The organism is Aquitalea sp. FG25 (assembly GCF_057809375.1).
The window spans coordinates 172,053-287,395 of sequence record NZ_JBMDJV010000001.1 but is presented as its reverse complement, the minus strand read 5'-3'; the positions used below and the strand labels follow the sequence as shown (position 1 = coordinate 287,395).

Below are 115,343 nucleotides of genomic sequence, written 5' to 3'. Positions count from 1 at the left end.
CATGAAGCAAGCAGACATCACCTTGCAAGGCGCATTATGGCTGAGCCTGGCCGGGGAAAAGTTTGGCAGTCCGCAGCATCTGGCCTTGCTGGCGCAAATCGATATCTGCGGCTCCATCAGCCAGGCCGCACGTGATATCAAGCTCAGCTACAAGGCGGCCTGGGATGCCATCGATCACATGAATAATCTGGCCGGAGAGCCGCTGGTGGAACGCCTGTCCGGCGGCAAGGGCGGTGGTGGTACCCGCCTGACCGCACGTGGGCGGCAGTTGGTGGAAAACTATCAGATCATCGAGCGGGAACATCAGCAATTTCTGCGTAACTTGCAGCGTCAGGCCAGCGGCATGGCCGACGATCTGCTGCTTTTGGGAGGCATGAGCATGAAAACCAGTGCGCGCAACCAGTTTCTGGGCAAGGTCATCGCCATCAAAACCGGCGCAGTGAATGATGAAGTGGAGCTGGAAATCACCGACGGCCTGCGACTGGTGGCCGTGGTTACCCGCGACAGCGTTGTTAATCTGGGGCTGGAACCCGGCGTGACTGCCTATGCGCTGATCAAGGCTTCATCAGTGATTGTCGGCACCGAGGACGACGACATCCGCCTGTCGGCGCGCAATCAGCTACGCGGCACGGTCAGCCGGCTGATTCCGGGAGCCGTCAATAGTGAAGTGGTGATCGAGGTGGCTGCTGGCGTCAGTATTGCCGCCATCATCACCAATGGCAGTGCCGAGGACATGGGCCTGCAAACCGGCAGCCGCGCCACCGCCATCTTCAAGGCCTCCAGCGTGATTCTGGGCGTGCCGGGCTAAGCCGCCCGCGCTGACAAAACAAAAGGCCCATGCAACAGCATGGGCCTTTGGCTTGCTTGGAATGCTGAAAAGTCAGACTTCCCAGTATTCCTTTTCCCGGCTACCCGCACCCGGATTCAACTTTTCGTGCAGGCGACGCAGTTGCTCTGGCTCACCGCGCACGCGGAACCAGCTGCCCTCTTCTTCCGCCCGCTCTTCCAGCACCTGGCAGTGGCTGTAGATTTCGCCACGCAACTGCTGGGCCGTCCACGGCAGCAGGATTTCATCTTCGCTCAGGTCTTGCTGAAAGAACGCCACGATACGGGCACGCAAGGCGGCCACATCGTCCGGGCGGCGCGCACTCATCACCACGCAGCCGGGATAGCGCTGCTCCAGCTCGGCCCGCCAGCCGGTTTCGGCTGCTGCGTCACCAACATGATCGATCTTGTTGAACACGCGAATGCGCGGCACTTCATCAGCACCGATTTCATGCAGTACGGTATCGGTGACTTCCAGCTGGCGCTCAAAGCCCGGATCGCTGGCATCAATCACATGCAGCAACAGGCCAGCGTCCAGCGCTTCTTCCAGCGTGGATTTGAACGAGGCCACCAGGCCGTGAGGCAGGTTCTTGATGAAGCCGACGGTATCGCTCACCAGCACGCGCGGCACGCTTTCCGGATAAATGGCACGCACCGTGGTATCCAGCGTGGCAAACAGCTTGTTAGCCACCAGCACTTCGCTGCCGGTCAGCGCCCGCATCAGGGTGGATTTACCCGCATTGGTATAGCCCACCAGCGATACACCGGCCAGCCCCTGCCCCTGCCGTTCCAGTCGGCGCGCGCGCTGGGTCTTGCGCTCCAGCTCCATGGCCAGGATTTCACGCTGCAATTCGGCAATGCGGTCGCGCACTTTGCGGCGGTCCAGCTCGGTATGCGATTCACCCGCACCACGGCCACCCATGCCGCTACGCTGACGGCCTTGCGGACCAGCCAGCTTGGCCGCCTCACGCAAGCGCGGTGCCATATAACCCAGGCGGGCGATTTCCACCTGCGCCCTGGCCGCACGCGAACGGGCATTGCGATGGAAGATTTCCAGAATCACCATGGTGCGGTCCATCACTTCGCAGCCAACAGCCAGTTCCAGATTGCGGGCCTGTGACGGGGAAATTTCGTGATCCACCAGCAAAACATCAATCTCGATGGCGGACGGGTCCAGCTGCGGCGGTGCATCGTCCATCTCGTCGGCACGCAAGCCGCGATTGACATACATGTGGATTTCTTCCAGCTTGCCCACCCCCAGATAGGCGGTACGGTCAAAGCCGTTACGCTTCTGGACAAAGGTATGCACCACCTGAAAACCCAGGGTCTTGGCCAGCTCGCTCAGTTCGGCCAGCGAGGAGGAAAACTCCACATCACTGACTTCCGGCAATTGAACCGACGCCACAATGGCGTATCTGGGTTTATCTTTGACTTCTGTTTCTTCCATGAGCTGATTGCTTCACTTTACTTTGGCTGGCGAGCCCGGATTTTACCCGTAATTGCCCCCGCCTGCCGCCCAGATTGCAGCAAGCTTGACCCTGCAAGGCTGACGGGCTGATACTGCTGCGCCTCCGGCGACCTTGCCGCTTCCTTTACGCTTCATTTAATTGTCTGTCCCGCTCATGCCATTCACTTCTCTGGGCCTGCAGCCCGCGCTGGCCGATACCGCCACCGCACAAGGCTATGCCACCCCCAGCGCCATCCAGCACGCCGCCATCCCCGTCATCCTGCAAGGCAGCGATGTGCTGGCCACCGCACAGACCGGCTCCGGCAAGACTGCCGCCTACAGCCTGCCCCTGCTGCAACAGTGGTTGAGCGGTCAGCGTGGCAGCCGTCGTCAGTTGCATGGGCTGATTTTGCTGCCTACGCGGGAGCTGGCTATGCAGGTGGGCAGCATCCTGCGTGAGCTTGGCGACAGCCTGCCGCGTCAGCCCAAGGTGGTGGTGGCCTATGGTGGTGTTTCGATCAACCCGCAGATGATGGCCCTGCGCGGCGGTGCCGACATCGTGGTGGCCACACCGGGCCGCTTGCTGGATTTGCTGCAACACAATGCCCTGCGGCTGTCCGATGTCAGCACGCTGGTGCTGGATGAAGCCGACCGGCTGCTGGATCTTGGCTTTGCCGCCGAAATCGGCCAGCTACTGGATTTGCTGCCACCCTACCGGCAGAACCTGCTGTTTTCCGCCACCTTCCCGCCCGCCTTGCTCGCGTTGGCACAGCAGCTATTGCGTGAACCGCAGCGCATCGACATTCCGGCCTCGCCAGACAACACCCCGGCCATCAGGCAGCGCGCCATCGAAGTGGATGCCGCCCGCCGCACCATGCTGCTGCGTCATCTGCTGCAAAGCGAAAACCCGGAGCGAGTGCTGGTATTCGTCGCCAGCCGCCACACCGCAGAACGGGTAAGCGGCAAGCTGCAACAGGCTGGCATCCGTGCGGCTGCCCTGCACAGCGACTGCAGCCAGAGCCAGCGCGGCCAGGCCCTGGCAGATTTCAAGACGGCACAATTGCAAGTGTTGGTGGCCACCGACGTGGCAGCCCGTGGCATCGACATTGCCCGCCTGCCCATGGTGATCAATTACGATCTGCCGCGCTCGCCCGCCGACTACACCCATCGCATCGGGCGCACTGGCCGTGCCGGGGCCAGCGGCGTGGCCATCAGCTTTGTCTGCGCCGACAGCGCGGCCCATTTTCGCCTGATTGAAAAACGCCAGCAGCTACAGGTTTTACGCGAGCGCATTGCCGGTTTCGAACCGCAGGATGCCGCCGTGGCAGCCCCGCTGAACGATGGCAACGGTGGCATCAAGGGCAAGCGCATGAGCAAGAAGGACAAGCTGCGCGCAGCGCAAGCGAAGCAGCCCTGAGCCGCGCCCCGCATGGGGTCGGTCATCAATCTGCAATGACAATTGAGTTTGCGATTTCCAGCATGTTAATATCATTCAACCTGCCCGGAAGTCGCCAACTCAAGCCTTTCCGGATCACATCAGGCCAGCAAGAAACATTCCCCCACAGCAGCACAGCACAGTACGTCGGTATTGGAGCGCTGATTGAAAAAGACATTCGCCAGCAGCATGGTCCTGCGCATGTGCGGGCTCATCCTGCTGTCACTCACCGTATTTGCCTTTGGCTGCTACCACCTGATAGTCCAGAGCACGGTCGATAGCCTGGCCCAGTCGGAAATGCAGGTTTCCGCCCAGCAACTGGAAGCCCGCACCCGTAATTTGCTGGGCAGCGTTGAAAACACATTGCGCACCAGCCAGGCCTGGGGCGGCAGCAGCCAGTGGAACAGCAGCACCGACTGGCTGACAGACAAGCAACAACTGCAGCGCTTCAACGAATTTTTCTTTCCCATCATCGAAAACCATGGCGAGATCGCCTCGGTCAACATGGCACATGAATCGGGGCGCGAAATCCTGTTGCTGCACAATGCCGATGGCGGCTGGGTAAACCGCCTGAGCGACCCGGCCCGCTGGGGCCACACCACCTACTGGTTCTACTGGGACCGCCAGCGCAGGCTGATCCGCCGCGAAACCCGGCAGCAGGATTACGATGCCCGCCAGCGGCCCTGGTTTAAGGGTGCGATGGCACTTGCGGGCGACAGCAGTGTGTTCTGGACCGCCCCATATACCTTTTACACCACCCACCAAACCGGCATGACAGCCGTCAGCCGCTGGACTACCGGTGACGGCGACCGCTTTGTCATCGGCCATGATGTCAATCTCAGCAGCCTCGCCAGCTATGCCAGCAACCTGCCAGCCGAGCACCAGAAAACCCTGGCCCTGCTGGATGACCAAGGCCGTCTGCTGGCCCTGCCCTTTACCGACAGACAACAACAAAGCGCATTGCTGCTGCACCCGCTGGCCACCATCAAGGATGGCCCGCTGTCCCATGGCTACCAGCACTGGCTGCGCCGCCAGCAGCAGGCGGGCCAAGCCAGCCGGCAACATGCAGCCGACCAGGACTGGTTCAGCCTGTTTCAGCCCATGCGCTTTGGCCAGCAAACCCTGTGGATAGGGGTGATTGCCCCGCAGTCTGCTTTCCTGCCCGGCAGCACTGGCGACATCTTGCTCTTGCTGTTGATTACGCTTGCCGCACTGGTATGCGGTGGCGTGGTTGCCCTGCGTACAGCCCGCCGCTTTGCCCTGCCCTTGCAGCAACTGGCGGACGAAAGTGCGCGCATTGGCCGGCTGGAGCTGGCGGTACCGGTCAGCCAGGCAGCACTGCAGGCCCCATGGCAGGAAATCAGCCAGTTGGCTGCCGCCCAGGAGCAGATGCGCCAGCAACTGCAAACCAGTACCGCCGCCTTGCAGCAGGCCCGCAGCCAACTGGAGCAAAAGGTTTCTGAGCGCACCAGCGCGCTGCTGCACCAGGTGGCGCTGGTGGAAGCCCTGCTGGACATCATCCCCAACCCGATTTTCTACAAGGGCGAAGACACCCGCTTCATTGGCTGCAACCAGGCTTACGAGCAGGCTTTTGGCGTCAACCGGCGTGATTTTATTGGCAAACGCGTGCTGGACCTGGACTACCTGCCGCTGGCCGACCGCCAGCACTACCAGCAAGAAGACGAAGCGGCCATTGCCAACTGCAGCCGGATCGCCCGCGAGGAACAGCTGCCCTTTGCTGATGGGCAGCTGCATCATGTGCTGTACTCGGTAACCGGCTTTCGCCATCAGGACCGCACGCCAGGCGGCTTGATCGGCATGATCGTGGATGTCAGCGCACTCAAGATCGCCGAACAGGACGCCCGCGAAGCACGCCACATTGCCGAGGCCGCCACCCGCGCCAAGGCAGACTTCCTGGCCAATATGAGCCATGAAATCCGCACCCCGATGAATGCCATCATCGGCATGACCCAGCTGGCCTTGCAGACCAGCCTTAACCCGCAGCAGCGCAATTATCTGGACAAAGTACATATTGCCGCCAACGGCCTCTTGGGCCTGATCAACGACATTCTGGATTTCTCCAAGATTGAGGCTGGCAAGCTCAGTTGCGAGCAAACCGACTTCATGCTCGAAGATGTCATCAGCCAGGTGGCCGATCTGGTGGCGCTACGGGTGCGCGACAAAAACCTGGAACTACTGTTCGACATTGCCACCAATGTGCCGCCCCGGCTCATCGGCGATCCGCTGCGGCTGGGCCAGGTACTCAATAATCTGGTAGGCAATGCCGTCAAGTTCACCGAAACCGGTGAAATCGCGCTGGCCGTGCGGCTGGAAGCCGAAGACGCAGAACAGGTATTACTCAGCTTCGAAGTACGCGATACCGGCATCGGCATGAGTCAGGCCGAGCAGGAAAACGTCTTCCACGCCTTTGCCCAGGCCGACAGTTCCACCACCCGCCGTTACGGTGGCACCGGCCTGGGGCTAAGCATCTGCAAACACATTGTGGAACTCATGCACGGTGACATCACCGTCAGCAGCACGCCAGGCACCGGCAGCCGCTTCCGCTTTACCTGCAGGCTTGGCAAGGCACAATCACAGCCAACGCAGCCCAGTACCCTGCCGGACATTCGCGGCATGCGTGCGCTGGTAGTGGACGACAATGCCGCCGCCCGCGAAGTCTTTGTCCACATGCTGCAGGCCTTGCAACTGGAAGCCGACGCGGTGGACAGCGGCCCGGCAGCCCTGCGGGCGCTGCAGCAGGCGCATGCTGCCGGCCAGCCCTATCAGCTGGCCCTGATCGACTGGAAAATGCCCGGCATGGACGGGGTGGAAACACTGCAATACATCCAGGCCAGGCCAGACTTGCCGACACCGGTCTGCCTGCTGGCCACCGCCCACGACAGCGACAGCCTGACCCAAGCGCTGGGACAGACCCCGGTTGACGGCATTCTCGACAAGCCAGCCACTTTTTCTACACTGCTGGATGCCATCCACACAGCCTGCCATCACCAACCGGCACTTGCCCCCAGCAGCAGCACCCCAAGGCTGGATCTGCAGCAATTGAAGCCCTTGCTGCAAGACTGTCGCGTGCTGCTGGTAGAAGACAACCAAACCAATCAGGAAGTCGCGCTGGAACTGCTGCGCCAGGTTGGCATTCAGGCAGATCTGGCAGAAAACGGCGCGGAAGCGGTGGCAATGGCAAGCAAGCAGGATTACCAACTGCTGCTGATGGACTGCCAGATGCCGGTAATGGATGGGCTGGAAGCCACCCGTCAGTTGCGCCGCCTGCCGACGCATGCCGCTTGCAAAATCGTGGCCATGACCGCCAATGTCATGGCCGGAGAGGAACAACGCTGCCTGGATGCCGGCATGGATGATTACATTGCCAAGCCCATCGACATCCAGGTGTTCTACGCCACCTTGCTGCGCCATTTGCGACCAGAACTGCAGCTGCCCCTGCCCGACGGCAGCAACAATCCACAGCCGCACACGCCCGGCAGCACCCTGCTGGATCGCAATACCGCCCTGCTGCGCATGGGCGGCGACCACACTTTGTACGCCCGCTTGCTGAATCGCTTCCAGGAACGTGAACGTGATACCGTGCAGCGGTTGCAACAGGCAATAAGCAGCGGGGAAAACGACAGCGCGCGGCGCATCGTCCACAATCTGAGGGGCTTGGCCGGCAATATCGGGGCGGATGCGCTGGCCGCAGCCTGCCGCCATCTGGAATACCATCTGGATGGTGACGCTGCTGCGCAGGAGGAAGCCATCAACCGCCTGCAACAACAACTGCAACTGCTACTGGCCCATCTGGAAGAGCAACAAACCCCGGCGGAGCCTGCAAACAGCACACCGCAAGAAGACAGCCAGCAGTTGCTCAACACCCTGGCAGTCCAGCTGCAAGACAACGACATCAAGGCCAGCCGCACCGCCACTGCGCTCTACCATGCCCTGGCCGACCATGCAGAGGCTGATGCCGCGCAGCAAATATCCCGTCTGGCCGCACAGTACGAATACGACGCAGCACTGCAGCAGCTGGAACAGCTGGCCGTGCGCCTGCAACTGAACCTGACAATGCAATAGCCACCAGAAAGCACACGACCATGGCTGATCTCAGACAGCGCCAAAGCATCCTGATTGCCGATGACGTACCGGAAAATATCGAACTGCTGGCCGCCATCCTGGAGGACGAATATGCAATCAAGGTGGCCCCCAACGGCGAAAAGGCGCTGAAGATAGCGTATTCCGATGCGCCACCGGACCTGATCCTGCTGGATGTCATGATGCCTGGGCTCAGCGGCCATGAAGTATGCCGCCGACTGAAAGCAAACCCGGACCGGCAGCATATCCCCGTCATCTTCGTCACTGCCATGTGCTCGGTGGAGGATGAAAAATTGGGACTGGAAATCGGCGCAGTGGACTACATTACCAAACCCATCAGCCCGCCAGTGGTCAAAGCCCGGGTCCGCACCCATCTGGCGCTGTACGACCAAACCCGCGAACTGGAACGCATGGTGGCGCAACGCACCCGCGAGCTGCTGACCTCGCGTCAGCAAATCATCCAGCGCCTGGGCCGTGCTGCCGAATTCAAGGACAACGAAACCGGCAATCACGTCATCCGCATGGCCCATGCCTCACGCCTGATTGCCGAAGTGGCCGGCTTGGGTGACAAGGCACAGGAAATCCTGCAACTGGCCGCCCCCATGCACGATATCGGCAAGATCGGCATCCCGGACCACATTCTGCTCAAGCCGGGCAAACTGGATAGCAACGAGTGGAACTTGATGAAACAACATCCGCTGATGGGGGCTGACATCATCGGCAACCATGAAGATGAGCTACTGCAAACCGCCCATACCATCGCCCTGACCCACCATGAGCGCTGGGATGGCAGTGGCTACCCCTATGGCCTGCGTGGGGCAGCCATTCCACTGGTAGGCCGCATTGTGGCTATTGCCGATGTATTTGATGCCCTGTTGTCGGTGCGCCCGTACAAGCCAGCGTTGCCGCTGGAAGAAGCACTGGATTACATGTACGCCCAGGCCGGCTCGCACTTCGACCCACAACTGATTCCCGCCTTCAAGAAAGCGCTGCCAGCCATCCTGAAGATCCACCAGACCTACGCTGACGACACTAAATTTACCCCGGCACATCCGGAATGAAGCCCCCGGCTTGCTATCACCGCCGTTAATCGCGGCCCTGCCAGACAAGCACAAAAAAAGCCCCCGGAATACGGGGGCTTTTTGTTGCGGACCACAGCACCGGCGTGCTGTTTTCGCACTTACAGCTTGAACTGCGACACCAGCGAGCGCAGGTCACCGCCACGACGGGACAGATCCTGAATGATGGTGAGGATGCGTTGCACGTTTTCATCACTTTCCAGCGCCTTGGCATTGATGCGTTCCGCACTTTGCGCCATCACGGTGGTTGCCGTGCTCTGTTCCTTGGTGGAGCTGGTGATTTCCGACATGCGACCCGCGATATCGTGGGTGCTGGCCTTGATCTTGCCCACCTTGTCAGCCGCTTCGCGCGACATCGCCACCCCGGTGGCTACCCGCTCGTTGGTCTTGCTGGTATGGCCGATGGCCACTTCGGTCTGGCTCATCACGCTATTGATCATCTGCGCAATTTCCACCGTAGCCGAGGCGGTACGTTCCGCCAGCTTGCGTACTTCGTCTGCCACTACCGCGAAACCACGACCCTGTTCACCAGCCCGTGCTGCCTCGATGGCGGCATTCAGCGCCAGCAGATTGGTCTGATCAGCAATGTCACGAATAACGGCGACAATGCCGCGAATCTGCTCGGAATGGGAAGACAGATCACCCATGGCGCTTTGCAGGGCATCCACGGTCTGCACGATGGACTGCACCTCGTTTGCCACCTTCTCCATGGCCTGGTAGGAGTCTTCCGAGTTTTCGCGGGTACTGGCCACCAGCACTTCAGTCTCGCCGGCATTGTCGGCGATATGGTTGATGCTGACGGTGATTTCCTCGATGGTAGCCGCTGTGGCGGACAGCTCGTTGGACTGCACGCGCGAATCGGAAGCAATGCTCTCGGCTGCCTGATGCAGGGCGGAGGTGTCACGCGCCAGTGCTTCGGCATCGTTGCGCACGGAAACAAACATGCCATGCAGCTTGTGCACAAAGGCGTTAAAGGCTTCGGCGATCTGGCCGACTTCATCGTGCGAGCGTACCGGCAGATGCAGGGTCAGGTCGCCATCGCCGCTGGCCACATTACGCATGGCATCACGCAGCTCGGTCAGACCGGACAGCATGCGGGACACGCCAACCGTGGCCAGCAGCGCCACCACCACCACACCGGCGATCAGCACACCAATCATCAGTTCAATCAGGTGGGTAACGGATACCGTGGCAGCCGCTACCGGCACCACCACGCCCAGCAGCCAACCGGTCTTGCCTACCGGGTAGAGGGCCGTCATGCTGGGTTCGCCATTAATGGTGACCGTCTGCAGTGCGCCGTCCTTGCTGATGCCGTTAAGGTCGAAGCCGGACATCACCTCGCCGATTTTCTTCATGCCCGAATCCTTGGCCGGATGGGCAATCACCGAGCCGTCACCGGTCACCAGGAAGGCAAAGCCATCACCCGGCAGCTTGGAAGAAACCACTTCGTCGGCAACCCGTGCCAGGGAAACGTCACCCCCCGCCACGGCGACCAGCTGACCGTCTTTGCGCAGGGCCTTGGCAAAGGTGATGATCGGCTTCTTGGTGGCAGCATCGATATACGGCGGGGTCGCAATGGCTTCCTGCGAATTGCTGGCGGCCAGGTACCACGGGCGACCGGTCGGGTCATAGCCCGGCGGTACCGGCGTGGAACCGGTGAATTGGGTCATTTTCTTGTTGGGTTCACCGACATACATATCATCAAGCTTGCCGGCTACTTGCGACTGATCGAGGATGGGTTTCATATCCCCCTCGGTAAAGTGCAACAAGGCGGAGCCGACGATGTTCTGACGGGTGGAAACCCATTCTGTAATAAAACTGACTTTGTTATTGGCGGTCTGGCTGATCTGGTCGCTAATGGAAGACAGCAGGGCATCTTTCATCTTCCAGTAAGCCACACCACAGAACAGCAGCGAGATGGCCACCAGTATCATCAGGACGAATACAAGCATTCTGGAACGGAGAGTACGCATGGAGAATCCTATTCTTATAATTGCTTAAAACCCTACACTGCTGCCGGGCATGACAAAAACTTACCATCACAGGCAGGCTGTCATGTTCCTGGCTTCACCCCGACACGTCAATACCATTTTAAATGCATCAGTCATTTAAAAATAAAACTTTCACAATATCGGCATTGGCGTACAGATTCTGGCCTCAATCTCTTCATATCCCTCTCCGAAATATCAAAAAGTCGCTGGACCGGAAAGACCACGTTACAACGCTCTATTTATTGAACAGTTTCAGTCAACAATCCAGTTTTACAAGCAAATTATACTTTATGCATAGAAAAAGGATGCCTTGGCATCCTTTTTCAGCATTCTGCTACCACACGGCCTTGGCAATCAGCCTGCCACCGCATCCTTTAGCGCCTTGATCGGCGTGAAAACCACCTTGCGCTTGGCCGGAATCAGCACGGTTTCACCGGTTTTGGGATTACGACCATTACGGGCAGCGGTGTCCTTTACCTTGAATTTGCCGGTGCTGGCCAGGGTCAGCTCACCGCCATTGACCAGCTCTTCACGAATGGTCTGCTCCAGGGCGTCCATGAAACGCAGGACATCGACTTTGCTGCTACCGGTTTTTTCAGAAAGGATGGCAATGAGTTGTTGTTTGGTCATACATGGCTCCTGCGCCGCAAATGATGAAAAATGGCGTTAAACCATGAGGGTAACCAGCCAGCACCTGCTCCAGCAAGGGAAATTTGCGCCCGCATGACAAACCGGGTGCTTCCGATCGGCACACGCGATCTGGCATCCATAGCTACATGACATGAAAAACAAGCGCGCAACCATGAAGTTGCTTGGGCTTGCTTATGTTATTTTGATTACGTACACTTTCAAAATCACTTAGCTGCTCAACACAGGACCATCCCGCCATGCCCGCCTCCTGCCCTGCCAATTGCGACAACCGCTTTACCCTGCCCATGCCGGACCACGCACTGAGCGGTGCCGGCATCTGCGCCGGTCATTTGCTCAACATCGACAGCCAGGCAAGCCCGGTACATGGCAACCTGGTGCTGGCCGCTCTGGATGGCGAGTTGCTGGTTCGCCGCCTGCAACGCAGCGGCACACGCCTGCGCCTGCTGGCCGCCCATCCGGACTATCCTGACATCGACCCACATTACGCTCAGGATTTTGCCATCTGGGGTGTCGTCAACCCCGCCGCCAGCTAAGCGCTACGCACGCCCTTCGCCCGGCGACACATCCTGCCTTGCCTGTTCATGCCAGCAAGCTATAAATCAGCTTGCTGGACATAATCAAATCGGGGCAGGCAATCATGAACATTTCTCAAAGGCTGGCACTGACGCTGGGTATTGCCTTACTGGCGCTGCTGGGAATCGGCGGCTTTGGCCTGTATGAGCAGCAACAGGCCAATACCCGTTTCGAGTATCTGAACGCAAATACCTTTCCCAGCATAACGGCGCTGGACGAGATGCAAGAAGCGCTCACCCTGATGCGCACCGGCACCTACCGGCACGTGATTGCCCAGGATGATGCTCAAAAGCAAAAAGATCAGCAGGCCATCAGTACCCAGGACAAGCGTTTTGACGATGCGGTGGCCCGTTATCAGAAAGAGCTGATCGTCAACGAGGCAGACAGCAAGCTGCTGGAGCAGGACCGCAAGCTGATGCAGGACTACCGCAACGCGCGTGATGCCTTGTTGCAGCTATCCCGCCAGCACAAGACACAGGAGGCGGAGCAGGCCATTTTCAACGGACCGATACGCGGCACCACCGCAGCGCTCAGCAAAAACCTGTCTGATCACATGCAGTTCAACTACCAGCTGGCCGCCACCCTGTCCGACGATAACGCCAGGGCCTACAAGCAAGCCATCACCATGTCTATTGCCATTATCCTTGCCTGCCTGCTGGTATGCGCCACACTGGGTGGACGCCTGTTCAGCCACATCAAGAGCAGCCTTCTGGGAATACGTGACGTGATGCTGAATGTGCGCCAGTCGCTGGATTTTCGCCTGCGGGTCAGAGTGGAACGCAAGGATGAAGTGGGTGAAACCGCCGAGGCCTTCAATGCCCTGCTGCAACAACTGCAAAGTAGTTTCCAGGACATACGCCGCAGTGTGGAAACCGTGGATCAGGCCATAGAAGGCATGGCGGCCAATACCACCCAGATTGCCCGCAGCTCCGAAGTGCAAAGCGAAGCAGCCTCCGCCATGGCTGCCGCCGTAGAGGAAATGACCGTCAGCATCAACCACGTTTCCGACCGCGCAACCGAGGCCAGTAGCCAAACCCGCACCGCCGGTACCATGGCTACCCAGGGCGGCGAGGTCATCATGGCTACGATGGCTACGGTTGCCGGCATCACCCAGGTTTCCGCCTCGGTGCGGGATGCGGCCAGCCATATCCGCCAACTGAAACAGGATAGCCAGACCATCGCCACGGTGATGGGCATCATCAAGGACATTGCCGAACAAACCAATCTGCTGGCGCTCAATGCGGCCATCGAAGCGGCCCGTGCTGGCGAGATGGGACGCGGCTTTGCCGTGGTAGCAGACGAAGTGCGTAAGCTGGCGGAGCGCACAGCCAAATCCACCACCGAAATTTCCAGTGTCATCAGCAAGATGGAGCAAGGTACGGAAAATGCGGTCAGCAGCATGGAGCAGGTTGTGGAACGCGCCAACCGGGAAGCCGACAGCGCACGCGAGGCCAACACCGCTATCGACCAGATCCAGTCGAACACCCATCAGGCAATGGGGCGGGTCCATGACATCTCCAGCAGCATTGCTGAACAAACCAGTACCAGCACCACCATTGCCCAGCGGGTAGAGCAGATTGCCCAGATGGCAGAAGAAAACTCATCCGCCGCTGGCAGCTCGGCCGATGCCGCCCGCGACCTGCATCAGCAGGCCAGAGTGATATTGCGCACCGTCGCGCAGTATCAGGTGTAGACAACAAACCGGCGCTCACACTCAGCCAACACACTCAGCCAAGATGAGTGTGACGCTCCGGCCTGGCCACCGTTTCCATTTCCACCAGCCCCTGCAGAATGCCGCAGGCATCCACCGCCTGTTCGCGCTGGCAGCGCTGGCGCAGCGCGAACAATTGCTGTTTGAGCTGCAATAACTCTGCAATACGCGCATCAACATGCTGAATGTGATCATCCAGCAAGTGATTCACCCCGCCACAATCCGCTGCCGGAGCCGCCATCAGATCCAACAGCTGGTGGATTTCCTCATGCGTCATGTCCAGCGCCCGGCAATTGCGCACAAAACGCAGCCGCTCCAGATGCCGGTTGCCATAACTGCGATAATTATTGGCCTCACGGTCTGCTGCCGGCAGCAAACCTGCCTTTTCATAAAAGCGGACAGTCTCCGTGGTGCAGCCTGCCTGCTGGGCCAGATCACCAATTTTCATGCTTGCTCCTCTTCGCGCTTGACCTTGTAGTTGCTTCAGGGTGTTTACTGTAAGCCAAAGCCGTACAGGAGAACAATAATGTCGCACCCGCACCCGCATGTCCCCGACACACCGGCGCAAACCAGTTCGCGCTATCGCAAGCAGCAACACGACCATCACGGTACCGCGTGCTGCAATGCTGCGCCTATCCCGGCACAGCCACTGCCGGCATCTCAGCACAGGGACGGCCTGCAGCACACTCCCATCCGCATCCTGCAAATGGATTGCCCCACCGAAGAAGCGCTGATCCGCAAGCAGCTGTCTGGCTTGTCCGGTGTGGTGGAGTTGGAGTTCCGCCTGATGCAGCGCCTGCTTACCGTCACTCATCAGCCCGCCGCCTTGCCTGCCATACTGGCCGCCCTGCGCAGCCTGGGTTTTACCCCGGAAGTGGCCGAGACTGGTGCGCCCGCCACCACCCAGAACAGCACGCCAACGCCGTGGTGGCCGCTGGCACTTGCCGGCACCGCCGCACTGGCAGCCGAAATTGCCGACTGGCTGCAGGCCCCGGCCTGGCTGGCGGCACTGCTGGCGCTGGCAGCCATTCTGGGCAGTGGTATCGGCACTTATAAAAAGGGCTGGATTGCCCTGCGCCATGCCACCCTCAATATCAATGCGCTGATGAGCATCGCCGTCACCGGCGCGCTGCTGCTGCGCCAATGGCCGGAAGCCGCCATGGTGATGGTGCTGTTTACCCTGGCCGAGCGCATCGAGGCCCGCTCACTAGACCGCGCCCGCCATGCCATCGACAGCCTGCTGCAGCTCAGCCCGCCGCAGGCAACCGTGCAACAGGCCGATGGCAGCTGGCTGGCCATGCCGCTGGCAGATATTGGCATTGGCAGCATTGCCCGCGTGGCACCCGGCGAGCGCATCGCACTGGATGGTGAAGTTGTCCGTGGCAACTCCAGCGTCAACCAATCCGCCATGACCGGCGAAAGCATGCCGGTGGAAAAACAGCCGGGTGATAGTGTGTTTGCCGGCACGCTTAACGAAAGCGGTTCCTTCGAGTACCGGGTCAACGCCCTGCTGGCCGACACCATGCTGGCGCGCATTACCCATGCCGTGGAACAGGCGCAAGATGCCAAGGCTCCCACCCAGCGTTTTGTCGATCGCTTTGCCCGCATCTATACCCCGCTGGTTTTCCTGCTGGCACTGGCGGTGGCCGTCCTGCCCCCCTTGCTGGCAGCTGGCCACTGGCAAGACTGGATTTACAAGGCACTGGTATTGCTGGTCATTGCCTGCCCCTGCGCGCTGGTGATTTCCACCCCGGTTACCGTGGTAAGCGGGCTGGCAGCGGCAGCGCGGCGCGGCATTCTGATCAAAGGCGGCATCTGGCTGGAACAGGGGCGTCGCCTGCGCTGGCTGGCACTGGACAAGACCGGCACCATCACCCAGGGCAAGCCGGAGCAAACCGGCTGGCAGCAACTGGGTGCCGGAGATGCCGCCCACACCCGCAGCCTGGCGGCCAGCCTGGCCAGCCAGTCCGACCACCCCGCATCCCGTGCGGTTGCGCGTGCCGCCGCTCAGGACCAAGTCCCCCTGCAACAGGTGAGCAATTTTGCCGCCCTGCCCGGCCTGGGCGTTCGTGGCGACATTGGCGGCCATACCCTGTGGCTGGGCAATTACCGCTTGGCACAGCAGCAGGGACTCGGTTCAGCCAGCCTGCAGGCTTTGCTGGAACAACAACAAATGCGCGGCAACAGCGTGGTACTGCTACTGAGCCAGGACCAGGTGCTGGCCCTGTTTGCCGTGGCCGACACCGTGCGCCCGGATAGCCGCGTGGCCATCGCCGCCCTGCAGCAACTGGGCATTCGCACCATCATGCTCAGCGGTGACAACCAACACACTGTCAGCGCCATGGCCGCCAGCGTGGGCATGGACCAGGCCCGTGGTGAGCTGTTGCCACAAGACAAGGCGGACATCATCGCCAGCCTGGCCGGGGAGGGGCTGGTCGGCATGGTGGGCGACGGCATCAACGACGCCCCGGCGCTGGCACAGGCCGATATCGGCTTTGCCATGGGGGCAATGGGCTCGGACACCGCCATCGAAACAGCAGATGTCGCGCTGATGGAAGACAATCTGGCCCGGCTGCCCGACTTTATCCGCCTGTCGCGTGCCACGCACGCCATTCTGGTGCAGAACATTGCACTGGCGCTGGGCATCAAGGCCATTTTCCTGCTGCTAACCCTGCTAGGCATGGGCAGCATGTGGATGGCGGTATTTGCCGATGTCGGTGCCAGCCTGCTGGTGGTAGGCAACGGCTTGCGGCTACTGCGCAAGTAATGAACCCAGGCACGGCACTTGCTTTTAATCAGGACAGAAGCGCCTCCAACACCCCGGAGGCGTAGCTGTCGCCCTCACCCCGGGCGGCAGAACTTGCCTGCAGGAGCCAGACCATGACACCCAGCACCCCGCTTACCTTGCTGATAAGCCGACGCATCAATCCGGCACGCCATGCCGACTTTCACGTGTGGATACGCCACGGCGAAGCCCTTGCCAGTCAGGCCCACGGCTTTCTGGGCTCCGGCCTGCTGCAACCTCCGCCCGGTGATGACAACTGGCAAATACTGTTCCGCTTTGCCGATCAGGCCAGCCTGGACCGCTGGGCGGCCAGCCCGGAACGTCAGGCATGGCTATCCGCAGGTAGCGGACTGATCCAGCACAGCCACGTGCACTGCGCCGAAGGATTGGACAACTGGTTTGGCCTGAAACCACCGCCACGCTGGAAGCAGGCCGTGATGATCTGGCTGGTGTTCTTCCCGGTCTCGCTGTGCTTCAGCCTGCTACTGGGCGATACGCTGGCCACCCTGCCCGTGGTATTGCGCGTGCTGTGCAGCACCCTGCTGCTGACACCGGTCATGGTTTTCCTGTTTATCCCGCTGAGCAGTCGGCTGCTGCACAACTGGCTGCAGCGCGGCCCTTCCCACCCCGGCCAGCTGCACGGCGAACCCTGAGTCTGGCCATGTGCCGCATTTAATGCGGTACAGATCAAGACTTGGCGAAATTTTTATCTCATGAATGGTCGGCATGGGCGATACCCTCGTTTATGATAAGGGTATCGCACACCGCATGCGCCCAATGACTGAGAGTAATGCTGATGTCCACACCCTGGCACAGTCTGCTGGAAACGACACAACTGGAAACGCAGCTACGGGCATGGCAAGCAGCCAACCCCAATCAGCAGCTGCTGGCCCTGCTGGCCGAGTCCGACCGTGACAAGCTGCAACAACTGCAAACCAGTTGCCTGCACCTGGGCATCACGCTGGCTGGCGGCATTTTCCCCAAGCTGCTAGGCGAGCAGGGATTTCTGGCTGGTGGCGTCTGGCTGCTGCCACATGCCGCAGCCTGCCAACCGGCCCTGCTGCGCATCAACCCCGAGCACGGCGCTGTCGATGCCGCCCGGCACATGGCGCAGCGCGTGGAGCAAATGCTGCAACACTGGCCAGGCACGCAAGGCAAGCCGACGCTGTTCATGATCTTTGACGGCATGCTGCCAGACATAGCCTCCATTCTGGACGAGCTCTACCTACAACTGGCCGATCAGGTATTTTATGGCGGCGTCAATGCCGGCAGCGATAGCTTCCAGCCCATAGACTGCCTGTTTGATCAATACCAGACCCTGAGCCATGGTGTGCTGTGCCTGCTGCTGCCCGGCAGCGCCAACCCGGTGCTCAATCACGGCTACCCCACGCCGACACAGTGTATGACCGCCACGGCAACCGCCAGCAACCGCATTTTCCAGATCGACTGGAAACCCGCGTTCGCGGCCTATCAGGACATCGTGAAGCAGCAGTTTGGCGCGCAGCTGACACGCGACAATTTCTACACATTTGGCGTGCACTTTCCGCTGGGCATCATGCTGGCCAACCAGCAAGTGCTGATCCGCATTCCGGTGGCTCTTGAAGATGACGGCTCGGTATTTTGTGTGGGAGAGGTGCCGGAAAACACCATGCTGATCATGCTGCAAGCGCCGCAATCGCCCGGTACGCAATGTGTAGACAGCGTACTTAGCACACTGCGGCAGCGCCACGGCGATATCAGCAACCAGCCACTGCTAACCTTTTACTGCGCAGGCCGAAACATGCACTTTGGCCCGGCTGCCCTGGATGAAATCAGCCTGCTGCAAACCAACAGCCAGGCCCGCCCCCTGCTTGGCGCACTCACGCTGGGCGAGATCGGCAGCCTGCAGGAGTGGGGTTACCCGCTGTTTCACAACGCCAGCATCATCTGCAGCCTGTGGCAGCAGCCATGAACCGCGACCAACTGCTTGCCGTACTCTACGACCTGTCACTCACCATCGGGCGTGAAGTCACCGTGGACAGCCTGCTGACCAAAGTCCTGCAGCGACTGCTGTTTCATACCGGCTGCCCGGTCGGGTTGGTGATCAGTCACGCCGACGGCCCGGATGCCAGTAGCGGACAACTACTGAAAGTCATTGGCGACCATCACTTGCAACAACAGGCCGGACAAGATATCGCCCTGCCGCCCGGCTTGCTGGGACGCAATATACACGCAGCCTGCAACCCTGCCCTGCTGGCCCTGCTTACCGGCCAGCCACGCTATCAGTACGGCTTGCGCCTGCCGCTGGAACAGCACTACACAATCCTGCTGCTGGCACCGGAAGCCATGCTGCAGAACTTGCCGCTGGAACATGTCTTTCCGCCCATCCTGTCCAATCTGGCCCGTGCCATCAAATTGTGCCAGGACAGCGAAAAGCTGGCCGAAGCCCTGCAGCGCGAGCGCAACCAGGCCAAGGCCGAGCTGGACCGGGCGCAGCGTTTCAGCACCGCCCTGCTCAATGCCATGCCGATTGCCGTGTTCTACAAGGACGTTACTGGCCGCTACCTGGGCTGCAATCCGGCGTTCACCCGCACGGTGGGCATGCAGGCAGAAGAAATCATCGGCAAAACCCCGGCAGAAGTATGGCCGGCAGAACTGGCCAGCATGTTTACCCGGAATGATGGCGAACTGATTGCCAGCCGCCAGCCCTTGCTGTTTGAATATGTCATCCGCAGCAAACAGGGGCAGCTGATGGATGTCGTCTACGCCAAAGACCTGTTCTACAACGAAGACAACAGCATTGGCGGCATCATCGGGGCCTTCATCGACATCAGCGCGCGCAAGTCGGCCGAAGAATCCTTGCGCCAGTCACTGATCCAGGCCATCAGCGCATTATCGGCAGCCATGGTGCATCGCGACCTGAGCACCGCAGGCCATGAGGTCCGCGTCAGCGACCTTGCCGTTGCCATTGGCCGCAAACTGCAGCTGGACGAGCACCAATTGGAAGGCCTGGGACTGGCTGCCATGGTGCATGACATCGGCCAGATCCAGATTCCGTCGGAAATCCTCACCCGTCCGCGCCGCCTGAACCATGAAGAATTCGAACTGGTGAAAATGCATGCCGAAGCCAGCCATGAAATCCTCAAGGATATTCATTTCCCCTGGCCGATTGCCGACATTGCCTGGCAGCACCACGAGAACATGGATGGCAGCGGTTACCCGCGCGGTCTAGCCGGTACCGACATTTTGCTGGAGGCACGCATCCTCCACGTGGCAGACAGCATGGAAGCCATGCTGTCACACCGCCCCTTCCGGCGGCAGCTGGGTCTTGAGCAGGCACTGGCACAACTGAGACTGTATCGTGGCAGCATTTACGACAGCCAGGTGGTGGACGCCTGCCTCGCACTCTTTACCGAGCAAGGCTACGCATTGCCGGACAACAAAAGAAAAAACTGAGCATGGATGCACCCGTTACCTCACTACCCCACTCTGCCTTCACCCTGCAGGCCGTCATTCGTCAATTACCAGACCGGGTCATCATCAAGGACCTGAACTCCACGTTCATCACTTGCAACCAATGCTTTGCCGATGACGTGGGGATGACCATCGAGTCGGTTGCCGGCAAGACAGACTACGACTTTTTCCCGACCGAGCTAGCCGCCGCCTATCAGGCAGATGACCGCAAGGTCATTCTGAGCGGCCAGCCCATTCGCATGGAAGAGCCCTATATGCTGCATGGCCAGCCGCACTGGCTGGAAACCAGCAAGTCACCCATTTTCGATGCCGATGGCCAGTGCATAGGACTGACTGCCATTTTCAAGGACATCACCCAGCAAAAGCAGGACCAAGCAGAAATGCAGCGCCGTGCCTGGGCGTTACAGGCCAACAGCCGCACCAATCAGGCCCTGGTACAGGCCAGTGAAGAACGGGAGCTGCTGCAGGCCGTGTGCGATGCCATCGTGGCAGACCAGCGTTATCCGCTGGCCTTGATCTGCGGCCTGAGCGATGTACAGCAAAGCCGGTTGCAGATGCTATCCGCCGCCGGCAATGCCATCGCCTATGCCAGCCAGATGGAAATCAGCTGGGATGAACACACGGCAGAAGGGCAAGGTCCGATTGCCCGCTGCATCCGCCAGGGCAGCACCATTTCACTGGGCCAGCTGCAAAAAAGTCATGATTTCCAGCCGTGGAAGGACGCCGCCCTGTCCTTTGGCCTGCAGGCCATTGTGGCCATCCCGCTGATAGCCGGGCCAGATCTGATCGGCGCACTGGCGGTATATGCCGACGAAGCCCATTCCTTTGGTCCCGTTGAAGTACAGGTATTCGAGGAACTTACCCGCAATGTGCAGTTTGGCATCCAGTCACGCCGCACCCGCGTGGCCTACCAGCAATCGCTGCAGGAACAAGCCAGCCAGGCGCAACTACTGGAAAATGCCCTGGAAAATGCGCTGGCTGCCATTGCCTCCGTCTTGGAGCAGCGCGACCCCTACACCGCCGGTCATCAAAAGCATGTGGCCGAACTGGCAGTGCTGATCGGCCAGGAAATGGGTCTGCCGCAACAGCGTCTGCGCGGCCTGTATCTGAGTGGCGTGGTACATGATCTGGGCAAGATTGAAGTGCCGGCGGAAATCCTCAGCAAACCCAGCCGCTTGCACCCGGTGGAGTTCGCCCTGGTCAAGCGCCACCCCGAGGTGGGTTACAACATCCTGCGGAATATTGATTTCCCCTGGCCAATTGCCGACATCATCCGCCAGCACCACGAATACCTGGATGGTTCCGGTTATCCGCTGGGCCTGTCCGGGGCAGCCATCCTGCTGGAGTCGCGCATCCTCACCGTGGCCGATATTGTCGAGTCGATGTCATCCGACCGGCCCTATCGCGCAGCACTGGGCATCAACCAGGCCATAGCCCAGATTCAGCTGATGCGTGGCACGCAGCTGGACCCTGACGTGGTGGATGCCTGCATCCGGGTACTGGGGCAAGGCATGTTCACCCCGCATCTGCTGACAGTCGAAGCGCAGGCTTAGTCCACGCCCGCCACTGCCAGGCAGCGGGCGGGCGACTTGAAGGCAGCAATCCCCGGCAGTTGCTGCTACGCATCGCCTGCCCGGCATTATCCCCACGGGCAGCAATACGGCTTCAGCATGAAGATTGGTGGCACTTTGCCGCCGCCGTTACATCATGCAGGCTGGCGGAAAAACTCACCCACCTTGCTGGCACTGACCTTCTGCAACTGGCAAAGCTGCTGATGACTGAGACTGCGTGCACCATGCTTGCGGCTGGCCGTCTCCAGCAGGTACTGCAGCAGATGGGCCGCCATGCGCGCATCGGCCAGTGCTCGGTGTGCACGGCCAGCATCCGGCAACCCGGCCCAGCGGGTAAGCGTACCCAGCTTGTGATCCGGTGCCTGCGGCAACAGACGGCGCGCCAGCAGCAAGGTACAGGCAAACTCCTGCTGTCGCTGCCTGCCCAGCAGGCCCAGTTCGTAATCCCAGAACTTGCGGTCAAAAGCAGCGTTATGTGCCACCAGCGGGATGTTGCCGACAAAGTCAGCCACTTCGCGCATCACCGTCGCGGCAGGCGGTGCCGTGCGCAGCATGGCATTGCTGATGCCGGTAAGCCGCTCGATTTCCGCCGGCACCCGCACACCCGCATTCATCAGGCTTTGATAGCTGTCCAGTTCGCGGCCATCCTGCCACAACACCACGGCAACTTCGGTTACCCGGCTGCCAACAGACGGTGACAGCCCGCTGGTTTCAAAGTCGAGCACTGCATAACAGGGGGATGTACTACTCAATTCAGCGCCGCCTTGGCTGCCTCTTCCGGGCTCAGGCCGTCAAAGAACATATCGGTAAACCACTCGGCATTTTCTTCGATTTGCTGCTGCGCCTCTTCAGGTTTGGCACCGGCAGCAACAAACAGGGCTTCCACTTCGGCACACCACTGCAACAGGGCGATGGTATCCGGGTCGAGTTCGTCTTCCTTACGCTTGGACATGGTTTTGTTTCCGTTAAATATTGAACTGGCGGCATTGTACACGCCCAATGCCGCTTACAAGCCACGCAGTGATGGATATTGCTAGAATCAGCGGCTGATCAACCTGAAGGATTGCCCGATGCAAAAGCTTGTTGCTGTCGATCTGGCCAAAAGCTATCGCCTGCTCAACCACGGCCCCACCGTACTGGTTTCTTCCGCTCATGATGGCCAGCAAAACGTGATGGCCGCCGCCTGGGCCATGCCGCTGGATTTCGACCCGCCCAAGGTGCTGGTGGTGGTGGACAAGGCCACCCATACCCGGCAATTGATGGAGGCCTCTGGCGAATTTGTGCTGAACATCCCCTGCCGTGCCCAGGCAGAGCAGGTGTTGACGGCGGGCAGTTGCAGTGGCAAGGACGTGGACAAGTTTGCCGCCAGCGGCCTGACTGCCATGGCGGGCGACAAGGTAGCCGCACCGCATGTGGACAGCTGCATTGCTTATCTGGAATGCCGCATCATCAGCGAGCCGCACAATCAGCAGCAATATGATCTGTTCATTGGCGAAGTACTGGCCGCCAAGGCTGACCCGGATGTCTGGCACGATGGCCATTGGCAGTTTGATGGTCACGATGCCAAACGCAGCCTGCACTACATCGCCGGCGGCAACTTCTTCAGCATTGGCGAGCAGTTTAGCGTGCAGGCGTACACGCCAGCGCATTGAAGCAGGCCACCAATACGGCGGCCTGCGGGTGGTGGACTAGAGAACTTGCTGCACAAAACTGTCGAAAGCAGCCACCAGCCGTTCCACATCGGCTGCCGTGGTTTGCGGGCAAATCAGCAGCATATTGTGGAAGGGCGTGATCAACAGGCCGCGATTAAGCAGGAACAGATGAATGATGTGTTCCATGTCGCTATCCAGGATTGCGTCTGCCTCGCTGCCATTACGCGGCGGGGTGGCAGTGAACTGGAACTCGGTACGCGCCCCCACCTGCGTCACGCACCAAGACAGTTGGTGACGGGTAATCACCTTGCGCAAACCTGCTGCCAGCTGCTCGGCCAGGGCAAACATGTGGGTATAGGCCGCTTCGGTCATCACCTCGGCCAGATTGGCGCGCATGGCGGCCATGGCCAGCATATTGGCGGTCAGCGTGGTGCCGATGCCGCTGTGGCCAGGCACTGCTTCGCGCTTGGCCTGCTGCGCCCGCTCGGCCATTTCCGCCGAAAAACCATACACCGCACACGGCACGCCACCGCCCATCGGCTTGCCCAGCACCATCATGTCCGGCTGCAAGCCATGCGCACGACTATAACCACCCATGCCCGTGCTGATGGTATGGGTTTCGTCCATGATCAGCAGCGTGCCGTAGCGACGGCACAGCGCCTGCGCAGCCTCCCAGAAGTCCGGCTCCGGCAACACCATGCCGATATTAGTCATGGCAGGCTCGGCCAGCAGGCAGGCTACCTGGCCATCCTTCAGCGCTTCTTCCAGTGCGGCCAGATCGTTGAACTCCACCACGCGGGTGTACTGCTTCAAGTCATAGACCTGCCCCAGCAAGCTGGCACGCTGCACCGGCTGGCCGTCCACCAGATCAACAAACACATCGTCGATGGTGCCGTGATAGCAGCCATTGAACACCAGCAATTGCTGACGACCGGTGGCAGCCCGCGCCCAGCGCAGGGCAAAGCGGTTGGCATCGGTGGCGGTCATGGCAAATTGCCAGTACGGCAGGCCAAAGCGCCGCGCCAGTTCCTCGGCCACCCAGACCGCATCCTCTGAGGGCAACATGGTGGTGATGCCGCGTGCGGCCTGCTCGGCTATGGCTTTTGCCACCGGTGCCGGACCGTGACCAAACATGGCCCCGGTATCGCCCAGGCAAAAATCGACATACTGATTGCCATCCACATCTTCAAAACTGGCCCCTTGCGCCTGCTTTACATAGAGGGTGAAGGGGGTGGACCAGTCATCCATCCAGTGCAGCGGTACGCCAAACAGCAAGTGCTGATCGGCACGCGCCGACAGTTGCTGCGATTGCGGCCGGGCCGCAATAAAGCGCTCACGCTCGGCAGCGTGCAGTTGCAAGGCTTTGTCCCAGTTGATGCCGTGTCGTGTGCTAGTCATCCATTTCTCCTTGATCTTGTTGTGTGCGGCCAGTCAGCCCGCAGCATGTCATACGTGCAATTGCAGGTGTTCGCGTTCCCAGGCGGTAATGCCACGATTGAAGGTTTCGAATTCCTTTTCCTTCACCGCGCAAAATGCCTGCACAAACTGCTCACCCAGAATGTCGGACAACTCCGGGCAGTCCTGCATCAGTGCCACTGCGTCTTCCAGGCTGCGTGGCAGCTCAAAATCCAGATCGTAGGCACTGTCAGACATCGGCTCACTGGGGATCAGGCCCTGCACCATGCCCAGATAACCGCAGGCCAGCGTGGCTGCCATCGCCAGATAAGGGTTTACATCCACGCCAGGCACCCGGTTTTCCAGCCGCCGCGCCGCCGGGCTGGACGGCGGAATGCGGATGCCGCAGGTGCGGTTGTCATAACCCCAGCGCACATTGATGGGCGCTGCCGCATGACGACTGAGGCGGCGATAGGAGTTGACGTAAGGAGCCAGCATCGGCATCACCATGGGCAGGTATTTCTGCATGCCGGCAATGTGATGGAAGAACAAGGGGGTGGCGCTGCCATCTGCCGCCGAAAAGATATTCTCGCCGCTCTCGGCACTGACAATGCTCTGGTGGATATGCATGGCGCTGCCGGGTTCGTCTTCCATCGGCTTGGCCATGAAGGTGGCAAAAATATTGTGACGGTAAGCAGTTTCACGCACGGCACGCTTGAACAGAAATACCTGATCGGCCAGTTCCAGCGCATTACCGTGGGCAAAATTGATTTCCATCTGGCAGGCACCCACCTCGTGGATCAGCGTTTCCACATTCAGCTGGGCTTGCTGGCAGAAGGTGGACAGCTCCTGGAAGAAAGGGTCGAAATCATTGACCGCATCGATGGAAAAGGACTGCCGCCCCACCTCGGAACGCCCGGCACGGCCAGTGGGCGGACGCAAAGGCTCATGCGGGTTACTGTTCTGGCGGATCAGGTAAAATTCCATCTCCGGTGCCGTCACCGGCAGCCAGCCACGGGCGGCATACAGGGCCAGCACCTTGCGCAGTACCGCGCGCGGCGAAATACCCACCGGTTTGCCGTCGAAATCCTCGCAGTCGTGTATCACCACAGCCACCGGTTCGATGGCCCACGGCACCAGGCGGATGGAACTGGCATCCGGCACACACACCATGTCCGGATCGTTGGCACCGACAAAACGCTCGAATTCGGCAAACTCACCGTTGACGGTAATGGTAAGTACCGCCTTGGACATCTTCATGCTTTCTTCAGCCAGGAACAGATCCTTCGGCACGATCTTGCCACGTGCCACACCCGTCATATCCGGGATGACGCATTCCACCTCGTGAATGTTGTGTGCGCGAATGAATTGTTGCAAATGCTCATGCATGATTTCTCCTTTATGATCAAATTATGCAAAAAAGCCAGCATTCCAACACCGCACCAACCCGAATGAATTAAAATGCAAATACCGGAACATAAGCTGGTATCCATCATAGTAACCACAAAAATTGATGTCAATTTATGATCAAATAAATCTGCAAAAGTGAAGCATCACAGCAATACCCCTGCTATGGTATCCTTGTGGCAAACTCAAATACCGACGACTCGCCTACAATGAAGACTCCCGCCTCCTCTACCCTACAGGACGAAACCTACACCACACTGCGCCAATGGCTGTCGCTGGGCCGCTGGCTGCCGGGTGAACGTCTCAAGATCAAACAACTGGCCCAGGACATGCAGGTAGGCGAAATGCCGGTGCGCACTGCACTGCAACGCCTGGTAGCAGAAAAGGCGCTGGCCAATATTCCCAATTGCGGCGTTACCGTGCCGCAACTCAGCCGCACCCAGTTTGATGACATTCTGCAAACCCGCATGCTGCTGGAAGGCGAAGCTGCCGAAAAGGGTGCGCGCAATCTGAGCAGCGCAGACTTCAAGCTGCTGGAGGAACTGACGGCCACCATGGGCGAGGCCATTCGCCAGCATGACGTCAAGGGCTACCTGACCGCCAACGAGGACTTCCACATCACCTTGTATCGCGCATCCGGCTCGGCCATGCTGCTGGCGCTGATCGAAAGCGTGTGGCTGCACGTCGGCCCCATCTCCAACCAGCTGCATCAGGACGCGCACGTATGGAGCATCATGAACGACTGCCATGAGGACATGATGCGCGCCCTGCAACGCAAGGATCCGTCCGCCGTGCGCCGCGCCATTGAGCGCGATCTGTTCAATGCCGGGCAGTACCTGAAAACCCTGTGTAGCTAAGCGCACACCACAGGACATGAAAAACCGGGCTCATGCCCGGTTTTTTGTTTTACCCGCAAGACAGCTACAGCGCATACCAGGCCATGAAGACCGCCACGCCCCGCGCCACCCGCTCACCCAACTGGGCCAAATCCTCTTCACTCACCACGCCAACCAGAAAAGTCTGCTGATATTCCGCCTGCATCAGGGATAACAAATGCATGGCAGCAATCCAGCCATCCGCCTGGCGCAGGCGACCAGCCTGCATTTCCGCCTCCAGATAAGCGGCTACCTTGTTCCAGCCCTGGCGCGGGCCCGCTTCATAAAACTGCTGGGCCGCCCCCGCACGCACCAACTCACCGGCAATGATGCCGCGCATGGCCATCAGGTCCGGCCCCAGAATCACCTGCAGGTAGTTTTCCCCAAATGCCTGCAAAGCCGCCGCAATATCCCCGCCCGGCACCAGCCGGGCATAAGCATGCGACATGCGTTCTTCAGCCAGCATTTTCATCACGCTCAGGAACAACTCCTCCTTGGATTTGAAATAACCGTACAAAGTGGCCTTCGAGCCCCCCACGCGGCTGCAGATTTCCGCCATGGAGGTTGCCTCATAACCACGCTGCAGGAATAACTCCGCAGCCGTTGCCACCATCGCCTGACGGCGCTCTTCACTTTTTGTTCGCATTTTTGCTCCAAACTGTACCGAACTGTACGGTTTTACTTGACGGCATCGTTATTGCTCATTATAACCGTACCGTACAGTACAGTTAAAGGCTCTGTCAAAATAATGAACACCCAATCAAGCATGCACCCAAGGCGCACTCTGCTACAACTGACCCTGCTAGGCAGCCTGCTGCTGGCCGGTTGTGCCAGCGTGCCAGACCTGGGCCCGTCAGCCAGCAGCAAGACCATGCAGGACATGGCCAGCCAACAAACCCTCACTCCCGGCAACGCCGACTGGATGAGCCAGAACTGGTGGCAAAGCTATCAGGATGGACAGCTGGACGCCATCATGCAGGAAGCGCTGGCCAATTCGCCAGACCTGGCCGCCGCCCAAGCGCGGCTGGCCAAGGCGGCGGGCCAGGCCGAGCAGACGGGTGCCGACGATCTGCCCAGCCTGGACTTGAACACCTCGGTGACCAAGATGAAGCAAAGCTATAACAACGGCTTTCCCGTGGCCTTCGTGCCGCATGGCTACAACAATTCAGCCAAGGTGGAGCTGGATTTCAGCTATGAATTCGACTTCTGGGGCAAGAACCGCGCCGCCATCGCCGCCGCCAGTTCGGAGCTGGCCGCCGCCCAGGCAGAAGCAGCGCAAAGCCGCCTGACCCTGACCAGCTCCATTGCCGCCGCCTATGCCGAACTGGCCCGTCTGTTTGCCGAGCAGGATGCCGCAGAACAAGCCCTGACGGTCCGCCAAAACAGCACGGCGTTGCTGCAGCAGCGCTTTGACAATGGCCTGGAAACGCTGGGCAGCTTACGCCAGGCACAATCCCGCAGCGCCGCCGCCAGTGCCGATCTGAGCGCTGCCCGCCAGGCCATTACCCAGCAAAAGCTGAGTATTGCCGCCCTGATGGGAGCCGGCCCGGACCGCGCCCAGAACATGCGCCGCCCGGCCACCAGCCTGCTGCATCCGCAAGGCCTGCCCGCCACTCTGCAGGCCGACCTGCTGGGCCGCCGCCCCGACCTGGCGGCCGCCCGTCTGCGTGCCGAAGCTGCGGCCAGCCGTATCAAGGTGGCGCGCGCGGCCTTCTACCCCAATGTCAATCTGTCGGCCTACCTGGGCGTGCAATCGCTGGGACTGAGCTATCTAACCAAGAGCGGCTCCGACATCGGCGGCATTGGCCCGGCCATTTCGCTGCCAATTTTCCGTGGCGGCGCACTGCAGGGCAGCTACCGCGTAGCCAGCGCCGAATACGACGCCGCCGTCGCCAGCTACAACCAGACCCTCACCCAGGCGCTGCATGACGTGGCCGACGTAATGGCCCAGGAAAAGGAACTTAGCCCGCAGCTGGAACAGCGCCGCCTGGCATTGAAAACCGCCGAGGAATCCTACCAGGTGATGCAGAACCGCTATCAGGGCGGCCTGGCCAGCTATCTGGACGTACTGAACGCAGAAGATAACGTCATCAGCACCCGCCGCAGCGCAGCCAGTCTGGAAACCCGGCTGTTCCTGCTTGACGTCAACCTGATCAAGGCACTGGGCGGCGGTTATCAGCAAGCCTGAGCCAGCCCATCCGAATAAGCACATTGCAGAGAACCATCATGAGCGAAAACATCCAAGCCCTCCCCGCCTCCGACGCCCCGCACAGCGACAGCCTGCGCCTGGCAAAACGCAAGAAACTGTTTGCCCTGCTGGGCGGTGTCCTTGCCCTTAGCGCGCTGGCCGCCGGCGGCTACTGGACACTGGTGGCATCCCACCATGTCAGCACCGACAATGCCTATGTTGCCGTTGAAATGGCCCAGATCACCCCGGAAGTGGGCGGCACCATCCGGCAGGTGATGGCCGTAGACACCCAGAGCGTAAAACGCGGCGACATCCTGGCCCGGCTGGACGACAGCGACGCCAAGTTGAATCTGGCCCAGGCCGAGGCCGAACTGGCGCGAGCCGAACGCCGTGTGCAAGGCTATCTGGCCAGTGACGAGGGTCTGCAGGCACAGATTCAGGCCCGCATTGCCGACCAGGCACGCAGCAATGCGCAGCTGGCCTCCGCCCGGGCCGACCTGCAACGCGCCGAGCTTGATCTGCATCGCCGCCAGGCCCTGGCCAAGAGCGGTTCGGTATCCGGCGAGGAACTGAGCAATGCGCAAAACGTGTTCAGCACCGCCAGCGCCAGCCTGGTCGCCGCCGAAGCCGCTGCCAAGCAGGCCGAAGCCAATGCCCGCGCTGCACAAGGTTCGCTCAAGGCCAATCAGACCCTCACCGTCAACACCACGGTGGACACCAACCCGGAAGTGGCACTGGCCCGCGCCAAACGGGACCAGGCCCGGCTGGATCTGGATCGCACCGTCATCCGCGCCCCGGTGGATGGCGTGGTGGCCAAGCGCCAGGCCCAAACCGGCCAGCGCGTACAGGCAGGCACCCAGCTGATGTCGGTGGTACCGCTGCAGCAGGCGCACGTGGATGCCAACTTCAAGGAAGTACAGCTGGACAAGGTGCGTATCGGCCAGCCAGCCACCCTGACAGCCGACCTGTACGGCAGCCGCGTCACCTACCACGGCAAGGTGGCCGGTCTGTCTGGCGGCTCCGGCGCGGCCTTTGCCACCATCCCGGCGCAAAACGCCACCGGCAACTGGATCAAGGTGGTGCAGCGCCTGCCGGTACGCATTGCCCTGGACCCGGCTGAATTGCGCGCTCATCCGCTGCAAGTAGGCCTGTCGATGGAAGTCACCATCGATACAGCCAGCGAGTAAGCCAGCATGACTGACAGCCAAACCCTCGCTTCACCCAAGCCACTGGAAGGCAGCACGCTGTGGCTGGCCGCCCTGGTACTGGCCGCCGCCAACTTTGTGGCGGTACTGGACACCACCATTGCCAACGTATCGGTGCCCAATATCGCTGGCGGCCTGGCGGTATCCTCCAGTCAGGGTACTTATGTCATTACGTCTTATGCCGTGGCTGAGGCCATTACCGTGCCGCTCACCGGCTGGCTGGCCGCGCGGCTTGGCACAGTACGGCTATTCATCGGCTCCATGGTGCTGTTTGGCCTGTTTTCCCTGCTGTGCGGCATGGCCGGTTCGCTGGAAACGCTGGTGTTGTTCCGCGTACTGCAAGGCCTGGCGGGCGGCCCGCTGATGCCAATGTCGCAAACCCTGCTGCTGCGGATTTTCCCCAAGGAAAAAACAGGCGCGGCCATTGGCCTGTGGAGCATGACCACGCTGATTGCGCCCATCATGGGGCCGATTCTGGGCGGCATATTGTGTGACCAGGTGAGCTGGCCGTGGATTTTCTGGATCAACGTCCCCATCACCATGCTGTGTGGCTATGTCGGCTGGCAGCTGCTGAAAAGCCAGGAAAGTCTGCGCGAGAAAATCCGCATGGATGCCGTCGGCCTGGGCCTGCTGGTGGTGTGGGTGGCGGCGCTGCAGATCATGCTGGATGAAGGCAAGAACCTGGACTGGTTCAACTCGGCTGAAATCATTGCTCTGGCGGTGACCGCTGCCATCGGCTTTGCTGCCTTCCTGATCTGGGAAATGACCGAGAAGAACCCGGTGGTCAACCTGCGGGTATTCCGTCACCGTGGCTACTGGGCCAGCGTGCTCACCATCTCACTGGCCTTCGGCTCCTTCTTTGGTGCCACGGTGCTGACGCCGCAATGGCTGCAAAGCTATATGGGCTACACCGCCACCGAAGCAGGCCACGCCACCGCGATGAGCGGCATTCTGGCAGTGCTGGTGGCCCCGCTGGTGGCGCAGCTGTCTACCCGCGTTGACCCACGGCCCTTGGTGTTCATGGGGGTGATGTGGCTGGGCGGCGTTACCTTGTACCGCAGCTTTTCCACCACTGATATGGGTTTCTGGCAGGTGGCCTTGCCGCTGCTGTTCCAGGGCGTGGGCATGCCCTTCTTCTTTGTGCCGCTCACCGGCCTGGCCATGGCCAGCGTGGAGCCGGAGGAAATGGCCTCGGCCGCAGGCTTGATGAGCTTCATGCGCACGCTGTCCGGTGCGTTTGCCACCTCGCTGGTAACCACCGCCTGGGAAGACAAGGCCAGTTACAACCATGCCGACCTGGTGGGCAGCATCGACCCCGGTGGCGACACCCTGCGCAGCCTGCAGGCCAGCGGCATGAGCCTGGATGCAGCCAGCAACCAGCTCAACCAGCTGTTGCAGTCGCAAAGCATCATGCTGTCCACCAACCAGATTTTCTGGCTGACCGGCCTGTCGTTTGTGGTGGCCGCCTGCGCCATCTGGCTGGCTCCGCGCCCCACCCGTGTGGCGGATACCAGTCAGGCGCATTGATCATCCGTAGTTCAGCAAAAAGCCCGGTGCATGCACCGGGCTTTGTATTTTCAATACCGTGGCGCTTACTGCACGCCGACGTCGCCACCCAAGGCCTGATACAGCGTCACCTGATTCACCAGCCGGTTGTAACGGTTTTCCAGCAGGCTTACCTCGGCTGTACGGCGCGTTTCTTGCGCATCCAGCCAGTCTTTCAATGGTGCCGCACCGGCCTGATAGCGCAGTTGGTATAGATGCTCTGCCCGCAGCGCCAGCAAGGCAGACTGGGTCAGCCGTTCGCCCTGTTGCCGGTACTGGCTGCCGGCGGACAAGGCATTGTCCACGTCAGCCAGGGCGGAATATAAAGTCTGGCGGAAATTCACCACCGCCAATTGGTAATCAGCCGCGCTGATGCTGTTGTTCAGCTTCATCTGCCGCCATTGCAAAAATGGCAGGGTAACGCCTGCCCCCAGCGTGGCCAGCGGATTGCTAAGCACCTGCGCCAGCCGGGTACTGCTGCTGCCCAGGCTGCCGGTCAGGGAAAAATCGGGATAGTACGAGGCACGGGTGGCATCGCCAGTTGCCAGTGTTTCGCGCAGGCGCAGTTCGGCAGCGCGCAAATCCGGCCGACGGCCAAGCAAGGACACCGGCAAACCGGCAGGCACATCCGGCAGATCGGTCACGGGCAGGCGGTCACGCAAGGCGATATCGCCCTTGGGCGGGCCATCCAGCAATATCGCCAGCGCGTTCTGCGTCTCGGCCAGTTGCTGCTGGTAGTCATGCAGGCTGGCTTGCTGGCTGGCCAGGCTTTGCCGCACGGTCAGCACGTCCAGCTCGGCTGCGGCACCGGCTTGTTGCTTGGCCAATACAAGTCGCAAGGCTTGCTGCTGGTAATCCACACTGGACTGGCCCAAGGCCAGGCGCTGGCGTAGCCAGGCTTGCTTCCAGTACAGCTTGATGGTGCTGCCAATCAGGCTGAGACGGCTGCTTTGCATATCCTGCACCGTGGCACGGGCTTCCCAGGCCTTGGCATCGCGCTGATGGGCCAGCTTGCCCCATAAGTCCAGCTCGTAACTGACGGACAGCGTGGCAGCGTGGCTCTGGCTGTTGACGGCAGCGCCACCCAGCCGCTGGCTGGCGGAGCTGGACAGGCTGAAGGACGGCGTGGGTGCCAGGTCGGTCTCAGCCAGATCGGCTTGCAGCATGGCCTGCCGCACCTTGATGGCAGCGGCGGCCAGGTCGTTATTGCGTGCCAGCACTTGCGCGATCAGCGCGTTGAGTTCGGCATCGCCAAACTGTTGCCACCAGTCAGCAGCGGTTACGGAATTGGCCGTCTGCGGGCCAGCCTGCCATTGCGCGGGCAAAGCCAGCGCCGGTGTCTGGTATGGCGTGGCGGTGATGCTGGCACAGCCTGCGAGCAACAGGCAGGCCAGCAAGATGGGGTTGGATACTTTCATTCTGTCATTCTGTTCTGAAGCGGTACTCATTCACGGGACAAGGCCACCACCGGATCCAGCCGCGCGGCATTGCGTGCCGGCAAATAGCCAAACAGCACGCCCACCAGGGTGGAACAGGCAAAGGCCGCCACAATGGACGTGGCCGAATACACCATGGTGAAGCTGGCAAGCTTGGCCACCAGTACGCCCAGGCCCAGCGACAAGGCCACGCCCAGCGCACCGCCCAGCAGGCATACCAGCACGGCCTCGATCAAAAACTGCTGCATGATGTCGCGCTGGCGCGCCCCCACCGCCATGCACACGCCGATTTCGCGGGTACGCTCGCTAACCGAGACCAGCATGATGTTCATCACGCCAATGCCGCCCACCAACAGCGAAATCACCGCAATCAGCGATACCAGCAGTGTCATGGTGGCGGTGGTGCTGGCAATGGTCTGGCGGATGCTGTCGGTATTCATCACAAAAAAGTCCTGCGTGCCGTGACGGCGGATCATCAAGGCCACCAGGCTTTGTTCGGCAGCGTCGGTAGATACGTTGTCGCTCACCCGCACAGTGACGGCTTTGAGGTAGTCCTGACCCAGCATGCGGTACATCACCGTACTGTAGGGCAGCCACAGATTGAGGTTTTCGTCGGTGCCGAAAGCGCTTTTCTGGGTTTGCGTCACCGCCACCACCCGGCAGGGCAGCTTGCCCAGCAGGATCACCTTGCCGATAGGGTCGTCGCCATCGGCAAACAAGGCCTTGCGGCTGTTTTCGTCTATCACCACCTGCTGTGCCTGCTGGCTGACCGCGACGGCATCAAAGGCCCGGCCCTGCGCCATGGACACCCCGCGCACACGGAAATACTGCTCACCCACGCCCTTTACCTGTGCCGTGACCGCCACATTGCGGTAGCGCAGGGTGACGCTGTCGCTGACTTCGGGGGTGACGCTGTCGACAAAGGGCTGTTCGGCCAGCACTGTGGCATCGCGCGGGGTGAGCGTGTGAATGGCATCGGCCTTGCGGTCGCCAAAATGCTTGCCGGGATAAATATTGATGGTATTGGTGCCCAGCGAACTGATGTCGCTGAGAATGCGCTGACTGGATCCGGTACCCAGCGCCACCACCGACACCACCGAGGCAATGCCGATGATGATGCCCAGCATGGTCAGCGCCGAGCGCAGCCGGTGTGCCATCAACGCGCGCCAGGCCATGCCGAAGGCCTCGGCAAATTGCTCGCGCAGCAGGCGCCAACCGGTGGCCTGCTGGCTGACTTTGGCTTCAGGCAGTGTAGTGGCAGGAGATATGGCGTTTCGGCGGGTATCGGCCACCAGCTTGCCATCGCCGATTTCGATGATGCGGTCGGCGTGCTCGGCCACCTTGCTGTCGTGCGTCACCAGAATGATGGTGTGGCCTTCGGCATGCAGCGCGCGCAGGATGGCCATCACCTGCTGGCCGCTGCTGCTGTCCAGTGCGCCGGTGGGTTCGTCGGCCAGAATCACCTTGCCGCCATTCATCAGCGCACGGGCAATGCTAACCCGCTGCTGCTGGCCGCCGGACAACTGGCCCGGCTTGTGTCCGGCACGGTCGGCGAGGCCCAGCCTTGCCAGCAGGCTGGCGGCGCGCGCACTGCGCTCGGGGGCCGGGCTGCCAGCATAAACGGCAGGTAGTTCGACGTTTTGCAGCGCATCCAGCTCGCCCAGCAAATGGTAGCGCTGGAAGATGAAACCGAAATGCTCGCGCCGCAGCTGTGCCAGTTGATCGGGCGACATGTCCGCCACCGCCTGCCCGGCCACGCGATAGCTGCCGCGTGTGGGCGCATCCAGGCAGCCCAGAATATTCATTAGCGTGGATTTACCAGAACCGGACGCCCCGATGATGGCCACCATCTCGCCAGCCTGAATCTGCAGATTGATGTTATCCAGTACCGTGACCGTGTCCTCGCCCGAGGCAAACTCACGACATACGCCGGACAACTCCAGCAAGGGAGTGCTCATTATTTACATCCCCATCGGCGGCGGGCCGTTGTGGCTGCTGCTGGCGGCGGCACTGGCTTCACCCACAATCACTTGCTCGCCCGCGCGCAGACCGGACAACACCTGGGCATGCACATTATTGTTCAGGCCAATTTTCACCATACGCGGCTGCACGCTGCCATCCGCCAGCAATACCCGTACCGCATAGCGGCCATCCTTGCCACGCACACCCAGCGCATTGGCTGGAATCGCCAGCGCACCCCTTACCTGACTCAGCACCACGGCAACTTGCGCCGTCATGTTGATGCGCAGCTTGTGGCCCGGATTGGCCAGGTCAAACAGACCGTAGTAATAAATGGCGGTCGAGGACGAACTGCTGGAACTGGAGCTGGTAGACGTGCTGCTGGTACTGGTGCTGTCGCTGGAATCGCTATACGACTGCGGTGCCGGGTCAATCGCGCGCAAGCGCGCCTGATAGCGCCGGTCCGGCTCGCCCAGAATAGTGAAGTACACCGGCAGGCCGGGTTTCACCCGCACCACATCGCCTTCTGATATTTCTGCTTTCACTGTCACCGTGTCCAGCTGCGCCAGCTTGACCATGGTGGGGGTGGACTGGCTGGCATTCACCGTCTGCCCCTCCTCTACCGGCAAGGCCACCACCACGCCGTCAATCGGAGCCAGAATGCGGGTGTAACCTAGATTGAGCTGGGCGGTTTTCAGGCTGATGCGCGCCTGCTGCAATTGCGCCTGCAACTGCTCGGCATCCGCGTTTGCACCATCCAGCGTGGCTTTGGCACTGTCGTAGCTTTCCTGCGAAGTGGCTTGCTGGCCCAGCATTTGCTGCTGGCGGGCAAAATCCTGCCGCGCCTTCAGCAAGGCCGCCAGTTTGGATTTGAGCTGGGACTGATAGCTGCTGACCGAGGCTTGGGCATCTTCCAGCGAATTTTCCTGGGTGCGCGGGTCGATTTCTGCCAGTAAATCGCCTTTTTTCACACTCTGGCCCAAGGCTACCTTGAGTGACTTCACCTGGCCGGACACCTGGGCGCCAACGCTCACTTCGCGCAGCGCCTTGATGGTACCGGTGGCCAGTACGGTGTCTTCCAGATCCATATTGCTGACCGTGGCGGTCAGGTAGTGATTTACAGGCGGGCGGGGGTACAGCAGATAGGCGGCAACAAGCAGCAGCAAGCCGATCAGCACCAGCAAGCTGCGACGATGCGAAACGAAAAAACGAGGCATGAAGGGACAAGTTAACTTTTTGTTTTGATACCGAAGTATCCGGCTTTACCCCCGCCATCGCGGTTAATGCACTGTAAATTGATGTTAATTTCGGTAAGCACTGCTTCAGAGCCAAACAGCCGGTTTCCGACAGCATTTTTGGCAAAACCCGCACTACAGGGTAAAGTATGCCGCACTCATGCCAGCCGCTTCCTGTTGCACAACAGGCATGGCCTCTCCCTTACCCCATTGCATTCAGGCTTCACATGCAACCGGCTCCTCGCCTTCGACATTTGCTTTTGGCCCTGACAGCCCTGCTGCTCAGCCTGTTCTGCACACTGGCCATGGCCGCCACGCCTGCTGCCCACAACTGGCTGGCCGCCCACCGCAACTGGCGCGTGGGCGTGGTACTGCAAGCCCCCTACGCCCAGATCAACCCGCGCAGCCATTTGCTGGAAGGGGCCGATGTCGAAGTGATGGTGCTGCTGGCCGACAAAATGGATGTCAGCCTGTCCTGGCGCACCTTTACCAACCAGCAAGCGCTGGACCGTGCGGTGGAAAACAATGAAGTCGACATTTCCCCTGGCATGCTGCAAACGCCAGCCAGCCTGCATCACTGGCTGTTCTCCCAGCCTTACCTGCGGGTGCCGCACAAGATTGTCGGCTTCCCGGATGGCAGCGGCAATGTGGTGGATCTGGACCGTCTGTCGCTGAGCGAACGGCTGGCGCTGGATGGCAATAGCGACGCCCTGCGTTTTGTCCGGCGCAATTATCCCGAGCTGCCTCGGGTGGAGGTGGCCAACGACCGCACCGCCCTGCAAACCGTGCAGCAGCAATATGCTGAATACGCCATTGTCGACGAAGCCCAACTGGCCACCTTGCTGAAGGAACCGGAATTCTCCCGTCTGGCGGTAGTGGGCGACCTGGGCTACACCCATTTGCTGCGTATCGCCGTGCGGCGTGACTGGCCAGAACTGCCCGCCGTGCTGGACCGCCAGTTACAGGACATTCCCGGCATCCGCATGGAGCAGCTTTATGCGCGCTGGATGCTGCCCAGCTACCCCCGGCTGATTGACTCCCTAAGCTTCTGGCACCGCATGACGCTCGCCCTGCTGCTGGCCACACTGCTGCTGGCTGGCCTGTTTGGCCACCAGCGCCAGCAACGCCGCTGGGCGGAAAAACGCTTGCTGGCTGCCAGGCTGGAGCTGGAAGCGCGTGACCTGGCAGAAGAATCACTGCGCCTCACCCAGTTTTCCATCGACAACAGCACCGTGGGCATCCTGTGGGTCAACTGGGATGGCCGCATCCAGTATGCCAACCGCGCGGTGGAAAGCATGTTGGGCTTTCCTGCCGAACAATTGCTCAGCCTGTCGCTGCCAGAACTGCAACCCTCGCTGGACAACAACCGCTGGCTGGATCTGTGGAACCAACTACGCAGCAGCAAGGCGCTAAGCAGCTTTGAAACCACCAGCCTCAAAGCCGACGGCCAGTTTTTGCCAGTCGGCGTCACTCTGAGCTTTCTCAAGTTTGGCCGTACCGAATACCTGGTGGTCTACCTCAATGACATCACCGAACGGCAAAAAGCCCGTGCCGCGCTGGAAGAAAGCGAAGCCCGCTTCAAAGGCATGGCCAGCAATGTGCCGGGCATGGTATTCCGGCTGGAGCGCCCGGCAGCGCAGCACCCGGTACGGCTGGCCTTTGTCAGCGACGCCAGCCAGACCATGCTGGGCTACAGCCCGCTGGATTTGATCTGCATGCCGGAAGGCTGGCTGGACGTGGTGGCTGCCGCAGACCGCGCCAGCTACCAGCAAGCCTGGCAGGATGCCGCCGACAACAATCACAACCTGGCCTGGCAGGGCCGCATGCTGCACCACGGCGGCGACATGCGCTGGGTGGACATCAAGGCAGCGGTGCGCTGTTTTGACGATGGCCACGTGGTGTGGGACGGCATTGTCTGGGATATCTCGGAAAACAAGCACAATGAATTGCAGCTGGCCGAATCGCGCGGCCTGCTGCGCAGCCTGTCCGGCCACCTGGAATCGGTCAGGGAAGAAGAAAAAGCCCGTATCGCCCGCGAAGTCCACGATGAACTGGGGCAGATTCTTACCGTATTGCGCCTGGAAACCTCAATGTGTGAACTGAGCTTTGGCCAGAGCGACAGCAAGCTGGCCGAGCGCCTGCAGGCAATGAAAAAGCTGATCGAGCAGACTTTCCAGATCGTACGCGACGTGGCCACCGCACTACGCCCGCCGGTGCTGGATGCCGGCATCGGCTCGGCCATCGAATGGCAGGCGCGCCGCTTTGAAAAGCGCAGCGGCATACCCTGCCTGATTGCGGTACCGGACACCCCCATCCCGCTGAGTGATGCGCGTGCCATCGGCGTGTTCCGCATCCTGCAAGAAGCCCTCACCAATGTTTTGCGCCACGCCGAAGCCAGCACGGTCAGCGTTGGCCTGACTTGCAACCAGGGCATGATCACCCTGAGCATTGCCGACGATGGCAAAGGTTTCGACCCGCAAGCCCATCGTCAGCTGCGCTCCTTTGGCCTGGTAGGCATCCGCGAGCGGGTACTGTTACTGGGTGGCAAACTGGATATCGACAGTCAACCGGAACAGGGCTGCACCCTGACCATCCGCCTGCCGGTAGAAGAAGGAAAGGAAATCGCATGATTCACGTCATCATTGCCGAAGACCACAAAATTGTCCGCGAGGGCATCAAGCAGCTGATATCACTGGCCGAGGACATCAGCGTGGTGGGCGAAGCCACCAATGGCACGCAGTTGCTGGAGCTGCTGCGCCAGACCAGTGCGGATGTCTTGCTGCTGGATATTTCCATGCCCGGCAGCAACGGGCTGGAAACCATTCCGCGCATCCGCGCACTGGATAATCCGCCCGCCATCCTGATGCTGTCCATGCACGACGAAGTGCAGATTGCCGCCCGCGCCCTCAAGGCCGGTGCCGCCGGATACAGCACCAAGGACAGCGACCCGGCGCTGCTGCTCACCGCCATCCGCAAGGTGGCAGGCGGCGGGCGCTACATCGACCCGCAACTGGCCGACCGCATGGTGTTTGAGGTGGGCCTCACCGACTCGCGCCCGGCGCACACCCAGTTGTCCGAGCGCGAATACCAGGTATTCGAGCGCCTGGTACACGGCACCAATGTCAACGAAATCGCCCAGCAACTGAACATCAGCGCCAAAACCGTCAGCACCCACAAGGTGCGGCTGATGCAAAAACTGCAAGCGCATTCTGTGGCCGACATGGTGCGCTATGCCATCGACCACAAGCTGATCTGATCCCGCACAGCGGGCAGGCCGATAAAGCCCTGTTCCTCGACCTGCCATTGCGCTACCCTAGCCGCCTTTGTTTTATTGGTCTCCTGCGACTTCCGTTTCATGCGCATTCAGGATTTTCACCACGCCCTCGCCGTGCTGGGCGCCCGTCCCTGCCATATCGGCCGGATCAACCGCGCCTGGCTGCAAGGCCTGGCGCTGGATCACGGCACCCGTCATCAGCAAAGCCAGCACTATTTCCCGCTGGCGGTACGTCAGGGCCTGCCCGCCCTCAGCGCCCAGCTGGAAGCGCTGGCGCGCACCCACACCCAACATGAGGCGGCGGACGCTTCGCAACGTCTGCTGGTGGAACTGGCTGATGGTCAGATGGTGGAAAGCGTGCTGTTGCCACGCGACGGGCTGTGTGTTTCCAGCCAGGTGGGCTGTGCCGTCGGCTGTACCTTTTGCATGACCGGCAAATCTGGCCTGCTGCGCCAGCTGGGCAGTGCGGAAATCGTCGCCCAGGTGGTACTGGCGCGGCGTATCCGCCCGGTGAAGAAGGTGGTGTTCATGGGCATGGGTGAGCCCGCGCACAATCTGGACAATGTGCTGGAGGCGATAGATTTTCTCGGCAGCGAGGGCAATATCGCCCACAAGAACCTGGTGTTTTCCACCGTGGGCGACCCGCGCGTATTCGAACGCCTGCCCGCCATGCGGGTAAAACCGGCGCTGGCGCTGTCGCTGCACACCACGCGGGCGGAGTTGCGCGCCAGCCTGCTGCCGCGCGCCCCGCAGATAACCCCGGAACAACTGGTCGCTCTGGGCGAACACTACGCCAGACAAGTGGGCTACCCCATCCAGTATCAATGGACGCTGCTTAAGGGCATCAACGACAGCCAGCAAGAAATGGACGCCGCCATTGCCTTGCTCAAGGGCAAGTATGGCGTGCTTAACCTGATTCCCTACAACAGCATGGAAGGCGACAGCTTCCAGCGTCCGGATGCAGAGCACATCCAGCACATGAAGCGTTATCTGCACCAGCACGGCGTGCTAACCAAGATCCGCGACTCCGCAGGCCAGGACATCGACGGCGGCTGTGGCCAGCTGCGCGCCCGCGCTGCCGACATCATCGACATCAGCCGCCTGCGCCGTCGTCATGGCGACACCGGCTGACAGATTTCATTGGCACGACAATTATCCTTCTTGTTAGAATGGTTATTTGCCGGACAATATCCCGTCCGGTTAAACAGAACAGCAAGAAAGAACCAGCGTGCGGCTTCGCTTTGAACAATGGCGTGACTTTCTCGACATCGATGCCGACAGCATCAACACCCTGCGCGAATTCTCCGGGCTGATCCGCCCGCATATGGATGCGCTGATGGATGCGGTATACAGCTATATCCACGCCAATGCCGCCGCCAGCGCCACCTTTACCGATGCCGCCGCCCTGCAGCGCGCCCGCGCCCACCAGCAGCATCACTGGCAGGAACACGTATTCGCCGGCAACTTCAATCAGGACTACCTGGAAGCCACCCTGACCATTGGCCGCACCCACCAGCGTCTGGGTGTGGATTTACGCTTTTATTCCGGTGCCTATGTCGTGGTGCTCAATCAGGTGGTGCAGCTACTGGACAAGCTGGTACAGGATGCCGCCACCCGCAGCCGCTACCTCACCGCCATCAACCGCGCGGTATTCCTGGACATGGGCCTGGCCACCTACGCCTATTACGACACCCTGCTTAATGCGTTGGAAGACATGGCGCAGGAAGTCACCCTCAGCCTGGCCCGAGCCGGCGAATACCGTGACAACGAAACCGGCAAGCACATTACCCGCATGAGCAAGATGTGCGAACAGCTGGCGCTGGCATTAGGCAAGGACGCCACCTGGGCGCATGCGCTGCGCATGGCCAGCCCGCTGCACGATGTGGGCAAGATCGGCGTGCCGGACCGCATCCTGCTCAAACCGGGCCGACTGGATGAAGCAGAATTCCAGATCATGCGTGAACACCCGCGCATTGGCGGCACCATCATCCCCGAGCACCCGGCCCTGGTTATCCGCATGGCACGGCGCATTGCCCTGACGCACCACGAAAAATGGGATGGTAGCGGCTACCCTGCCGGTTTGTGCGGCGAGGAAATCCCGCTGGAAGGTCGTATTGCCGCCATCTGCGATGTCTACGATGCACTGGTGTCCTCTCGCCCCTACAAACCAGCCTGGACCCAGCAAGCAGCACTGGATTTCCTGCAGCAGGAAAGTGGCCGTCACTTCGACCCGCATCTGGTGGAAACCTTTTTGCGCATCGTGCCGGAAATTGAATCCATCCAGAGCCGTTACGCCGAGGAAAGCTGCTGAACACAAGCCCGGATCTCATCACCAGCCTGTCATCAAGTCATGGCACACTGGCAGATGATATTCAGACTGCACAGTTCAGGAGACAAGATGCGCAGCAAGGTGATTCTGGTGGTGGTGGACGGCCTGGGCTGGCAAGCCGGCCAGGACTGTATGGGCTATCTGCAAGCCATGTGCGAAGCCGGACAGGCCAGCCTGCATCAGCTGCGCTGCGAGCTGCCCTCGCTGTCACGCCCCCTGTACGAGTGCATTCTTACCGGCACAACACCGGTGCAAAGCGGTGTGGTACATAACGATGTGGTGCGGCTATCCACCCAACAAAGCATCTTCAGCCTGGCGCGTGCAGCCGGGCTGCGCACGGCGGCAGCGGCCTATCACTGGGTGAGCGAGCTGTATAATCGCTCCCCTTATGATGCCGTCCGCGACCGGCTGACCGATGACGACAGCCTGCCTATCCAGCATGGCTTGTTCTACCACCAGGACCACTACCCGGACGATCACCTGTATATCGATGGCGAACTGCTGCGCCGTCGCCACAACCCGGACTTCCTGCTGATTCACCCCATGGGGGTGGACGATGCCGGCCACCGCTTTGGAGGCGACAGCATGCACTACCGCAATGCGGCCCGCGCCAACGACAAACTGCTGTCCCACTACCTGCCGCACTGGCTGGACCAGGACTACCAGGTACTGGTGACCAGCGACCACGGCATGAATGCCGACCACAGCCACGGCGGCGTATTGCCCGAGGAAAGACTGGTGCCGCTCTACCTGCTGGGGTCGCGCTTTTACCATGACAGCACCGCCCGCATACGCCAGGTGGAGTTATGCGGGCTGATGGCCAGCCTGCTTGGCATCACGCATAGCAAGCCGGACAACCAGGCCGTGCTACGCCAGCCCGACTAAGCATCGCAAACACGCCTTGCTCCAGCCATGTGCGGTACTGATCACGGCTGCGCAGCGGCAAGCTGGCTTGCCTTACCTCGGCAAAATGCCGATACTGTAACGGCAATTTGCTGAAAATGGAGCCTGCCATGGAAGCCAGCCGCTTTACCCCACGCAACAAGACACGCCCACCGCCGCTGCGCCGCAAGGGCGGCCTGCAGCTGGACGGCTTATCAAAACTACTGGGCCAACCGCTGCACACCGAGCTGGAGTTGGCCAACTCTGTAGCCGACGGGCTCTCTACCACCTTGATCACCAATCTGGGCAAGGCCGGGCTCAACCGCAGCGAACTAAGCTTTGTCATCCCCGAGCGCACCCTCAGCCACCGCATCCGCAAGGGCGAGCAGCTCAGCCGTGACGAATCCGAACGCGGTGTGCGGCTGGCCAACCTGCTGCTGCTGGCCGAACAAGTGCTGGGCAAACAGGACATTGCCACCGCCTGGCTGCGCCAGCCGCTGCAACGCTTCGACGGCGCATCACCGCTGGACACCGCCCGCACCGAACAGGGCGCACGGCTGGTGGAAGCCTTGCTGTTGCAGATCGACGAAGGCTATGTGGCATGATCGCCTGGCGCATCAGCAATTACGCCGACCTGCAGGGCCTGGGCGGCCTGCTGGTAGGTGGCCGCTGGCATAGCGCCGGCCAGCCGGTGGTGTATCTGGCCGATCACGCCGCCAGTGCCATGCTGGAAATGCTGGTGCACAGCGAACTACCCAGCCTGCCGCCTGGCTTTCAGCTGCTGAAAGTTGAGATTCCCGACCATTGCGTGATGCAGCTGGACGAAGCGGTGCTGGATGCAGACTGGCGACAGCATGCCGAGCTAAGCCAGGCCATGGGCGACGACTGGCTGGCCAGCGCTCCTTCTGCGGTACTGAGCGTGCCCAGCGCCCTAGTGGTGGATGGCTGCAACTACCTGCTCAATCCGCGCCATCCGGATGCAGCTTTGTGCAACATCGTGGACATCATCACCGCGCCGCTCGACCCCAGATTGCGTCGCCGCCAGCCGCCTGCTGGCTCGGCGACAAGCCATACTTAGTACCGGTTGCCAGGCCTATTAAGGCCGTGATAGCTCGCAACCAGACAGGCGACACACCACGCCAAGCAATTGAAATAAAAAGACATTTTCCCGGAAAATCACCGCTACTATTGAATAGCTTCTACTGATAGTTGCCATAAAAATTTCAAAATATATCCGCAACAACCCGCTCCCTAGACTGAAGGCCCTTTCACCTTCAGGACCCGCACCATGGCCAATCAGCGCCCTCTTCACGCCCTAGGCATCATCGCCCTCAGCCTGGCACTGCTCACCCCGGCACACGCCGCCCCTCTCACCCGTGACAACGGCGCTGCCGTTGGCGACAACCAAAATTCGCAAACTGCCGGCCCCAACGGCCCGGTGCTGCTGCAAGACGTACAACTCATCCAAAAACTGCAACGCTTCGACCGTGAACGCATTCCGGAACGGGTGGTACACGCGCGTGGCGCAGGGGCACATGGTGTATTTGAAGCCACAGCCGACATCCAGGCGCTATCCCGCGCCAAGGTATTTGCCAAGGGCAGCAAAACCCCGGTATTTGTGCGCTTCTCCACCGTGATTCACGGTCAGCACTCGCCAGAAACCCTGCGCGATCCGCGTGGCTTTGCCACCAAGTTCTACACCAGTGAAGGCAACTGGGACCTGGTTGGCAACAATCTGCCGGTATTCTTCATCCGCGACGCGATCAAGTTTCCCGACATGGTGCACTCGCTCAAACCGTCGCCAGATACCAATCTGCAAGACCCCAACCGCTTTTTCGACTTCTTCTCCCACCAGCCGGAAGCCACCCACATGCTCACCCGGCTGTATTCCGACTACGGCATCCCCAAGGGCTATCAGTACATGGATGGCAATAGCGTACATGCCTGGAAGCTGGTGAATGCGCAGGGCAAATATGTGTATGTGAAATTCCACTGGGCCAGCCGCCAGGGCCAGCACAATCTGACCATGCAGCAGGCCGCCGCCATACAGGCCAAGGATTTCAACCATGCCAGCCGTGAATTGATGGATGCCATCAAGCACAAGCGCTATCCGCAATGGGATCTGTACATCCAGGTGATGCAGCCAGAGGACATGGCCAAGCTCGACTACAACCCGCTGGATGCGACCAAGATCTGGACCGGCGTGCCGGAACGCAAGATCGGCACCATGACACTCAACCGCAACCCGGCCAATATCTTCCAGGAAACCGAGCAAAGCGCCTTTGCGCCGTCCAACCTGGTACCGGGCATCGAGCCTTCGGAAGACCGCCTGCTGCAAGGCCGAATCTTCTCCTACGCCGATACCCAGCTGCATCGCGTGGGGACCAACGGCCAGCAATTGCCGATCAACCGCCCGCACGTTGCCGTGGATAACAATAATCAGGATGGTGCAATGAATGGCGGCCAGCGCCAGGGTGCGGTCAATTACGAGCCCAGCCGCCAGGGCAAACTGCAACAGGACGCCAGCGCCCGTTACAGCCAGCTAGCGCTGACTGGCAGCACGCAACAGGCTGGCATCGCCAAAACGCTGAACTTCCGCCAGGCTGGCGAGTTCTATCGCAGCCTGAACAAGCAGGAACAAGCCAACCTGATTGCCAACCTGGCCGCCGACCTGGGCCAGGTCAGCAATGCAGCCACCCTCAACACCATGCTGTCCTACTTCTACAAGGCAGACAGCGGCTACGGCCAGGCCATCTGCAAGGTATTGAATGCCAATGTGGCAGAAGTGGCCAAACTGGCCGCCCAGCTGCGCGACTAAGCCTGCCTTGCCCGCCCCGGTGGGCAAGCAGAAGCAAACCGGCTGCCGGCGGGCAACACACCGCTGGCAGCCATGCCATGACATGGCTATAGTCGCAGCATGATCCTGCTGCGCACCCCGCTGCTGGAACTGGCACGTGTTAGCGCCAGCGCCCAGGGCTTTCCCCGCCACACCCACGACGAATACGTCATCAGCGCCAATCTGGGCGGGCTGGAAGCCGTCTGGCTGGACGGAAAATCATTCACGGTCAGCCCGGACATGCTCACCATCTACCCGCCACAAGCGGTACAGGCCAGTCACAGCCTGAGTGGCAGCGGCTGGGAATGTCTATCGCTGTATGTCGCCCCCGCAGCTTTTGCCACACTATTTGACTGCACCCCACCCGACCTGCCCAGCCATCTGGCACAGCCGGAATGTGCCGCCCGCCTGAAACACATCGCCCAGCTGGAAACCAGCTTGCGCGAGGAAGCCATCATCCACTTCCTGGGGCAACTGCTGACCCAGGCCGACCACGCCTCACCACGCCACAGCCGACAGGACAGCCCGCTGCTGCAACGGTCGCGCCAGCAACTGCTGGATGATCTGTCCCAGCCGGTGACACTGGAGCAGCTGGCGCATGAGGCTGGCGTAACACCGGCGCATTTGGTGCGGCGCTTTCAAGCAGTCAGCGGTCTGCCTCCGCTGGCCTGGCAGATGCAGCAGCGCATGGCCGCCGCGCGCCGCATGCTACGTAGCGGCATGCCAATTATCGACGTGGCGCTGGCCACCGGTTTTGCCGACCAGGCCCATTTCAGCAAAGCCTTCAGCCGCTTTTGCGGCATGTCGCCCGGCCGCTATCGCCAGATCAATTTTTGACAAGACGCCTGCCATCCCGCCCCGTATCATCGGGGCTGTTTTCTTGGCACCTACGGATTCGCTGTCATGCTGGCCATCGCCACCAAGGGGTTTTTACTGTCCATTTCACTGTGTCTGGACATCGGCATCGTTAATGCCGCACTAATCAATACCGGCCTGCGCAAAGGCTTGCGCCCGGCGCTGCTGATGGGGCTGGGTTCCTGTTTTGGCGACCTGTTCTACGCCCTGCTGTCCTTGCTGGGCATGTCGCTGCTGTTCGGCTTTACCCCGGTACGCTGGATCATGTGGCTGGGCGGCGGCAGCGTGCTGCTGTGGCTAAGCTGGAAAATGGCCCGTTCGGCCTGGCATGAGTTTTATCACCCAAGCAGCGGCGACAGCAGCCGCAGTGCGGATGATGGCCAACGCCGCAGCACGGCGGCGGAGTTCTGGCGCGGCCTGCTGATGGCACTGGCCTCGCCCTCATCGCTGCTGTGGTTTGCCGCCGTGGGCGGCAGCATCATTGCCCAGTCCACCGATGGCAGCTCGCTGGCAGCCAGCGTGTTTCTGGGTGGATTTTTCCTCGGCGGCCTTGCCTGGTCGTCCTTTCTGGCCTGGCTGGCCAGCCATGGCCAGAAGCTGGTGGGCCACCGCCTGCTGCTGTACTGCAATGCCGCATCGGCCGCCTTGTTTGCCTACCTGGCGCTGGGCGTCATCGTGCATGGCTACCAGACCTTGCTATAAAGAGCCATCTGCCCACGCGAGCCCCTGCCATGTTGCGATACCTACGCCTGCTGTTGTTGTCCCTGCTGGGACTGATCGCCACCACCGCACTGGCGGACACCCTCGGCCCAAGCTTGGGCGTGGTGCTGATGCACGGCAAGGGCGGCAGCCCGGACAAACATGTTGCCGGGCTGGCCAGCGCCCTGCGCCAGCAAGGCGTACTGGTGGCCAATCTGGATATGCCGTGGTCGGGGCAGCGCGAATACGATGCCGATGTCGCCAGCGCAGTGAATCAGGTACAAGAGGCAGTGCAAGCACTGCGCAGCCAGGGCGCGCGCAAGCTGGTGGTGGCCGGCCATAGCCAGGGCGGGCTGTTTGCGCTGTATCTGGCAGGACGCCTGCATCTGGATGGCGTGATTGCCATTGCACCGGGCGGCAATGTAGCGGCTGGCACACCGCGCGACCGGCTGGCCGATACCGTCGCCCAAGCCCGCAGCCTGCTGGCCAGCGGCCATGGCGAGGAAAAAACCCGGCTGGCGGATTTTGAAGGCAGCAAGGGCCTGTACCCGATCACCACCACGCCGCGCATCTATCTGGACTGGTTTGATCCAGACGGGGCGATGAACCAGAGCAAAGCCGTGCAGCAGGTACAGGCCAGCGTGCCGGTGCTGTATATCTCACCAGAGGGCGACTACCCCGCCTTGCAGCGGGTGCGCCAGAGCATGTTCGACGCCCTGCCAGCCAATCCAGCCAGCCAGTTGCTGATTCCGCCGGGCAGCCATCTGCAGGCACCGACTGCCGCGATACCCGGCATTGTCGACTGGCTGGGCCGCCTGGTGCGGGACTGAAACTCAGCCGCCAACCACCGACAGCGCCGACAAGCCCACGCCACCGGTGCGGGCCACCCTGATCTGTACCGCAATACGTTCTTTCATGCCTTCCACATGGCTGATCACGCCTATCATCTTGCCGCTGGCATTCAGGCTGTCCAGCGCATCCAGTGCAATTTCCAGCGTTTCGGCATCCAGCGTGCCAAAGCCTTCGTCCAGAAACAGCGAGTCGATGGAGGTTTTGTGGCTGACCAGATCAGACAACGCCAGCGCCAGCGCCAGGCTGACCAGAAAGCTCTCGCCGCCCGACAAGGTGCGGGTATCGCGGCAGACATCAGCCTGCCAGCTGTCAACGATTTCCAGTTCCAGCTCGCCCTCTGCCTTGCGCTGCAATTGATAGCGCCCTTGCAGGCGCGCCAGCTGACGGTTGGCCAGATACACCAGATGATCCAGCGTCAGACCCTGGGCGAAACGGCGGAACTTGTCGCCCTTGGCCGAGCCGATCAAACCGTCCAGCCGCTGCCAGCCATCACTGTCTTCCTGCTGCCGCAGTATTTGCTCCAGCAGACCCTGCAAGCTGGCGCGACGCTCATCATCACTATCCAGCAAGGCCTGCAGGGCTCCGCATTGGGCGCTTAACTGCTGCCGTCCGGCATCCAGCTCTGCCTGCTGCTGTAGCAACTGCTCCAGCGGCAACGGGCTGTGCTGTGCGGTTTCCAGCGCCTGGCGCTGCTGGCTGGCGGACAGTAACAGGGCCTCGGCCTGCTGCACTGCCTTGTCCAGCTGCTGCTGCATGGACTGCAAGGCTTCACGTTGCGCATCCGGCAGACAGGCGGCGACAAAAGCGCGCTCATCGGCAAAAGGACTGCTGGCCAGTGCCTGTTGCCACTGGGCATCGGTGCTGCGCAATAGCGCTTGCTGCTCGGCCTGATCCTGCTGCCGTTGCAACTGCTGCCCATGCAGCTGGGCCAGCTTAGCCGCCAGGTCTGCGCGCTGTTGCTGGCAGCTTTCCAGTTGCGCGGCAGCATCTGCTGCCAGCGGCAAGGCTGGCTGATCCGGCAGGGCCAGTTGCCCCCACCATTGCTGCCACTGCTGTAGCTGGCTGTGGGCGTGCGCCAGCTGTAGCTCCTGGCGGGCCAGCACCTGCTCCAGTTGCTGCATGGCGTGTTGTTGCTGTTGCCAGTCTTGCCATTGCTGCTCGCGCGCTGCCAGCCAGGCGGCTGCATCTTCCGGCATGGCATGGCCCGCTGCGGATAGCGCTTGCTCCAGCTGCTGCCACTGCGTGGTGGCCTGTTCTTGCTGAGCCAGCAGCTCGGCATCTGCCTGACAGCCCTGTTGTTGCAGGCTGTCCAGCGCTTGCTGCTGCAAGGCCAGCTCGGCTTGTGCAGCCTGCCAGCGCTGCTGTAGTTGTTCTCTAAGCTGCTGTGCCTGTTGCCAGCGCTGCGCGGCAGCTTCTGCCTGCTGCAAGTGCTGTTCTGCCAGTACCTGGCGCTGTGCGGCCTGCTGCGCACCGCTGTGCAATACCGTGACATCCTGCCAGGCGGTGGCATCCACCCCCAGCACCGCCGCCATTGCCTGCCATTGTTGTTGCCATTGCTGCTGGCTGTCGTCCTGCGCCTGCCACTGCGCTTGCAGGCTTTCCAGCTGCTGTTGCAGAGCAGCCAGCCGCAACCTGGCCTCCTGCCCCTGGGCCTGTACCACTTCCAGCCGGGCTTGCGTGTCCTGCACAGCCTGCCGGGCAGCCGAGCTATCCGCAGCTTGGTATTGCTGCACCAGCGGGTGCTCGCTGGCACCGCATAGCGGACAGGGCTGGCCGGCTTGCAGCAGGGCCCGTTGCGCTTCCAAACCGTGAATACGCAGCTCCAGCTCCAGCAGCCGCTGCTTGTCGGCCAGTTGCTCCTGCAACTGCCGGTACTGTGCCCGCAAGACACTCAGGGTCTGCTCGTATTCCGGCAGCAGCGCCTGCTGCCCGGCCATGGTTTGTGCCAGTGCTTGCTGCGCCTGTGCCATCTGACGCAGCTGTGCGGCCAGTTGCATGGCACTTTGCCAGTATTGCTGGTGCTGCTGTGCGGCCTGCCATTGCTGGCGCAAGCTGGCTACATCCGACGGCAGGCCGGTGGCAGCGGCCTGCTCGGCCTGTGTTGCCTGCTGCCAGTCGGCCTCTGCCTGCCGGCACAGTTCCTGTTGCTGAAGCATGCCCTGCTGCCGCATCAACAGCGTTTGACGCTGCTGGCTGCGCTGCTGAACCATACGGGCGATGTCCTGCTGCGTCCGCGCATGCTGGGCAAACTGATTGCGCCAAAGGGGGAGTTGCTCACCTAGCCGGGCCAGCGCTGGCGCTGTCTGCTGCTGTAACTGCCATTGCTGCCATTGCGCCCGCCCCTGGGCCAACTGCCGCTCGGCTTCCTCTGCCTGCTGCCGCGCCAGGCTGAGGCCTTGCCAGTTAAGTTGCTGCCACTGTTGCTGGCTGTCCTGCTGCTGCCGCTGCAGCTGTTGCAATGCGGCTTCGCCTTCCGCCAGGCGCTGCCCCATGGCCTGCCATTGCCGGTACAAGGGCTGCAGTCGGTTGGCGGGCGCGCTGTCAGCCAGTTGCTGCAATTGGGGTGCCGCCTGCTGCAGTGCCGCCTTGGCCTGCGCCAACTGCTGGCTGGCTTGCTGCTCTTGCTGTTGTGCCTGCGCCAGTTGCTGCTGCAACTGCACCGCCCGGCTTACATCCTGCAGCTGCGCCGCCAGTGCCTGTTGTTGCTGGCCTGCTGCATCCAGTTGCTGCTGCATGACGCTGCGCTCGGCTACCTCCAGCAGTTCCACCCCGCCCGCCCGTGCCTGCAGTTGCTGCAATGCCTGACGGCTGTCACGGGCCTGTTCGAATACGCGCTGGGAAATCTGACCATACAGTTCGGTGCCGGTCAGCTCTTCCAGTAGCTCAGCCCGCTCATTGGGGCTGGCATTGAGAAAGGCGGCAAACCCGCCCTGGGCCAACAGCATGGACTTGGTGAAGCGGGCAAAATCCAGCCCGGTAATGGCGGCAATGCGCTTGAGTTTGTCATTGCTATGGCTGGTGAGGATGGTGCCATCGCCGTCGGCCAGCTCCACCCGTGCCGCTTGCAAGGCACCATCGGCCTTGTCTCGGGCGCGGCGCTGGCTCCAGAACGCCCGGTAAACCTTGCCCTTCACCTCAAACTCCACCTCAGCCAGACAGTCGGCAGTATGGCGGGTCATGATGTCGTTGCTGCTGGTCGAGATGGTCTTCAGCCGTGGCGTTTCGTGGTAAAGCGCCAGACAGATGGCATCCAGCAGGGTGGACTTGCCAGCACCGGTGGGGCCGGTAATGGCAAACAGGCCGTTGTCGCGGAATGGCGGCTGACTGAAATCGATTTTCCACTCGCCCTTGAGCGAATTCAGGTTTTTCAGGCGCAGGGTGAGGATTCTCATGCCTGCTCCTCCTGCAAGGCAGTCAATACCTGCCGATAGCGCAGGCGCAGGTCTGCCGCCTGCGCGTCATCAATGTGCTCCAGCTCCAGCCGGCGTGCGAAGACATCATCGGCGCTCAGTTCGTCCAGGGTGCTGCGTTCAGCAGGCAAGAAAGCCGCCTGCTGGCTGCGGGCGCGGCGTAGGCGCAGTAGTTCCGCCGGCTGGCCATCCAGCAGCTGCTGGATGCGGATTTGCAGATCGGACAGATAGTCATCCCCCTCCACCGTCACTTCCAGCCACAGCAGCTGTCCGTCTGCAATGCCCGCAAGGGCGGCCGGAATGCTGCGCTGCAATTCAGCCAGGGTTCCACGCAGGCTGCACAGGGGCTGAAAACAAGGTACGGTCAGCGGCGTAATGTTAAGCGGAGCACTGTCCGCGATTTCCAGCAGCAGCATTTGCTTGCTCTGGCCCAGCTCATCAAAACTCAGGGCCAGCGGCGATCCGCTATAGCGAATATGTGACTGCCCCCCCACCTGCTGCGGACGGTGGATATGGCCCAGCGCAATGTAATCGAACGGCGGAAAGGCATTACTGGGAAAGGCATCCAGCGCGCCAACATAAATTTCGCGTACGGATTCGCTGCTGCTGGCGCCCACGGTGGTGAGGTGCCCGCTGGCCAGAATGGGCAGCGCTGCGCCCATGGCCGTGCGCTGCGCCACGGCCAGCTGATACAGCGCCTGGTAATGACTGGCAATGGCCTGCTGCAGGCCAAGCTGCTTGTCCTCGGCACTCTGCCCAGCCTGGCTTTGCATCACGTCGCGGGCACGGATGAAGGGGACGGCACACAGCAAGGCGGCGGGCTGACCTGCCTTGTCGCGCAGTGTCAGCACCTGCTGCGCGATATCTTCCGCCACCGCCGGCACCACGGTGCAGCCCAGATAAGCCAGCAACGGCCGGCTTTCTTCCAGCGTGGCCACCGAGTCGTGATTACCCCCCAGCAGCACCAGTTGGCAGCGGGCCTCGTGCAGGCGCACCACCAGTTGGTTATAGAGTTCGCGCGCATAGCTGGGCGGCGCACCGGTATCAAAAATGTCCCCGGCCAATAGCACGGCATTGATATCCAACGCAGCCACTTGCTGTAACAGCCAGTCAATCAGGGCCTGATGCTCGGCCTGACGGCTGCGCCCCATGAAATGCTGGCCCAGATGCCAGTCGGATGTGTGAAGTATGCGCATGCCATCGCTTTAGCCGGAAATCAGCGCGCATTCTAGCAAGAGCCGGGCCATCCTGCCTCTAGCATCGGCACAGACGGCCTATCAAACCGCCATACCTGCCCCTGCGCTGCAGCGCGCCGCCAACGCCATCGTGTCAGAATGAAAACCATGACCACACCATTACGCTCATTTCTGCCCTGCCTGCTACTGCTGAGCACGCTGGCAAGCGCGGCTGCCAACCCGGCGCTCCCTGGCAGCATGCGCAGCGAGGCTGCCTTTTCCCCCGACCCGGCTGCACTGGAGCTGATATTGAAAGGCATACGCAGTGCGCGCCGTTCCATCCACGTGGCGGCTTATGTCTTCACCAGCAAACCGGTGGCCTTTGCCTTGCTGGATGCGCGTCAGCGCGGCGTTGAGGTTGCGCTGGTGGCCGACAGCAAGGAAAACAAGGCAAGCTACAGTGCCACACGCTTTCTTGCCAACCGGCACTTGCCGGTAAGGCTGAACGGAAAATATGCGATTCTTCATGACAAATTCATGATTATCGATCAGCTACACGTACAGACCGGCAGCTTCAATTACACGGCAGCGGCAGCGTCAAAGAATGCAGAAAACGTGCTGATCATCTGGAATGCACCGGAGCTTGCTGCACGCTATGAAGCGCAATGGCAACAGCTTTGGCAGGAGGCAGAGCCACTGGAAGGCAGTAGCAGCACAGGAAACTAGCCAGCACCCTGCTGGCAGGCGCTGACAATTTCCGCCGCCAGACAAACCCGGCAATATTCGCCATCCATATTGGCCAGCGACATGGCATGCACTTTATCGGCACTGCGCCAGCGCCCAGCCCAGTCATGCCGGGCAAAGGTAAAGCAGGCATCCTCAACCAGATAAACACAGTAGCCCAGATTGCCAGCCATGCGCACCGTGGCCTCCACCGAATTGCTGGTGGCCACACCCAGTACAACCAGGGCATGACAATGGCGGGCTTGCAATTGAGCATGCAGATCAGTGCCGATAAAGGCCGAGTTGGTCTGTTTCGGCACTACCCACTCACCCGGCTGCGGCAGCACTTGCGGCTTGAAGGCATGGCCGGGCTGGCCAGGCCGATAGGTAGAGCCAAGCTCCTGCGAATCATGTCTGATATGGCAGATCGGCCTTTGCTGGCTGCGCCACAGGGCTAGCAATCCTGCGGCCACCTGTTCAGCCTGCGGATTATTGCGCTCGCCCCAACAGGGCTCATCAACCGCGCACTGCAAATCCACCAGCAGCAGCAAGGCATTGTTGGGCAGGGTAATGGGATGCACGGGCATGCAGGCACTTTCGTCAAATCAATACCAAAGCATAACAGTGCTGGCCATAAAAAAACCCACCAGACAAAAGTCGGGTGGGTTTTTTTGTACAGAACCAGTCTCTGCCATACGGCAGAAAACCAGTCAGTATCTAAAGCTTACAGCGGCTGAACGTTGGTAGCAGCCGGGCCTTTTTGGCCAGCAGCCTTAACGTAGCTTACCTTCTGACCGTCTTGCAGCGACTTGAAGCCGTCTACTTTGATTTCGGAGAAGTGTACGAACAGGTCGTCGCCGCCTGCATCCGGAGTGATAAAGCCAAAGCCTTTGGCGTCATTGAAGAATTTTACGGTGCCGGTTTCCATGATATATCCCTGACATAAAACAAATTAAAAACAGAGCAAATGCTCACAAACAAGACATCAAGGGATAGATATTTGAACAATTAGGCACTCTGTTGGGAGGGACACCACTGTAACGAAATAGGCACAACTCTTGAAATCCTGCCCGACCGTTATACGCACCTGGCGGCCATTGGTCAAACATTATCTGCCAAATCCCCAAAATAAATGCCGGTAATGGCAAAGACAGGCATCAGCCACTCAAAACCAATGCCGACTTCATGCTACGTTCACCCGGCAACTTACCTCCCCGCCCTCGCAAGCAAGACCGCACCCGGCAATACAAAAGTCTTCTGCTTTACGCAGCCGCTCTCTATCATCGCAGCATCTTCCACCACCACGGAGCAGCCATGATTACCCTGCACCATCTGAACAACTCACGCTCGCAACGCATCATCTGGCTGCTTGAAGAGCTACAACTGCCATACAACATTGCTCGCTACCAGCGCGACAGCAAAACCATGCTGGCACCTGCCGCACTGAAAGCCATTCATCCGCTGGGCAAATCACCCGTTATTACTGATGGCGATGTCGTGGTGGCGGAATCAGGGGCCATCATCGAATACCTTACCGACAAACCCGGAGCCCACTGGCTGAAACCGGCAGCAGGCAGCAAGGCCCTGCTGGACTACCGCTACTGGCTGCACTACGCCGAGGGCTCGGCCATGCCGCCACTAGTCATGAGCCTGGTATTTTCGCGCCTGGACAAACCACCCATGCCCGCCTTGCTACGCCCGCTGGCGCGCCTGATTGCCAATGGCGTACGCAAAAGCTATCTGCAACCGCAGCTGGAGATGCACCTTAACCATATAGAAGCGCAACTGGCCTTGAGCGGCTGGTTTGCCGGCGACGCATTCAGTGCAGCCGACATCCAGATGAGCTTCCCGCTGGAGGCGGCAAATGCCGTTGGCTTGATTACAGACCAACTGCCGCATATCCGCGCTTTTCTGCACACCATCCATGCCCGGCCAGCCTATCAGGCCGCCTTACAGCAAGGTGGGCCCTACGCTTATGCCTGATCGGGCAGCGCGGATAGAAAATTCCGCGCAGGCTCTTGACGAGAAAAAACAGCCTCGCTATCATGCCGCTCTCTTCTGGAGGGGTTACCCCAGCGGTCAACGGGTCCGGACTGTAAATCCGGCGGCTCAGCCTTCGAAGGTTCGAATCCTTCTCCCTCCACCAGCATTCCGAAAAGGCCCGACATCGCGTTCGGGCCTTTTTCATGCCGCCAGCAGCGGCGCCACTCAGCAGGAGACACGTCCATGGCCAGCAAAAACGGCAAAGCAAGCAAGCCCAAGACAGCCCAACCGGCGCGCCTGGCCGAGCAAAAACGTTTTCAACGCACGGAAGACGCTTGCCGCCACATCATGGACCTGCTGTTTGGCATGCAACGTGCCGAACGCTTTAACCAAGAAGAGCTGGCAGGAAAATACGCCACCATGGCCGGCATCCACTATCGCAAGATCCGCAATGGCAAGGTACTGGGTGCGGCCGACTTCAATGCCGCAGTAGAAGTCTGCACCGCCGCGCGGCGCTGCCTGCAGCAACTGGATGCCAGCCTGCAGTTCGAGCAGTTGCCGGACAGTGCCGGCCTGCAACAAATCCTGCCGTTGATTGATGGCGTATTGGCTGACTATCAACAGCTAAAATCCGGCAAGCAAGCCTGAAGCATCCCACCGCCCACAGCACCCCTGCAGCGCCTTTTACAGCCTGCGGCGGTTGGCCCCGCCCCGCCAGCCGGAGTGCTGAGCAAAACAAAAGGCTGCATGGCTGCCGACGGGATATGTCGACAGGCACGCAGCCTTGATTACACCTGCCGCATCAACTCGGACGCGGCAATGCCTGCTGATTACACGCCAGCCTCATGCGCTTGCACGTCGGCATGGTAGCTGGAGCGCACCATGGCACCGACTGCCGCGTGGGCAAAGCCCATTTCGTAGGCTTTTTCTTCGAACATCTTGAAGGTGTCGGGGTGGACGTAACGCAATACCGGCAGGTGACCGTCGGACGGTTGCAGGTATTGGCCGATGGTCAGCATGTCCACATTGTGGGCGCGCAGGTCGCGCATCACTTCGAGGATTTCCTCGTCAGTCTCACCCAGGCCTACCATCAGGCCGGACTTGGTACGCACCGCCGGGTTCTTGGCCTTGTAGTCCTTGAGCAACTGCAAGGAATGTGCGTAATCGGCACCCGGACGGGCTTGTTTGTACAGGCGCGGCACGGTTTCCAGATTGTGGTTCATCACATCCGGCGGCGTGGTGGTGAGAATATCCACCGCCAGATCCAGTCGGCCACGAAAATCTGGCACCAGGGTTTCGATCTGGGTGTTCGGCGAAGCGGCACGTACGGCACTGATGCAGTCAGCAAAATGCTGGGCACCGCCATCGCGCAGGTCGTCACGGTCTACCGAGGTTACCACCACATACTTCAAGCGCATGGCGGCTACGCTCTCGGCCAGGTGTTTGGGCTCGTTTTCGTCCAGCGGATTCGGGCGGCCATGGCCCACATCACAGAAAGGGCAGCGTCGGGTGCAGATGTCACCCATGATCATGAAAGTGGCCGTACCCTTGCTGAAGCACTCACCGATATTGGGGCAGGTGGCTTCTTCGCACACGGTATGCAGTTTCTGATCGCGCAGAATCTGTTTGATTTCATGAAAACGCTGGCCGGTGGGTAGCTTGGCGCGAATCCATTCCGGCTTTTTCAGTTTTTCATCCAGCGGCACGATCTTGATGGGGATGCGTGCGGTTTTGGCGGCGCCTTTATGCTTGACCCCTGCCTCGTTGTCCAACTTCATGCTGTCTCCTTCACCACGGTCAGGTGTTTTTCCAGCTGGGGCAGTAGCAATGCAGCCACTTGCGCCAGGGTTTTATCCACCCCCAAATCCTTCATTTGCGTCACCCGCAAGCCTTCGTAGCCGCAGGGATTGATCCAGCTGAACGGTGTCAGGTCCATGTCCACATTCAGTGACAGGCCGTGATAGACCGCTCCGTTCTTGATGCGCAAGCCCAGCGAGGCAATCTTGGCACCGTCCACATACACACCCGGCGCATTCACGTCGCCATTGGCGGTGATGCCCTGCCCGGCCAGCATATCGATGACTGACTGCTCGATGCGGCGCACCAGTTCGCGCACGCCAATATGCATGCGCTTGAAATCAATCAGCAGATACACCACCAATTGGCCCGGGCCATGATAGGTCACCTGGCCGCCACGGTCGGTTTTTACCACCGGAATATCAGTCAGCCGCAACAGGTGTTCCGGCTTGCCAGCCAGGCCCTGGGTGTAGACCGGATGATGCTCCACCACCCACAACTCGTCCGGGGTTTCGGCACTGCGGGTATCGGTAAAGGCCTGCATGGATCGCCAGGTCGGCTCGTAATCCACCAGCCCCAAATGCTTGATCAGACGCTGCACGCGCTTGGCTCCACGTTGGTTTAAAGCACCATCTTGACCATGGGGTGGCCAGTGAGCGACAGGTAGATATTATCCAGCTGCTGGCGCGAGGTGGCATTCACGGTAATGGTGAGCGCATAGAATCGTCCACCCGAGCTTTCCCGCAGGGTGACATCATGCTCGGCCAGATCCGGCGCGTGCACACGTACCACTTCGGTCATGGTGACGACGAATTCATCGTGGCGCTCGCCCATCACTTTCAGGGGAAAGCGGCAGGGGAATTCAATGATTTCCTGCTTTTCAGTGCTGTTTTCAGCCATGTTCAACTCGATTCTGCAATGGCAAAAGGCCCGCATCACCCGATGCAGGCCATTGCCTGTCTCCGCCTGGCGGGGTGTCAATCAAAAGCCGGTTTACTTCCAGCCCAGCATCAGCTTGATGCTGTCCCACAGCCGGCTGAAGAAGCCACCTTCTTCCACCGCCTGCAAAGCAACCACCGGACGCTCCAGCAGCGGCTTGCCATCCAGGCTCACCACCAGCTTGCCTACCGTCTGGCCAGCCTTGATCGGTGCGATCAAAGGCTGCACCGTGGATAGATCAGCCTTCAACTGGGCCGACTGGCCCTTGGCCACCGTGGCAAACACATCCTGGGCAAAGCCCACTGGCACCGATTTGGTAGCGCCTTTGTACACAGGCACTTCGGAAACCGGCTTGGCTGCAGAATAAAGTTTGGGCGTATCGAAAAACTGCAAGCCGTAGTTGAGCAATTTGGCGCTCTCATTGGCGCGCGCTTCCGGACTGGCAGTACCCACCACCACCGAAATCACCCGACGGCCATCACGGTGGCTGGAGGTGATCATATTGTAGCCAGCGGTATCGGTATAACCGGTTTTCATGCCGTCGACGTTGGGGTCGCGGTACAGCAACAGGTTGCGGTTGGGCTGGGTGATCTTGTTATAGGTATAGGACTTGATGGAGTAGGTCGGGTAGAACTCCGGGAAGTCACGAATCAGCGCGGCGGACAGGATGGCCAGATCATGCACCGTGGTGTAGTGATCGGCATGCGGCAGGCCGGTAGCGTTGCGGAACTGGGTGTTTTTCATGCCCAGTTTCTGCGCCTGTTGGGTCATCACCTGGGCAAACACGTCTTCGCTTCCGGCAATGGCTTCGGCCAGGGTCACGCAGGCGTCATTACCGGACTGCACGATCATGCCCTTGATCAGGTCATCCACCTTCACCGGCACTTTCGGGTCGAGGAACATGCGCGAGCCGTCGGTTTTCCAGCCACGGCTGGACACGGTCAGCATCTGGTCCAGCGACAGGCGCTTTTCCTTCACCGCTTTAAAGGTGAGGTAGGCGGTCATCAGCTTGGTGAGCGAGGCCGGTTCTACGCGGGCATCCGGGTCCTGCGCGGCCAGCACCTGCCCGCTATTGAAATCGACAAGATAATAGGCCTTGCCAGCAATTTCCGGCACCGGCGGAACAAAGGCAGCGGCAGCAGACGCAGCAACAGGCATGGCCAGGCTGGCGGCCAGCAAAATTCGGGTGATGGTGGTTTTCATTAGGATCGACAACGGGTGAGGGGTACAAACAATAGCCGCTGATTATACACGTCCACGCCGCTGCGTTGACCGTAAATGGCCGATTTTTGCAGCAATCTGCTGATGGCAGGCAGTTGATTGCGGCAATGCAGCATGAAAATGGCAACACGGCTTCCCGGCGGCTTGGAGTTCCTGCTACTCTGACAGTTCAATAAGAAAGAACGACAAGGACATCGGCATCACCATGCAAGACAAGCAAGACTATCTGGAGCGCATCCTCACCTCGCGCGTCTATGACGTCGCGGTGGAAACGCCGCTGGAAACAGCAAACAATCTCAGCCGCCGCACCGGCAACACCATTTTGCTGAAGCGCGAAGACCTGCAGCCGGTGTTCTCGTTCAAGCTGCGCGGCGCGTACAACAAAATGGCCAAGCTGACACCGGCGCAGCTGGCCAACGGCGTGATTACCGCCAGTGCGGGCAACCACGCCCAGGGCGTGGCACTGTCGGCCAAGAAAATTGGCTGTGAAGCCATCATCGTGATGCCGGTCACCACCCCGCAAGTGAAGATTGACGGCGTGACCAGCCGTGGCGGCAAGGTCGTGCTGCATGGCGAATCGTTTAGCGACGCTTACAAACACGCCATGACACTGGTGGCCGAAACCGGCAAAACCTATATCCCGCCGTTTGACGACCCGGACGTGATTGCCGGTCAGGGCACCATCGGCATGGAAATCCTGCGCCAGCACCCCGGCCATATCGATGCCGTATTTGTGGCCATCGGCGGCGGCGGCCTGGCGGCTGGCGTGGCCAGCTTCATCAAGCGTCTGAAGCCGGAAATCAAGATCATCGGCGTGCAGCCGGTGGATTCGGACGCGATGAAGCAGTCCATCGAAAAAGGCGAGCGTGTCGAACTGAAAGACGTGGGCCTGTTTGCCGATGGCGTGGCGGTAAAGCTGGTGGGCGAGGAAACCTTCCGCATCTGCCGCGAGCTGCTGGACGAAATCATGCTGGTGGATTCGGACGCCATGTGCGCCGCCATCAAGGATATCTTTGAAGATACCCGTTCCATTGTGGAACCGGCCGGTGCACTGGCCGTGGCGGCTGCCAAGGCCTATATCGAGCGTGAAGGCTGCACCGGCCAGACGCTGGTGGCCATCAATTGCGGCGCCAATATGAACTTCGACCGCCTGCGTCACGTCTCGGAACGCTCCGAACTGGGCGAGCGCCGCGAAGCCATCATCGCCGTCACCATTCCGGAAAAGCCGGGCAGCTTCAAGCAGTTCTGTTCGGTCATCGGCAACCGCAACATCACCGAATTCAACTACCGCTTTGCCGACCCCGGCACCGCCCACGTGTTTGTCGGGGTGCAGATCAGCGGCAAGCAGGATTCGGAACGCATCATTGCCGAACTCAGAGCCAACGGCCTGGAAGGGCTGGATCTGACCGACAACGAGCTGGCCAAGCTGCATATCCGCCATCTGGTGGGTGGCCATGCCCCGCAACTGAAGGACGAGCGCGTGCTGCGCTTTGAATTCCCGGAGCGTCCGGGCGCACTGATGCGTTTTCTGGAAGGCATGCAGACCAACTGGAATATCAGCCTGTTCCACTACCGCAACCACGGTGCCGATTATGGCCGCGTGCTGGTAGGCATTCAGGTGCCATCCAGCGATAATGCCGAGTTCCAGCGTTTCCTGGATGGTCTGGCCTACCCCTATGTGGAAGAAACCGACAACCCGGCTTACAAGCTGTTCCTGGGCAAGACCATCCGCTAACCCTGTCTGCCGGCTCACCCAGCCGGCAGCAGACTTGCACAGGCATTGCACATGATTCAAGCCGTATTGTTCGATCTGGATGGCACCCTGGCCGACACAGCCCGCGACCTGGGCGCTGCCCTTAACCGCCTGCTGGCCGAGGAAGGCCTGCCGCCGCAGCCCTACTCTGCCATCCGCCCCATTGCCAGCCATGGCGCGCGCGGGCTGGTGAGCCTGGGTTTTGGCATCAACCGCGAACATCCGCGTTTCGAGGAATACCGCCTGCGTTTTCTCGATCACTACGAGCACAGCTTTGCCGATGAAACCGTGCTGTTCGACGGTATCAACAGCATGCTGGACGGCATTACGGCCAAGGGGCTGACCTGGGGCATCATCACCAACAAGCCGATGCGCTTTACCGACCGGCTGGTGCCTGCCCTGCCCTTTGCCAGCCGCCCGGCAGTGACCGTCAGTGGCGATACCGTGGGTGTGCCCAAGCCGGACCCGGCCCCCATGCTGCATGCAGCCAGCCAGATCGGCATTGCGCCGCAGCACTGCCTGTACGTGGGCGATGCCGAGCGTGATATCCAGGCCGGTCGCGTGGTGGGCATGAAAACCGTGCTGGCCAACTGGGGCTATATCTCGGAGCAAGACCAGCCGGAGCAATGGGGTGCCGACATCAGCATCGACCATCCGCTGGAATTGCTTAAGCACCTGTAAACAAGCAACAGCCAAGCCCCGAAACCCGCATAGTGCCACTAGCCAATGCGGGTTTTCTTTTGTTCAATTAAACACCAACAAGAAACAATTTCTTGAATATTTTGGTCTATTTCATATTCAGGGTAATCAATACACTGCATCCATCCGCTGACTGACAGCGCAAACCCGACAAGGATGCCTTCCATGAAACGCTTCGCCCTCACCCTGCTGGCCCTGAGCTTTAGCACCGCCGCACTGGCCGCACACCACAGCAGCTACCCCAGCAGCGCCGATGTCAGCGCCTGGCAAGCCGAACAAGCAGCCATCCGGGCGGCCGACGCACAATTACCCGCTGCACGCCAGGCGGAAATCGCCCGCGACAACGCAGCCTGGCAGGCCGCGCTGCTGCAAAAAAACCAGCACAACGCCGGGATCAATCACTAAACGACAAGTACTGAATAGACAAGGCAGCCCATCATGACTCGCTTCCAACTGCATATCGGCCCGCAGCACACCAGCCTTACTCAGCCACGCGCAGCTGCTGCACATCAAGCAGGCCGCATGCCGGTGGGCTGGCAGTCCGCACTACCGGGTAACAGCCATGGGCTGCTGCCTTCCGCTGCCGCGCTGGAAATGGCCATCATGCAGGTGGAAGACGCCATCAGTGCCAACTGGCCACAGCGCCTGGCACTGGACACGGTGTACAGCAGCGATGCCGAACTGCGGCAACTGGCCACTCTGTGCGGCCTGCCAGACACAGCGGGCAGCCGGCTTGCGCGCCAGCAAGTGGAAGCCCTGTTTTCGCGCCTGGCCAACGCCGTTGAAGGCGGCTCTGCCGCTGGCCTGCCAGACAGCCGCAACTTTACCGGCAGCCTGCTGATCCTGCGCGAACTGATGCACCATCTGGATATTGCAGCCATCACGCTGGAACATACCGTCAGTTGACATGCTGCAGACAAAGAAAAACCGCTGCCAGATCACCCTGGCAGCGGTTGCATGTTAAGCAGGCTGTAAGCAGCCCTAATCCCGACTCAGAAGGGGTAAACCACTTCCGCCGGCTTGAACTCGCAAGGCTTGTCGGACGGAGCCGCATCGTGCATTTCAGCCTTGCTGTCAGAAATTTTCTTCCACGAACCACCCAGGCTGCAGGCAAAATCCTGGCCCAGTTCCAGCTCACCAAACGTCGACGGCAGTACCGGCTCTTCACAGTGCGGACACAAATTGCCCGCCAGCCCTGTCAGTTGTGCACGGCTGGATACCTCATCACACCAGCAACATTTGATTTGATCTTCAGTCATCTTATCTTCACTTCCCGTTACCATGGCTTGTCATGTCGAAATGACGCGAACGCAGCCGACTAGTATACCCCGATGCAGCCATGACTGCAGGTTCAACACCCATCCAGGTAAGTCGGCCCACGGTAAATACCGGGAAAATCATGCAGAACGCAGCACAGGACGAAGCCTCTGGCAGCGCTCGCCCGCCTCTGCCGGCAGAGCAAGATAGGTTTCGAAGCCGTAGCGGGCATAGCTTTGCTGCAGCTGGTCCACGGCTGCTGTTGCCGTATGCAAGGCAAGCGGCAACACAAAGCCTATGCGTGGAGATGGCAACAGCAGCTGATCGACAATCTGACGAAACACCCGTCCGTGATCCTGGCTTACCCGCGCCAGCAGGGCGGCCGATACCGGCAGCAACAACCCTCCTCCCACATGCGGGCCTTGCAGAAAATTAAGCAGATGCAGGCAGCGGATAAAACGATCCAGCACCACGGGGGTTTCGCTCACCCCGGTCAGTCGCGCCAGTACTTCGCCGCCTATCGGTTCACCGCCCGGCGCAATGGCGTGCAGCTGCGCCAGCATGCCCAGCGCCTGACCAGCCTCGCCCGCCACCGGCACAAAGCGGCTGGCCAGCCGCACCTTGAGGAACTCACCCTCGATCTCCCCGGCAGCCGTACTCCACAAGGGGAACTCCATGAAATAGGCCGGATGCACCTGCTGTAAAAAACGGGCAAGCAATGAACTCATGACAAACCTGACCAGCGACAGGCAATACAACAAGCAAGTAACAAGGACACGCCGGCAGTGCCGACCCAGACTGCACTGTAGCGCTGCCATGGCTCTGAGGAAAATCATCAATCTTCAATTTGACATGCATTTATCTGCTATCGACTGCACAAATCCAGCACAGCCCGCCAACAGCAAGCAACGCGACATGCCGGTATTGATATGGCACAAACTCTGCACAAGTCGCACTGGACGAGGTTTTTCCCCACCGGGATACTGCCTGCGTTAATCCTCCTCCATCCCTATGGAACTTGTGCCCACCCCTTGCCGGGTGGGCAATTTTTATTCCACCGGCGCTTTCGTCGCCAGCCCTCAGTAGCAACCGCCCAGCGGCAGCGGCAAGGCTACCGGGCTTGCCATTTTCCCTGCCATCCCGACTTGTGTTTATCATGTGCAGCCCGGTCGGCTGCCCTTGGCCCCTGGGCATTACCCGCTTCCCAAGACAAGGCCACGCGATGATCAGTGAAGAAATCACCCTGCGCAAACTGCAAACCCTGGCTGCCTTTGTTGCCACCGGCAGCCTGCCGCGCACTGCCGAACGCATGCAGATGAGCACGGTGAGCGTGCACCGCGCCCTGCATTCGCTGGAAGACGCCATGCGCTGCCCCCTGTTTCGCCACGAAGGCCGCAAGCTGATTGCCCTGCCTGCCGCGCTGGCATTGGCCGAAGCGGCTGAGGATGCCGAGCGGACACTGGAGGGCGGCATTCGCAAAGCGCGGGAAAAGGCTGGCTTTGGCGCAGCGCAACTAAAAATCGGTGCCATGTACTCGCTAACGGTGGAGCTGATTCCCCGGCTGGTGATGGGGGTGAAGCTGCGCCGCCCGGAACTGGCCATCGAGTTGCAACTGGGTTCCAACGCCCAGTTGCTGGACAAACTGCACAGCCAGACGGTGGACGCCTTGCTGATGTCGCTGCCGGACGCAGGCAGCCCGCCGGGCTTGCTGGCAGTGCCGCTGTTTGAAGACCAGCTTTATCTGGCCTCCTCCCTGAATAGCCCGGCACCGACCAGCAGCACGGCGGACCTCACCGACTACCGTCATGAAAAATTTGTTGCCCTCAGCGACGGTTTTGCCACCAGCCGCGACTTCCAGCGCCTGTTCAGCCACGCCGGTTACCAGCCGGATGTGGTGATGCGGGTGGATGACATCTTCTCGCTGATGAATCTGGTGGCCGCCGGGGTGGGCCTCAGCCTGCTGCCTGGCCGGGTCAGTTCGCTATTTGCCGGGCGTATACGCTTCACCCCGCTGGCGCCACAGTGGCGCAGCACCCAGCGCATTGGCCTGTTGCTGCAGGAGTGCCGCGAGCGCGACCCGAACCTGCTGGCCTTGCTGGCCGAGGCCCGCATGCTGGGACAGCAAATTTCAGCCAATGGACTTGCGGCGAAACCATTAGCCTCAGGCTAACAATTCGTCAGTCAGCTTGATTGATGGCCAGCCTGCCAGCGCCTACCTTGCAGACATTCTCATCTGCAACAGGGAGCAAGCATGCTGGCAGCCTCAACCACCTCACCGGTCTGGCATCGCCGCCGTGATGAAAAGCGCCGCCGTATTGAGCTGGCCGGCCACCTGGCCAGTGGCCGCATCCTACCCACCGACCAGCTGACGGCAGCACTGGAAATCCTGATCGCCCCCGGCGACCGGGTGGTGCTGGAAGGCAATAACCAGAAACAGGCCGACTTCCTGTCGCGCAGCCTGGCCCGTGCCAATCCGGCCCGCCTGCATGATCTGCACATGATCATTCCCAGCGTGGGCCGCCCCGAGCATCTGGACATTTTTGAAAGCGGCATTGCCCGCAAGCTGGATTTTTCCTTCTCCGGCCCGCAAAGCCTGCGCATCGGCCAGCTATTGCAGGATGGCTGTCTGGAAATCGGTGCCATCCACACTTATGTCGAGCTGTATGCCCGGCTGTTTGTCGACCTCACCCCCAATGTCGCGCTGGTGGCTGCTTATCAGGCCGACCGGCATGGCAATCTCTACACCGGCCCCAGCACCGAGGACACCCCGGCGCTGGTGGAAGCCACCGCCTTCCGTGACGGTATTGTCATTGCCCAGGTGAATGAGATTGTCGACGACCCGTCCGAACTCACCCGCGTAGATATTCCGGCCGACTGGGTGGATTTCGTGGTACTGGCCGACCGCCCTTTCTTTATCGAACCGCTGTTCACCCGCGACCCGCGCCTGATCAAGCCGGTACACGTGCTGATGGCGATGATGGCGATTCGCGGCATTTACGAACGTCATCAGGTGCAATCGCTCAACCACGGCCTGGGCTTCAATACTGCTGCCATCGAATTGCTGCTGCCCACCTATGGCGAGCAACTGGGGCTGAAAGGCAAAATCTGCCGCCACTGGACGCTGAACCCACACCCGACACTGATTCCGGCCATTGAAAGTGGCTGGGTGGACAGCGTGCACTGCTTTGGCGGCGAACTGGGCATGGAAGCCTATGTGGCGGCCCGCCCCGATGTGTTCTTCACCGGGCGGGATGGCTCACTGCGCTCCAACCGCGCCTTCTGCCAGATGGCCGGGCAATACGCGGTAGACATGTTTATCGGCTCCACCCTGCAAATGGATGGCGACGGCCATTCTTCCACCGTCACCCATGGGCGGCTGTCTGGTTTTGGCGGCGCACCCAATATGGGCCACGACCCGCATGGCCGCCGTCATGCCAGCCCGGCCTGGCTGGACCTGATCCAGACCGACAGCCTGCTGGCGCGTGGCCGCAAGCTGGTGGTGCAGATGGTGGAAACCTTCCAGGGCAACGGCCAGCCCACCATTGTGGAGAGCCTGGATGCGGTGGAAGTGGCGCGCAGCAGCGGCATGCCGCTGGCTCCGGTGATGATTTACGGCGACGACGTCAGCCATGTGCTGACCGAAGAAGGCATTGCCTACCTGTACAAGGCCGAATCACTGGAACAACGCCGCCAGATGATAGCCGCCGTGGCCGGCATCACCCCCATTGGCTTGCGCCACGACCCGGCCAGTACCGCCACCCTGCGCCAAGCCGGGCTGGTGGCGCTGCCAGAAGACCTGGGCATCCGCCGCAGCGATGCCAGCCGTAGCCTGCTGGCGGCCAAGAGCATGGCCGAACTGGTGAGCTGGTCTGACGGGCTGTATCAGCCCCCGGCCCGCTTCAGGAGCTGGTAATGCAAGCCGCCCTCGTCCCCGATCAGGCCGGGCAACTGGCCAGCCAGCTGGCGCTACTCGCCTGCCAGTGCCTGCTGGACGAAGCCCGGCTGGCACCCAAGCCCGGCTTGGTGGACAGCCGTGGCAGCGGCGCGCATCAGGACTTGACGCTGGAACTGATGTGCCGCTCGGCCCGCTCCCTGCAACCAGCCTTCTTCGCCATGGCTAACGCTGCCTGGCAGCAAGCACCATCTATCGCATTGCGCGAACAGCTGGGCAGCCTGGGCCGGGCGGGTGAGCAAGCCATGCTGCACGCCAGTGGCGGCGTCAACACCCATCGCGGTGCCATCTGGGCCATTGGCCTGCTGGTGGCCGCCGCTGCCATGGACAGCAGCCAGCCGCAGGCTGCCGCCGTCTGCCAGCGTGCCGCCACCCTGGCACAACTGCCCGACCGCCTGCTACCAGCCCAGCCACGCAAGGGCGAGCTGGCCTGCCGCCACTATGGGGTGGGTGGTGCGCGCGGCGAAGCGCAACAAGGGTTTCCGCACATTACCCGGCTGGCCCTGCCCGCCTTGCACGCCAGCCGTGCGCGTGGCGATGGCGAGACCCATGCCCGGCTCAATGCCTTGCTGGCCATCATGAGCCGACTGGACGACACCTGCCTGCTGTCACGCGGCGGCATGCCGGGACTAAGCCTGGTGCAAAGCGGCGCACAGGCCGTGCTGGATTCAGGCGGGGTGGCCACACTGGCTGGCCGCCGCAGCTTGTATCAACTGGAAAAAGACATGCTGGCGCAGCGCCTGTCACCGGGCGGTGCAGCCGACCTGCTAGCCGCCACCCTATTGCTGGACCGGCTGCCGCACATGCCAGCCATCTGACAAGCAGGAATCAAGGAGCAACCATGGAAAAACTGCATCTGGAATACCCGGCCGGCGCCCCGGCCACACATCGTGTACTGGTGGGGGTGGTGGCCTCCGGCGACCTGGAAGTGCTGATCGAACCCGCCAGTGCCGGTCGTTGCCACATCGAAATACGTAGCGCCGCCGGTGGCTGTGCCACCCGCTGGCGCGCCCAGCTCGACCGTCTGTTTGCCGATGGCAAGGCTGCCGCCATGCACATGGAAATCAATGACTTTGCTGCCACCCCCGGCGTAATCAGCCTGCGCCTGGCCCAGGCACTGGAGGAGCTATCCGCATGAGCCATCAACAAGACATCACCCGTCTGCTGCAAGGCCACAGCTTTATTGAGCTGAGCGCACGCGAGCGCGCCCACAGCCTGCTGGACGGGGGCAGCAGCCGCGAACTGGTCGGCCCCTTCGATCGGCAATACTCACCCTGGCTCGGCACACAGGGCATTGTGGCGCAGGCTGATGACGGCGTGGTTATCTGCAAGGGCCTGCTCAATGGCCAGCCAGCGGTGATCGCCGCCATTGAAGGCGGTTTTCAGGGTGGCAGCCTGGGCGAAGTGGGCGGGGCCAAGCTGGCCTGCGCACTGGAACTGGCAGCCGCAGACAATCGCCAGGGCATTCCCACGCGCGCCGTCATTCTGTTTGAAACCGGTGGCGTGCGCTTGCAGGAGGCCAATCTGGGCCTGGCAGCCATTGCCGAAATCCATGCCGCCATTGCCGACCTTGGCCGTTATCAGCCGGTGATTGGCATCATCGCCGGTACTGTGGGTTGTTTTGGCGGCATGTCGATTGCCGCTGGCATGTGCAGTTATCTGATTGTCACCCGCGAAGCCAGACTGGGGCTGAATGGCCCACAGGTGATCGAACAGGAAGCCGGTGTGGCGGAGTACGACTCGCGCAACCGGCCCTTTATCTGGAGCCTCACTGGCGGCGAACAGCGCCATGCCTGCGGTTTGGCCGATGCCCTGGTGGAAGACGACACCTCGCTTATCCGCCAGCAGTTGCTGGACTTTATTGCCTGCGGCCTGCCCGACACCCCGCGCCATCGGCGCAGCCAGCACTATCTGCAACAGTTGCTGGCCATGGACAGTACTGCCCAGGCCGACGCCGCCTCAGCCCGTCAACTTTTCCAGTCAGGAGCCCGCCCATGAGCCAAGTCTCCATCAGCCAGCGCGGTCGCGACTGGTTTCATGCCCTGTGTGGTCACCTCCCTCTGCAGCAAGGCTTGCCGCCGTCCCTGCTGGTGGCGGATGGCGAGCTTGCCGGCCAGCCCGCACGTTATATCGCAGTGGTGGCCGACCCGCACAACCCCTTTGTCCGCGCCCGTCATGGCGAGGTGGGCCTGCTGGAAGGCTGGGCGCTGGCGGCCACCATCGACGCCGCCGTGGATGCCGACCAGCAGCAAGCGCACAAGCGCGCCATCATCGCCATCATCGACGTCCCCAGCCAGGCCTATGGCCGCCGTGAAGAGGCCTACGGCATCCACCAGGCACTGGCCGCTGCCGCCGCCGCTTATGCTCGCGCCCGGCTGGCCGGTCACCCGGTGATCGGGCTGATTGTGGGCAAGGCCATGTCCGGTGCCTTCCTGGCCCATGGTTATCAGGCCAACCGCCTGCTGGCGCTGAACGACGCCGGGGTGATGGTGCACGCCATGGGCAAGCAGGCTGCGGCCCGCATCACCCTGCGCACGGTGGAAGAACTGGAAAAACTGGCTGCCAGCATCGCCCCCATGGCCTATGACATTGCCAGCTACGCCAGCCAGGGCCTGTTGTGGCGCTTGCTGGAAACACAGCAGCCAGACCAGCCCACCCCGGCCGATATACAGCTGGTTCGTGCCACACTGACTGAAGCTTTGCACGACATCCAGGCCGACCCGCAACGCGGGCTGCACCAGCGCCTGCACGGCGAACACCGCCAGGCCACGCGCCAGGTGCGCGCGCTATTGCAACAACAATGGACACAGAACGGAGGGTAAACAGTAAGCATCACGGTGCATGGGCATGACTGCAGTAACAGGTGAAAACAATATGACAATACAAAGGAGAGACACACCATGATCATCTACGGAACTGCCTTGCTGGCAGCCTGCCATTTGCTGGGCCTGTTTCTGGGCGACTTGCTGGGCAGCCTGATCGGCGTCAAATCGAATGTCGGCGGCGTGGGCATCGCCATGTTGTTGCTGATTTTCGCCCGGCTCTACCTGCACAAGCGTGGCTGGCTGCCACAGGAAACCGAACAGGGCGTCGCCTTCTGGGGTGCCATGTACATTCCGGTGGTAGTGGCCATGGCGGCCACCCAAAACGTGGTTGCCGCCTTGCGTGGCGGTCCGGTAGCCGTGCTGGGTGCGCTGGGCGCAGTACTGGTATGCGGCTGCGTCATCGCCCTGCTTAATCGCGGCAGCAGCCAGCAGGCCTGGCAGCCGGAAGCCGAAACCCCACAAGACCCACTGGCCTGATACAGGAGCAACATCATGCAAATGCTGGAAAAAGTATTGGCGCACAACGGGCTGGTAACGGCTTTCCTGCTGGTGGGCATCATCACCTGGCTGTCTGCCCGGCTGTCGCGCCGACTGACACTGGGCCGGGTGCACGGCTCGGCCATTGCCATCCTGATCGGCCTGGGGCTGGCCTATTACGGCGGCGTGCTCACCGGCAAGCAAAGCGGGCTGGCGGACATTTCGCTGTTCTCCGGCATCGGGCTGATGGGCGGTGCCATGTTGCGTGACTTCGCCATCGTGGCCACCGCCTTTGAAGTGCAAGTCACCGAAGCGCGCAAGGCCGGGTTGATTGGTGCCTGCTCGCTGCTGCTGGGTACCGTGCTGCCGTTTATCGTCGGGGCCAGCATTGCCCATGCCTTTGGCTACCGGGATGTGGTCAGCATGACCACCATTGGTGCCGGTGCCATTACCTATATTGTCGGCCCGGTAACGGGCGCGGCGCTGGGTGCCAGCTCGGACGTGATGGCGCTGAGCATTGCCACCGGTCTGCTCAAGGCCATCATGGTGATGGTGGGCACACCGTTTGCCGCCCGTTTCCTTGGCCTGAGCAATCCGCGCTCGGCCATGGTGTTCGGCGGCCTGGCTGGCACCGTCAGCGGCGTGTCGGCTGGCCTGGCCGCCACCGACCGCCGCCTGGTGCCATATGGCGCGCTGGTGGCTACCTTCCATACCGGGCTGGGCTGCCTGCTGGGGCCATCGGTTCTCTACCTTGTCACCAAGGCCATCATGGCCTGAAAGCAACCTCCTCTTTACTTCTGCTACTGAAGTAAAGATTTGTCGCGGCAGCGCTGGTCGCTGCCGTTTTTTTTGCAGGAGAGTGGGATGAGCCATCCTTGTTTGCCACACGATTTGCTGTGGCTGGACAGCGCTGCGGCGCTGGTGGCCGATAGCAAACTGCCGGACTGGCTGCACCAGCACTGGCACCCTGGCCTGCCGGTGGTGGTACGCCGCGCCAGCGCCAGGCCGGGCTGGGTAGCAGTGGGGGTGCGCGGGCCGCTGCGCACCCAGCGCGCTGCCTTGTGGGCCGACAGTCAGCATGTTTCCCGTCGACTCAGCCCGGAGCAAGTGGCAGCACAGCAAGGCTGGCAACAACATCCGCGCCTTGCTGCCCTGCCCGCCTTGCAGGCCCTGCAGCAAGCACACGCAGTCTTGCAAGCCTGCGGCCTTGTCTGGGGTATTACCGGCAGTGCCGGTTTCGAGTTGGCCGCAGATCAACCTGCCCTTAACAGCAGCAGCGATCTGGACCTGCTGCTACGCTGCCCGCAACCGCCAGTGCGTTCTCAATTACAAACCCTGGCCACCGCGCTGGCAGCGCTGCCTTGCCGGGTGGATATCCAGCTGCAAACGCCTGTCGGCGGTGTGGCGCTAAACGAATGGCTGCGTGGCGGGCAGGTATTGCTGAAAACCGACAGCGGACCCGTGCTGCTGGATGAGCCGCTGGCAGCTTGGCCTGATACCGCGCAGCGTGATATGGAGCCATGCCCATGAGCTTGTTATTTGTGTTCCCCGGCCAGGGCAGCCAGACGCCCGGCATGCTGCAGCAGTTACCGCAACATGCCGCCTGCCACACGGTACTGGCCGAGGCTGAAGCCGTGCTGGGCCACTCGCCGCTGCTGCTGGATTCCGCCACGGCACTGCAATCCACGGTGGCGGTACAGCTCTGCCTGCTGATTGCCGGTGTGGCCTCCGCCCGCTTGTTGCAAGCAGAAGGCATCCAGCCGCAGCTGGTGGCAGGGCTATCCATTGGCGCCTTCCCGGCTGCCGTCATCGCGGGGGTGCTGGATTTCCACGATGCGGTGCAACTGGTGCAGCTGCGCGGCCAGCTAATGGAACAGGCTTATCCGCAAGGCTATGGCATGTGCGCCATCACCGGGCTGGCCTTGCCGCAGCTGCACATCCTGCTGAGCCAAGCACAGGCCGAAGGGCAACAAGTGTTCCTGGCCAATATCAATGCCGCGCAGCAACTGGTGGTGGCAGGTAGCGATGACGGGCTGCAGGCCATCGCTCAGGCCGCCATGCAGGCCGGTGCCGCCCGTTGTCAGCGGCTGGCCATCAGCGTGCCCTCGCATTGCTGCCTGCTGGAACAAGCCGCGCAGACACTCACCCAGGCCATGCGTGACACGCCGCTACACGCCCCGGCTTGCCATTACCTGAGCGCCAATGCCGCACGGATATTGCGCAGCGCAGAGCAGATTCGCAATGACCTGGCAGGCAATATGGCGCGGGTGGTGCATTGGCATGACACCGCCCGGCTGGCCTGGGAGCGCGGTGCGCGCATGGCGGTGGAAATGCTGCCCGGCACCACCCTCAGCCGCTTATTGAAACCGGTATTTGCCCAGGGCGTGGTGATGAGCGTGGCGGAGGACAGGCTGGACAGCCTGCAATACACCACCCGGCGCATGGAACAGGACAGCGAGTACTGACGGCTGACATCAGAGGCTGGCCAGTACCTCATCCAGCGCACCCAGCAGCATGTCGGCATGGGTGCGGGCAAACGGCAGCTGCGGCCGCACTTTCAGGATATTGCCTGCCGGGCCGGTAGCGCTGATCAGAATGCGCCGCTCGCGCAGTGCGTTGACGATGCGCGTGGTCTGCTGAGTGGCCGGGGTTTTGCTGTGGCGGTCGCTCACCATTTCCACGCCAATGAAGAAACCCGCACCGCGCACATCGCCTATCAGCGCATGTTTGTCTGCCAGCGCCGCGAAACCGGCCTTGAGGTAGGCACCGGTCTCGCGGGCATTCTGTTGCAAGCCCTCACGCTCAATCACATCCAGCACTGCCATGCCCGCAGCCACCGACACCGGATTGCCGCCAAAGGTGTTGAAGTAACGTACCTGACGGCCAAAAGCATCAATGATATCGGCGCGCGCCATCAGCCCGGCCAGCGGGTGGCCGTTGCCCATCGGTTTGCCCATGGTAATGATGTCCGGCACCACGCCATGGCGCTGAAAGCCCCAGAAATGACTGCCACTGCGGGCAAAACCGGCTTGCACCTCGTCGGCGATGAACAGGCCACCAGCCGCATGGATGGCATCCACCGCACCGTGCAGAAAACCAGCCGGATCGGCAAACACGCCATCACTGGTAAACAGCGTATCCACCAGCAAGGCAGCCGGTTGGATGCCGTGGCGCTGCAGGTCGGCAATGGCGGCCGCGACATCGCGGGTAAAGCTTGCAGCCACCGCATCAGGATTACCGCGATAGCCATCCGGCGCGGCCACGGTACGGACATGCGGCCCCAGCGGCACCCCATCACCAAACGCTGGCGAGCAGGCGGCAATACTGCTGGTAACGCCGTGATAGGCATGCCCGGTAACGATCACCCCTTGCCCGCCGGTAACGCTGCCTGCCAGGCGCAAGGCCAGGTCGTTGGCTTCGCTGCCGGTGCAGGTAAACATGGCCTGATAGCCGGGCAAGGCCAGCGTGGAAAGCAAGCGCTCGGCGTAATCGACAATGCCGTCGTTCAGATAACGGGTATGGGTGTTGAGCACTGCCGCCTGCTGCGCAATGGCCGCCACCACCTGCGGATGGCTATGCCCTACCGAGGCGACATTATTGTAAACATCCAGATAGCGCTGGCCGTCGGCGTCGTACAGCCATACCCCCTCGCCACGCACTACATGCAAGGGCTGCTGGTAGAACAGGCGGTAAGCCTGGCCCAACGCCTGCTGGCGACGCTGAATAAGTGCCTGTTCACGCGCAGGCAAGTTGCTGGCCGTGGCCGGGTCAAAGGCGTTCACCATGCGTTGATCGGGCGGGTTCATGCTTGTCCTTTCATCTGGCACAGCTGGAACAAATAGTCGGTGGCGCGGGCGCTTCCCAGCGCGGACAGGCGCTGCAGACCGTCCCAGCTAAGCGCGTTGTTGCGCAGGATGTAAGTGCGGTTTTCCGGATAACGTGCGGCACGCCAGCCGGTGATGGTGACGGTCATGCACAGGCGGGTAAGGATAAGCGCGTACAGAATGCTGATTTCCTCCGCCAGCAGCGGGCAAACCGCGTGGTAGCCCGCCACCAGATCCCCCGCGCTATCCAGCGGATTTTCACTGCTGGACAGCTGATAGGAACAGGCCACCGCCAGCTCGTTGATCAGCGGTGCCTCCACCATGTCGCCAAAGTCGATCAAGCCCACGGTAGTGACCTGATCCTGCGGGTCCACCAGCACATTGTGCGGGTTGAGGTCGTTATGAATCACCTGCCGCCGCAAGCCTGCCAGCACGGGCTGTACCTGCTGGATGAAATGCACCAGCCAATCGCTCAGCACCGCTTTTTGCGCGCTGTCCGGCGTTTCCGCCAATAGCGGCTGCAGCCGCTCGGCATGCTGGATATCCCACAACAGCGGATGATGTGCCGCAGGATGCGCATAATCCCGCAGGGCATTGTCCAGCCGGCCCAGGGTCTGGCCCAGATGGCGGCGCTGCGCCGCACTGCGCACCAGCTGGTGCAAGGGCTGACCGCCCAGATAGCTGAGCAGGCGCAGCACGCGCTGGCTGCCATCGGCCATGTTCACCACGCCATAGGGCTGGCCATCGCTGCGTGGCAGCAGCTGCGGCACCGGCAGCGTCGGGTCACGTGCCAGCACATGCAGCAGCGCCCGGCTCTGAAAATCAGTCACCGCCCGGTCTTCTGCCGGATGGGTCAGCTTCAGTACATATTCGCGCCCGTCGTAACCACGGATGTGGAAGTTGGCATCGCGCTCGCTATTGAGCGGGCTGGCCACCCCACGCAGGCCATAGTGCTGCCACAGCAGCGCGGTGGCTTCGCAACATTCCACCGGCGCAGCCAGGGTGGAAAACAACTGGTCGATCACGCCTTGGGACACGGCTGGGGACACGGCTTCAGACATGCTGGCCTCCGTTGATGTGGATTTCCGAGCCATTGATGTAGGAGGAATGGCCGGAGCAGAGAAAGTAAATGGCTTCGGCCACTTCGTGCGGTGTACCCAGACGGTGCATCGGCACATCGTGCTCCACAATGCGGGCGGTGTCCGGTGACAGGATGGCAGTGTCGATTTCACCCGGCGCAATGGCATTGGCGCGGATGCCGTGCGGGCCGAACTCATGCGCCAGCTCGCGCGTCAGCGCCGCCAACCCGGCCTTGGAAGCGGCATAAGCCACCCCGGCAAACGGGTGCACGCGCGAACCGGCGATGGAGGTGACGTTGACAATGGAGCCCTGCGCTTTTTTCAGTTCGTCAAACAGCCCGCGCGCCAGCAAGGCGGTGGACACCAGGTTCACATTCAGCACCCGGCTCCAGACGTCGACATCGCTGGCCAGAATGCCCAGCCGCTCACCCTGCGGCCCCTTGGGCGAGATGCCGGCATTGTTTACCAGTGCGTGCAGTTCGCCATTTGGCAGGCGGCTTTTCACTTCGGCAATCAGCGCGTCCAGGCAAGAGAGGTCGGACAAATCGGCCTGCACATGGCTTTGCCGCGCCGACGGCCACAGGCAGGCCTCGGAAAACGGCTGGCGCGACACGGTGAAAATCTGCCAGCCGTGTTCCTGAAACAGCTTGACCGTGGCATGACCAATGCCGCGACTGGCGCCAGTCAACAGCATGTAGCGCGTGGGGTGGGACATGAAGGCACTCCTGTAGCAAGGGCAGAAGCGGCAAGCACCGTCAGCCCTATCCTGGTCAGTCGAATTTATGATGCATCATATTTGCTGCATTTCAATCTGGCAAGTGCAGTGCTACCATGCGGCTTTGCCGTCACTTGCCCCCTCTTCCCATGGACTACCAACTGGACACACTGGAACACGACAATCTGGGCAGCACGGTGTACCAGCTGCTATGCCATGCGCTGATTCAAGGCCGCTTGCAGCCGGGAGCACGGCTGAAAATCCGCGATCTGGCCGAACAACTGGGCACCAGCGTCACCCCGGTGCGCGATGCCATCTTGCGGCTGGTGCAGGAACAGGCGCTGACCATGCAGTCGCCACGCGACATCCGCGTACCCCACATGACGGTGGCGCGTTATCTGGAAATCCGTGCCATCCGTATCCGGCTGGAGGGGCTGGCTGCCGAAACTGCCGCGCACAAGGCAGACCACAGCGCCCTTGCCAGACTGGAAGACATCATCCGTCGCAATGCCCTAGCCATGACCGCGCAGGACATTGCCCTGGGCTGCGAACTAAACCAGCAGTTTCACTTTGCCCTGGTGGAGATTGCCGGCCTGCCCTTCCTGCAGGGCATCCTCTACCGCATCTGGCTGCAGATGGGGCCGCTGATTGCTGCGGTGTATCAGCAAGGCGGCAGCGACATGATCGACTACCACTACCCGGTGCTGGCTGCCATCCGTCAGCATGACGGCCCGGCGGCAGCGGCGGCCATTGGCGACGACATCCTGCATGGCGGGCATAGCATCCTGCTTCATCTGCAAGCCCAAGCAGCAGCATAAGGACGGATTTCCGTACCGCAAAATACGGCAAGCCGACGATTACCCACACAGGCCGATAAAACATCCTTGTTTTTCAATGGCTTGAAAAATCAAATCCAGGCATGGCTTTTGCAATACAGGCGGCACCTGTATTACGGAAAGCTGCTGCCATGACCTTCAAACTGCTGCTCAGCCTGATCTGCTCCTCCTTGCTGGCCCGTCAACTGGGCAGCAATCCGCTGGCCGCAATCGACACCCTGTCCTTGCCTGCCGTGCTACTGCTGATGACGGTGGGCAATGCCGCCACCTACCTGCTGGTACGACTGCTGTTTCTCAAGCTGTCACCGCAGCACTGACACTCCGCACCAGCTCGTCCACCCGCTTCGCACCCCGTGCGCTACACACAGAACAAGGCCCGGCATTGCCGGGCCTTGTTCTTCACGCTTCAGCCTTATGCGGGCAGGCTGGCCGCATCTGGCCTACACCATAAAGTAGATCAGCGCCGCCTCGCCAAATACACCCACCACCGTTCCCACCAGTACCGAATGCGAGGCATGCAGCGCATAAGTCTGGTTACGCACGGCAAACATCGATGCCGCAATGGCGGTAGGCACGGCACCAACAATCAAGGCCTGGCGGGCAAAGTCCGCATCCACACCAAACAGCAGGATGCCGATAAACATCAACACCGGCTGCAGGAAGTTCTTCATCGCCACATTACCCACCACGTGGCCGTTGAAGCTGGGCTTCTCGCCACAGAACATCAGGCCCAGCGCCAGCAGCGATACCCCGCCAGCCGCCTTGGCCAGCATGTCCACACTTTCCTGTACCGCAGCAGGCAGATGCAGGTGATTGAAACTAAGAATCACCCCCAGGATAGGCAGCCAGACAATCTGGTTGGACAGGGTTTTCACCAGGCTTTGCTTGAGCATGGTCACCACACCGTCATCGGCACCGGCATCCGACATCTCGCCGCAGCGGCACAGCACAATGGTGAGCGGCAGAATGACAAAGCTGGTGATCAGATTGCCAATCAGCACGGCGATGAAACCCTGCGGGCCACATACCTGTTGCAGAATGGGCGCGCCAAAATAGGCCATATCCGGAAAGGTGCACACCAGGGCCTGGATGGCGCTGCTTTTTAACCCCTGCCGATAGTAGTAACGCCCAGCCAGCAAGGCGATAACATAGGTGCCAACAAAGCCGAAGGCCATGCACAAAATGAATGGCAGGTTCTGGATACGCTCTGGCGGCGTTTTCAGAGCGCCAATAAACAGCGAACACGGCAAGGCATAGCGCATCACCAGCGTCGCCATCACCCCCACATCCGCCTGGCGGAAATAGCCGCGCTGGCCACCAAACCAGCCCAGCATCATCAACAGCACCACTGGCAGCAGTGCTGTGCTCATGGTTCCCCACATGGTCTTGCTCCTCATCTCTGTATGTAATGATTGTCTCGATAGTGCAGAGCAAGCCCCGTGCCACGACAAAACACACCCATCCCTTTGTTTTTATTGACAAATATTAAGCAGGCCAGCTGGCAAGTGCGGATAGCCGCGAATCCGCCCGCCACAAAGTACGGAAATCCGTACTTTTTCAAATCACCCAGCCCAGCCTCCCCGGCCTTGCCGCGCGACAGCATTTCCGTCCATTCGGCCATGGCAAATGGACGGAATTCCGACGCTACAGCGCCGCCATTTCAAGCAGAAATCAGATTTTTCCTTTGATTTCAATGGGATGGATATTTCCAGCGCCATGGCACGCTCCTTGCAAAGACCCTGCCAACGGACAGGCCATTACGCCCGCAGCATCAGGCAGGCGAATGCGCACAAGCACAGCAAAGGAAATCCCATGAGTGAAACCATCCGCATCAGCATCGATGGCAAGGTGGTGGACGCAGAGCCCGGCAACTCCATCCTGCACACCCGCCTGCAAGGCGAAGAAGCGCTGACCGCCAATATTGGCTGCATGGGCCAGGGCGTGTGCGGCTCCTGCCGCTGCCTGGTCCGCAAGGCGGGTGAGCGCGGTGCCGAAACCCGCCTGGCTTGCGAAACCGTGGTGGAAGACGGCATGCAGGTCAGCTTTATCGACTACTACCTGCCCGATCATGTGCACCGCTACCGGCCGCACGACTTGCGCGACGGCTGGCAGGCGCTGCCGCAACTGCAGCAAACCTTCCCGGAAATCTCCCAGTGTCGGCACTGCAGCGGCTGCGACCGCGCCTGTCCGCGCCATATCCCGGTGCAGCAAGGCATTGCCCTGGCCAATAGTGGCCAGTTGCAAGCAGCAGCAGCGCTGTTTGATGCCTGCATCATGTGCAATCTGTGCACCCTGGCCTGCCCGGAAAACATCCGCCCCAATCATGTCGGCCTATACCTGCGGCGCGCCCAAGCCATCCAGAACCTGCGTCCGGGCGATCTGCTACGTCGGCTGGAACAACAAGCGCGTGGCGAAATGGCCATCAACACCCAGGCAGGCAACACAAGGAGCGAAGCATGAGCAGCGCCATTCCCTATCTGCAGGCCCTGGCCAATCTGCAAGCGCACGACACACCTCCACTGCGCCCGGCTGATTTATCCCGCACCGCCTTGCTGGCCCAGTACCATCCCGACAATGCCGACAATGCCAGCACCCTGCTACACATTGGCCCCAGCCGTGGCCAGCCCTGCCACCCACGCCTGGCCGCCCTGCTACAAAGCAATGCGCTGATCGACGGCTTTGACCTGGCCGGTGCCGAACAACGCAGCACCGACGTACTGGTAATAGGCGGTGGCGGTGCTGGCTCAGCTGCCGCCCTGACTGCCGCCCGCAGCGGTGCCGACGTAATGCTGGCCAGCAAGCTGCGCCTGGGCGACAGCAATACCGTGATGGCTGAAGGCGGCATCCAGGCAGCACTGGCGGCCAGCGACAGCCCGCAGCAACACTACGACGACGCCATGCGCGGCGGTCACAACTGTGCCAACCCGCAATTGCTGGCACAAATGGCCAGCGATGCCCCCGGCGTCATCCGCTGGTTGATCGAACTGGGCATGCATTTTGACCTGGACGAGCCGCAGGAAGATGGCGGCAGGCTACGTTACAAGCAGGCGGGCGGCTGCAGCCAGCCGCGCATTCTGTGCTATCGCGATTACACCGGGCTGGAAATGATGCGCGTGCTGCGCGAAACCGTGGAGCTGGAACCGGCCATCACCCTGCTCAACCGCTGCCCGGTGGTAGAGCTGCTATCACACGAGGACGGCAGCTGTGCCGGTGCGGTGTTGTACGACCTGGAATACCAGCGCTTCATCGTGGTATCCGCCCGCCAGACCATTCTGGCCACCGGCGGCTGCGGTCGGCTGCATCTGCAGGACTTCCCCACCTCCAACCACTACGGCGCCACCGCAGACGGGCTGGTACTGGCCTACCGTCTTGGTGCCGGCTTGCGTGACATGGACGCCTTCCAGTACCACCCCACCGGCGTGGCCTGGCCACAGCGCCTGCGTGGCGGGCTGATTTCCGAAGCCGCCCGTTCCGGCGGCGCGCTGCTGGTAAACGGGCTGGGCGAACGCTTTATCGACGAACTGGCCCCGCGCGACATCGTCACCGCCGCCATTCTGCGCGAATGTGCCGCCGGACGCGGCATCGAACGCGATGGACAGTCAGGCGTGTTTCTCGATACCCGCGCACTGGGGCCGGCGCTGGCGCAGCGCCTGCCTGCCTTGCAGCACCTGGCCGACAAATGCGGCATCGACCCCAGCCGCGAACCCATGCTGATCTACCCCACCCTGCACTATCAGAACGGCGGCGTCATCATCGACGGCAACGGCCAGACCGAGGTGCCCGGCCTGCTATGTGCCGGGGAAATTACCGGCGGCATTCATGGCCGCAACCGGCTGATGGGCAATGCCCTGCTGGACATCCTGGCCTTTGGCCGCCGCGCCGGTCGCCAAGCCGCCCGCCAGGCACAGGCTGCCCGTCACAAATCCACCCTGCCACCGCAACGTGGCGGCATCGAACACGTCTACCGCTGGCAACGCCAGCTAGCCCTGGCCGGGCTGGACAGCAGCCAGCAAGCCCCGCTGCTGTATCCCGGCAAAGCCCGGCTCCAGCTGTACCGCCCCGCCGGACTGCGCGTCTAGGAGAACAACATCATGGAAAAACTCAATCAGGTTCTGCTCAACCCCGCAGTACAGGTGGGCCCCAACCTTGACGCCTGGCTGCAGGCAGGCGGCAGTCTTGGCCTGCAAGCCGCACTCAAGGCCCCCACCACCATCATCCGCCAGATTGCCGATGCCGATCTGCGCGGTATGGGCGGCGCCGGCTTCCCCGCCTGGCGCAAATGGGAAGCCACCGCCAATGCCGTGGGCGACAACAAATATGTGGTGTGCAATGGCAACGAGGACGAACCGGGCACCTTCAAGGACCGCACCTTGCTCAGCGCCTCGCCGCACCAGGTGGTGGAAGGCGCGCTGATTGCCGCACTGGCGGTGCGCGCTGCCTGCGTCATCTTTTATATCAATCCGCATCAGGGCCAGAGCCTACAGCACATGCAACTGGCAGTCAGCCAGTGGCAGGACAGCCCCTGGCTGGACAAATTGACCACGGCCTTGGGCCATCCCCTGGCCATCAAGGTGGTGGCCAGCTCTGGCCGCTATATCGGCGGCGAGGAAACCGCCGTGGTGGCCTCGCTGGAAGCTGGCTTTCCCTTCCCGCGCAAAAAGCCGCCCTTCCCGGCAGAGCAAGGCATCAACGGCCAGCCCACCCTGATCAACAATGTGGAAACCCTGGCCAATGTCAGCCACATTCTGCGCCACGGGGCCGACTGGTACCGCGCACTGGGCGTGGGCAAAGCCGGTGGCACCAAGCTGTACTCGCTGTCCGGCGACGTACTACGCCCCGGCCTGTATGAGCTACCGATGGGTACCAGCCTGCAGGAACTGGTGTTCCACTACGGCGGCGGCATGCTGCAGGGCAAGGCCTTCAAGGCGGTGTTTACCGGCGGGCCGTCCAACACCCTGCTTACCGCCCGCGATCTGGACGTGGCGCTGGATTTTGACTCGGTCTGGCTGCGCCACTCCCGGCTGGGCACCGGCGCGATGATCGTCATCTCCGAAGGCAGCAGCATCATCCGCAAGGTGGCCGAGTACATCGACTTCTTTGCCAAAGGCTCCTGCGGACAATGCCCGTCCTGCAAATGCGGCACGTTTCAGCTGGCACGCCTGTTGGACCGCATTGACGGTGGCCGCCACAGCGCAGCAGACCTGGATGCCCTGCAGCACCTGTGTCAGATCCTGCCCGGCAGCGGACGCTGCGGCCTGATCGACGGCGCCGTTACCGTGGTGAAAAGCTCCTTTCACACCTTCCCGCAGGAATACGGACTGCCAATACCGGCAGATGCCTGAGCCCGGCCCCGGCAGCCAAGCGCTGCCGGCTACGCACCACAATCACGACAGGAATATGCCCATGCGCCAACAAACCATCGCCGGCAGCACCCCGGCACTGCGCTTTCTGCTAGAGCACCAGGTAAATTTCAGCTGCCACGCCTACCACTACGAAGAACACGGCGGCACCGCCACCCCGGCGCGCGAACTGAATGTGGACGAACACAGCGTCATCAAAACCCTGCTGTTTGAAGATCAGGACGGCCTGCCGCTGGTGGTGCTGATGCATGGCGACCGCAAAGTCTCCACCAAGGAACTGGCCCGCCAGCTGCCCTGCAAAAAAGTGCAGGCCTGCAAACCGGACGTAGCCAACCGGCACTCCGGCTATCTGGTAGGCGGCACCAGCCCCTTCGCCACCCGCACACCAATGCCGGTGTATATGGAAGCCAGCATCCTGCAATTGCAACAGGTATTCATCAACGGCGGCCGCCGTGGCCTGCAAGTAGCCATGTCACCAGTAGACATTGGCCGCCTGCTGCAAGCGCGCTGCGTGGAAGTGGCACTGGAGAAGTAAGCAGTCAGACGGGGCGGCAGGCAACAAGATTGCCGCCGCCACGGGGAAACACGCGCAGGGCCTTTGCCAGGCAAAGGCCCTGTTTTCACAGCGACCCGCTGTAGGCTTCTTCACCATGCAGGGACTGATCCAGACCGGTTTCCTGCGTATGCTCGTCGATCAACACCGGTGTCATCTTGTTGATCAGCCACAACATGCCGTAGGTAAAACCAAAGGCCCACAAACCGGAAACCACCGCAGCAACCACCTGCTTCCACAGGAAATCCGGATTACCCATCAGCAAGCCGTCAACACCCGCCGGGTTCCAGGCTTTGCTGGCAAACACCCCCAGCAGCAATGTGCCCAGCAAGCCACCCACTCCATGCACGCCCCATACATCCAGTGCATCGTCCCAGCCCAGGCGGTTTTTCAGCTGCACCGCGTAGTAACACACCACAGCGGCTATCACACCAATCACCGCAGCCGTACCCAGCGACACATAGCCTGCAGCAGGCGTTATGGTGGCAAGGCCCGCCACCGCACCGGTCAGCAAACCGATGAACTTGGGTTGACGCGCATGCGACCACTCCAGGAAAAACCAGGCGGTACCGGCAAACGAAGCGGCAACATCGGTATTGAGAAAGGCCGATGCAGTGATGTAATCCACCCGTAGCTCGGACCCGGCATTGAAGCCATACCAGCCAAACCACAGCAAGCCGGTGCCCAGGGCAATCAAGGGCACATTATGCGGTTTGTTCTCCACCACCGAACGCCGCCCCACGTACAACACCGACGCCAGCGCGGCAAAACCGGCGGTATTATGCACCACAATGCCACCGGCAAAATCCAGCACACCCCACTTGGCCAGCAGGCCATCCGGGCTCCAGATCATGTGGACAAAGGGGAAGTAAACCAGCACCAGCCAGCCGGTAAGAAACAGGAAATACGCCTTCACCGTCACCCGGTTGGCAAAGGCACCGGTAATCAGCGCCGGGGTGATGATGGCAAACATCATCTGGTAGGCCACATGCACAATCAGCGGAATACCTGCGTCATTGCCGGTGTACATGGTATTGAGGGTGACGCCATGCATGAAGGCATAGTAAGTAGGGTCGCCGACAATGCCATGCCAGCTTGGCCCGAAGCACATGGAGTACCCGAAGGCAAACCACAGCACAGTAGTCCAGCCCAGCGACATGAAGCTTTGGGCCATGATGGTCAGCACATTCTTGCGGCCCACCAGACCACCGTAAAAGAAAGCCAGCCCGGGTGTCATCAGCATGACCAAGCTGGCACACAGCAGCATAAAGCCGGTGTTGCCCACATTAAGTGGCGGGATTGGAGCAGTCATCGTTCACATCCTTATCCATAAATAATTAATTACTAATATTTTGTGGATCGAATGCTGCGCTCAGGCGCGATAGCCCTGTTTGCTCCAGATCAAAAGAATGTGCAGATCAGGAAGGATGGCCGCTGGTCGTCAGCTTACCTGACCAATTGCCGCGTCCGTGCGGCGAGCTTGCCCCGCCCTCTACTCTCTGCAAAGCCAGCCGGAGGCTGACAACACATGCCACCCCCGGCCAACAGTTGGCCGCTTAACTTTGAGCAGCGCCTTGTTTTTTAGGCAGTGCCGGGTTCATGAAATCCCAGGCTGCGGCGCTTGCCACATGGAAATCCAGCATGGGCCGGTAATGGCATGTTTCATTCAAGGTGCCCGCCTTGATGCCCAGCGCATCAGGAAGATAGCTGAATCTGGCAAACAGCTGCGAGCCACAATGGGGGCAGAAACCACGGCTATGGGCATTTCCACTGTCCGATGTGGAAACAAAATAACGCGGCTCGCCGTGAATCACTACCTTGCTTGCAGGGAAAATCATCGCCGGAACATAAGCACTGCCAGATGTTCTTTGGCAATCCTTACAGTGGCAATTACCGGCAAACAGCGGATCAACATCCACCGCGTAACGGATTTGGCCACACAGACACTGTCCTGTGAATTTGGAACTCATGTACGACTCCATGCAGATGGGGGGTGGTGCACCAGCTGGATGCTGACATCAGCTTTTGGCTGCGGGCAGACATTCTAACACGACGTCATTTTCCGATTGCACAGCGCTGCCCCATCGGGCTTCAAGCATGCTCCTGTGCGCGGACAGAGAATATTTCGGCAAAATCAGGAGAAAGCAGGTTGCGCGAAAAAATGCCCGGTGCTCTCCGGGCATTTTTAGTTAAAAAAAGATTAATTTTTTGAGGTAATTTACAGAAAATCGCCTAGTCATCGAAATGTATATATCCTTCGCATACTGGTAATGCTTTATTGGGCTTGTAAGTCTTTTTTAAATTGTCAAAACTAAATACTCTACGGAAAGTACATTCAGCATCTTCTTGCTTAGGAGGGAAACTGGTGGCATGCGTTTGAAAAATTAGCTTTGGAAAACCGGAAGCTATTTTTTTATCTAACTGAATTTTGCTAGTAAGCTCGTACTCATCGTGGCAGGCACCGCGACGTTGCTTGTAATCCCACTCTGAAAAACAGGCCCGTATCATGGCGCTGCCACGCATAGGCAACACCAAACTTTCTCTAATACCTAATCCATTGCTTGTTGGGTATAGGTGAAACAAGTGTAATTTGGTGGAGGTTGCGCCACCACCCGAGTACATTGTTTTATAGTTTTCCTCAATACCAATCATCAGGCCTTGCATGGCATCGGCCATTTGCAGTGAATTTGGCCAAATAGAAAGATCTAAATAATCTGGATCATATTTAAGTTTACTTAATTCAAAGCTGGCATTAGATTCTTGACCATACACTCGGGTAATTTTAAGCGTTGGCGTATCCTGATCCTCACTGCTGTTCAATTCAAAGCAAAAATCTCTATCATTCGTACATCCTTGAACTGATGTTTTATTTAAGCCAGACGAATCCAAGCTCATTATTTTTACTTGAATCAAGCTCATTTTTCTTATTTCATTTCCAGCTTTATCAATATTCGATGCTGGATTTTCTGCCAATGCCTGCTGCGAGAAAAATAATTTCACAAGTACGATTGGCATTGCAATATAAATATTTTCCATTTTCATTTCCACCCCCTCCCACTAATGAAATTCATTGTGGCATCTAGAATTAGATATCAACAGCTATTGGTATTTTTTGTAAATCTGATTTTATTTGAATTTGCATTTCATTGGTATTGAGTAATCACAACCAGGCCCAAAGCATATCCTGATTAAATCGAATGGCACGGATGAATATTCTTCTATCGTGCGCACTTTTTTCCTTTTTGATATTTAACCTCAATTATATCCGTCAAATTTACACCCTCATAGCCGTCCTGGGGAGTGAATGATATTTCCCTAACCTTTTTGGCGGACAGACATCAAAAGCGAACAAGATCCTGTACGCAATAGCAAGGCATAGCTGGAGAGGCACCATTTTTGTGTTGTGCCGGTGGTTTCAAACATCCTCAAGCCCCCCGCCGGTTAGCGAATGCTGGATTGAGTGCTGCTTCCGCCTGGCGTACGGGAAAGGAATCTTTGCTTGGCCAAAGATCCCTTTCATCCCTCTTAGGTCTTGCGGCAAGCCCGGTAGCCATACACTCAGAACATGACCTTTGCATGTCAAATGGCGTAATCTGCTGCCCATTGTCCTTTTCTGTGAAGAGAGGCGTCGTCATGGATGACTTTTCCCCCTCCGACCTTAAAACCATTCTGCACTCCACGCGGGCACATCTCTATTACCTGGAACACTGCCGCGTGCTGGTCAACGGTGGCCGGGTGGAGTACGTAACGGATCAGGGCAAGCAGTCGCTGTACTGGAACATCCCCATTGCCAACACCACCACCCTGCTGCTGGGCACCGGCACTTCCATCACCCAGGCCGCCATGCGCGAACTGGCCAAGGCAGGCGTGATGGTTGGCTTTTGTGGTGGTGGCGGCACGCCGCTGTTTACTGCGGGCGAGCGCGAACTGGATATCGCCTGGCAATCTCCCCAATCCGAATACCGGCCAACCGAATACTTGCAATACTGGGTTGGCTTCTGGTTTGACAAGTCCAAACGGCTGGCCGCAGCCAAGTAGCTGCAACTGGCCAGGCTGGAGCGCATCCGCGGGCAATGGTCGGATAACCGCCAGTTGCGTGAAGCCGGTTTCGTCATTGATGAAACCCACCTGAGCGAAGCGCTGCAGGCCTCGGCGCATGCCATCACCCAGGCCGTGGACCACACAGGCCTGCTCACCGAGGAAGCCCGCCTTTCCAAACTGCTGTTTCGCCTGGCAGCCCAAGCCAGCCACTACGGCGAATTCACCCGTGCCAAACGCGGCAGCGGCAGCGACCCGGCCAACCGCTTTCTCGACCATGGCAATTATCTGGCCTATGGCCTGGGTGCCACCGCCACCTGGGTGCTGGGCTTGCCGCATGGCCTGGCCATTCTGCATGGCAAAACGCGTCGGGGAGGTCTGGTGTTTGATGCGGCCGACCTGGTCAAGGACGCCATCATCCTGCCGCAAGCCTTTGTCAGCGCCATGCGTGGCGATGATGAACAAAGCTTTCGCCAATGTTGTATCGAACAGCTACTGCGTAGCGAAGCACTGGATTTCATGATTGATCAACTGAAAACCATTGCCGAAACACAAGGCCTGGCCAGCGCATGAATATCCTGCTGATTTCCCAATGCGACAAACGCGCGCTGACTGAAACACGCCGCATCCTGGACCAGTTTGCCGAACGCAAAGGCGACCGCAGCTGGCAAACCCCCATTACCCAGGCCGGGCTGGACACCTTGCACCGCCTGTTACGCAAAACAGCGCGCAAGAATACTGCCGTGGCCTGCCATTGGCTGCGCGGGCGGGACCACGCAGAACTGCTGTGGATCGTCGGCGATGCCCGTCGCTTCAATGCCCAAGGAGCCACCCCCACCAATACCACGCGGCGTAATGTGCTGAGATCAGAAGATGAAAACGACTGGCTTAGCGGTGAGGATATCCGGCTGATGGCCGGGCTGGCCGCGCTATTTCACGACCTGGGTAAAGCCTGTCGGGCATTTCAACAGCGGCTGCGCAGTGACAAACCGCAGCCCGCCAATCTCTACCGGCATGAATGGGTGTCCTTGCGCCTGCTGCAGGGCTTTGTCGGCAGCGACGACGACGCAGCCTGGCTGGCACGCCTGCAAGACCCTGCCCAGATGACCACCGCCGTCTGGGAAACCTGCTTGCAACAAGCCGGCTTGCGCGATGGCATGGACCCAGGCGCGGCAGACAAAAAGCCGTTTCAGCCGGGGGCATTGCCTCCGCTGGCTGCCGCCATCGCCTGGCTGGTGCTCAGCCACCACCGCCTGCCGCTGACCGACACCGAGCCCATCACCGCCAATCAACTTGGCACCGGCCTGCAAGACCTCAACCACAACTGGAATCAGCCTTGCGGCTCGGTCAGCGAATCCGACGCCACGCCGTATTGGCAGTTTCCCCATGGCCTGCCCTGCAACGACAGCACATGGTGTGCACGGGTGGCCAAACTGGCCGAGCAACTTGCCGCCAGACCAAGCGGCACCATCTGGCTGGACGAGGTGTACCCGCTGCATCTGGCACGCCTCAGCCTGATGCTGGCCGACCACCATTTTTCCAGCCAAACCGTCAAGCAAAGCTGGCAGAGCGCACAGGAAAAAAAGATTGCCTTTGCCAACACCCTGCGCCGCGACCCTGCCTTGCCAGCCGGGGCAGGCCGCCGCTTCAACCAGACCCTGCCGGAACACCTGACCGGCGTTGCCCGCCATGCCTTGCATGCTGCGGCAGCATTACCCGACGTCGCCCGCGCCCTGCCAGCATTGGGGCGCTGCCGGGCTTTGCAAAAGCGCAGCACTGACCCACGCTTTAGCTGGCAGAACAAGGCCCATGACATGGCCAGCAGCCTGCGCCAGCGCGCCGCCTACCAAGGGGCTTTCATCGTGAATCTGGCCTCCACCGGCTGCGGCAAAACCCTGGGCAATGCCCGCATCATGCATGCACTGGCCAATCCGGACACCGGCATGCGCTGCGCCTTTGCCCTTGGCCTGCGCACCCTCACCCTGCAAACCGGCCAGGCCTTTCGCGAGCGGCTGCAACTGAGCACAGAGCAACTGGCTATCCGCGTTGGCGGCAGCGCCAGCCGGGAATTGTTTGAACTGCAAGTGCAGGAAGCGGAAGCCAATGGCTCAGCCTCAGCCCAAGCCCTGATGGACGAAGAAAACCCGGTGCTGTTTGATGGCCAGCCCAATCACCCCTTGCTACAACAACTCAGTCACGATCCGCAATTCAACGCCCTGCTGGCCGCCCCGGTACTGGTGTGCACCATCGACCACCTCACCCCGGCCACCGAAGCCACCCGTGGCGGGCGACAAATCGCCCCCATGCTGCGGCTGATGAGTTCTGACCTGGTGCTGGACGAGCCGGATGACTTTTCGGTGGAAGACCTGCCAGCCCTCACCCGGCTGGTTTACTGGGCGGGCCTGTTGGGCAGCCGGGTGCTGCTGTCTTCCGCCACCCTGCCCCCGGCACTGGTGCAGTGCCTGTTTGATGCCTATCTGGCCGGACGCCATCAATTTCAACGTCACCGTGGCATGCCGGGCCAGCCGCTCAATATTTGCTGCCTGTGGGTGGATGAGCAAAGCTGCCATGCGGCAGACTGCCCGGACAGCACCAGTTTTGCCGCCAGCCATCAGCAGTTTGCCGCCAACCGTGCCAGTTGGCTGGCAGACCAGGCGGTACGCCGCAATGCGGAGTTGCTTGCCCTCAGTGGCATTCCGCGTCAGCGCAATGAGATGTTTGAACCACTGGCCCACCTGCTACGCCAGCAATCCATACAGCTACACACGCACAACCACGACACCGACCCTGCCAGCGGCAAACGGGTCAGTATCGGGCTGATTCGCCTGGCTAATATCAGCACTATTTATCCGCTGGCCCAGGCACTGTACGCGCAAGACGCACCGGACGGCGTGCAGCTTCATCTGTGCGTGTACCACGCGCAATACCCCTTGCTGCTGCGCTCTGCCATAGAACGGCAGCTGGACGCCGCCCTCACCCGGCATAACCCGCAAGCACTGTTCAGCCTGCCGGACATTCGCCGCCGACTGGATGGCAGCCCGGCGGCCGACCACGTATTCATCGTGCTGTCCTCCCCAGTCAGCGAAGTGGGCCGCGACCACTGCTACAACTGGGCGATTGCCGAACCCTCCTCCATGCGCTCGCTCATCCAGCTGGCAGGCCGGGTGCGCCGCCACTGGCCACAGCCATGGAGCGTACGCAATCTGCTGATATTGCAATACAACCTGGCCGCCTGGCAGGGAAAGAAACCGGCCTATTGCCGCCCCGGCTTTGAAAACCAAGACTTCCCCCTGGATGAAACGGACCTGGGCATCTTGCTGCGCGCCGACGAGTACCAGCACCTGGACTCCCGCCCGCGCCTGCTGGCACGCCCGGAGGCAGAGCAGCGCCCGCGCAGCAGTCTGGTAGACCTGGAACACCACCGCCTGCAAGTCGACCTCAACCAGACGCACCAGCCGGGACTGCGCCGCAACAGTACTGGCGAAGCCAGGCTCTGCGCCGCCACCTGCTGGCAATGGCCGCACGCCATGCTGCACGCCGCCCTGCAACGCAAGCAGCCCTTCCGCCTGAGCCATGGCGATGAATGGGAGCTGGCATTGCTACCGGATGAAGACAGCGCCAGCGGCCTCAGCCTGTTGCGCCTGGAACAAGGCCAGCAGCGCGGCCAGATCGACTGGCTGAAAAGCGATCACCTGCTACACCACCTTGCCGATAACACCCTGCTGGGCGGCACCGGCATCCGCCCCTGGGGCAGCAGTCATTATCTGGCTGAGCTGGAACAGCTGGCCAACGCGCTGGACATGTCGCAGGAAGACTGCGCACGCCGCTACGGCAGACTGCGTTTACGTGTGAATACAGAAGGCAATCAGAAGTGGCTGTTTCATCCGGCACTGGGGTTTGGCCGTTTGCCTGCATAAGGACAAAAAAGACAGTGGCCAACCTTAACAGTTGGCCACACAAGAACTGCCTATCCGGCAGTGAACGTTCTACGCAAAACAAAACGCTAATATTTCTGAGCTGCACTTTCGGCAGTGGGCTGCATTGTAAAACGATTGTTGCATGCTCGGTAGGTAAGTACTATGATAGGCACCAAGATAAATTCTAAAAACTAAACGTTAATAGGATAAATTTAAACAAGGTGAGCGAGACGGCCATCTCGCTCGAGTGTAAACAGCACTGCAAATGACTGAGGTGCAGCCTAGCTACAAGGCTTGATGCAGCAAGGAGGATACGGATGTGATTGACACTCACATGATCTTATTAGTCCAGTAACAAACCAATAAGCGTTTTGGAAGCCAAGAATCACTCCGTGCGCTGAGTACGGGGTGATTCTACATTCGCACAGCGTTTTCGGATACCAAAAATGAATGAAACAGAATCAGCTAGACGGCTAGCTCTACAAAGCCTTATTCATACATTCATCCAACAACGTCTCACCGACAAGCTGGACAAACTCCCCCCCGACGACCCCAAACGCAGCGAACTCACCGCACAATATCAGCACCACAACTGGCTGGCCGATGCCGCCCGCCGCGTGACGCAGCTGCAACTGGTGACGCACCCGCAAAAAGCCACCCATCCGGACGCGCGTGGCAGCAGCCTGTTTGCCCCGCCAGACAGCCTGCCACAACGTCAGGAAATCGGCACCCATTGCCTGAGTGACTTTGCCAGTGACGTGGTGGGCAATGCCGCCGCACTGGATGTCTATAAATTTCTCAAGCTGGAATACCAGGGCCAAACCCTGTTGCAGATGCTGCAAGCAGACGATGCCGAACTGTTGCAAGCCCTGCATCACGACAGCAGCGTCGCCAGTCAGTGGCGTGCAGCCTTTTGCAGCATCACCGAAGCAGCAGGCGGCCCCGCATCCCACACGCTGGCCAAACAAATCTACTGGCCGGTATCGCCGGACGACTACCCTGCCGACGCCACTGACGACAGCCATTACCACCTGCTGTCCATCCTCAACTCCAGCGCGCTCAGCCATTGGCTGTATGGCCGCATTCAGGAACACCGCTTTGGCGATGCAGCCAAGGCGGCACGACAGGCAAAGCGCGACGGCAACCACCATCCGCACGGCTACCACGACTATCCGCAACTGGCCGAAGAGAAAAAAGGCGGTACCAAGCCGCAAAACATCTCGCAGCTCAATAGCGAACGCCGGGGCAGCAACTACCTGCTGGCCAGCCTGCCGCCACAGTGGGACAGCAGCGAAACCCAGCCGCTTTACCATCTGGACGACGCCTTCCGCCGCTTTGGCAAGCGCAAGGCCGTGCGCAGCCTGCTACGCGAGTTTGGCCAATTCCTGAGCAAACTCAAGCCGGAACACAACACCATTCATATCCGGCAGCGGCGGGAAAACTACCTGGCCGAGCTGTTTGGCGAGCTATTGCAATTTGGTGCCGCCTACAGCAATGCCCTGCCCCCCGGCTGGACGGACCACCCCGACTGCCAGCTGCCCATTGCCCAGCAATGCTGGCTGGACCCCTACCGCGCCGGGCAGGACGCCGACTTCAATCTGCAATTCCAATGGCAAGACTGGCCACAACAACTGGCCGAAGGCTTTGCCTACTGGCTGAACAGCCGCCTGGAAGGCAAAAACCTGCACCTGGCCGAAACCGAATTCGACTTCTGGCGCCGCCAGCTGGCCCAGGACGCTGGCTGGCAAAGCCAGCTGGACCACCTGCAACAAGGAGCACCGGCATGACGCAAACCCGCCTGCCCGGCATCAACGCCCTGCTGCACCTGCCCCATTTGCGCGTACAAAACGCCAATGCCATCAGCGGCCCGCACAGCTGGGGCCACCCCGGCCCCACCGCCTTTACCGGCCTGATGACTGCACTACGACGCAAACTGGGGCCGGAACTCGACCTGGACATGATTGGCGTGGGCATCATCAACCACCACTACCAGGCGCAAACCAATGGCGACTACGTACAGCGCTTCAACCTCAGCCGCAACCCGCTGAACAAGGACGGCAGCACCGCCGCCATCGTGGAAGAAGGCCGCATTCACCTGGAGCTGTCCCTGGTATTCGGCCTGGCACTGGGAGACACCCTCAGCAGCGCCAGCCAGCCCACGCTGGACCAACTGGCCAATACCATCCAGCAGTACTTGCATACCTTGCGCGTGGCGGGGGGCAGCATCCTGCCCGGCCATGTCCGCTGGCAGCCCAGGCTCACCCATCTGCCAGAAAATACTGAAGATCAACAACGCCAGTTCCGCCAACTGCGCCGCTGGCTGATGCCCGGCTATGCACTGGTAGCCCGCGACGACCTGCTGCCGCCCCAGCCGCCATCCGCCGAGGCCGCCGACAACAGCCGACTGGACGCCTGGCTGGACCAATGCCGCCTGAATCATTACCCGGTAGCCGACGAGCAGGGCCAGATAAGCTGGCAACACTCACGCCAACAAGGCCACGGCTGGATTGTGCCGCTGCCAGTGGGCTACGGATCTCTGTCACCACTGTACCCGCCCGGCAGCGTAGCCCATTGCCGCGACGAAACCACCCCGGTGCGTTTTGTCGAAAGCCTGTATTCACTGGGCGAATGGCTCAGCCCGCACCACCTTACCGACTACCGACAACTACTGTGGTACCCCGGCCACGACGCCAGCAACGGCGTATACCGCTGCCACAACGACTACCCCGCCACCCGTCCTACCGCACCCGCCATTTTTGGAGAACTCGCATGAGCAAACTGGAAAACGCCTCCGTCCTCGCTTTCGAACGCAAACTGGACCCGTCCGATGCGCTGTTTTACGCCGGGCCATGGGAAGAACGCGCAGCAAACCAGCGCTGGCCCCATGTGGAAGTACGGGAAAAATCGGTACGCGGCACCATCTCCAACCGCCTGAAAACCAAGGATCAGGACCCGCTCAAACTGGATGCCATGATCGAAAACCCCAATCTGCAAACCGTGGACGTGGCCACCCTGCCCCACAATGCCGACACCCTGAAAGTCAGCTTCACCCTGCGCGTGCTGGCTGGCGTGGGCGAACCGTCGGCCTGCAACAAGGCGGACTACCGCAGCAAGCTGCTGCAAACCATAGACGGCTACCGCCAGGAACACGGCTTTGGCGAACTGGCACGCCGTTACGCCGCCAACCTGGCCAATGGCCGCTTTCTGTGGCGCAACCGCGTAGGGGCCGAGCAAGTAGAGATTCACATTGCCCAATGGCAAGACGGCAAGGCCGTGCGTCACTGGCAATTTGACGCCCTTGCCCTCAGCCTGCGCAGCCTGGAGCGCAATGAACAAGTCGACAGCCTGGGCGCACTAATCGCCGAAGGGCTGGCCGGCAGCCAGCACGTACTGCTGCACATCGACGCCTATGTGCGCAGCGGCAACGGCCAGGAAGTATTCCCCAGCCAGGAACTGATTCTGGACCGTGGCCGTGGCGACAAAAGCAAAACCCTCTACCTGGTGCAACAAGGCGAAGCCCGCATCGCCGCCATCCACTCGCAGAAAATCGGCAACGCCCTGCGCACCATCGACACCTGGCATCCGGAAGCCGCCGACAACGGCCCCATTGCCATCGAACCCTACGGCTCCGTCACCACCCAGGGCAAAGCCTACCGCCAGCCCAAGCAAAAGCAGGACTTCTACACCCTGCTGGACAACTGGGTGCTGAAAGACAGCAAACCGGACACCGAGCAGCAGCACTTTGTCATCGCCACCCTGATTCGTGGCGGCGTGTTTGGCGAGGCCGGCTGATGGACCACTATCTGGATATCCGCCTGCTGCCGGATGCCGACTTTACCGCCCCGGTATTGCTCAATGCCCTGTACGCCAAGCTGCACCGCGCACTGAGCGCTCAGCAACGCCGCGACATCGGTGTCAGCTTTCCCGGCTACACCACCGGCAGCCAGCAAGACAACAAGCGCACGCTCCCCGGCCTGGGGCAAACCCTGCGGCTGCACGGCAGCGCCGCCGCACTGGACAGCCTGATGGCCAGCCACTGGGCAAGCGGCTTTGCCGATTACGCGCTGATTGGCAACATCCGCCCCCTGCCCGCCACCACCCAGGCCATTCGCGTACAACGGCGGCAAGCCAAAAGCAACCCCGCCCGCGAACGCGCCAGGCTGATCCGTCGCTGCGGCGTAAGCGCAGCCGAAGCACTGCGCCGCCTTCCGGACAGCAAAGCCCAGCGCCTGCCACTGCCCTACATCACGCTGGACAGCAGCAGTACCGGCCAACGCTTCTTGCTGTTTATCGACCAGCGCGCAGTCACTCAAGCAGTCGGCGGTGAGTTCAACAGCTACGGCCTGAGCAGCAGCGCCACACTGCCCAGCTGGTGACACGAGGGATTGCTGCCGGAGAACGGCGGCAACCCTTTTTTTTGCGAGGCTCCGTGATCTTTAAAAATCAATCAGTTACAACGCAGCAGCAAAGAAAGGTTTTCGAAGCCAGAATGGCCCACAGCCAGACTGGCCAAGCAAACCAGCGTAAAGTGGTCTAGTTCACTGCCGGACAGGCAGCTCAGAAAACCGGCAGGCACGATTCGGCCTAATGCTAAACGTTCACTGCCGGACAGGCAGCTCAGAAAGCTTCGGCTCCGGCTTCCGTTAAGCCGCAAGGGTTCACTGCCGGACAGGCAGCTCAGAAAAGAACTATCTGCTCATGGATTCTACGGATTACGTTCACTGCCGGACAGGCAGCTCAGAAAACCGCGCAGGCCGTTTTCCAGGCATTCAGCCAGTTCACTGCCGGACAGGCAGCTCAGAAATGCCGAACTGGAACAAGGCAAAAGGCGAACACGTTCACTGCCGGACAGGCAGCTCAGAAAACCTTCCAGTGCAAATTTGGCTAGTTCGTACTGTTCACTGCCGGACAGGCAGCTCAGAAAATCGTCGTCCGAGCTCCAGCGAGGCGCGTGGCGTTCACTGCCGGACAGGCAGCTCAGAAAAGCCGAAGCCCTGTTCAATCTGATTTTGATCTGTTCACTGCCGGACAGGCAGCTCAGAAAGATATGGCTTCCCAGTTCATGCATTCCCCTTGGTTCACTGCCGGACAGGCAGCTCAGAAAAGTCCCTTGTTGATCAGAATGCGCAAGGTGCGGTTCACTGCCGGACAGGCAGCTCAGAAACTGTGTTGCTGGGTGCTTGCCTCACCGTGCGTCTTCACTGCCGTACAGGCAGCTCAGAAACTCGCCGCAGCAGGGAAGGAGTGAGGGGTTGGGTTCACTGCCGGACAGGCAGCATCGAAAAGAGTGACTCGACTACACAGTGGAACCTTCGGTCAGTTTCCACCTAGCAATCCCGTCCCTAGAATCCGCCGCTGGTGCCCAACACACCCTCAACAGCGGCTGCCGCATCCGTTAGTCTTGCGGCATTTCTACTTCCATCGGTTTTGTCATTGTCTGTTTTTATGGACAATGCACAGCCTATGGTCGGGTAGCGCGCAGCCATGCAATACCCGGGTAACCGGGAAAAACTGCGGGCCGTTACTGTTGGCGGTGTTGAAGTGCCTGACCACCCTCTCAACAGGGGTGACTTTCAACGACTCAACAGAAGGCCATTTCCATGACCAAGCAAGCCCCTTCGCATTCCCAACACCCCCCGCCCCTTTGCTTTTACTACCACGGCAAACCCCTGCATGTGCTGCATCACCACGGACAATGGTGGCTGCACAGCAGCAATGTGCTGGCCCTCATTGGTCGTCGACTGGGAAGCCGCATCCAGCAATTACTGGCCGCAGATCCGACACGCAAGAACACAGCAGAAACTGAAGACATCAAGGACTACTGGCCTGCAACGGCGCTGCTGCGCGCCTTGCGCCGTAGTGGCAAGCCGCTGGCGCGGCAATTGCGTGACTGGTTGAACAGGCAGCTGCTACCGGCACTGGAACAGCTTCCGCCCGCCGCCCCGCGTTGGGAGCAGGCCCTGGCGCTGGCAGCCGAGGCCGGGGTGCAGGTGAGTCATGCGGTGTTGCAGGCGGTATTGGCGCAGGGCGCACGCTGGCAGCATTCGCACTGGCTGCTGACGCTGGATTACACGCCGGACAACCCCTTGCGCCATGCGCATGGCCGCTTGCTGGGGCTGAACAGTTCGGCAACGCCCTTGCAGGCGCTGGCGCAGCAAATTGCCACGGCGCAAGGTATTGCTGCGGATAATGGCGAGCTGTTAGGGCTGGCGACGGCGTGCCATCAACAACTGCGTGGCCGTTTGCAGCGACAGGCCCGGCGGGTAATGGCAGGCTAAGCATGCAGCAGGCATGAAAAAACCGGCAGCGGGCGCTTGGCCCGGCTGCCGGTCTTGTTTTGCTGTGCGGATTATTTTTCTTCCAGATCGTACTTGCGGATCTTGTCGAACAGCGTGGTTTTGGCAATTTTCAGCACTTCGGCGGTTTTGGAAACATTGCCGCCCTGCTTGCGCAGTTCTTCGGCAATCATGCCTTTTTCAAATGATTCCACCGCTGCATGCAGCGTGAGCTGGTTATCCGCCATGGCAGTGCCGGGCACCATTTTCAGGTCCAGCACAAAGCGGTCGGCCTGATTGCGCAGCTCGCGCACATTGCCCGGCCAGTGGTAGGCCATCAGGTCGCGGATGACTTCCGGGGTGATGGCCGGTGCCGGGCGGTTCATGCGCAGCGCGGACTGGGTGACAAAGTAGTCAAACAGCAGCGGGATGTCCTCGCGCCGGGCGCGCAGCGGCGGCAGATCCAGCGTGACCACGTTTAGGCGGAAGTACAGGTCGGCACGGAATTTGTCTTCTTCGGCCAGCTTGGACAGGTCGGCCTTGGTGGCGGCAATTACGCGAAAGTCCACCGGAATCAGCCGGTTGGAGCCCAGCCGTTCGATCACCCGCTCTTGCAGCACGCGCAGCAGCTTGATCTGCATCGGCATGCTCATGCTTTCTATTTCATCCAGAAACAGCGTGCCGTGCTGGGCGTATTCAATCTTGCCGATACGCTGCTTGCTGGCCCCGGAAAACGCCCCGGCTTCGTGGCCGAACATTTCGCTGTCGAACAGGGTTTCCGGCAGGCCGCCGCAGTTGAGCGCCACAAAGGGGCCGGTGCGGCCGGACAGGTCGTGCAGGCAGCGTGCCAGCAGCTCTTTACCGGCACCGGTTTCGCCGTTGATCAGCACATCAGTGGGGGTGGCAGCCACGCCTTGTACCAGATGACGCAGCTCGGCCATCACATTGGAGTTGCCAATCAGGCGGCTTTCCAGCCCGCCATAGGCGGCCAGTTGCTTGCGCAGCTGGCGTACTTCCAGTGCCAGACGGCGCTTTTCCAGCGCGCGCTGTACCACCGACACCAGCACTTGCGGCAGAAAGGGCTTCTGGATGAAGTCGTAAGCGCCGTCGCGCATGGCTTGCACCGCCATGGCAATGTCGCCGTGGCCGGTAATCAGGATGACCGGCAAGTCGGGGTCGTCGGCCAGCAGCTCCTGCATGAAGGCCAGGCCGTCCATGCCGGGCAGGCGGATGTCGCTGACGATAATGCCGGCAAAGTCGCGGCCTATGCTGCGGCGGGCTTTTTCCACCGAGTCAAAACCCTGGGCCTGGATGCCGTCCAGCCCCAGCGCCTGGACATAGCCCAGTTGCACGTCCTGATCGTCCTCGATCACCAGTACTTGTAGATTGCTCATGTTTTACTCCTGCTTGTTCTGTCTGAGCGTGATGGTGAATACCGCCCCGCCATCCGGGTGATTGTCGGCAGTCAGCATGCCGCCATAGGACTTGATAATGTCCGAGGACAGGGCCAGCCCCAGGCCCAGCCCGCTGGTTTTCTTGGTGGTGAAGAAAGGCTCGAAGATGTGGTCACGCACTTCGTCGGACAGGCCGCTGCCATTATCACGCACGCTGATGCGCACGGTGTCGCCCTGGCGCGACCAATCGATGCTGATCTGCGCGTCGTCCATGCCGTTCAGCGCATCAATGGCATTGCTGACCAGATTCACCAGCACCTGCTCCAGCCGCACGGCTTCACACAACACCACGATATCCGCCGGTTCTGTCGGCAGCTGCAATGTGATATGCGTCTTTTTCAGGCGGTGGTTCAGCAAAAACAAGGCGTTTTCCACCGCCTGCGCCACCGCTACCGATTCGCGCTCGCCATTGGGGCGACGGGCAAAGGATTTCAGTTGTTCGGTGAGCGAGCCCAGCCGCACCACGATGTCGGTGATGCGTTCCAGATTGGCCCGTGCGGTGGTGAGGTCGTTGATTTCCAGAAAGCGCACGGTATTGGCCGACAAGGCGGACAGCGCCGCCAGTGGCTGGTTGATTTCGTGGGCGATGCCGGTGGATAGCTGGCCGATCACCGCCAGGTTTTCAGTGCGGATCAGCTCGTTCTGGAAGTTTTCCACCTGCCGCGCTGCCTGAATGCGTTCCTCGATTTCCTTTTTCAGACTGGCATTGGCCTGCTTCAGCTCGCTGCTGCGCTGCTCGACTTGTTCTTCCAGATGATCGTGCGCCAGTTGCAAATTACGCCGCGCCTCGGCCTGGGCTTTCAGGTTCATGCGCCACAGCCGTACCGAATGCAGCAGCAGGCAGGCAAAGCCCACCATCACTGCCATCGCCAGCGCCCGGGTCATGGCCAGGCTGTGCAGCTCGTGGGTGTCGTTCAGCATGGTCAGCGCCATGCCGCTGACCGGAATGGTCTGGCTGACAGCCAGGTATTCATGTCGGCTGCGTCCCTGCCCCATCTGCACCAGCATGGCCTGGCTGTTGAGCACGCTCTTGCGTTGCCACAGTGGAGGTTTGACCACCTGCTTGTTGTACTGCTGGGCTTTTTCCAATGCCAGCCGGGCATCAAAGCTGAGCGGCACGGTGGCGTGATACTTCCATTCCGGCACCGAGGACAGCACCACCACACCGTTGGAGTCAGACACCAGCAACGGCTCCACGATATTGCCCCACATGTGTTCCAGCTGCTCCAGCCCTATCTTGATGGCCACCACACCCAGCCGCTCCGCGCCCCGATGTATGGCCGTGGCAAGGTAAAAGCCGGTGGCATTGCCGGTAGTGCCAATGGCGTAATAGGTGCTGATGCGGTTGGCTGCCGCCTGCTGAAAATAAGGACGATAGGCGATATTGCGCCCGACAAAGCTATCTTTTTGCTGCCAGTTGCTGGAGGCCAGCACCTTGCCCTGCTTGTCCACCAGATAAGCCTGCAAGGACCCGGCCCCCTGATTAAGCCGGCTGAGATAGTCATTGGACTGCGCCAGCAAACGGGCATCCCCCGGATGATCAAGCGTTTCGCGCAGGGTGTCGTTATAGGATGCCGCCAGCGGCAGCAAGCCGAACTTGTCCACTTCGTGCTGCAGGAAACCGGCATTGCGCGCCACGCGGCGCACCGACTCCTGCTGGCGCTGTTGTAGTTGCTCTTGCCAGCTGACGGTGTACACCACCCAGGCCGACAGCAAGGACAGCACCAGCGATATCAGCAGGTAAAGATAAAAAACGGTTCGTTTCATACGCACTCCGGGCCGGGCCCGCCTGGCTGGATTCAAGTCATCGCCCGGTGGCGGCTGGCTGGTGGTGGCTGGCATGCGGGCATTATCCCACAGTGCCCAGTCACTTTTTTTGCACCGCACGATGCAAAGCAAAAAAACCACGCGGGGCTAAGCCGCGTGGCAAGGTCATGGCAGGGCCACGACGACCGAAAGGATAAAGAACAAGACAGCTAGAACACGTTGACCAGCACGATGGTAAACACCGCCATCACCAGCCGGGATACCGCATAGCCTACGGTATAGCCCACGGCAGGCACCTTGCTTTGGGCGGCGTCTTGCAATGCGCCCAGTGCAGCGGTGGTAGAACGGGCACCGGCACATGCGCCCAGCAGGATGCCAGGGTGGAACTTGAACACGAATCGACCCAGCAGCAGGCCGACAATCAGCGGCACCAGGGTAACCACGGCACCGGCAAACAGCAGGGTAACGCCGTACTGTTGCAGGCCGGAAATAAAGCCAGGCGCGGCATTCAGGCCAATCACCGCAATAAAGCCGTTCAGACCCACATTATTGAACACCCACAGTGCCGGGCCGGGAATCTTGCCAAAGGTACGCATGGTGGCACGCAGGTAACCACACACAATACCGGCCACGATCGAACCCACCGAAGTACCAAAGCTCAGCGGAATACCGGCCACATGCACGGTGATGGCACCCAGAATACTGCCCACCACGATACCGAAGCCCATGAAGGCCATGTCGGAGTTTTCCAGCGGACGGTCGGCATAGCCCAGTTCCTTGGCCACAGCAACTACGTCTTGCTTGGCACCCAGAATGGTCAGCACGTCGCCACGTTGCACCACCACATCATGCCCCATCGGCATGTCCAGCTCGCCCCGGCTGAAGCGGGTAAGGAACAGGCCACGGCCCGGCTTGCCGAACAATGCAGTCGTAATGTCGCCCAGGGTTTTGCCAGCGTATTTGCGGCTGGTGACCACCAGGTCGAGCAGTTCGGTGGAGAAGTCCAGCAGCGGAACGTCTTTCACTTCCTTGCCAAAGTGGTTCTGGTATTTCAGCAGCGCGGTCAGGGTGCCGGAGATGGCCACCACGTCATTACGCTGGATACGGGTATTGCCTTCGCAATCGACAATCTTGGCACCCACGGCCTGACGCACGCGGCGAACAAAGATTTCGTGGTCGAACATGGCTTCCACTTCGGAAACCGTCTTGTCGAACAGATCAACATTGCTCAACAGAAAGGCACGGGCGGAAAACTCGCGGTAGGCAGTGCTGCCCACGGTGTGGCCGTTGCCGTTTTCTTTTTCATAGCTCTTGCACTCTTCGGCCAGATTGAAACCCAGCACTTTCGGCGCAAACGTGGCCAGGAACCAGGCCGAACCAGCGGTACCGAACGGGTAAGTCACCGCATAAGCCACCGGCATCAGCGCCATGGCCACTTTCACGCTGCCAGGCATCTGGTTGACCTGGTTGAGCAAGTCGGTTGCCACACCCAGCACGGTGGAGTTGGTATAGCCACCGGACAGCAGGCCAGCAGTCAGCGCGGCATCGTAATGCAGCATCTTGCCCAGCAGGATGGCGGTGACCAGACCGGACGCACACACCAGAATGGTAAAGAACACCTGCGAAATGCCGTCGCTCTTGAGCGCACGGATAAACTGCGGCCCCACGGCATAGCCGACGGCAAACAGGAACATGGCAAAGAAGGTGGATTGCAGCACCGGCGGAATCACCAGATGCACCTGGCCAATCAGCAAACCGGCCAGCAAGGTAGACGTGACCACCCCGAGATTGAATTTGCCCAGACTGAGATTGCCCACCCAGAAGCCGACGGCGATGGTCAGATAAATCGCAATCTCCGGATACTTCTGCAGGGTATGAATGATGTAGTCCATGATAGACACCTTTGTTTTGTCAGCAGTTACCCGGCCCACCTGCACACGGGCAACTGCCATCAAGCAAGAACAACGTTAGTGGAAGTCATGCGCAACCGGGTGGCTGCGCCCTGCTTCTCAGTACTGCGGCTTGTAGAGCTGGCTCTCAATCCAGGCGCGGATATCACGCGGACGCTCCACCTGGGCCAGACCGGAATCGAACATGTACTCGGCAATACGCGCTGCCGTGGTTACTTCGGTTTCCAGAATCTGGTCCTGGCTGGGGAACAGCATGCTCTTGGCGCGCTGGGTCAGCGTCACCTGATCGGCGGTGGCATGGGCAGCCACGATGAAGCATTCGTCGTTCAGGCGGGTCGGACGGCAGCAGTAAGTAGCCAGACCGATGGCCGGGTAGATGTAGAAGTTGTTGGCCTGACCCGGACGGTAGGTTTTGCCTTCGTAGTCAAAGTCGGGGAACTGCACACCAGCGGCAAACAGCGCCTTGCCCTTGGACCAGGTGTAGGCTTCCTCAGCGCTGCACTCCGCCTTGTGGGTGGGGTTGGACAGCGCAAAGATGATGGGCTGTTCGTTCAGCTGACTCATCAGCTCAACCACTTCACGGGTGAAGGCGCGGGCCTTGGTACTTACGCCAATCAGCACGGTCGGCTTGAAGTCGCGGATGGCTTGGACAAAGTCCTTGCACGGCTTGGCCGGGCGGGCATACAGCTTCTGGGTTTCGGTGAGATCGGTACGGGAATGCTCGATCAGGCCGTTGATGTCGAACAAGGCCACTTGTTTGCGGGCTTCGGTTTCGCTCAGGCCCAGGGTTTGCAGTTCGGCGCAGAACAGCTTGGCAATACCCAGTCCAGCAGAACCAGCACCCAGGAACATCACGCGTTGGTCGGTCAGCTTGCCGCCGGTAATGTTCATCCCGGCTGCGATACCGGCCAGTGCCACGCTGGCAGTGCCTTGAATGTCATCGTTGTAGCACAGGATCTTGTCTTTATAGCGATCCAGCATGCGGATGGCGTCGGTGCCCTTCCAGTCTTCAAAATGCACGCAGCAGTTGGGGAATACTTCCTGCACGGCCTGGATGAATTCTTCGGTCAGTTCGTCCAGCTCGGCTTCAGAAACCGGTGCTTCGCGGGTGCCCATGTAGAAGGGGTCGGCGCGCAGGGTTTCGTTGGTGGTGCCGATATCGAACAGCACCGGCAGCAGGCCAGCCGGCGGCACGGCAGCGCAAGCGGTGTACAGTTGCAGCTTGCCAATCGGAATACCCATGCCGTTGGCGCCAATGTCGCCCAGGCCCAGAATGCGGCCACCGGTGGATACGCAGATGAAGCGCACGTCTTTTTCCGGCCAGTTACGCAGCACTTCGGCCATGCGGCCCTTCATGTAGCGGGTGATGTACATGCCACGGGCGCGGCGGTAGTTGTTGCCGAAGGTTTCGCAGGCATCGGCCACAGTCGGGTCGTACAGCACCGGGATAAAGCGTTTCGGGTCGGACATCACCGTCTTGTAGAACACGGTTTCGTTACGGTCTTCCAGGCCGATCAGGTAGGTATAGCGTTCCAGATCGTCCGCTTTTTCATCCAGATGCGCCATGACGCGTTCCACCTGACGGTCCAGGTTTTCCACTGCATGCGGCAGCAGGCCTTCCAGACCCATCTGGCGACGTTCATCCACGCTATAGGCCGTACCCTTGTTCAGTTTGGGCTCGTGCAGCAGCGGCATGCCGCCGGCAACACCCTTGGCGCTCAGTTTGTCATTTTTGACGGAAGTGTTCTTTACAGTCATGGCAATCTCCAGTTTGTATCGAATGGGTGAGATGAAAACTTCTCAGCTGCCCTTCTTATTGCAACTGGCGTGCCAGGCTTTCCGCTCTCCAAAATATTTTTAAGTAATTGAATTTGCTGGGTTTTTATTTGCGCAAAAAACCATACCGACGTCAGGCCGTACTTTGCCCCGTACCACGCGTGCGGAAGTCCGTACTTTGTCTGTGGGCTTTACCCAGACATGAAAAAACCCGGTCAGCCAGGGCTGCCGGGGCGTAAAAACAGATCCGCACCTGCTTACGCAGATAATGATTTGCTGCCGCTTGCGCACGGCAGCCTGCCCATACTCGCCAATGTGGCGGCAACCGCTTCATCCAAGGGCGTATGTGGCTCGCTGCCCAGCACCGTCATCAGGCGGGTATTGTCCATACGCAGCGGCTGACGCCACAAATAGCGCATCTCCAACATCTCCCGCAAGGTAAGCATAAAAGGCGCCGCCAGATAGACCAGCCACCAGGAAAACGGGCGTACGCGGGGCCGTGCGCCACCGTGTGCTGCAATAACACGGCAAATTGACGCTGCCAGCTGGGTGCCATCGGCATCCCAATGACCCGCCAGATGGAAAGTGGCAAACGGGGCAAGCTCATGCCGCTTGGCCAGCAACGCAATCATGGCGCGCGCAACATCGGGCAGGTATGACCACTGATGCCCCACTCCGCGATCACCAGGCAGGGCAAGCGCCGTCACCGTCTTGCCGGGCTTGACCACCCCTTGGGCAAACCAGTTGTTGCCCGCGTGCGGGCCAAAGAAATCACCGGCCCGGACAACAATGGCACGCGCCCCACGGTATGTTGCAGCCTGCAGCCGGCGTTCGAGTTCGACACGGATGGCACCCTTGCGGGTAAGCGGACGTTGCGGCGCAACTTCCCGAATCAGCGGAAAAGCGTCTGGCCCATAGTTGTAAACCGTACCGGGCAGCACAATGGTGGCACCTTCGGCAATGGCAGCCGCAATGGTGTTGTCCATCATGGGCAACACCAGCGTTGACCAGCGACGGTACCCCGGCGGATTCACCGCATGCACGATGACATCACACCCCCGTGCAGCATTCATCACATCGTCCCGGCGCATGGCATCACCTTGCAACCACAGCATGCCATCTTGTGGCTTCGGCATTTGATGCTGTCCGCGCGTGAAGGCCCGAACCTGCCATCCGGCGGCAAGCAACTGGCGGGCAATTTCACCGCCGATACCGCCTGCTGCACCCAGTACCAAAACCACCTTGCCTGTCTTCATCATCCAACTCCAGTGTGCTGCATTGTGATGACTGGATTCTGGCGGCTATTTCATACAAAATAAATTAACCAACACCACCATTCAGGTATGCATTTTTGTATGGATAAAGAGATTGGCTGGGAACTCTATCGCTCATTTCTCTGTGTACTGCAGGAAGGTTCTTTATCCGGTGCTGCGCGTGCGCTTGGCATCACCCAACCCACCGCAGGCCGTCATATCGCCGCACTGGAAAAAACACTGGGATATGCCCTGTTTACCCGATCGCAGTCAGGCCTGATCCCCACGGCGGCGGCAGTGGAACTCCGCAGCTACGCAGAGTCCATGCACAGTGCCGCTGCCGCGCTGCAACGGGCTGCCGAAAGCCACGGCAACGGTGTGAAAGGCACGGTGCGCATCTCAGCCAGTGAGGTAATTGGTGTCGAAGTTTTGCCAAGCATCCTGGCCTGCTTGCAGCAGCAACATCCGCAACTGAAAATCGAACTGGTATTGACCAACCGGGTGCAGGATCTGCTGCATCGGGAGGCCGACATCGCCGTACGCATGATGAAGCCCAAGCAGGACGCGCTGATTGCACGACACGTCGGTGATGTGAGGCTGGGCTTGCACGCACATCAAGACTACCTTAGCCGGTGCGGCACACCGGCAACGCTGGACGAACTGGCAAATCACACCCTGATCGGCTTCGACACCGAAACCCCTTTCCTGCGCGCCGCAGCAACAGCACTACCGCTGCCAACGCCTGCCTCCTTCTCGCTGAGAACCGACAGCGATATCGCCCAACTGGCCCTGATGCGCGCCGCATGTGGTATCGGCGTATGCCAGATTGCACTCGCCCGGCGTGAGGCATCGCTGGTGCAGGTGCTACCGCAGCACTTTGCACTCAGCCTGGCCACCTGGATTGTGATGCACGAAGATTTGCGCACCACACCGCGCTGCAAAGTAACCTTCGATGCACTGATCAACGGCCTGGCGGCGCACATCATGCAAGGGCAGCCGCAGCACAGCGAACGCTAGTGGTAGCTGGATACGCTCAAGTTTCAGGGCACTGCAGGGAAAAACTGCCGATTGGAAAAGTCATTGACCAGCCAGTCATACACCGCGCGGATTCGGGCCGGAACCGGACTACGTTGCGGCCGGTACACACTCAGCGCCCAGGGTGTGGGTGCCTGGGCGGAAAGTACTTCGATCAGCGCCCCGCTCTGCAAGTGTGGAATGGCAATAAAGCCGGGTAACTGGGCAAAACTCAAGCCAGCCAATACCGCAGCACACTCCGCTTGGGTGCTGTTGCTACTAAATGCCAGATCACGCGGCGTCCACTGCGAGGCATGGCGGAAAAACCAAGGCCACGGCTTGCCGGTTCGTTGATCAATCGTGCCGACCACCGGCTGCTGCTGTAAGGCCTCCAGCGTTGGCGGCACGCCGCACTGCGCCAGCAAACCGGGTGCCGCCACCATGAAGAAATGTACTTCCGCCACCTGCCTGGCCACAAAGCGGCTATCCCGGATCAGCCCATGGCGAATGCCGATATCAATCTGCTCATCAACGACATTGGTTTCATCATCTTCCAGATGAAGTTCGAAATGCAGGTCGGGATAGTGCTGACGCAAACGGGCTAGGCTATGGACCAGACTGGCCTGGCCGATTGCCTCTGGGGCGGTCAGGCGCACCGTACCCTCCACCTGCTGCGCCGTACTGCTTTCTGCGCGCCGGAATATGCAATCCACCCCCTCCACCCCTTGCCTGGCCAGCTGCGCCAAACGCTCACCCTCGCGGGTAACCCTGCACTGGCGCGTATTGCGGTGAAACAATAGCTCGCCCAACTGATTTTCCAGCATCTGAATGGCACGGGTAACCACCTGTGGCGAGATACCAAGCTGCTGCGCAGCCTCCTTGAAATTACGCGCCTCCGCTGCCGTACAGAAAATACGCAGCATTTCCAGTCGATTCAGCATTCCGTCCCCTTAACTCATGCTGCGCATGCGTATTCCTGTTTACGGAATTCTAAAAGCGCATTTCATCCATTTATGCGAATCGATGGTTTGGCAATACTAGCGCCAACCGCCGCACCAAAGCACCCATCCACCTATTTGGCAGCACTGCCTGAAAATGAAATTGCCATGCAACTGATTCTGCAAGCCATTTTCCCCATCCTGCTGGCGCTCTTGCTTGGCTACGCGCTGGGCCTGCTACTCCCGCGCCGCCATACCCGGCACTGCGCCAGACTGCTGACGCCATTGATCTGGCTGTTGCTGTTCTATTGCGGCAAGGGCTTTGGTGACGTGCTGAGCAATGGATCACTACTGGGCAAGACGCTGGGTACCGCCCTGGTGTTTGCATTTCTGACCACCGCGCTGCCATGGGGACTGATTGTGTTGTGCATGCGCCAGCCACGTGGCAGCGGCACGGTGCAACAGGCCGAAACGCCGCCAAAAATGCAGTTTCTCCACGCGCTGCGCGACTGCCTGATTGCATTGAGCATGGTGGGAATGGGGGCTGCCGCCGCCGGATTACACCTGGGCTGGATGGATGCCATTAGCACCACTCAATTGCTGTACCTGCTGATTGTGTTGGTTGGCATCGACCTTGCAGAGCTGAAACTGAATAGTAGCTGGCGCGCCCCGGAGGTGATGGTGCTCCCCCTGCTGGTCATCATCGGCTCCATGGTGGGCGGCATGGTGGCTGCGCTGTGTACCGGGGAAAGTGTGTGGACATCGCTGGCACTATCCAGCGGCTTTGGCTGGGTCACCCTGTCCAGCATCCTGGTCAGCAGCAAGCTGGGCAGCAGCTATGGCGCCATCGCCATGTTGACTGATCTGTTTCGTGAGTTGATGGCCATTTCCATGCTGTACCTGCTGGGCGCACGCTTTAGCAGGGAGGCCATTGGCATCTGCGGTGCCACCGCACTGGACGCAACCTTGCCGCTGATTCGACAGAAGTGTGGCACCAACCACATCTCGCTGGCCTTGATCAGCGGCTTTGTACTGACGCTGGCCAGCCCGATACTGATCATGATTTCTTTGGCATGAAAATCTGAATTGCTTCCCGGTCAATTTAACGAACCGCGTTGGCCGAAGCGGCAGCAGTATTGATCGACCGGTTTGTCGTGATCAACCGCCATCGAAAAATGGCGACAAGTGTCGGGGCGATTCAGATGGTTTCCCAGCACATGATGGTAGTTCCAGCGAATAACCAGGTGGCCATCATGTGCCATGCGCAGTCCTGGCGCAGTGCAGCCATGGCACATGATGATTGACAGAAGACCTGCGTCACAGCAACAGGGTCAGAACTCCGTCACCACCGTTACCCCGGCCACCTCAAACTTGTCCATATTCATCAGGACATCAATCGACTGTTCCAGGTTGATGGTGCGGCCAATCAGTTGCTCCGGAGCCAGCTTCCCGGCGGCCATCATGGAGAACATGGCATCGTAACGATGCGCCTGCATGCCGTGGCTGCCCAGGATTTCCAGCTCGTGCGCAATCACCTTGCTCATCGGAATGGCCGGGGTGCTGTGCTCGCCCAGCATCAGGCCCACCTGCACGTGCTTGCCGCGTTTGCGCAGATTGCTGATGGAGTTGAAGCAGGTTGCCGGATGGCCCAGCGCATCCAGTGACACATGCGCACCGCCACGGGTGATTTCCATCACTGCTTCAATCACATTCGGCACTTTGCTGGCATTCACCGTGGCAACTGCACCCAGGCGGCGAGCAAGTTCCAGCTTGTCGTCCGAAATATCAATGGCGATCACATTCGCCCCGATGGCATTGGCAATCATGATGGCAGACAGGCCAACACCACCGCAGCCATGCACCGCCACCCACTGCCCGGCCGAGGTTTTGCCCTGATCCACCACCGCGCGGAACGATGTCACAAAACGGCATCCCAGACTGGCCGCCGTGGTGAAGTCCAGCGACTCCGGCAAGGCCACCAGATTGATGTCCGCCTGATGGATGGAGACATACTCGGCAAACGAACCCCAGTGGGTGAAGCCGGGCTGGAACTGGTGGTCACACACCTGATGATTGCCTGAGTGGCACTCCGGGCAATGACCACAGCCAGCCACAAACGGCACAGTAACCCGATCGCCAATCTTCCATTTGCTTACCTGCTTGCCAACCGCAGTCACCACGCCGGAAAACTCATGGCCGGGAACATGCGGCAGCTGGATGTCCGGGTCGTGGCCAACCCACCCATGCCAGTCACTACGGCACACGCCGGTTGCCATCACCTGAATGACCACACCGCTGTTATCCGGTGTCGGGTCCGGCACGGTGGTGAGTTGCGGCGGGGCGGAAAACGATTCGTAAACAATGGCTTTCATGCAGTACTCCTCGGTGGAATGGTGCATTCATTGTGAACGCTTCCGGAGAAATTACCTGTCAGATTGCCATTGGAATAAGGCGAAATCTGAAATAGCATTTCATTAATCAAGTCACTAATGAAAGCATTCTTCAAAATGACCGAACTGGACAAAGTCGACCTCGCCATCGCCGACAAGCTGCAGCAGGATGGCCGCCTGTCCAACGCCAAGCTGGCAGAGCAGTTTGCCATGAGCGAAGCCTCCTGCTGGCGACGCCAGAAACGGCTGGAGGAGCTGGGGGTCATCGAGGGTTACAAAGCAGTACTGAACCGGCGCAAGCTGGGCATCGGCGTGATGGCCTTTGTGCAGATTGTCTGCACCCAGCATAGTGAAGAAGCCACCGCCGCATTCGAACGCATCATTCAGGCCTGCCCGCAGATTCTTGCTTGCCACAACACCACTGGCGAAGCCGACTTCCTGTTGCAGGTGGTCGCGCACGATCTGGATGACTACAGCCGCTTTGTCGAAAAAGTATTGCGCAAATTACCCGGCGTATTCAGCATCCGCAGCAATATTTCACTCAGAGAGATCAAGGTAATGAACAAGCTGCCAATTACAGACATCGAGCTGGGCAATGCTTGAGTGATCACGCGCTGTGCCAGCTGTTTTTGTTGGACGGGATGCTACCGGCACCCAGTGGTAATGACATTCCCCCCTCTGAACAGATATTCGCGAACTAACCCAAGGCCAAAATAAACCCATACCGCATGAAATCGGTTTCTAAAGCACGGACAGACCGAATGCGGAAGGGGCAGCAAACCAGCGACAGTCGGCTTGATACCGCTGGTTTGCCGCTGACATTGCGGCCCGGCAATGCGCGCTAGGCCGCACGCCAGACAAAATGGCTGAAGCACTGCTGCCAGTAATCCAGTACGGCCCTGCCCGGCCACTGTTCGGCATTAAACAGGGGCTGGCCGTTGGCGTCCCGGCCTTGTTGCAGGGCGGCATGGGTGACGCCTTTGGTGTGCAGGGTGTCGGCCAGTCGATACAGGCTGTCCGCCGTCATGCTGCGCGGGTCCAGGGTGGTGCGGCATTCCAGTGCGGCACCGCTATCCAGCGCCACATCCAGCGCCTGCCACATGCGCGCTTCGCTGCCCGGCACACCGCTGACGGCATCCACCCCGCCGGGCGCGGCCTTGATATCGAGGCCAATCCAGTCCACCAGCCCATGCAGTGCGGCCAGCCGTTGCGGGTAAATGCCTGCGGTATGCAGGCCGATGGCCATGCCCAACTGGCGCGCATCCTGCATCCATCCGACCAGTTGTGGTGCCAGCGTGGGCTCGCCACCGGAAAACACCACGCCGTCCAGAAAGCCCACCCGCTGTGCCAGCACGGATCGGGCGGTGTGCCAGTCCAGCACGCCGTTGCCGCGTGCCTGCAGGTCGGGGTTGTGACAGTAGCCGCACCGCCAGGGGCAGCCGGCGACAAACACGGTGGCCACCAGCCGCCCCGGCCAGTCGCAGCTGGAAAACGGCTCGATACCGGCCAGCGGCAAGCTGCTGCTGGCCGCTGGACGTTGCTCAATGATGCAGATGCTGTTCATCAAAATGCAGACGTTCGGCAAATTCGCCCTGCTTGCCTACGTTGAAGGCGGATACCGGGCGGAAATAGCCCATGACGCGGGTCCACACTTCGCAACGGGTACGCAGTGCCGGGTCGAGCTGGGTAGCCGGATTAACTTGAGCTTGGGATGACATATTGTTCTCCTGTTGATGTGCTTGCGTTGGCGCTCAGCAACCGCCGGGCGCAGTGGCTGCCGTAGCGCGGGCCAGCAGTTCGGCATCGCACTTGGGGCAGAATTCGTGATGACCGCTCAGGTAGCCGTGCTGCGGGCAAACCGAGAAAGTGGGCGTCACCGTGATGTATGGCAGGCGGAAGCGCTGCAGCGAGCGGCGCACCAGTTGCTTGCAGGCTGCGGCGGAGCTGACCGCCTCGGTCATGTACAGGTGCAACACGGTGCCGCCGGTATAGCGGCGCTGCAGCGGCTCCTGATGTTGCAAGGCCAGGAAGGGGTCGTCGGTATGCCCGGCGGGCAGCTGGCTGGAGTTGGTGTAATACGGCTTGTCCGCCGGACCAGCCTGCAGGATGTCGGCAAAGCGCTTGCGGTCTTCACGGGCAAAGCGGTAGGTGGTGCCTTCTGCCGGGGTGGCTTCCAGGTTGTACAGGTGGCCGGTGTCTTCCTGCATTTGCACCATGCGTGCGCGGATGTGATCCAGCAGTTCCAATGCCAGTTGCTGGCCTGTCGGGCTGGTGATGTCCTCGGCATCGGCGGTGTAGTTGCGCACCAGTTCGTTGATGCCATTCACCCCCACGGTGGAAAAATGATTGCGCAGCGTGCCCAGATAGCGCTTGGTGTAGGGGTACAGGCCATCATCCATCCAGCCTTGCACCCGTTCGCGTTTGATTTCCAGGCTGATGCGGGCCAGCTCCAGCAAGCGGTCGGTTTCGGCCAGCAGGCCAGGCCAGTTACCCTTAAAGCGGTAGCCCAGCCGTGCGCAGTTGATTGTTACCACGCCCAGCGAGCCGGTTTGCTCGGCGCTGCCAAACAGGCCGTTGCCGCGCTTGAGCAGCTCGCGCAGGTCCAGCTGCAGGCGGCAGCACATGGAGCGCACCATCTGCGGTTCCAGATCGGAATTAAGAAAATTCTGGAAATACGGCAGGCCGTAGCGTGCGGTCAGGTCGAACAACAGTTCGGCATTGGGGCTGTCCCAATCAAAGTCCGGCGTGATGTTGTAAGTGGGAATGGGAAAGGTAAACGCCCGGCCATGGGCATCGCCCTGGCTCATCACCCGCAGGAAGGCGCGGTTGATCTGGTCCATTTCAAGTTGGCAATCGCCATAGCTGAAAGGCATTTCCTCACCGGCAATCAGCGGAATCTGTCCGGCCAGGTCGGCCGGGCAGGTCCAGTCAAAGGTAAGGTTGGTAAACGGCGTCTGGGTGCCCCAGCGCGAAGGGACATTCAGGTTGTAGACAAACTCCTGCAGCGCCTGCTCTACCTGTGCATCGCTCAGGCCATCGCGCTTGATGAAAGGTGCCAGATAGGTATCCACACTGGAAAATGCCTGCGCGCCAGCCCATTCGTTTTGCAAGGTGCCGAGGAAATTCACCATCTGCCCCAGTGCCGAACCCAGGTGGCGCGGCGGTGCGGATTCCACCCGGCCCGGCACCCCATTGAAACCTTCATGCAGCAACTGGCGCAGCGACCAGCCAGCGCAGTAGCCGGCCAGCACGTCCAGATCGTGCAGATGGAAGTCTGCCTCGCGGTGGGCCTGTGCCACTTCCGGCGGATAGATGCCATCCAGCCAGTAGTTGGCCGTCAGCTTGCCAGCGGCGTTGAGAATCATCCCGCCCAGGCTGTAGCCCTGATTGGCATTGGCAGATACGCGCCAGTCGGCGCGGCTGAGGTATTCGTCCAGCGTGGCAAGCGGATTCACCAGTACAGTATTTTTCATAACAATATGTAGTGATTTAAAATTTGAAAACACTATATATTGATTTTTCTGTCACAACAGGCCCAGCAGAAAAAGACTTGATCCGTATCAAGTGCCGTCCTTGCCCACGCACTGCCAGCAGAATTTGTCTTGACCGTGTCACAGCAGCGGTGGCTGCAGCACAGTTTGACTGGCAGAACAGCCGGGGCTGCAGACTATAATGGGCAACAAAGCCATACCGCCTGTGCCTGCCGACCAACCCCAAAGAGCAAACAAGACCAGCCCGGGCAGCCTGCCTTGCGGCCAGCACATCATTCATGATCAACAATCTGGAAGCGTCATCGCAGGAAAAAGTCCGGATCGAACAGATCCGCCTCCTGCTCAACAATCTGGGCAGCTCCGTGCTGCCCGGCATCCTGGTGGTGTTGCTGGTGGCCTATGCCCTGCAGCATCAGGCCGACCCCATGCGGCTGACCGTGTGGTGTGTGGTGGTGATCGCCTCCAAGTTGATCGACATCATCGATGCCCGCCGTATTCTGTCGCGCGCCATCAGCCCCGCCTGTCTGCCCGCGCTGCGACGGCGGCTGGTACTGCTGCACGCCATCGACGGTGCGGCCTGGGGCAGCCTGATGTGGGTGGGATTGAACCCGGCATCGCCGCCCAGCTGGATTCTGGCCATTGCCGTGCTGTCGGGTGTGGCGGGTAATTCCATGTCCATCCTGTCGCCGGTGCTGCCGGTTTTCATCGGCTTCATCACGCTGGAGCTGGGCATGATTGCGCTCAAGGCCATGCAATCGAATGCCGTGGCCCTTAATGCGCTGGGGCTGGCCGCCATCATGTATCTGGCCACCTTGCTGATGCAGGCGCGCAACAGCGCACACGCGGCCCGTGGGGCCATCGAACTGCGCTTTGAAAACCTGGAGCTGGTCAACCGGCTGCGGCAGGCATCCGCCGACTCGCGCCACGCCCAGCAGGAGGCAGAGCAGGCCAATATCGCCAAATCGCGCTTTCTGGCCGCCGCCAGCCACGACTTGCGCCAGCCCATCCATGCCCAGGGCTTGTTTCTGGAGGTGCTGGGCAAGACGGAGCTGACCCCCAGACAACAAGACTTGCTGGCCAATATCCAGAGCGCCACCTCGGCATCAGCCGAGATGCTGCACAGCCTGTTGGACTATTCACGCGTGGAAGCCGGCGTCATTACGCCGCAGCGGCAGGCCTTTGCCCTGCAAGCCCTGCTGAACAAGATGGAAAGAGAGCTGGCACCGCTGACCAACAGCAAGGGGCTGTTTTACCGCACGCACGACACGGCAGAACAGGTGCTGTCCGACCCGTCGCTGATCGAGCTGATCCTGCGTAATCTCATCAGCAATGCCATCCGCTACACCGAGCAAGGCGGCATCCTGATTGGCTGTCGCCGCCGTGGCAATCAGCTGCTACTGGAAGTATGGGATAGCGGCATCGGCATCGATCCGCACCAGCAGCAGGAAATTTTTGTCGAGTTTCACCAGTTGGGCAATCCGGAACGCGACCGCAAGAAAGGCCTGGGGCTTGGGCTGGCCATCGTGCATGGCCTGGCCCAATTGCTGCAGCACCCTTTGCAGCTGCAGTCGCGCCCCGGCCTGGGCAGCGTGTTCCGCCTCAGCCTGCCGCGCGTTGACAACAGCCAACACCACGCCATACCAGCGGCCACGCCGCCAGTCATTACCCGGCAACTGCCCTGCGCCACCATTCTGCTGATTGAGGACGATGACATTGTCCGCAACAGCATGGTGTTGCTGCTGCAAAGCTGGGGCTGCCAATGCATCGCCACGGAATCACTGGAATCCGCCCTGCCCTTGCTCAGCCAGCATCAGCCGGACTTGCTGATCAGCGACTATCGGTTGCGCGAGCAGAAAAGCGGCACCGATGCCATCCAGGCCATCCGTGCGGCACGGGGACAGGATATTCCGGCTCTGCTGCTAACGGGCGACACCGCCCCGGCACGGCTGCGCGAGGCCACCGAGAGCGGGCTGCCGCTGCTGCACAAGCCAGTACCCCCGTCCGTGCTGCACGATACGCTAGGCCAGCTGCTAAACCGCCAATCCAGCCATCAGGCATGAACATGTCCCGAAAAACCGAGAAATGCTTTGCTATTTTCTGAAAACAGGACATATTTGCCTTCTAGCCAATTTTTATCCTATTGACATACTGCACCCGGCAAGGGAACACGGGCAGACAAACCGCCCTGCTACCCACGCCGCCCCCTATCCCAATCAGCGACAGACACCCGAACATGCTTAGCGCCAGACTGCTCCTCATCGACGACCACGCCCTGTTCCGTACCGGCTTGCGCCTG

The 115,343-nt window shown here is 60.4% G+C and carries 102 protein-coding genes, 1 tRNA gene, 2 pseudogenes and 1 CRISPR repeat array (2 of these 106 cut by a window edge); of the genes and pseudogenes, 65 read left to right on the top strand and 40 right to left on the bottom strand.

All coding sequences use genetic code 11. The features are described from left to right. Together ACODR9_RS01315 and ACODR9_RS01310 are read left to right on the top strand one after the other, a co-directional pair. Nucleotides 1-5: the 3' end of a nitrogen fixation protein NifQ gene (locus tag ACODR9_RS01315; RefSeq protein WP_488807198.1), read on the top strand. Its footprint begins 556 nt before the window's first position; the window shows 5 of its 561 coding nt (coding positions 557-561); the start codon falls outside the window, past its left edge; its stop codon occupies nt 3-5. Next, nucleotides 2-808, top strand: coding sequence for a TOBE domain-containing protein (locus ACODR9_RS01310; protein ID WP_488807197.1), 807 nt, complete (start codon nt 2-4; stop codon nt 806-808). The genes ACODR9_RS01315 and ACODR9_RS01310 overlap by 4 nt, the downstream gene beginning before the upstream one ends. Before the next feature lie 72 nt (nt 809-880). Here the strand turns inward: ACODR9_RS01310 and hflX are convergent, their stop codons facing one another. After that, the gene (hflX, locus tag ACODR9_RS01305; protein ID WP_488807196.1) at nt 881-2,272 is read right to left on the bottom strand and encodes a GTPase HflX; all 1,392 of its coding nucleotides are present in this window, start codon (nt 2,270-2,272) and stop codon (nt 881-883) included. A 175-nt stretch (nt 2,273-2,447) separates the two neighbouring features. On the opposite strand from hflX, the gene ACODR9_RS01300 reads away from it, so the two are divergent. The 3 genes from ACODR9_RS01300 (at nt 2,448) to ACODR9_RS01290 (ending at nt 8,869) form a co-directional block, all read left to right on the top strand. Beyond that, nucleotides 2,448-3,689 carry a DEAD/DEAH box helicase gene (locus tag ACODR9_RS01300; protein ID WP_488807195.1) on the top strand — a complete coding sequence of 414 codons (1,242 nt, stop codon included), beginning with the start codon at nt 2,448-2,450 and terminating at the stop codon, nt 3,687-3,689. A gap of 183 nt (nt 3,690-3,872) precedes the next feature. Then, complete coding sequence (locus tag ACODR9_RS01295) at nt 3,873-7,790, top strand: response regulator (protein ID WP_488807194.1); 3,918 nt, start codon at nt 3,873-3,875, stop codon at nt 7,788-7,790. A 20-nt stretch (nt 7,791-7,810) separates the two neighbouring features. After that, a complete protein-coding gene (locus ACODR9_RS01290) occupies nt 7,811-8,869 on the top strand; it encodes an HD domain-containing phosphohydrolase (RefSeq protein WP_488807193.1) in 1,059 nt (352 codons plus the stop codon). Between the two features lie 119 nt (nt 8,870-8,988). Here ACODR9_RS01290 and ACODR9_RS01285 read toward each other — a convergent pair whose 3' ends face one another. Both ACODR9_RS01285 and ACODR9_RS01280 read right to left on the bottom strand, forming a co-directional pair. Then, nucleotides 8,989-10,860, bottom strand: a complete 1,872-nt coding sequence (locus tag ACODR9_RS01285; RefSeq protein ID WP_488807192.1) for a methyl-accepting chemotaxis protein — start codon at nt 10,858-10,860, stop codon at nt 8,989-8,991. A gap of 372 nt (nt 10,861-11,232) precedes the next feature. Beyond that, complete coding sequence (locus tag ACODR9_RS01280; RefSeq protein ID WP_089083341.1) at nt 11,233-11,508, bottom strand: HU family DNA-binding protein; 276 nt, start codon at nt 11,506-11,508, stop codon at nt 11,233-11,235. 257 nt (nt 11,509-11,765) lie between these two features. Here ACODR9_RS01280 and ACODR9_RS01275 point away from each other — a divergent pair, with 257 nt between their 5' ends. Together ACODR9_RS01275 and ACODR9_RS01270 are read left to right on the top strand one after the other, a co-directional pair. Further along, the gene (locus tag ACODR9_RS01275) at nt 11,766-12,062 is read left to right on the top strand and encodes a LexA family protein (protein ID WP_488807191.1); all 297 of its coding nucleotides are present in this window, start codon (nt 11,766-11,768) and stop codon (nt 12,060-12,062) included. A 104-nt stretch (nt 12,063-12,166) separates the two neighbouring features. Beyond that, entirely contained in the window at nt 12,167-13,795 is a 1,629-nt protein-coding gene (locus ACODR9_RS01270; RefSeq protein ID WP_488807190.1) for a methyl-accepting chemotaxis protein, read from the top strand. 34 nt (nt 13,796-13,829) lie between these two features. Here ACODR9_RS01270 and cadR read toward each other — a convergent pair whose 3' ends face one another. After that, nucleotides 13,830-14,261: a Cd(II)/Pb(II)-responsive transcriptional regulator gene (gene cadR, locus ACODR9_RS01265; RefSeq protein ID WP_488807189.1), complete on the bottom strand. Its 432-nt coding sequence runs from the start codon at nt 14,259-14,261 to the stop codon at nt 13,830-13,832. A gap of 78 nt (nt 14,262-14,339) precedes the next feature. Between cadR and ACODR9_RS01260 the strand changes: the two genes are divergently transcribed. The 5 genes from ACODR9_RS01260 (at nt 14,340) to ACODR9_RS01240 (ending at nt 21,604) form a co-directional block, all read left to right on the top strand. Then, nucleotides 14,340-16,580: a heavy metal translocating P-type ATPase gene (locus ACODR9_RS01260; RefSeq protein ID WP_488807188.1), complete on the top strand. Its 2,241-nt coding sequence runs from the start codon at nt 14,340-14,342 to the stop codon at nt 16,578-16,580. 113 nt (nt 16,581-16,693) lie between these two features. Then, nucleotides 16,694-17,251: an antibiotic biosynthesis monooxygenase gene (locus ACODR9_RS01255; RefSeq protein WP_488807187.1), complete on the top strand. Its 558-nt coding sequence runs from the start codon at nt 16,694-16,696 to the stop codon at nt 17,249-17,251. A gap of 143 nt (nt 17,252-17,394) precedes the next feature. After that, complete coding sequence (locus ACODR9_RS01250; RefSeq protein WP_488807186.1) at nt 17,395-18,549, top strand: FIST signal transduction protein; 1,155 nt, start codon at nt 17,395-17,397, stop codon at nt 18,547-18,549. After that, nucleotides 18,546-20,033: an HD domain-containing phosphohydrolase gene (locus tag ACODR9_RS01245; RefSeq protein ID WP_488807185.1), complete on the top strand. Its 1,488-nt coding sequence runs from the start codon at nt 18,546-18,548 to the stop codon at nt 20,031-20,033. Before ACODR9_RS01250 ends, ACODR9_RS01245 begins: the two co-directional genes overlap by 4 nt. 2 nt (nt 20,034-20,035) lie before the next feature. Continuing rightward, nucleotides 20,036-21,604, top strand: coding sequence for an HD domain-containing phosphohydrolase (locus ACODR9_RS01240; RefSeq protein ID WP_488807184.1), 1,569 nt, complete (start codon nt 20,036-20,038; stop codon nt 21,602-21,604). A gap of 152 nt (nt 21,605-21,756) precedes the next feature. Here ACODR9_RS01240 and ACODR9_RS01235 read toward each other — a convergent pair whose 3' ends face one another. Then, nucleotides 21,757-22,374: a 3'-5' exonuclease gene (locus ACODR9_RS01235; protein WP_488807183.1), complete on the bottom strand. Its 618-nt coding sequence runs from the start codon at nt 22,372-22,374 to the stop codon at nt 21,757-21,759. Next, a complete protein-coding gene (locus tag ACODR9_RS01230; protein WP_488807182.1) occupies nt 22,371-22,574 on the bottom strand; it encodes a hypothetical protein in 204 nt (67 codons plus the stop codon). Before ACODR9_RS01230 ends, ACODR9_RS01235 begins: the two co-directional genes overlap by 4 nt. Before the next feature lie 118 nt (nt 22,575-22,692). Between ACODR9_RS01230 and ACODR9_RS01225 the strand changes: the two genes are divergently transcribed. Further along, entirely contained in the window at nt 22,693-23,274 is a 582-nt protein-coding gene (locus tag ACODR9_RS01225; protein ID WP_488807181.1) for a flavin reductase family protein, read from the top strand. 36 nt (nt 23,275-23,310) lie between these two features. Here ACODR9_RS01225 and ACODR9_RS01220 read toward each other — a convergent pair whose 3' ends face one another. Together ACODR9_RS01220 and ACODR9_RS01215 are read right to left on the bottom strand one after the other, a co-directional pair. After that, a complete protein-coding gene (locus ACODR9_RS01220) occupies nt 23,311-24,672 on the bottom strand; it encodes an aspartate aminotransferase family protein (RefSeq protein ID WP_488807180.1) in 1,362 nt (453 codons plus the stop codon). 48 nt (nt 24,673-24,720) lie between these two features. Further along, complete coding sequence (locus tag ACODR9_RS01215; protein WP_488807179.1) at nt 24,721-26,058, bottom strand: glutamine synthetase family protein; 1,338 nt, start codon at nt 26,056-26,058, stop codon at nt 24,721-24,723. A gap of 227 nt (nt 26,059-26,285) precedes the next feature. Between ACODR9_RS01215 and ACODR9_RS01210 the strand changes: the two genes are divergently transcribed. After that, the gene (locus ACODR9_RS01210; RefSeq protein WP_488807178.1) at nt 26,286-26,933 is read left to right on the top strand and encodes a GntR family transcriptional regulator; all 648 of its coding nucleotides are present in this window, start codon (nt 26,286-26,288) and stop codon (nt 26,931-26,933) included. A gap of 64 nt (nt 26,934-26,997) precedes the next feature. Here the strand turns inward: ACODR9_RS01210 and ACODR9_RS01205 are convergent, their stop codons facing one another. Further along, the gene (locus ACODR9_RS01205; RefSeq protein WP_488807177.1) at nt 26,998-27,597 is read right to left on the bottom strand and encodes a TetR/AcrR family transcriptional regulator; all 600 of its coding nucleotides are present in this window, start codon (nt 27,595-27,597) and stop codon (nt 26,998-27,000) included. Nucleotides 27,598-27,699: 102 nt separating this feature from the next. Between ACODR9_RS01205 and ACODR9_RS01200 the strand changes: the two genes are divergently transcribed. From ACODR9_RS01200 to ACODR9_RS01190, 3 genes are read left to right on the top strand one after another with little or no spacing between them, the layout of a single operon-like run. Next, nucleotides 27,700-29,139, top strand: a complete 1,440-nt coding sequence (locus ACODR9_RS01200) for an efflux transporter outer membrane subunit (protein ID WP_488807176.1) — start codon at nt 27,700-27,702, stop codon at nt 29,137-29,139. A 38-nt stretch (nt 29,140-29,177) separates the two neighbouring features. Continuing rightward, on the top strand, nt 29,178-30,326 hold the full coding sequence (locus tag ACODR9_RS01195) for an EmrA/EmrK family multidrug efflux transporter periplasmic adaptor subunit (RefSeq protein WP_488807175.1): 1,149 nt from the start codon (nt 29,178-29,180) through the stop codon (nt 30,324-30,326). A 6-nt stretch (nt 30,327-30,332) separates the two neighbouring features. Continuing rightward, nucleotides 30,333-31,871 carry a DHA2 family efflux MFS transporter permease subunit gene (locus ACODR9_RS01190; protein WP_488807174.1) on the top strand — a complete coding sequence of 513 codons (1,539 nt, stop codon included), beginning with the start codon at nt 30,333-30,335 and terminating at the stop codon, nt 31,869-31,871. 65 nt (nt 31,872-31,936) lie between these two features. Here ACODR9_RS01190 and ACODR9_RS01185 read toward each other — a convergent pair whose 3' ends face one another. Genes ACODR9_RS01185 through ACODR9_RS01175 form a run of 3 tightly spaced genes read right to left on the bottom strand, consistent with a single transcriptional unit; the run spans nt 31,937 to nt 36,501 of the window. Next, a complete protein-coding gene (locus tag ACODR9_RS01185) occupies nt 31,937-33,307 on the bottom strand; it encodes an efflux transporter outer membrane subunit (RefSeq protein ID WP_488807173.1) in 1,371 nt (456 codons plus the stop codon). A 26-nt stretch (nt 33,308-33,333) separates the two neighbouring features. Then, nucleotides 33,334-35,283 carry a MacB family efflux pump subunit gene (locus ACODR9_RS01180; RefSeq protein ID WP_488807172.1) on the bottom strand — a complete coding sequence of 650 codons (1,950 nt, stop codon included), beginning with the start codon at nt 35,281-35,283 and terminating at the stop codon, nt 33,334-33,336. A gap of 3 nt (nt 35,284-35,286) precedes the next feature. Further along, a complete protein-coding gene (locus ACODR9_RS01175; RefSeq protein WP_488807171.1) occupies nt 35,287-36,501 on the bottom strand; it encodes an efflux RND transporter periplasmic adaptor subunit in 1,215 nt (404 codons plus the stop codon). Nucleotides 36,502-36,779: 278 nt separating this feature from the next. Here ACODR9_RS01175 and ACODR9_RS01170 point away from each other — a divergent pair, with 278 nt between their 5' ends. From ACODR9_RS01170 to ACODR9_RS01120, 11 genes are all read left to right on the top strand, one after another. After that, a complete protein-coding gene (locus tag ACODR9_RS01170; RefSeq protein WP_488807170.1) occupies nt 36,780-39,149 on the top strand; it encodes a PAS domain-containing sensor histidine kinase in 2,370 nt (789 codons plus the stop codon). After that, the gene (locus tag ACODR9_RS01165) at nt 39,146-39,775 is read left to right on the top strand and encodes a response regulator (protein WP_488807169.1); all 630 of its coding nucleotides are present in this window, start codon (nt 39,146-39,148) and stop codon (nt 39,773-39,775) included. Before ACODR9_RS01170 ends, ACODR9_RS01165 begins: the two co-directional genes overlap by 4 nt. Before the next feature lie 99 nt (nt 39,776-39,874). Beyond that, nucleotides 39,875-40,924 carry an RNA methyltransferase gene (locus tag ACODR9_RS01160; RefSeq protein ID WP_488807168.1) on the top strand — a complete coding sequence of 350 codons (1,050 nt, stop codon included), beginning with the start codon at nt 39,875-39,877 and terminating at the stop codon, nt 40,922-40,924. A 97-nt stretch (nt 40,925-41,021) separates the two neighbouring features. After that, a complete protein-coding gene (locus ACODR9_RS01155; protein ID WP_488807167.1) occupies nt 41,022-42,104 on the top strand; it encodes an HD domain-containing phosphohydrolase in 1,083 nt (360 codons plus the stop codon). Between the two features lie 87 nt (nt 42,105-42,191). Further along, entirely contained in the window at nt 42,192-43,007 is an 816-nt protein-coding gene (locus ACODR9_RS01150) for an alkaline phosphatase family protein (RefSeq protein WP_488807166.1), read from the top strand. 128 nt (nt 43,008-43,135) lie between these two features. Further along, the gene (locus tag ACODR9_RS01145; protein ID WP_488807165.1) at nt 43,136-43,609 is read left to right on the top strand and encodes an Xre family toxin-antitoxin system antitoxin; all 474 of its coding nucleotides are present in this window, start codon (nt 43,136-43,138) and stop codon (nt 43,607-43,609) included. Next, nucleotides 43,606-44,082, top strand: coding sequence for an RES family NAD+ phosphorylase (locus ACODR9_RS01140; RefSeq protein ID WP_488807164.1), 477 nt, complete (start codon nt 43,606-43,608; stop codon nt 44,080-44,082). The genes ACODR9_RS01145 and ACODR9_RS01140 overlap by 4 nt, the downstream gene beginning before the upstream one ends. Before the next feature lie 210 nt (nt 44,083-44,292). After that, nucleotides 44,293-45,822: a catalase gene (locus ACODR9_RS01135; RefSeq protein WP_488807163.1), complete on the top strand. Its 1,530-nt coding sequence runs from the start codon at nt 44,293-44,295 to the stop codon at nt 45,820-45,822. 99 nt (nt 45,823-45,921) lie between these two features. Then, nucleotides 45,922-46,677, top strand: coding sequence for a helix-turn-helix domain-containing protein (locus ACODR9_RS01130; RefSeq protein WP_488807162.1), 756 nt, complete (start codon nt 45,922-45,924; stop codon nt 46,675-46,677). A gap of 66 nt (nt 46,678-46,743) precedes the next feature. Continuing rightward, nucleotides 46,744-47,397: a LysE family translocator gene (locus tag ACODR9_RS01125; RefSeq protein ID WP_488807161.1), complete on the top strand. Its 654-nt coding sequence runs from the start codon at nt 46,744-46,746 to the stop codon at nt 47,395-47,397. Nucleotides 47,398-47,426: 29 nt separating this feature from the next. Continuing rightward, on the top strand, nt 47,427-48,224 hold the full coding sequence (locus ACODR9_RS01120; protein ID WP_488807160.1) for an alpha/beta hydrolase: 798 nt from the start codon (nt 47,427-47,429) through the stop codon (nt 48,222-48,224). 3 nt (nt 48,225-48,227) lie between these two features. Here the strand turns inward: ACODR9_RS01120 and ACODR9_RS01115 are convergent, their stop codons facing one another. Then, nucleotides 48,228-51,638, bottom strand: a complete 3,411-nt coding sequence (locus ACODR9_RS01115; RefSeq protein WP_488807159.1) for an AAA family ATPase — start codon at nt 51,636-51,638, stop codon at nt 48,228-48,230. Continuing rightward, the gene (gene sbcD / locus ACODR9_RS01110; RefSeq protein WP_488807158.1) at nt 51,635-52,852 is read right to left on the bottom strand and encodes an exonuclease subunit SbcD; all 1,218 of its coding nucleotides are present in this window, start codon (nt 52,850-52,852) and stop codon (nt 51,635-51,637) included. The genes ACODR9_RS01115 and sbcD overlap by 4 nt, the downstream gene beginning before the upstream one ends. A gap of 147 nt (nt 52,853-52,999) precedes the next feature. On the opposite strand from sbcD, the gene ACODR9_RS01105 reads away from it, so the two are divergent. After that, nucleotides 53,000-53,557 (top strand): phospholipase D family nuclease, encoded by a 558-nt coding sequence (locus tag ACODR9_RS01105; RefSeq protein WP_488807157.1) that lies wholly within the window; start codon nt 53,000-53,002, stop codon nt 53,555-53,557. Here ACODR9_RS01105 and ACODR9_RS01100 read toward each other — a convergent pair. Further along, nucleotides 53,554-54,141: a cysteine hydrolase family protein gene (locus tag ACODR9_RS01100; protein ID WP_488807156.1), complete on the bottom strand. Its 588-nt coding sequence runs from the start codon at nt 54,139-54,141 to the stop codon at nt 53,554-53,556. The genes ACODR9_RS01105 and ACODR9_RS01100 overlap by 4 nt on opposite strands. Nucleotides 54,142-54,278: 137 nt before the next feature. Next, nucleotides 54,279-54,482: a cold-shock protein gene (locus ACODR9_RS01095; RefSeq protein ID WP_089083430.1), complete on the bottom strand. Its 204-nt coding sequence runs from the start codon at nt 54,480-54,482 to the stop codon at nt 54,279-54,281. Nucleotides 54,483-54,868: 386 nt separating this feature from the next. Here ACODR9_RS01095 and ACODR9_RS01090 point away from each other — a divergent pair, with 386 nt between their 5' ends. From ACODR9_RS01090 to ACODR9_RS01080, 3 genes are all read left to right on the top strand, one after another. After that, nucleotides 54,869-55,537, top strand: coding sequence for a glutathione S-transferase (locus ACODR9_RS01090; protein WP_488807155.1), 669 nt, complete (start codon nt 54,869-54,871; stop codon nt 55,535-55,537). Between the two features lie 77 nt (nt 55,538-55,614). Continuing rightward, nucleotides 55,615-55,700, top strand: a tRNA-Tyr gene (locus tag ACODR9_RS01085). Between the two features lie 80 nt (nt 55,701-55,780). Then, on the top strand, nt 55,781-56,185 hold the full coding sequence (locus ACODR9_RS01080) for a hypothetical protein (protein ID WP_488807154.1): 405 nt from the start codon (nt 55,781-55,783) through the stop codon (nt 56,183-56,185). 182 nt (nt 56,186-56,367) lie between these two features. Here the strand turns inward: ACODR9_RS01080 and lipA are convergent, their stop codons facing one another. The 4 genes from lipA to ACODR9_RS01060 form a co-directional block, all read right to left on the bottom strand. Further along, the gene (lipA, locus tag ACODR9_RS01075) at nt 56,368-57,315 is read right to left on the bottom strand and encodes a lipoyl synthase (RefSeq protein WP_488807153.1); all 948 of its coding nucleotides are present in this window, start codon (nt 57,313-57,315) and stop codon (nt 56,368-56,370) included. Then, on the bottom strand, nt 57,312-57,935 hold the full coding sequence (gene lipB, locus ACODR9_RS01070; protein ID WP_488807152.1) for a lipoyl(octanoyl) transferase LipB: 624 nt from the start codon (nt 57,933-57,935) through the stop codon (nt 57,312-57,314). The genes lipA and lipB overlap by 4 nt, the downstream gene beginning before the upstream one ends. Nucleotides 57,936-57,955: 20 nt before the next feature. Further along, the gene (locus tag ACODR9_RS01065; RefSeq protein WP_045844888.1) at nt 57,956-58,234 is read right to left on the bottom strand and encodes a YbeD family protein; all 279 of its coding nucleotides are present in this window, start codon (nt 58,232-58,234) and stop codon (nt 57,956-57,958) included. Between the two features lie 93 nt (nt 58,235-58,327). After that, nucleotides 58,328-59,476: a D-alanyl-D-alanine carboxypeptidase family protein gene (locus ACODR9_RS01060; RefSeq protein WP_488807151.1), complete on the bottom strand. Its 1,149-nt coding sequence runs from the start codon at nt 59,474-59,476 to the stop codon at nt 58,328-58,330. A gap of 223 nt (nt 59,477-59,699) precedes the next feature. On the opposite strand from ACODR9_RS01060, the gene ilvA reads away from it, so the two are divergent. Then, complete coding sequence (gene ilvA / locus ACODR9_RS01055) at nt 59,700-61,229, top strand: threonine ammonia-lyase, biosynthetic (RefSeq protein WP_488807150.1); 1,530 nt, start codon at nt 59,700-59,702, stop codon at nt 61,227-61,229. 51 nt (nt 61,230-61,280) lie between these two features. Beyond that, nucleotides 61,281-61,928: an HAD family hydrolase gene (locus ACODR9_RS01050; protein WP_488807149.1), complete on the top strand. Its 648-nt coding sequence runs from the start codon at nt 61,281-61,283 to the stop codon at nt 61,926-61,928. A gap of 38 nt (nt 61,929-61,966) precedes the next feature. Here ACODR9_RS01050 and ACODR9_RS01045 read toward each other — a convergent pair whose 3' ends face one another. Beyond that, the gene (locus tag ACODR9_RS01045; protein WP_488807148.1) at nt 61,967-62,113 is read right to left on the bottom strand and encodes a hypothetical protein; all 147 of its coding nucleotides are present in this window, start codon (nt 62,111-62,113) and stop codon (nt 61,967-61,969) included. Here ACODR9_RS01045 and ACODR9_RS01040 point away from each other — a divergent pair. After that, the gene (locus ACODR9_RS01040; protein ID WP_488807147.1) at nt 62,112-62,351 is read left to right on the top strand and encodes a hypothetical protein; all 240 of its coding nucleotides are present in this window, start codon (nt 62,112-62,114) and stop codon (nt 62,349-62,351) included. The two genes, ACODR9_RS01045 and ACODR9_RS01040, sit on opposite strands and share 2 nt — an antisense overlap. A gap of 33 nt (nt 62,352-62,384) precedes the next feature. Further along, nucleotides 62,385-62,852, top strand: coding sequence for a hypothetical protein (locus ACODR9_RS01035; protein ID WP_488807146.1), 468 nt, complete (start codon nt 62,385-62,387; stop codon nt 62,850-62,852). 86 nt (nt 62,853-62,938) lie between these two features. Here ACODR9_RS01035 and ACODR9_RS01030 read toward each other — a convergent pair whose 3' ends face one another. Together ACODR9_RS01030 and ACODR9_RS01025 are read right to left on the bottom strand one after the other, a co-directional pair. After that, a complete protein-coding gene (locus tag ACODR9_RS01030) occupies nt 62,939-63,205 on the bottom strand; it encodes a hypothetical protein (protein WP_488807145.1) in 267 nt (88 codons plus the stop codon). A 138-nt stretch (nt 63,206-63,343) separates the two neighbouring features. Beyond that, nucleotides 63,344-63,931, bottom strand: a complete 588-nt coding sequence (locus ACODR9_RS01025) for a hypothetical protein (RefSeq protein ID WP_488807144.1) — start codon at nt 63,929-63,931, stop codon at nt 63,344-63,346. A gap of 494 nt (nt 63,932-64,425) precedes the next feature. Between ACODR9_RS01025 and ACODR9_RS01020 the strand changes: the two genes are divergently transcribed. The 10 genes from ACODR9_RS01020 to mdcH all read left to right on the top strand — a co-directional run bounded on the left by ACODR9_RS01020 (nt 64,426) and on the right by mdcH (nt 72,922). Further along, nucleotides 64,426-65,373, top strand: coding sequence for a LysR family transcriptional regulator (locus ACODR9_RS01020; protein WP_488807143.1), 948 nt, complete (start codon nt 64,426-64,428; stop codon nt 65,371-65,373). A gap of 81 nt (nt 65,374-65,454) precedes the next feature. Continuing rightward, the gene (gene mdcA, locus ACODR9_RS01015; protein ID WP_488807142.1) at nt 65,455-67,116 is read left to right on the top strand and encodes a malonate decarboxylase subunit alpha; all 1,662 of its coding nucleotides are present in this window, start codon (nt 65,455-65,457) and stop codon (nt 67,114-67,116) included. Then, a complete protein-coding gene (locus ACODR9_RS01010) occupies nt 67,116-67,973 on the top strand; it encodes a triphosphoribosyl-dephospho-CoA synthase (protein WP_488807141.1) in 858 nt (285 codons plus the stop codon). The genes mdcA and ACODR9_RS01010 overlap by 1 nt, the downstream gene beginning before the upstream one ends. Before the next feature lie 23 nt (nt 67,974-67,996). Next, nucleotides 67,997-68,293 (top strand): malonate decarboxylase subunit delta, encoded by a 297-nt coding sequence (locus tag ACODR9_RS01005; protein ID WP_488807140.1) that lies wholly within the window; start codon nt 67,997-67,999, stop codon nt 68,291-68,293. Next, nucleotides 68,290-69,153, top strand: coding sequence for a biotin-independent malonate decarboxylase subunit beta (locus tag ACODR9_RS01000; protein WP_488807139.1), 864 nt, complete (start codon nt 68,290-68,292; stop codon nt 69,151-69,153). Before ACODR9_RS01005 ends, ACODR9_RS01000 begins: the two co-directional genes overlap by 4 nt. Further along, nucleotides 69,150-69,977 carry a biotin-independent malonate decarboxylase subunit gamma gene (gene mdcE, locus ACODR9_RS00995; RefSeq protein WP_488807138.1) on the top strand — a complete coding sequence of 276 codons (828 nt, stop codon included), beginning with the start codon at nt 69,150-69,152 and terminating at the stop codon, nt 69,975-69,977. The genes ACODR9_RS01000 and mdcE overlap by 4 nt, the downstream gene beginning before the upstream one ends. 78 nt (nt 69,978-70,055) lie before the next feature. Continuing rightward, nucleotides 70,056-70,457: a malonate transporter subunit MadL gene (gene madL / locus ACODR9_RS00990; RefSeq protein WP_488807137.1), complete on the top strand. Its 402-nt coding sequence runs from the start codon at nt 70,056-70,058 to the stop codon at nt 70,455-70,457. Nucleotides 70,458-70,472: 15 nt separating this feature from the next. Then, nucleotides 70,473-71,234 (top strand): malonate transporter subunit MadM, encoded by a 762-nt coding sequence (gene madM / locus ACODR9_RS00985; protein ID WP_488807136.1) that lies wholly within the window; start codon nt 70,473-70,475, stop codon nt 71,232-71,234. 87 nt (nt 71,235-71,321) lie between these two features. Next, nucleotides 71,322-71,987, top strand: coding sequence for a malonate decarboxylase holo-ACP synthase (locus ACODR9_RS00980; RefSeq protein ID WP_488807135.1), 666 nt, complete (start codon nt 71,322-71,324; stop codon nt 71,985-71,987). Next, on the top strand, nt 71,984-72,922 hold the full coding sequence (gene mdcH, locus ACODR9_RS00975; RefSeq protein ID WP_488807133.1) for a malonate decarboxylase subunit epsilon: 939 nt from the start codon (nt 71,984-71,986) through the stop codon (nt 72,920-72,922). The genes ACODR9_RS00980 and mdcH overlap by 4 nt, the downstream gene beginning before the upstream one ends. Before the next feature lie 9 nt (nt 72,923-72,931). Here mdcH and ACODR9_RS00970 read toward each other — a convergent pair whose 3' ends face one another. The 3 genes from ACODR9_RS00970 to ACODR9_RS00960 are packed head-to-tail and all read right to left on the bottom strand — an operon-like array spanning nt 72,932 to nt 76,075. Beyond that, nucleotides 72,932-74,263 carry an aspartate aminotransferase family protein gene (locus ACODR9_RS00970; protein WP_488807132.1) on the bottom strand — a complete coding sequence of 444 codons (1,332 nt, stop codon included), beginning with the start codon at nt 74,261-74,263 and terminating at the stop codon, nt 72,932-72,934. Continuing rightward, on the bottom strand, nt 74,260-75,342 hold the full coding sequence (locus ACODR9_RS00965) for a phosphotransferase (protein ID WP_488807131.1): 1,083 nt from the start codon (nt 75,340-75,342) through the stop codon (nt 74,260-74,262). Before ACODR9_RS00965 ends, ACODR9_RS00970 begins: the two co-directional genes overlap by 4 nt. Continuing rightward, nucleotides 75,335-76,075 (bottom strand): SDR family NAD(P)-dependent oxidoreductase, encoded by a 741-nt coding sequence (locus ACODR9_RS00960; RefSeq protein WP_488807130.1) that lies wholly within the window; start codon nt 76,073-76,075, stop codon nt 75,335-75,337. The genes ACODR9_RS00965 and ACODR9_RS00960 overlap by 8 nt, the downstream gene beginning before the upstream one ends. A gap of 149 nt (nt 76,076-76,224) precedes the next feature. On the opposite strand from ACODR9_RS00960, the gene ACODR9_RS00955 reads away from it, so the two are divergent. Continuing rightward, nucleotides 76,225-76,893, top strand: coding sequence for a GntR family transcriptional regulator (locus ACODR9_RS00955; protein WP_488807129.1), 669 nt, complete (start codon nt 76,225-76,227; stop codon nt 76,891-76,893). A gap of 149 nt (nt 76,894-77,042) precedes the next feature. After that, complete coding sequence (locus ACODR9_RS00950) at nt 77,043-77,228, top strand: hypothetical protein (protein ID WP_488807128.1); 186 nt, start codon at nt 77,043-77,045, stop codon at nt 77,226-77,228. Nucleotides 77,229-77,351: 123 nt separating this feature from the next. On the opposite strand, the gene ACODR9_RS00945 is transcribed toward ACODR9_RS00950, so the two are convergent. Next, nucleotides 77,352-78,281 carry an AEC family transporter gene (locus tag ACODR9_RS00945; RefSeq protein WP_488807127.1) on the bottom strand — a complete coding sequence of 310 codons (930 nt, stop codon included), beginning with the start codon at nt 78,279-78,281 and terminating at the stop codon, nt 77,352-77,354. Nucleotides 78,282-78,304: 23 nt separating this feature from the next. Beyond that, entirely contained in the window at nt 78,305-78,532 is a 228-nt protein-coding gene (locus ACODR9_RS00940) for a hypothetical protein (protein ID WP_488807126.1), read from the bottom strand. 191 nt (nt 78,533-78,723) lie between these two features. Between ACODR9_RS00940 and ACODR9_RS00935 the strand changes: the two genes are divergently transcribed. From ACODR9_RS00935 to ACODR9_RS00920, 4 genes are all read left to right on the top strand, one after another. Continuing rightward, complete coding sequence (locus tag ACODR9_RS00935) at nt 78,724-79,371, top strand: 4Fe-4S dicluster domain-containing protein (protein WP_488807124.1); 648 nt, start codon at nt 78,724-78,726, stop codon at nt 79,369-79,371. Further along, nucleotides 79,368-80,990, top strand: a complete 1,623-nt coding sequence (locus ACODR9_RS00930; protein ID WP_488807123.1) for an FAD-dependent oxidoreductase — start codon at nt 79,368-79,370, stop codon at nt 80,988-80,990. Before ACODR9_RS00935 ends, ACODR9_RS00930 begins: the two co-directional genes overlap by 4 nt. A gap of 12 nt (nt 80,991-81,002) precedes the next feature. Beyond that, nucleotides 81,003-82,253, top strand: a complete 1,251-nt coding sequence (locus ACODR9_RS00925) for a complex I 51 kDa subunit family protein (RefSeq protein WP_488807122.1) — start codon at nt 81,003-81,005, stop codon at nt 82,251-82,253. 61 nt (nt 82,254-82,314) lie between these two features. Then, nucleotides 82,315-82,806 carry an aminoacyl-tRNA deacylase gene (locus tag ACODR9_RS00920; protein WP_488807121.1) on the top strand — a complete coding sequence of 164 codons (492 nt, stop codon included), beginning with the start codon at nt 82,315-82,317 and terminating at the stop codon, nt 82,804-82,806. 85 nt (nt 82,807-82,891) lie between these two features. On the opposite strand, the gene ACODR9_RS00915 is transcribed toward ACODR9_RS00920, so the two are convergent. The 3 genes from ACODR9_RS00915 to ACODR9_RS00905 form a co-directional block, all read right to left on the bottom strand. Beyond that, the gene (locus tag ACODR9_RS00915; RefSeq protein ID WP_167522556.1) at nt 82,892-84,136 is read right to left on the bottom strand and encodes an ammonium transporter; all 1,245 of its coding nucleotides are present in this window, start codon (nt 84,134-84,136) and stop codon (nt 82,892-82,894) included. A gap of 244 nt (nt 84,137-84,380) precedes the next feature. Next, nucleotides 84,381-84,794 carry a GFA family protein gene (locus ACODR9_RS00910; RefSeq protein WP_488807120.1) on the bottom strand — a complete coding sequence of 138 codons (414 nt, stop codon included), beginning with the start codon at nt 84,792-84,794 and terminating at the stop codon, nt 84,381-84,383. 262 nt (nt 84,795-85,056) lie between these two features. Further along, a complete protein-coding gene (locus ACODR9_RS00905; protein ID WP_488807119.1) occupies nt 85,057-85,860 on the bottom strand; it encodes a hypothetical protein in 804 nt (267 codons plus the stop codon). Nucleotides 85,861-86,400: 540 nt separating this feature from the next. Between ACODR9_RS00905 and cas1f the strand changes: the two are divergent. The 7 genes and pseudogenes from cas1f (at nt 86,401) to ACODR9_RS00870 (ending at nt 97,057) form a co-directional block, all read left to right on the top strand. Then, nucleotides 86,401-87,435, top strand: a pseudogene (gene cas1f, locus ACODR9_RS00900) (type I-F CRISPR-associated endonuclease Cas1f). Beyond that, nucleotides 87,432-90,779: a type I-F CRISPR-associated helicase Cas3f gene (cas3f, locus tag ACODR9_RS00895; protein WP_488807118.1), complete on the top strand. Its 3,348-nt coding sequence runs from the start codon at nt 87,432-87,434 to the stop codon at nt 90,777-90,779. Before cas1f ends, cas3f begins: the two are co-directional and overlap by 4 nt. 446 nt (nt 90,780-91,225) lie before the next feature. Then, entirely contained in the window at nt 91,226-92,566 is a 1,341-nt protein-coding gene (gene csy1, locus ACODR9_RS00890; RefSeq protein ID WP_488807117.1) for a type I-F CRISPR-associated protein Csy1, read from the top strand. Further along, nucleotides 92,563-93,552, top strand: coding sequence for a type I-F CRISPR-associated protein Csy2 (gene csy2, locus ACODR9_RS00885; protein ID WP_488807116.1), 990 nt, complete (start codon nt 92,563-92,565; stop codon nt 93,550-93,552). Before csy1 ends, csy2 begins: the two co-directional genes overlap by 4 nt. Continuing rightward, nucleotides 93,549-94,571 carry a type I-F CRISPR-associated protein Csy3 gene (csy3, locus tag ACODR9_RS00880; protein WP_488807115.1) on the top strand — a complete coding sequence of 341 codons (1,023 nt, stop codon included), beginning with the start codon at nt 93,549-93,551 and terminating at the stop codon, nt 94,569-94,571. Before csy2 ends, csy3 begins: the two co-directional genes overlap by 4 nt. Next, nucleotides 94,571-95,155, top strand: a complete 585-nt coding sequence (gene cas6f, locus ACODR9_RS00875) for a type I-F CRISPR-associated endoribonuclease Cas6/Csy4 (RefSeq protein ID WP_488807114.1) — start codon at nt 94,571-94,573, stop codon at nt 95,153-95,155. Before csy3 ends, cas6f begins: the two co-directional genes overlap by 1 nt. Nucleotides 95,156-95,315: 160 nt before the next feature. Then, nucleotides 95,316-96,063: direct repeats of the CRISPR family, unit length 28 nt; unit sequence GTTCACTGCCGGACAGGCAGCTCAGAAA. 316 nt (nt 96,064-96,379) lie between these two features. Continuing rightward, complete coding sequence (locus ACODR9_RS00870; protein ID WP_488807113.1) at nt 96,380-97,057, top strand: hypothetical protein; 678 nt, start codon at nt 96,380-96,382, stop codon at nt 97,055-97,057. A gap of 71 nt (nt 97,058-97,128) precedes the next feature. Here ACODR9_RS00870 and ACODR9_RS00865 read toward each other — a convergent pair whose 3' ends face one another. From ACODR9_RS00865 to ACODR9_RS00845, 5 genes are all read right to left on the bottom strand, one after another. Continuing rightward, complete coding sequence (locus tag ACODR9_RS00865; RefSeq protein ID WP_488807112.1) at nt 97,129-98,448, bottom strand: sigma-54-dependent transcriptional regulator; 1,320 nt, start codon at nt 98,446-98,448, stop codon at nt 97,129-97,131. Nucleotides 98,449-98,451: 3 nt separating this feature from the next. Further along, nucleotides 98,452-100,275: an ATP-binding protein gene (locus tag ACODR9_RS00860; RefSeq protein WP_488807111.1), complete on the bottom strand. Its 1,824-nt coding sequence runs from the start codon at nt 100,273-100,275 to the stop codon at nt 98,452-98,454. 209 nt (nt 100,276-100,484) lie between these two features. Then, entirely contained in the window at nt 100,485-102,167 is a 1,683-nt protein-coding gene (gene aspT, locus ACODR9_RS00855) for an aspartate-alanine antiporter (protein ID WP_488807110.1), read from the bottom strand. Nucleotides 102,168-102,284: 117 nt separating this feature from the next. After that, nucleotides 102,285-103,943, bottom strand: a complete 1,659-nt coding sequence (locus tag ACODR9_RS00850) for an NAD-dependent malic enzyme (RefSeq protein ID WP_488807109.1) — start codon at nt 103,941-103,943, stop codon at nt 102,285-102,287. A gap of 275 nt (nt 103,944-104,218) precedes the next feature. Further along, the gene (locus tag ACODR9_RS00845; RefSeq protein WP_488807108.1) at nt 104,219-105,220 is read right to left on the bottom strand and encodes an NAD-dependent epimerase/dehydratase family protein; all 1,002 of its coding nucleotides are present in this window, start codon (nt 105,218-105,220) and stop codon (nt 104,219-104,221) included. Nucleotides 105,221-105,316: 96 nt separating this feature from the next. Here ACODR9_RS00845 and ACODR9_RS00840 point away from each other — a divergent pair, with 96 nt between their 5' ends. Further along, nucleotides 105,317-106,231 (top strand): LysR family transcriptional regulator, encoded by a 915-nt coding sequence (locus tag ACODR9_RS00840; RefSeq protein ID WP_488807107.1) that lies wholly within the window; start codon nt 105,317-105,319, stop codon nt 106,229-106,231. Nucleotides 106,232-106,254: 23 nt separating this feature from the next. Here ACODR9_RS00840 and ACODR9_RS00835 read toward each other — a convergent pair whose 3' ends face one another. Next, the gene (locus ACODR9_RS00835; protein ID WP_488807106.1) at nt 106,255-107,169 is read right to left on the bottom strand and encodes a LysR family transcriptional regulator; all 915 of its coding nucleotides are present in this window, start codon (nt 107,167-107,169) and stop codon (nt 106,255-106,257) included. Nucleotides 107,170-107,334: 165 nt separating this feature from the next. Between ACODR9_RS00835 and ACODR9_RS00830 the strand changes: the two genes are divergently transcribed. Beyond that, complete coding sequence (locus ACODR9_RS00830) at nt 107,335-108,243, top strand: LysO family transporter (protein WP_488807105.1); 909 nt, start codon at nt 107,335-107,337, stop codon at nt 108,241-108,243. A gap of 38 nt (nt 108,244-108,281) precedes the next feature. Further along, nucleotides 108,282-108,470, top strand: coding sequence for a hypothetical protein (locus ACODR9_RS00825; RefSeq protein WP_488807104.1), 189 nt, complete (start codon nt 108,282-108,284; stop codon nt 108,468-108,470). A 27-nt stretch (nt 108,471-108,497) separates the two neighbouring features. Here the strand turns inward: ACODR9_RS00825 and ACODR9_RS00820 are convergent, their stop codons facing one another. Continuing rightward, nucleotides 108,498-109,538: a zinc-dependent alcohol dehydrogenase family protein gene (locus ACODR9_RS00820; RefSeq protein WP_488807103.1), complete on the bottom strand. Its 1,041-nt coding sequence runs from the start codon at nt 109,536-109,538 to the stop codon at nt 108,498-108,500. Nucleotides 109,539-109,655: 117 nt separating this feature from the next. On the opposite strand from ACODR9_RS00820, the gene ACODR9_RS00815 reads away from it, so the two are divergent. Continuing rightward, the gene (locus ACODR9_RS00815; RefSeq protein ID WP_488807102.1) at nt 109,656-110,159 is read left to right on the top strand and encodes an Lrp/AsnC family transcriptional regulator; all 504 of its coding nucleotides are present in this window, start codon (nt 109,656-109,658) and stop codon (nt 110,157-110,159) included. A 238-nt stretch (nt 110,160-110,397) separates the two neighbouring features. Here the strand turns inward: ACODR9_RS00815 and ACODR9_RS00810 are convergent, their stop codons facing one another. Then, nucleotides 110,398-111,120, bottom strand: coding sequence for an anaerobic ribonucleoside-triphosphate reductase activating protein (locus ACODR9_RS00810; RefSeq protein WP_488807101.1), 723 nt, complete (start codon nt 111,118-111,120; stop codon nt 110,398-110,400). Next, a pseudogene (locus ACODR9_RS00805) lies at nt 111,098-113,062 on the bottom strand (ribonucleoside triphosphate reductase). The gene ACODR9_RS00810 and the pseudogene ACODR9_RS00805 overlap by 23 nt, the downstream one beginning before the upstream one ends. A gap of 263 nt (nt 113,063-113,325) precedes the next feature. On the opposite strand from ACODR9_RS00805, the gene ACODR9_RS00800 reads away from it, so the two are divergent. Then, the gene (locus ACODR9_RS00800; protein WP_488807100.1) at nt 113,326-115,107 is read left to right on the top strand and encodes an ATP-binding response regulator; all 1,782 of its coding nucleotides are present in this window, start codon (nt 113,326-113,328) and stop codon (nt 115,105-115,107) included. 173 nt (nt 115,108-115,280) lie between these two features. Continuing rightward, nucleotides 115,281-115,343: the 5' portion of a response regulator transcription factor gene (locus tag ACODR9_RS00795; protein ID WP_488807099.1), read on the top strand. Its footprint extends 543 nt past the window's final position; only the first 63 of its 606 coding nucleotides appear in the window; its start codon is at nt 115,281-115,283; its stop codon lies off the right edge, out of view.

Coding starts and splice junctions, on each gene's coding strand:
- ACODR9_RS00850 (WP_488807109.1), bottom strand. CDS start 103,943: ATGACTGTAAAGAACACTTCCGTCAAAAATGACAAACTGAGCGCCAAG.
- ACODR9_RS00955 (WP_488807129.1), top strand. CDS start 76,225: ATGGACTACCAACTGGACACACTGGAACACGACAATCTGGGCAGCACG.
- aspT (WP_488807110.1), bottom strand. CDS start 102,167: ATGGACTACATCATTCATACCCTGCAGAAGTATCCGGAGATTGCGATT.
- ACODR9_RS00945 (WP_488807127.1), bottom strand. CDS start 78,281: ATGAGCACAGCACTGCTGCCAGTGGTGCTGTTGATGATGCTGGGCTGG.
- mdcA (WP_488807142.1), top strand. CDS start 65,455: ATGCTGGCAGCCTCAACCACCTCACCGGTCTGGCATCGCCGCCGTGAT.
- ACODR9_RS01275 (WP_488807191.1), top strand. CDS start 11,766: ATGCCCGCCTCCTGCCCTGCCAATTGCGACAACCGCTTTACCCTGCCC.
- ACODR9_RS00820 (WP_488807103.1), bottom strand. CDS start 109,538: ATGAAAGCCATTGTTTACGAATCGTTTTCCGCCCCGCCGCAACTCACC.
- ACODR9_RS01220 (WP_488807180.1), bottom strand. CDS start 24,672: ATGACTAGCACACGACACGGCATCAACTGGGACAAAGCCTTGCAACTG.
- lipA (WP_488807153.1), bottom strand. CDS start 57,315: ATGAAGTTGGACAACGAGGCAGGGGTCAAGCATAAAGGCGCCGCCAAA.
- ACODR9_RS00920 (WP_488807121.1), top strand. CDS start 82,315: ATGCGCCAACAAACCATCGCCGGCAGCACCCCGGCACTGCGCTTTCTG.
- ACODR9_RS00870 (WP_488807113.1), top strand. CDS start 96,380: ATGACCAAGCAAGCCCCTTCGCATTCCCAACACCCCCCGCCCCTTTGC.
- ACODR9_RS00915 (WP_167522556.1), bottom strand. CDS start 84,136: ATGACTGCTCCAATCCCGCCACTTAATGTGGGCAACACCGGCTTTATG.
- ACODR9_RS01030 (WP_488807145.1), bottom strand. CDS start 63,205: ATGACTGAAGATCAAATCAAATGTTGCTGGTGTGATGAGGTATCCAGC.
- ACODR9_RS01175 (WP_488807171.1), bottom strand. CDS start 36,501: ATGCCTCGTTTTTTCGTTTCGCATCGTCGCAGCTTGCTGGTGCTGATC.
- sbcD (WP_488807158.1), bottom strand. CDS start 52,852: ATGCGCATACTTCACACATCCGACTGGCATCTGGGCCAGCATTTCATG.
- cadR (WP_488807189.1), bottom strand. CDS start 14,261: ATGAAAATTGGTGATCTGGCCCAGCAGGCAGGCTGCACCACGGAGACT.
- ACODR9_RS01230 (WP_488807182.1), bottom strand. CDS start 22,574: ATGTCCAAGCGTAAGGAAGACGAACTCGACCCGGATACCATCGCCCTG.
- ACODR9_RS01200 (WP_488807176.1), top strand. CDS start 27,700: ATGAACACCCAATCAAGCATGCACCCAAGGCGCACTCTGCTACAACTG.
- ACODR9_RS00960 (WP_488807130.1), bottom strand. CDS start 76,075: ATGTCCCACCCCACGCGCTACATGCTGTTGACTGGCGCCAGTCGCGGC.
- ACODR9_RS00845 (WP_488807108.1), bottom strand. CDS start 105,220: ATGATGAAGACAGGCAAGGTGGTTTTGGTACTGGGTGCAGCAGGCGGT.
- ACODR9_RS00800 (WP_488807100.1), top strand. CDS start 113,326: ATGATCAACAATCTGGAAGCGTCATCGCAGGAAAAAGTCCGGATCGAA.
- ACODR9_RS01285 (WP_488807192.1), bottom strand. CDS start 10,860: ATGCGTACTCTCCGTTCCAGAATGCTTGTATTCGTCCTGATGATACTG.
- ACODR9_RS00835 (WP_488807106.1), bottom strand. CDS start 107,169: ATGCTGAATCGACTGGAAATGCTGCGTATTTTCTGTACGGCAGCGGAG.
- ACODR9_RS01100 (WP_488807156.1), bottom strand. CDS start 54,141: ATGCCCGTGCATCCCATTACCCTGCCCAACAATGCCTTGCTGCTGCTG.
- ACODR9_RS00910 (WP_488807120.1), bottom strand. CDS start 84,794: ATGAGTTCCAAATTCACAGGACAGTGTCTGTGTGGCCAAATCCGTTAC.
- ACODR9_RS01035 (WP_488807146.1), top strand. CDS start 62,385: ATGACTCGCTTCCAACTGCATATCGGCCCGCAGCACACCAGCCTTACT.
- ACODR9_RS01135 (WP_488807163.1), top strand. CDS start 44,293: ATGGCCAATCAGCGCCCTCTTCACGCCCTAGGCATCATCGCCCTCAGC.
- ACODR9_RS01250 (WP_488807186.1), top strand. CDS start 17,395: ATGTCCACACCCTGGCACAGTCTGCTGGAAACGACACAACTGGAAACG.
- ACODR9_RS00940 (WP_488807126.1), bottom strand. CDS start 78,532: ATGGCCGAATGGACGGAAATGCTGTCGCGCGGCAAGGCCGGGGAGGCT.
- ACODR9_RS01005 (WP_488807140.1), top strand. CDS start 67,997: ATGGAAAAACTGCATCTGGAATACCCGGCCGGCGCCCCGGCCACACAT.
- ACODR9_RS00925 (WP_488807122.1), top strand. CDS start 81,003: ATGGAAAAACTCAATCAGGTTCTGCTCAACCCCGCAGTACAGGTGGGC.
- ACODR9_RS01205 (WP_488807177.1), bottom strand. CDS start 27,597: ATGCGAACAAAAAGTGAAGAGCGCCGTCAGGCGATGGTGGCAACGGCT.
- mdcH (WP_488807133.1), top strand. CDS start 71,984: ATGAGCTTGTTATTTGTGTTCCCCGGCCAGGGCAGCCAGACGCCCGGC.
- ACODR9_RS01195 (WP_488807175.1), top strand. CDS start 29,178: ATGAGCGAAAACATCCAAGCCCTCCCCGCCTCCGACGCCCCGCACAGC.
- ACODR9_RS01060 (WP_488807151.1), bottom strand. CDS start 59,476: ATGAAAACCACCATCACCCGAATTTTGCTGGCCGCCAGCCTGGCCATG.
- ACODR9_RS00905 (WP_488807119.1), bottom strand. CDS start 85,860: ATGGAAAATATTTATATTGCAATGCCAATCGTACTTGTGAAATTATTT.
- cas3f (WP_488807118.1), top strand. CDS start 87,432: ATGAATATCCTGCTGATTTCCCAATGCGACAAACGCGCGCTGACTGAA.
- ACODR9_RS01025 (WP_488807144.1), bottom strand. CDS start 63,931: ATGAGTTCATTGCTTGCCCGTTTTTTACAGCAGGTGCATCCGGCCTAT.
- ACODR9_RS01190 (WP_488807174.1), top strand. CDS start 30,333: ATGACTGACAGCCAAACCCTCGCTTCACCCAAGCCACTGGAAGGCAGC.
- ACODR9_RS01180 (WP_488807172.1), bottom strand. CDS start 35,283: ATGAGCACTCCCTTGCTGGAGTTGTCCGGCGTATGTCGTGAGTTTGCC.
- madL (WP_488807137.1), top strand. CDS start 70,056: ATGATCATCTACGGAACTGCCTTGCTGGCAGCCTGCCATTTGCTGGGC.
- ACODR9_RS01255 (WP_488807187.1), top strand. CDS start 16,694: ATGACACCCAGCACCCCGCTTACCTTGCTGATAAGCCGACGCATCAAT.
- ACODR9_RS01000 (WP_488807139.1), top strand. CDS start 68,290: ATGAGCCATCAACAAGACATCACCCGTCTGCTGCAAGGCCACAGCTTT.
- ACODR9_RS01245 (WP_488807185.1), top strand. CDS start 18,546: ATGAACCGCGACCAACTGCTTGCCGTACTCTACGACCTGTCACTCACC.
- ACODR9_RS01130 (WP_488807162.1), top strand. CDS start 45,922: ATGATCCTGCTGCGCACCCCGCTGCTGGAACTGGCACGTGTTAGCGCC.
- ACODR9_RS01040 (WP_488807147.1), top strand. CDS start 62,112: ATGAAACGCTTCGCCCTCACCCTGCTGGCCCTGAGCTTTAGCACCGCC.
- ACODR9_RS01125 (WP_488807161.1), top strand. CDS start 46,744: ATGCTGGCCATCGCCACCAAGGGGTTTTTACTGTCCATTTCACTGTGT.
- mdcE (WP_488807138.1), top strand. CDS start 69,150: ATGAGCCAAGTCTCCATCAGCCAGCGCGGTCGCGACTGGTTTCATGCC.
- ACODR9_RS01240 (WP_488807184.1), top strand. CDS start 20,036: ATGGATGCACCCGTTACCTCACTACCCCACTCTGCCTTCACCCTGCAG.
- ACODR9_RS00860 (WP_488807111.1), bottom strand. CDS start 100,275: ATGAAACGAACCGTTTTTTATCTTTACCTGCTGATATCGCTGGTGCTG.
- ACODR9_RS01065 (WP_045844888.1), bottom strand. CDS start 58,234: ATGGCTGAAAACAGCACTGAAAAGCAGGAAATCATTGAATTCCCCTGC.
- ACODR9_RS01090 (WP_488807155.1), top strand. CDS start 54,869: ATGATTACCCTGCACCATCTGAACAACTCACGCTCGCAACGCATCATC.
- ACODR9_RS01020 (WP_488807143.1), top strand. CDS start 64,426: ATGATCAGTGAAGAAATCACCCTGCGCAAACTGCAAACCCTGGCTGCC.
- ACODR9_RS01010 (WP_488807141.1), top strand. CDS start 67,116: ATGCAAGCCGCCCTCGTCCCCGATCAGGCCGGGCAACTGGCCAGCCAG.
- ACODR9_RS01080 (WP_488807154.1), top strand. CDS start 55,781: ATGGCCAGCAAAAACGGCAAAGCAAGCAAGCCCAAGACAGCCCAACCG.
- csy3 (WP_488807115.1), top strand. CDS start 93,549: ATGAGCAAACTGGAAAACGCCTCCGTCCTCGCTTTCGAACGCAAACTG.
- csy2 (WP_488807116.1), top strand. CDS start 92,563: ATGACGCAAACCCGCCTGCCCGGCATCAACGCCCTGCTGCACCTGCCC.
- ACODR9_RS00950 (WP_488807128.1), top strand. CDS start 77,043: ATGACCTTCAAACTGCTGCTCAGCCTGATCTGCTCCTCCTTGCTGGCC.
- ACODR9_RS01150 (WP_488807166.1), top strand. CDS start 42,192: ATGCGCAGCAAGGTGATTCTGGTGGTGGTGGACGGCCTGGGCTGGCAA.
- ACODR9_RS01145 (WP_488807165.1), top strand. CDS start 43,136: ATGGAAGCCAGCCGCTTTACCCCACGCAACAAGACACGCCCACCGCCG.
- ACODR9_RS01290 (WP_488807193.1), top strand. CDS start 7,811: ATGGCTGATCTCAGACAGCGCCAAAGCATCCTGATTGCCGATGACGTA.
- cas6f (WP_488807114.1), top strand. CDS start 94,571: ATGGACCACTATCTGGATATCCGCCTGCTGCCGGATGCCGACTTTACC.
- ACODR9_RS01310 (WP_488807197.1), top strand. CDS start 2: ATGAAGCAAGCAGACATCACCTTGCAAGGCGCATTATGGCTGAGCCTG.
- ACODR9_RS01260 (WP_488807188.1), top strand. CDS start 14,340: ATGTCGCACCCGCACCCGCATGTCCCCGACACACCGGCGCAAACCAGT.
- ACODR9_RS01185 (WP_488807173.1), bottom strand. CDS start 33,307: ATGAAAGTATCCAACCCCATCTTGCTGGCCTGCCTGTTGCTCGCAGGC.
- ACODR9_RS00810 (WP_488807101.1), bottom strand. CDS start 111,120: ATGAACAGCATCTGCATCATTGAGCAACGTCCAGCGGCCAGCAGCAGC.
- ACODR9_RS00865 (WP_488807112.1), bottom strand. CDS start 98,448: ATGAGCAATCTACAAGTACTGGTGATCGAGGACGATCAGGACGTGCAA.
- ilvA (WP_488807150.1), top strand. CDS start 59,700: ATGCAAGACAAGCAAGACTATCTGGAGCGCATCCTCACCTCGCGCGTC.
- ACODR9_RS01140 (WP_488807164.1), top strand. CDS start 43,606: ATGATCGCCTGGCGCATCAGCAATTACGCCGACCTGCAGGGCCTGGGC.
- ACODR9_RS01045 (WP_488807148.1), bottom strand. CDS start 62,113: ATGGAAGGCATCCTTGTCGGGTTTGCGCTGTCAGTCAGCGGATGGATG.
- ACODR9_RS00980 (WP_488807135.1), top strand. CDS start 71,322: ATGAGCCATCCTTGTTTGCCACACGATTTGCTGTGGCTGGACAGCGCT.
- ACODR9_RS01215 (WP_488807179.1), bottom strand. CDS start 26,058: ATGCATGAGCATTTGCAACAATTCATTCGCGCACACAACATTCACGAG.
- ACODR9_RS00930 (WP_488807123.1), top strand. CDS start 79,368: ATGAGCAGCGCCATTCCCTATCTGCAGGCCCTGGCCAATCTGCAAGCG.
- ACODR9_RS01115 (WP_488807159.1), bottom strand. CDS start 51,638: ATGAGAATCCTCACCCTGCGCCTGAAAAACCTGAATTCGCTCAAGGGC.
- madM (WP_488807136.1), top strand. CDS start 70,473: ATGCAAATGCTGGAAAAAGTATTGGCGCACAACGGGCTGGTAACGGCT.
- ACODR9_RS01270 (WP_488807190.1), top strand. CDS start 12,167: ATGAACATTTCTCAAAGGCTGGCACTGACGCTGGGTATTGCCTTACTG.
- ACODR9_RS00840 (WP_488807107.1), top strand. CDS start 105,317: ATGGATAAAGAGATTGGCTGGGAACTCTATCGCTCATTTCTCTGTGTA.
- ACODR9_RS01280 (WP_089083341.1), bottom strand. CDS start 11,508: ATGACCAAACAACAACTCATTGCCATCCTTTCTGAAAAAACCGGTAGC.
- ACODR9_RS01095 (WP_089083430.1), bottom strand. CDS start 54,482: ATGGAAACCGGCACCGTAAAATTCTTCAATGACGCCAAAGGCTTTGGC.
- ACODR9_RS00830 (WP_488807105.1), top strand. CDS start 107,335: ATGCAACTGATTCTGCAAGCCATTTTCCCCATCCTGCTGGCGCTCTTG.
- ACODR9_RS01050 (WP_488807149.1), top strand. CDS start 61,281: ATGATTCAAGCCGTATTGTTCGATCTGGATGGCACCCTGGCCGACACA.
- ACODR9_RS00935 (WP_488807124.1), top strand. CDS start 78,724: ATGAGTGAAACCATCCGCATCAGCATCGATGGCAAGGTGGTGGACGCA.
- ACODR9_RS01165 (WP_488807169.1), top strand. CDS start 39,146: ATGATTCACGTCATCATTGCCGAAGACCACAAAATTGTCCGCGAGGGC.
- ACODR9_RS01120 (WP_488807160.1), top strand. CDS start 47,427: ATGTTGCGATACCTACGCCTGCTGTTGTTGTCCCTGCTGGGACTGATC.
- hflX (WP_488807196.1), bottom strand. CDS start 2,272: ATGGAAGAAACAGAAGTCAAAGATAAACCCAGATACGCCATTGTGGCG.
- ACODR9_RS01300 (WP_488807195.1), top strand. CDS start 2,448: ATGCCATTCACTTCTCTGGGCCTGCAGCCCGCGCTGGCCGATACCGCC.
- ACODR9_RS00815 (WP_488807102.1), top strand. CDS start 109,656: ATGAAAGCATTCTTCAAAATGACCGAACTGGACAAAGTCGACCTCGCC.
- ACODR9_RS00970 (WP_488807132.1), bottom strand. CDS start 74,263: ATGAACCCGCCCGATCAACGCATGGTGAACGCCTTTGACCCGGCCACG.
- csy1 (WP_488807117.1), top strand. CDS start 91,226: ATGAATGAAACAGAATCAGCTAGACGGCTAGCTCTACAAAGCCTTATT.
- ACODR9_RS01160 (WP_488807168.1), top strand. CDS start 39,875: ATGCGCATTCAGGATTTTCACCACGCCCTCGCCGTGCTGGGCGCCCGT.
- ACODR9_RS01210 (WP_488807178.1), top strand. CDS start 26,286: ATGAAGACTCCCGCCTCCTCTACCCTACAGGACGAAACCTACACCACA.
- ACODR9_RS01225 (WP_488807181.1), top strand. CDS start 22,693: ATGCAAAAGCTTGTTGCTGTCGATCTGGCCAAAAGCTATCGCCTGCTC.
- ACODR9_RS01105 (WP_488807157.1), top strand. CDS start 53,000: ATGACCACACCATTACGCTCATTTCTGCCCTGCCTGCTACTGCTGAGC.
- ACODR9_RS00965 (WP_488807131.1), bottom strand. CDS start 75,342: ATGTCTGAAGCCGTGTCCCCAGCCGTGTCCCAAGGCGTGATCGACCAG.